At 58.1% G+C, this 115,343-nt stretch carries 93 protein-coding genes, 1 tRNA gene and 5 pseudogenes (2 of these 99 only partly in view); 44 read left to right on the top strand and 55 right to left on the bottom strand.

The genetic code is table 11. The features are described from left to right. Positions 1 to 1,521: the start of a glycosyl hydrolase gene (locus ACZ5KP_RS13535; protein ID WP_460918360.1), read on the bottom strand. The gene continues 1,926 nt to the left of window position 1, outside the view; only the first 1,521 of its 3,447 coding nucleotides appear in the window; the start codon lies at positions 1,519 to 1,521; its stop codon lies beyond the left edge, outside the window. A gap of 416 nt (positions 1,522 to 1,937) precedes the next feature. Here ACZ5KP_RS13535 and ACZ5KP_RS13530 point away from each other — a divergent pair, with 416 nt between their 5' ends. From ACZ5KP_RS13530 to ACZ5KP_RS13520, 3 genes are all read left to right on the top strand, one after another. Then, entirely contained in the window at positions 1,938 to 3,860 is a 1,923-nt protein-coding gene (locus ACZ5KP_RS13530; RefSeq protein WP_460918359.1) for a PAS domain-containing protein, read from the top strand. Positions 3,861 to 3,975: 115 nt separating this feature from the next. Further along, positions 3,976 to 5,115: a Cdc6/Cdc18 family protein gene (locus ACZ5KP_RS13525; protein WP_460918358.1), complete on the top strand. Its 1,140-nt coding sequence runs from the start codon at positions 3,976 to 3,978 to the stop codon at positions 5,113 to 5,115. A 343-nt stretch (positions 5,116 to 5,458) separates the two neighbouring features. Beyond that, the gene (locus ACZ5KP_RS13520) at positions 5,459 to 5,881 is read left to right on the top strand and encodes a hypothetical protein (protein WP_460918357.1); all 423 of its coding nucleotides are present in this window, start codon (positions 5,459 to 5,461) and stop codon (positions 5,879 to 5,881) included. Between the two features lie 585 nt (positions 5,882 to 6,466). Here the strand turns inward: ACZ5KP_RS13520 and ACZ5KP_RS13515 are convergent. Beyond that, on the bottom strand, positions 6,467 to 6,727 hold the full coding sequence (locus ACZ5KP_RS13515; RefSeq protein ID WP_460918356.1) for a hypothetical protein: 261 nt from the start codon (positions 6,725 to 6,727) through the stop codon (positions 6,467 to 6,469). Positions 6,728 to 7,036: 309 nt separating this feature from the next. On the opposite strand from ACZ5KP_RS13515, the gene ACZ5KP_RS13510 reads away from it, so the two are divergent. The 3 genes and pseudogenes from ACZ5KP_RS13510 (at position 7,037) to ACZ5KP_RS13500 (ending at position 8,060) form a co-directional block, all read left to right on the top strand. Further along, positions 7,037 to 7,399 (top strand): hypothetical protein, encoded by a 363-nt coding sequence (locus ACZ5KP_RS13510; RefSeq protein ID WP_460918355.1) that lies wholly within the window; start codon positions 7,037 to 7,039, stop codon positions 7,397 to 7,399. Next, positions 7,378 to 7,494, top strand: a pseudogene (locus tag ACZ5KP_RS13505) (winged helix-turn-helix domain-containing protein); the annotation flags it as partial. The gene ACZ5KP_RS13510 and the pseudogene ACZ5KP_RS13505, both read left to right, overlap by 22 nt. Beyond that, positions 7,491 to 8,060, top strand: a complete 570-nt coding sequence (locus ACZ5KP_RS13500; RefSeq protein ID WP_460921056.1) for an IS630 family transposase — start codon at positions 7,491 to 7,493, stop codon at positions 8,058 to 8,060. The pseudogene ACZ5KP_RS13505 and the gene ACZ5KP_RS13500, both read left to right, overlap by 4 nt. Positions 8,061 to 8,460: 400 nt before the next feature. On the opposite strand, the gene ACZ5KP_RS13495 is transcribed toward ACZ5KP_RS13500, so the two are convergent. Together ACZ5KP_RS13495 and ACZ5KP_RS13490 are read right to left on the bottom strand one after the other, a co-directional pair. Next, positions 8,461 to 9,846, bottom strand: coding sequence for an MATE family efflux transporter (locus tag ACZ5KP_RS13495; protein WP_460918354.1), 1,386 nt, complete (start codon positions 9,844 to 9,846; stop codon positions 8,461 to 8,463). A 395-nt stretch (positions 9,847 to 10,241) separates the two neighbouring features. Beyond that, entirely contained in the window at positions 10,242 to 11,390 is a 1,149-nt protein-coding gene (locus ACZ5KP_RS13490; protein WP_460918352.1) for a hypothetical protein, read from the bottom strand. A 282-nt stretch (positions 11,391 to 11,672) separates the two neighbouring features. Between ACZ5KP_RS13490 and ACZ5KP_RS13485 the strand changes: the two genes are divergently transcribed. Further along, complete coding sequence (locus ACZ5KP_RS13485) at positions 11,673 to 12,287, top strand: PAS domain S-box protein (protein WP_460918351.1); 615 nt, start codon at positions 11,673 to 11,675, stop codon at positions 12,285 to 12,287. On the opposite strand, the gene ACZ5KP_RS13480 is transcribed toward ACZ5KP_RS13485, so the two are convergent. Continuing rightward, positions 12,248 to 13,042 carry a nuclease/transposase family protein gene (locus tag ACZ5KP_RS13480; protein WP_460918350.1) on the bottom strand — a complete coding sequence of 265 codons (795 nt, stop codon included), beginning with the start codon at positions 13,040 to 13,042 and terminating at the stop codon, positions 12,248 to 12,250. The genes ACZ5KP_RS13485 and ACZ5KP_RS13480 overlap by 40 nt on opposite strands. A gap of 370 nt (positions 13,043 to 13,412) precedes the next feature. Then, the gene (locus ACZ5KP_RS13475; RefSeq protein WP_460918348.1) at positions 13,413 to 13,913 is read right to left on the bottom strand and encodes a hypothetical protein; all 501 of its coding nucleotides are present in this window, start codon (positions 13,911 to 13,913) and stop codon (positions 13,413 to 13,415) included. On the opposite strand from ACZ5KP_RS13475, the gene ACZ5KP_RS13470 reads away from it, so the two are divergent. From ACZ5KP_RS13470 to ACZ5KP_RS13460, 3 genes are all read left to right on the top strand, one after another. Next, the gene (locus tag ACZ5KP_RS13470) at positions 13,912 to 14,172 is read left to right on the top strand and encodes a HalOD1 output domain-containing protein (RefSeq protein ID WP_460918346.1); all 261 of its coding nucleotides are present in this window, start codon (positions 13,912 to 13,914) and stop codon (positions 14,170 to 14,172) included. The two genes, ACZ5KP_RS13475 and ACZ5KP_RS13470, sit on opposite strands and share 2 nt — an antisense overlap. Then, positions 14,172 to 14,528, top strand: coding sequence for a DUF5658 family protein (locus tag ACZ5KP_RS13465; RefSeq protein ID WP_460918344.1), 357 nt, complete (start codon positions 14,172 to 14,174; stop codon positions 14,526 to 14,528). Before ACZ5KP_RS13470 ends, ACZ5KP_RS13465 begins: the two co-directional genes overlap by 1 nt. 69 nt (positions 14,529 to 14,597) lie before the next feature. Beyond that, a complete protein-coding gene (locus ACZ5KP_RS13460; RefSeq protein ID WP_460918343.1) occupies positions 14,598 to 15,008 on the top strand; it encodes a hypothetical protein in 411 nt (136 codons plus the stop codon). Between the two features lie 75 nt (positions 15,009 to 15,083). On the opposite strand, the pseudogene ACZ5KP_RS13455 reads toward ACZ5KP_RS13460, so the two are convergent. The 3 genes and pseudogenes from ACZ5KP_RS13455 to ACZ5KP_RS13445 all read right to left on the bottom strand — a co-directional run. Continuing rightward, positions 15,084 to 15,359 (bottom strand): annotated as a pseudogene (locus tag ACZ5KP_RS13455) (zinc ribbon domain-containing protein); the annotation flags it as partial. Between the two features lie 178 nt (positions 15,360 to 15,537). Beyond that, entirely contained in the window at positions 15,538 to 25,125 is a 9,588-nt protein-coding gene (locus tag ACZ5KP_RS13450; RefSeq protein ID WP_460918342.1) for a right-handed parallel beta-helix repeat-containing protein, read from the bottom strand. Between the two features lie 480 nt (positions 25,126 to 25,605). Continuing rightward, a pseudogene (locus ACZ5KP_RS13445) lies at positions 25,606 to 26,921 on the bottom strand (RNA-guided endonuclease InsQ/TnpB family protein). Positions 26,922 to 27,073: 152 nt separating this feature from the next. Between ACZ5KP_RS13445 and ACZ5KP_RS13440 the strand changes: the two are divergent. Then, positions 27,074 to 27,899, top strand: a pseudogene (locus tag ACZ5KP_RS13440) (IS5 family transposase). Between the two features lie 57 nt (positions 27,900 to 27,956). On the opposite strand, the gene ACZ5KP_RS13435 reads toward ACZ5KP_RS13440, so the two are convergent. Further along, entirely contained in the window at positions 27,957 to 28,184 is a 228-nt protein-coding gene (locus ACZ5KP_RS13435; protein WP_460918340.1) for a helix-turn-helix domain-containing protein, read from the bottom strand. A 292-nt stretch (positions 28,185 to 28,476) separates the two neighbouring features. Between ACZ5KP_RS13435 and ACZ5KP_RS13430 the strand changes: the two genes are divergently transcribed. From ACZ5KP_RS13430 to ACZ5KP_RS13415, 4 genes are all read left to right on the top strand, one after another. After that, the gene (locus tag ACZ5KP_RS13430; RefSeq protein ID WP_460918338.1) at positions 28,477 to 29,637 is read left to right on the top strand and encodes a CRISPR-associated protein Cas4; all 1,161 of its coding nucleotides are present in this window, start codon (positions 28,477 to 28,479) and stop codon (positions 29,635 to 29,637) included. Continuing rightward, positions 29,634 to 30,575, top strand: a complete 942-nt coding sequence (locus tag ACZ5KP_RS13425; RefSeq protein ID WP_460918337.1) for a recombinase family protein — start codon at positions 29,634 to 29,636, stop codon at positions 30,573 to 30,575. Before ACZ5KP_RS13430 ends, ACZ5KP_RS13425 begins: the two co-directional genes overlap by 4 nt. Before the next feature lies 1 nt (position 30,576). Further along, a complete protein-coding gene (locus ACZ5KP_RS13420) occupies positions 30,577 to 31,344 on the top strand; it encodes a transcription initiation factor IIB family protein (RefSeq protein ID WP_460918335.1) in 768 nt (255 codons plus the stop codon). A gap of 562 nt (positions 31,345 to 31,906) precedes the next feature. Next, complete coding sequence (locus ACZ5KP_RS13415; RefSeq protein WP_460918334.1) at positions 31,907 to 33,667, top strand: DUF2254 family protein; 1,761 nt, start codon at positions 31,907 to 31,909, stop codon at positions 33,665 to 33,667. Positions 33,668 to 33,688: 21 nt separating this feature from the next. On the opposite strand, the gene ACZ5KP_RS13410 is transcribed toward ACZ5KP_RS13415, so the two are convergent. Beyond that, positions 33,689 to 35,044 (bottom strand): DUF5677 domain-containing protein, encoded by a 1,356-nt coding sequence (locus tag ACZ5KP_RS13410; RefSeq protein ID WP_460918333.1) that lies wholly within the window; start codon positions 35,042 to 35,044, stop codon positions 33,689 to 33,691. 531 nt (positions 35,045 to 35,575) lie between these two features. Between ACZ5KP_RS13410 and ACZ5KP_RS13405 the strand changes: the two genes are divergently transcribed. The 4 genes from ACZ5KP_RS13405 (at position 35,576) to ACZ5KP_RS13390 (ending at position 38,273) form a co-directional block, all read left to right on the top strand. Further along, a complete protein-coding gene (locus tag ACZ5KP_RS13405; protein WP_460918332.1) occupies positions 35,576 to 36,154 on the top strand; it encodes a hypothetical protein in 579 nt (192 codons plus the stop codon). A 141-nt stretch (positions 36,155 to 36,295) separates the two neighbouring features. Next, positions 36,296 to 36,745, top strand: a complete 450-nt coding sequence (locus ACZ5KP_RS13400) for a hypothetical protein (RefSeq protein ID WP_460918331.1) — start codon at positions 36,296 to 36,298, stop codon at positions 36,743 to 36,745. Positions 36,746 to 37,021: 276 nt separating this feature from the next. Further along, positions 37,022 to 37,522 carry a hypothetical protein gene (locus ACZ5KP_RS13395; protein ID WP_460918329.1) on the top strand — a complete coding sequence of 167 codons (501 nt, stop codon included), beginning with the start codon at positions 37,022 to 37,024 and terminating at the stop codon, positions 37,520 to 37,522. A gap of 76 nt (positions 37,523 to 37,598) precedes the next feature. Beyond that, the gene (locus ACZ5KP_RS13390) at positions 37,599 to 38,273 is read left to right on the top strand and encodes a hypothetical protein (RefSeq protein ID WP_460918328.1); all 675 of its coding nucleotides are present in this window, start codon (positions 37,599 to 37,601) and stop codon (positions 38,271 to 38,273) included. 29 nt (positions 38,274 to 38,302) lie between these two features. Here the strand turns inward: ACZ5KP_RS13390 and ACZ5KP_RS13385 are convergent, their stop codons facing one another. The 5 genes and pseudogenes from ACZ5KP_RS13385 to ACZ5KP_RS13365 all read right to left on the bottom strand — a co-directional run bounded on the left by ACZ5KP_RS13385 (position 38,303) and on the right by ACZ5KP_RS13365 (position 44,313). Beyond that, entirely contained in the window at positions 38,303 to 39,598 is a 1,296-nt protein-coding gene (locus tag ACZ5KP_RS13385) for a hypothetical protein (RefSeq protein ID WP_460918327.1), read from the bottom strand. 112 nt (positions 39,599 to 39,710) lie between these two features. Then, on the bottom strand, positions 39,711 to 40,673 hold the full coding sequence (locus ACZ5KP_RS13380; protein WP_460918325.1) for a homing endonuclease associated repeat-containing protein: 963 nt from the start codon (positions 40,671 to 40,673) through the stop codon (positions 39,711 to 39,713). Between the two features lie 211 nt (positions 40,674 to 40,884). After that, positions 40,885 to 41,392: pseudogene (locus ACZ5KP_RS13375) on the bottom strand (DNA-binding protein); the annotation flags it as partial. A 159-nt stretch (positions 41,393 to 41,551) separates the two neighbouring features. Beyond that, positions 41,552 to 43,180: a recombinase family protein gene (locus tag ACZ5KP_RS13370; protein ID WP_460918324.1), complete on the bottom strand. Its 1,629-nt coding sequence runs from the start codon at positions 43,178 to 43,180 to the stop codon at positions 41,552 to 41,554. Further along, positions 43,177 to 44,313 (bottom strand): tyrosine-type recombinase/integrase, encoded by a 1,137-nt coding sequence (locus ACZ5KP_RS13365; RefSeq protein ID WP_460918323.1) that lies wholly within the window; start codon positions 44,311 to 44,313, stop codon positions 43,177 to 43,179. The genes ACZ5KP_RS13370 and ACZ5KP_RS13365 overlap by 4 nt, the downstream gene beginning before the upstream one ends. 562 nt (positions 44,314 to 44,875) lie before the next feature. On the opposite strand from ACZ5KP_RS13365, the gene ACZ5KP_RS13360 reads away from it, so the two are divergent. Then, the gene (locus ACZ5KP_RS13360; protein ID WP_460918320.1) at positions 44,876 to 45,334 is read left to right on the top strand and encodes a hypothetical protein; all 459 of its coding nucleotides are present in this window, start codon (positions 44,876 to 44,878) and stop codon (positions 45,332 to 45,334) included. 3 nt (positions 45,335 to 45,337) lie between these two features. On the opposite strand, the gene ACZ5KP_RS13355 is transcribed toward ACZ5KP_RS13360, so the two are convergent. Further along, positions 45,338 to 46,441, bottom strand: a complete 1,104-nt coding sequence (locus ACZ5KP_RS13355) for a tyrosine-type recombinase/integrase (RefSeq protein ID WP_460918319.1) — start codon at positions 46,439 to 46,441, stop codon at positions 45,338 to 45,340. Between the two features lie 608 nt (positions 46,442 to 47,049). Beyond that, positions 47,050 to 48,258 carry a tyrosine-type recombinase/integrase gene (locus tag ACZ5KP_RS13350; protein WP_460918318.1) on the bottom strand — a complete coding sequence of 403 codons (1,209 nt, stop codon included), beginning with the start codon at positions 48,256 to 48,258 and terminating at the stop codon, positions 47,050 to 47,052. A gap of 576 nt (positions 48,259 to 48,834) precedes the next feature. On the opposite strand from ACZ5KP_RS13350, the gene ACZ5KP_RS13345 reads away from it, so the two are divergent. Next, positions 48,835 to 49,101: a hypothetical protein gene (locus ACZ5KP_RS13345; RefSeq protein WP_460918317.1), complete on the top strand. Its 267-nt coding sequence runs from the start codon at positions 48,835 to 48,837 to the stop codon at positions 49,099 to 49,101. A gap of 154 nt (positions 49,102 to 49,255) precedes the next feature. Here the strand turns inward: ACZ5KP_RS13345 and ACZ5KP_RS13340 are convergent, their stop codons facing one another. The 6 genes from ACZ5KP_RS13340 to ACZ5KP_RS13315 all read right to left on the bottom strand — a co-directional run bounded on the left by ACZ5KP_RS13340 (position 49,256) and on the right by ACZ5KP_RS13315 (position 56,217). After that, positions 49,256 to 51,262, bottom strand: coding sequence for an ATP-binding protein (locus tag ACZ5KP_RS13340; protein WP_460918316.1), 2,007 nt, complete (start codon positions 51,260 to 51,262; stop codon positions 49,256 to 49,258). A 903-nt stretch (positions 51,263 to 52,165) separates the two neighbouring features. After that, entirely contained in the window at positions 52,166 to 52,516 is a 351-nt protein-coding gene (locus ACZ5KP_RS13335; RefSeq protein WP_460918315.1) for a hypothetical protein, read from the bottom strand. Between the two features lie 1,189 nt (positions 52,517 to 53,705). Further along, positions 53,706 to 54,374, bottom strand: coding sequence for a 7-cyano-7-deazaguanine synthase QueC (gene queC, locus ACZ5KP_RS13330; protein WP_460918313.1), 669 nt, complete (start codon positions 54,372 to 54,374; stop codon positions 53,706 to 53,708). After that, entirely contained in the window at positions 54,371 to 54,979 is a 609-nt protein-coding gene (folE, locus tag ACZ5KP_RS13325) for a GTP cyclohydrolase I (protein WP_460918312.1), read from the bottom strand. The genes queC and folE overlap by 4 nt, the downstream gene beginning before the upstream one ends. Then, complete coding sequence (locus tag ACZ5KP_RS13320) at positions 54,980 to 55,756, bottom strand: 7-carboxy-7-deazaguanine synthase QueE (protein WP_460918311.1); 777 nt, start codon at positions 55,754 to 55,756, stop codon at positions 54,980 to 54,982. Beyond that, positions 55,756 to 56,217, bottom strand: a complete 462-nt coding sequence (locus ACZ5KP_RS13315) for a 6-pyruvoyl trahydropterin synthase family protein (protein WP_460918310.1) — start codon at positions 56,215 to 56,217, stop codon at positions 55,756 to 55,758. The genes ACZ5KP_RS13320 and ACZ5KP_RS13315 overlap by 1 nt, the downstream gene beginning before the upstream one ends. A 135-nt stretch (positions 56,218 to 56,352) precedes the next feature. On the opposite strand from ACZ5KP_RS13315, the gene ACZ5KP_RS13310 reads away from it, so the two are divergent. Beyond that, a complete protein-coding gene (locus tag ACZ5KP_RS13310; protein WP_460918309.1) occupies positions 56,353 to 56,526 on the top strand; it encodes a CopG family ribbon-helix-helix protein in 174 nt (57 codons plus the stop codon). Positions 56,527 to 56,571: 45 nt separating this feature from the next. On the opposite strand, the gene ACZ5KP_RS13305 is transcribed toward ACZ5KP_RS13310, so the two are convergent. Next, positions 56,572 to 56,847 (bottom strand): hypothetical protein, encoded by a 276-nt coding sequence (locus ACZ5KP_RS13305; protein ID WP_460918308.1) that lies wholly within the window; start codon positions 56,845 to 56,847, stop codon positions 56,572 to 56,574. 114 nt (positions 56,848 to 56,961) lie between these two features. Between ACZ5KP_RS13305 and ACZ5KP_RS13300 the strand changes: the two genes are divergently transcribed. After that, positions 56,962 to 59,139: a queuine tRNA-ribosyltransferase tRNA-guanine transglycosylase gene (locus ACZ5KP_RS13300; RefSeq protein WP_460918306.1), complete on the top strand. Its 2,178-nt coding sequence runs from the start codon at positions 56,962 to 56,964 to the stop codon at positions 59,137 to 59,139. Between the two features lie 61 nt (positions 59,140 to 59,200). Beyond that, positions 59,201 to 59,848, top strand: coding sequence for a hypothetical protein (locus tag ACZ5KP_RS13295; protein WP_460918304.1), 648 nt, complete (start codon positions 59,201 to 59,203; stop codon positions 59,846 to 59,848). Here the strand turns inward: ACZ5KP_RS13295 and ACZ5KP_RS13290 are convergent. Beyond that, complete coding sequence (locus tag ACZ5KP_RS13290; protein ID WP_460918302.1) at positions 59,843 to 60,118, bottom strand: winged helix-turn-helix transcriptional regulator; 276 nt, start codon at positions 60,116 to 60,118, stop codon at positions 59,843 to 59,845. The genes ACZ5KP_RS13295 and ACZ5KP_RS13290 overlap by 6 nt on opposite strands. A 99-nt stretch (positions 60,119 to 60,217) precedes the next feature. Between ACZ5KP_RS13290 and ACZ5KP_RS13285 the strand changes: the two genes are divergently transcribed. The 3 genes from ACZ5KP_RS13285 to ACZ5KP_RS13275 are packed head-to-tail and all read left to right on the top strand — an operon-like array spanning position 60,218 to position 63,287. Continuing rightward, positions 60,218 to 61,252: a tRNA-guanine transglycosylase gene (locus ACZ5KP_RS13285; RefSeq protein ID WP_460918300.1), complete on the top strand. Its 1,035-nt coding sequence runs from the start codon at positions 60,218 to 60,220 to the stop codon at positions 61,250 to 61,252. After that, positions 61,249 to 62,133 carry a hypothetical protein gene (locus tag ACZ5KP_RS13280; protein WP_460918297.1) on the top strand — a complete coding sequence of 295 codons (885 nt, stop codon included), beginning with the start codon at positions 61,249 to 61,251 and terminating at the stop codon, positions 62,131 to 62,133. Before ACZ5KP_RS13285 ends, ACZ5KP_RS13280 begins: the two co-directional genes overlap by 4 nt. Beyond that, positions 62,130 to 63,287 carry a BREX system ATP-binding domain-containing protein gene (locus tag ACZ5KP_RS13275; RefSeq protein WP_460918295.1) on the top strand — a complete coding sequence of 386 codons (1,158 nt, stop codon included), beginning with the start codon at positions 62,130 to 62,132 and terminating at the stop codon, positions 63,285 to 63,287. Before ACZ5KP_RS13280 ends, ACZ5KP_RS13275 begins: the two co-directional genes overlap by 4 nt. A 275-nt stretch (positions 63,288 to 63,562) precedes the next feature. On the opposite strand, the gene ACZ5KP_RS13270 is transcribed toward ACZ5KP_RS13275, so the two are convergent. The 10 genes from ACZ5KP_RS13270 to ACZ5KP_RS13225 all read right to left on the bottom strand — a co-directional run bounded on the left by ACZ5KP_RS13270 (position 63,563) and on the right by ACZ5KP_RS13225 (position 81,041). After that, positions 63,563 to 66,754, bottom strand: coding sequence for a hypothetical protein (locus tag ACZ5KP_RS13270; RefSeq protein WP_460918293.1), 3,192 nt, complete (start codon positions 66,752 to 66,754; stop codon positions 63,563 to 63,565). After that, on the bottom strand, positions 66,751 to 68,877 hold the full coding sequence (locus tag ACZ5KP_RS13265; RefSeq protein ID WP_460918290.1) for a hypothetical protein: 2,127 nt from the start codon (positions 68,875 to 68,877) through the stop codon (positions 66,751 to 66,753). Before ACZ5KP_RS13265 ends, ACZ5KP_RS13270 begins: the two co-directional genes overlap by 4 nt. After that, complete coding sequence (locus ACZ5KP_RS13260) at positions 68,874 to 71,405, bottom strand: DEAD/DEAH box helicase (protein WP_460918287.1); 2,532 nt, start codon at positions 71,403 to 71,405, stop codon at positions 68,874 to 68,876. The genes ACZ5KP_RS13265 and ACZ5KP_RS13260 overlap by 4 nt, the downstream gene beginning before the upstream one ends. A gap of 206 nt (positions 71,406 to 71,611) precedes the next feature. Continuing rightward, positions 71,612 to 75,025, bottom strand: a complete 3,414-nt coding sequence (locus ACZ5KP_RS13255) for a hypothetical protein (protein ID WP_460918285.1) — start codon at positions 75,023 to 75,025, stop codon at positions 71,612 to 71,614. After that, positions 75,018 to 75,797 (bottom strand): hypothetical protein, encoded by a 780-nt coding sequence (locus ACZ5KP_RS13250; protein WP_460918283.1) that lies wholly within the window; start codon positions 75,795 to 75,797, stop codon positions 75,018 to 75,020. The genes ACZ5KP_RS13255 and ACZ5KP_RS13250 overlap by 8 nt, the downstream gene beginning before the upstream one ends. A 51-nt stretch (positions 75,798 to 75,848) precedes the next feature. Beyond that, positions 75,849 to 77,048: a hypothetical protein gene (locus ACZ5KP_RS13245; RefSeq protein WP_460918280.1), complete on the bottom strand. Its 1,200-nt coding sequence runs from the start codon at positions 77,046 to 77,048 to the stop codon at positions 75,849 to 75,851. A gap of 94 nt (positions 77,049 to 77,142) precedes the next feature. Then, positions 77,143 to 78,321, bottom strand: coding sequence for a DUF5797 family protein (locus ACZ5KP_RS13240; RefSeq protein ID WP_460918278.1), 1,179 nt, complete (start codon positions 78,319 to 78,321; stop codon positions 77,143 to 77,145). Positions 78,322 to 78,952: 631 nt separating this feature from the next. Beyond that, positions 78,953 to 79,360 (bottom strand): hypothetical protein, encoded by a 408-nt coding sequence (locus ACZ5KP_RS13235; protein ID WP_460918275.1) that lies wholly within the window; start codon positions 79,358 to 79,360, stop codon positions 78,953 to 78,955. A 188-nt stretch (positions 79,361 to 79,548) separates the two neighbouring features. After that, positions 79,549 to 79,623: transfer RNA gene (locus tag ACZ5KP_RS13230), tRNA-Glu, on the bottom strand. Between the two features lie 77 nt (positions 79,624 to 79,700). Next, positions 79,701 to 81,041, bottom strand: coding sequence for a helix-turn-helix transcriptional regulator (locus tag ACZ5KP_RS13225; protein ID WP_460918273.1), 1,341 nt, complete (start codon positions 81,039 to 81,041; stop codon positions 79,701 to 79,703). Between the two features lie 191 nt (positions 81,042 to 81,232). On the opposite strand from ACZ5KP_RS13225, the gene ACZ5KP_RS13220 reads away from it, so the two are divergent. Next, positions 81,233 to 81,811 (top strand): MBL fold metallo-hydrolase, encoded by a 579-nt coding sequence (locus tag ACZ5KP_RS13220; protein ID WP_460918271.1) that lies wholly within the window; start codon positions 81,233 to 81,235, stop codon positions 81,809 to 81,811. Between the two features lie 31 nt (positions 81,812 to 81,842). On the opposite strand, the gene ACZ5KP_RS13215 is transcribed toward ACZ5KP_RS13220, so the two are convergent. Together ACZ5KP_RS13215 and sod are read right to left on the bottom strand one after the other, a co-directional pair. After that, positions 81,843 to 82,136, bottom strand: a complete 294-nt coding sequence (locus ACZ5KP_RS13215) for a DUF5827 family protein (protein WP_460918269.1) — start codon at positions 82,134 to 82,136, stop codon at positions 81,843 to 81,845. A 274-nt stretch (positions 82,137 to 82,410) separates the two neighbouring features. Further along, a complete protein-coding gene (gene sod, locus ACZ5KP_RS13210) occupies positions 82,411 to 83,022 on the bottom strand; it encodes a superoxide dismutase (protein ID WP_460918266.1) in 612 nt (203 codons plus the stop codon). A 191-nt stretch (positions 83,023 to 83,213) separates the two neighbouring features. Here sod and ACZ5KP_RS13205 point away from each other — a divergent pair, with 191 nt between their 5' ends. Beyond that, entirely contained in the window at positions 83,214 to 83,516 is a 303-nt protein-coding gene (locus ACZ5KP_RS13205; RefSeq protein ID WP_460918264.1) for a thiamine-binding protein, read from the top strand. Positions 83,517 to 83,768: 252 nt separating this feature from the next. On the opposite strand, the gene ACZ5KP_RS13200 is transcribed toward ACZ5KP_RS13205, so the two are convergent. After that, positions 83,769 to 84,275, bottom strand: a complete 507-nt coding sequence (locus tag ACZ5KP_RS13200; protein WP_460918262.1) for a hypothetical protein — start codon at positions 84,273 to 84,275, stop codon at positions 83,769 to 83,771. A gap of 117 nt (positions 84,276 to 84,392) precedes the next feature. Further along, the gene (locus ACZ5KP_RS13195) at positions 84,393 to 85,343 is read right to left on the bottom strand and encodes a TIGR03560 family F420-dependent LLM class oxidoreductase (RefSeq protein ID WP_460918259.1); all 951 of its coding nucleotides are present in this window, start codon (positions 85,341 to 85,343) and stop codon (positions 84,393 to 84,395) included. Positions 85,344 to 85,483: 140 nt separating this feature from the next. Between ACZ5KP_RS13195 and mch the strand changes: the two genes are divergently transcribed. The 3 genes from mch to ACZ5KP_RS13180 all read left to right on the top strand — a co-directional run bounded on the left by mch (position 85,484) and on the right by ACZ5KP_RS13180 (position 88,340). Then, positions 85,484 to 86,416 (top strand): methenyltetrahydromethanopterin cyclohydrolase, encoded by a 933-nt coding sequence (gene mch, locus ACZ5KP_RS13190; RefSeq protein WP_460918257.1) that lies wholly within the window; start codon positions 85,484 to 85,486, stop codon positions 86,414 to 86,416. Positions 86,417 to 86,443: 27 nt separating this feature from the next. Beyond that, positions 86,444 to 87,016: a hypothetical protein gene (locus ACZ5KP_RS13185; RefSeq protein ID WP_460918255.1), complete on the top strand. Its 573-nt coding sequence runs from the start codon at positions 86,444 to 86,446 to the stop codon at positions 87,014 to 87,016. A gap of 112 nt (positions 87,017 to 87,128) precedes the next feature. Beyond that, positions 87,129 to 88,340 carry a potassium channel family protein gene (locus ACZ5KP_RS13180; RefSeq protein WP_460918253.1) on the top strand — a complete coding sequence of 404 codons (1,212 nt, stop codon included), beginning with the start codon at positions 87,129 to 87,131 and terminating at the stop codon, positions 88,338 to 88,340. A gap of 37 nt (positions 88,341 to 88,377) precedes the next feature. Here the strand turns inward: ACZ5KP_RS13180 and ACZ5KP_RS13175 are convergent, their stop codons facing one another. Then, positions 88,378 to 88,893 (bottom strand): magnesium transporter, encoded by a 516-nt coding sequence (locus ACZ5KP_RS13175; protein WP_460921054.1) that lies wholly within the window; start codon positions 88,891 to 88,893, stop codon positions 88,378 to 88,380. Between the two features lie 56 nt (positions 88,894 to 88,949). Beyond that, on the bottom strand, positions 88,950 to 89,528 hold the full coding sequence (locus tag ACZ5KP_RS13170) for a magnesium transporter (protein ID WP_460918251.1): 579 nt from the start codon (positions 89,526 to 89,528) through the stop codon (positions 88,950 to 88,952). A gap of 567 nt (positions 89,529 to 90,095) precedes the next feature. Here ACZ5KP_RS13170 and ACZ5KP_RS13165 point away from each other — a divergent pair. The 6 genes from ACZ5KP_RS13165 to ACZ5KP_RS13140 all read left to right on the top strand — a co-directional run bounded on the left by ACZ5KP_RS13165 (position 90,096) and on the right by ACZ5KP_RS13140 (position 97,489). After that, positions 90,096 to 92,042, top strand: coding sequence for an ABC transporter substrate-binding protein (locus ACZ5KP_RS13165; RefSeq protein WP_460918249.1), 1,947 nt, complete (start codon positions 90,096 to 90,098; stop codon positions 92,040 to 92,042). A 54-nt stretch (positions 92,043 to 92,096) separates the two neighbouring features. Continuing rightward, entirely contained in the window at positions 92,097 to 93,053 is a 957-nt protein-coding gene (locus ACZ5KP_RS13160) for an ABC transporter permease (protein ID WP_460918247.1), read from the top strand. A gap of 3 nt (positions 93,054 to 93,056) precedes the next feature. Then, positions 93,057 to 94,094 carry an ABC transporter permease gene (locus ACZ5KP_RS13155; protein WP_460918244.1) on the top strand — a complete coding sequence of 346 codons (1,038 nt, stop codon included), beginning with the start codon at positions 93,057 to 93,059 and terminating at the stop codon, positions 94,092 to 94,094. Further along, entirely contained in the window at positions 94,095 to 95,465 is a 1,371-nt protein-coding gene (locus ACZ5KP_RS13150; protein ID WP_460918242.1) for an ABC transporter ATP-binding protein, read from the top strand. It begins immediately after the preceding gene. Next, the gene (locus ACZ5KP_RS13145; RefSeq protein WP_460918240.1) at positions 95,458 to 96,852 is read left to right on the top strand and encodes an ABC transporter ATP-binding protein; all 1,395 of its coding nucleotides are present in this window, start codon (positions 95,458 to 95,460) and stop codon (positions 96,850 to 96,852) included. Before ACZ5KP_RS13150 ends, ACZ5KP_RS13145 begins: the two co-directional genes overlap by 8 nt. 100 nt (positions 96,853 to 96,952) lie before the next feature. Further along, complete coding sequence (locus ACZ5KP_RS13140) at positions 96,953 to 97,489, top strand: hypothetical protein (RefSeq protein ID WP_460918238.1); 537 nt, start codon at positions 96,953 to 96,955, stop codon at positions 97,487 to 97,489. A gap of 81 nt (positions 97,490 to 97,570) precedes the next feature. Here ACZ5KP_RS13140 and ACZ5KP_RS13135 read toward each other — a convergent pair whose 3' ends face one another. The 3 genes from ACZ5KP_RS13135 to ACZ5KP_RS13125 form a co-directional block, all read right to left on the bottom strand. Further along, a complete protein-coding gene (locus tag ACZ5KP_RS13135; protein WP_460918236.1) occupies positions 97,571 to 98,476 on the bottom strand; it encodes a DUF8054 domain-containing protein in 906 nt (301 codons plus the stop codon). Between the two features lie 106 nt (positions 98,477 to 98,582). Further along, on the bottom strand, positions 98,583 to 100,325 hold the full coding sequence (locus tag ACZ5KP_RS13130) for a GTPBP1 family GTP-binding protein (protein WP_460918234.1): 1,743 nt from the start codon (positions 100,323 to 100,325) through the stop codon (positions 98,583 to 98,585). A gap of 84 nt (positions 100,326 to 100,409) precedes the next feature. Next, complete coding sequence (locus ACZ5KP_RS13125; RefSeq protein WP_460918232.1) at positions 100,410 to 101,066, bottom strand: DnaJ domain-containing protein; 657 nt, start codon at positions 101,064 to 101,066, stop codon at positions 100,410 to 100,412. 131 nt (positions 101,067 to 101,197) lie between these two features. Here ACZ5KP_RS13125 and ACZ5KP_RS13120 point away from each other — a divergent pair, with 131 nt between their 5' ends. Then, positions 101,198 to 101,389: a hypothetical protein gene (locus tag ACZ5KP_RS13120; RefSeq protein WP_460918230.1), complete on the top strand. Its 192-nt coding sequence runs from the start codon at positions 101,198 to 101,200 to the stop codon at positions 101,387 to 101,389. Positions 101,390 to 101,430: 41 nt separating this feature from the next. Here ACZ5KP_RS13120 and pyrF read toward each other — a convergent pair whose 3' ends face one another. The 6 genes from pyrF to ACZ5KP_RS13090 form a co-directional block, all read right to left on the bottom strand. Next, positions 101,431 to 102,249: an orotidine-5'-phosphate decarboxylase gene (gene pyrF / locus ACZ5KP_RS13115; RefSeq protein WP_460918227.1), complete on the bottom strand. Its 819-nt coding sequence runs from the start codon at positions 102,247 to 102,249 to the stop codon at positions 101,431 to 101,433. 81 nt (positions 102,250 to 102,330) lie between these two features. Then, entirely contained in the window at positions 102,331 to 102,777 is a 447-nt protein-coding gene (locus ACZ5KP_RS13110) for a hypothetical protein (RefSeq protein WP_460918225.1), read from the bottom strand. A 77-nt stretch (positions 102,778 to 102,854) separates the two neighbouring features. Continuing rightward, positions 102,855 to 103,307 (bottom strand): DUF2240 family protein, encoded by a 453-nt coding sequence (locus ACZ5KP_RS13105; protein ID WP_460918223.1) that lies wholly within the window; start codon positions 103,305 to 103,307, stop codon positions 102,855 to 102,857. A gap of 141 nt (positions 103,308 to 103,448) precedes the next feature. Continuing rightward, entirely contained in the window at positions 103,449 to 105,047 is a 1,599-nt protein-coding gene (locus ACZ5KP_RS13100) for a preprotein translocase subunit SecD family protein (protein ID WP_460918221.1), read from the bottom strand. Next, on the bottom strand, positions 105,044 to 105,940 hold the full coding sequence (gene secF / locus ACZ5KP_RS13095; RefSeq protein WP_460918219.1) for a protein translocase subunit SecF: 897 nt from the start codon (positions 105,938 to 105,940) through the stop codon (positions 105,044 to 105,046). Before secF ends, ACZ5KP_RS13100 begins: the two co-directional genes overlap by 4 nt. 125 nt (positions 105,941 to 106,065) lie before the next feature. Further along, on the bottom strand, positions 106,066 to 106,248 hold the full coding sequence (locus ACZ5KP_RS13090; RefSeq protein ID WP_460918217.1) for a hypothetical protein: 183 nt from the start codon (positions 106,246 to 106,248) through the stop codon (positions 106,066 to 106,068). A gap of 187 nt (positions 106,249 to 106,435) precedes the next feature. Here ACZ5KP_RS13090 and ACZ5KP_RS13085 point away from each other — a divergent pair, with 187 nt between their 5' ends. The 5 genes from ACZ5KP_RS13085 to ACZ5KP_RS13065 all read left to right on the top strand — a co-directional run bounded on the left by ACZ5KP_RS13085 (position 106,436) and on the right by ACZ5KP_RS13065 (position 110,592). Next, positions 106,436 to 107,095: a potassium channel family protein gene (locus ACZ5KP_RS13085; protein ID WP_460918214.1), complete on the top strand. Its 660-nt coding sequence runs from the start codon at positions 106,436 to 106,438 to the stop codon at positions 107,093 to 107,095. 351 nt (positions 107,096 to 107,446) lie between these two features. Continuing rightward, entirely contained in the window at positions 107,447 to 107,647 is a 201-nt protein-coding gene (samp2, locus tag ACZ5KP_RS13080; protein ID WP_460918211.1) for a ubiquitin-like small modifier protein SAMP2, read from the top strand. Between the two features lie 99 nt (positions 107,648 to 107,746). Then, positions 107,747 to 108,202, top strand: a complete 456-nt coding sequence (locus tag ACZ5KP_RS13075; protein ID WP_460918208.1) for a GNAT family N-acetyltransferase — start codon at positions 107,747 to 107,749, stop codon at positions 108,200 to 108,202. A 195-nt stretch (positions 108,203 to 108,397) separates the two neighbouring features. Beyond that, on the top strand, positions 108,398 to 109,204 hold the full coding sequence (locus tag ACZ5KP_RS13070) for a class I SAM-dependent methyltransferase (protein ID WP_460918206.1): 807 nt from the start codon (positions 108,398 to 108,400) through the stop codon (positions 109,202 to 109,204). Between the two features lie 122 nt (positions 109,205 to 109,326). Beyond that, the gene (locus tag ACZ5KP_RS13065; protein WP_460918204.1) at positions 109,327 to 110,592 is read left to right on the top strand and encodes a MinD/ParA family ATP-binding protein; all 1,266 of its coding nucleotides are present in this window, start codon (positions 109,327 to 109,329) and stop codon (positions 110,590 to 110,592) included. 207 nt (positions 110,593 to 110,799) lie between these two features. Here the strand turns inward: ACZ5KP_RS13065 and ACZ5KP_RS13060 are convergent, their stop codons facing one another. From ACZ5KP_RS13060 to arlH, 4 genes are all read right to left on the bottom strand, one after another. Continuing rightward, positions 110,800 to 111,447: a DUF7095 family protein gene (locus ACZ5KP_RS13060; protein WP_460918201.1), complete on the bottom strand. Its 648-nt coding sequence runs from the start codon at positions 111,445 to 111,447 to the stop codon at positions 110,800 to 110,802. A gap of 83 nt (positions 111,448 to 111,530) precedes the next feature. Continuing rightward, positions 111,531 to 113,273, bottom strand: coding sequence for an archaellar assembly protein FlaJ (gene flaJ / locus ACZ5KP_RS13055; RefSeq protein ID WP_460918199.1), 1,743 nt, complete (start codon positions 113,271 to 113,273; stop codon positions 111,531 to 111,533). A gap of 58 nt (positions 113,274 to 113,331) precedes the next feature. Next, the gene (locus tag ACZ5KP_RS13050) at positions 113,332 to 114,999 is read right to left on the bottom strand and encodes a type II/IV secretion system ATPase subunit (protein WP_460918197.1); all 1,668 of its coding nucleotides are present in this window, start codon (positions 114,997 to 114,999) and stop codon (positions 113,332 to 113,334) included. 1 nt (position 115,000) lies between these two features. After that, a protein-coding gene (arlH, locus tag ACZ5KP_RS13045; protein WP_460918195.1) for an archaellum protein ArlH crosses the window boundary here: on the bottom strand, positions 115,001 to 115,343 show its 3' end. 416 nt of this gene lie beyond the right edge of the window; the window shows 343 of its 759 coding nt (coding positions 417-759); its start codon lies beyond the right edge, outside the window; the stop codon is at positions 115,001 to 115,003.

Genomic DNA, 115,343 nt, shown 5'->3' with positions numbered 1-115,343 from the left:
GTCGGCCCAGGTCGGGTCGTGGCGGGCGATCCGGGCGGCGCCCCAGACGTAGTGGCCGAAGTGGAAGTGGTGGTCGGAGACGTCGGTCACCGAACCGTGGCTGCCCGGGATTCCCTGGAGCACCCCGATCGAGTCGTCGTAGTAGAAGGTGGCGGAGGAGCTCTGCGTGAACCACTCCTCGAGCCCTTGCTGGACGGAGTCGAGCAGGGCGTCGCGCTTGCCGGTCATCCCGAGCTGGTCGGCCATCGCGGCGGACTTGGCGAGTCGGCTCGCGGTGTCCTTGCCGAACCGGTAGGTGTCCTGGTCGATTCCGCCCTGGATCGACTCGTCGACGTTCGAGACGAGCCCCTCGAGACGAGCGTCGTCGTAGCTGCCCTCGTCGGGCAGGAACGGAATCATGCCGTGCCAGTCGTAGTCGACGGAGAACGAACTGCCCGAGAGCGCCTTCATCTCGCCGCGGGCGGAGGGGTAGCTGCTCCCCATCGTCGGCTCGCTCGTGTGCTTCCACTGGTGCGGATAGAGCGCGGTGATCGTCCCCGAGGCGGTGCTATCGGCACGCTCGTCGAGCTGGAAGGAGAACGTCGTCGAAACCGTCGCGCCCGCCTGGTCGTAGTTCCAGTCGAAGACGGTGTCCGTGATGACGTTGTAGGCGTAGTCCTCGAACGTACTCAGCGAGCCCTGATCGGGGAGAACCGCGATCGAGCAGAAGCCGGCGCCGGTCGTGATCGTGTCGGTGCCGACGCCGTTCCACGTACTGCCACTCGGGGCGAAGATCCCGAACTGCTTGCCGTCGACTGTCACGCCGAGGACGTTGCCGTCGTCCTGGAACACCGCCGGCGTGGAGCTGAACGCGATCTCGCCACCGCCGCCGGCGAACTCGAAGAAGGCGTAGGGCGAGCCCTGCGCGATCGTGAACGTCGTCGCCGTGCCCGTTCCCTCGCCGAAGACGCCCGTCGCCGACCAGTCGCCGTGGTCGTCGAGCGCGACGTCCGCGTAGCTGCCGGCGCCGGAGTGGCTGACCGTGAGCTGCGCCGCCCCGGACTTCATCGCGTTGCCGACCTGATCGCCGGCGTTCCAGCTGGTGGTCCACTCCTGGGGATGGCCGATCGCGAGCCCACCTTCGAGCGTGTTGAACGTCAGCGGGTGGCCCGCGAGCAGCGTGTTCTCGCCGGTGATACCGGCGAGGGGAATCGTCGTGTACCAGTCGTTCGTCGGAACGGGTCCGCTCCCGAAGTTCGCCGTCGTGTGCCGGCCGTAGCCGTGCGTCGTTGCACCGGCGGGCGGGGCGTCGTGATAGCCGCCGCTGCCGACGGACGCCGCGGAAGCGTTACCGAGCAGGCCGCTCCCGGCGACCCCTGCCGCGCCGACGCCTTTGAGCACGGATCGTCGCGAGAACCCGAAGCCATCGTCCGATTCCACCAGCGATCGCTCACCGGCGTCGTCCCGTCGTTCACCTGTCGATTCACCTGATCGCTCCTCGGCCGACGGGCCGCCGTCGGCCGCTGAATCATTGTCTACCATGTGTGGCTGGACAGCGCGAGGGTGTGAGTGGCACCCGTGCCCTGTCGTGGCTCACTCGTGCAGCGGACCCAGCATAATGTTTACTTTCCTACATGAAAATCCGGTGCGAGTTTCACGTCGCGATCGCGCACTGGTTTCTTACTGATCGTTCGAGTAAATCGTTCGACTTCGGCGGTGCCGAGCGGCTTTCACGTGGATCGGCCGGTCGGTGTCACGTGGCGAATACGTTCGCCAGCACGACGGTCTCGTCCCGTCGCGTCGATCCGTGGCTGCGTCGGAGAGCGAACATGGCTGGCGACGAAACCGCCGTACAGGCGCGTTCGCGGCTGTCCGTGTGACGAGCAACGCCGCGGGATCCCGGATCGATCGACGGGCGATCGACACCTCTTTGCGTGTGGTAACCGACCACATTGGCCATGGGCATCGGTCACGGACGTTCACAGCTCACGGTCGTCCATCTGGACGACCACGCCGCACACGCCGAACTCCCCGCTGCACACCTCGAAACGCGGCGTGACCACTTGCGCGTGCTCGTCGCCGAGTCCCTCGAGGGAGCGGTGTCGCTTCTGGAGGAGTCGGCCCCGGACTGTCTCGTCGCCAGCCACCGCGGCGTCGACTGGCGTTCACCGGAAACGATCTGTTCGCGAGCGCGAGAGGTCGTCTCCGACCTCCCGATCGTCTTCTTCGACGGCTGTACCCCCGACGCGGTCGTGGACGCCCTCGATCCCCAGACGTCGTTCGTGCCGCGGCAGTCGGCCGCCGGGTGCGGCGACCCGGTCACGGACGGCGGGAGCGCAGGCGCGATGGCCGGATCGGCGACCTACGACCTGCTCGCGAACCGCATCGAATCGCTCGTTCCCCAGAGCGGCGAGCAGTCCGTCTTCGACCCGCTCGCGGAGGAGCTGGCGACGCTGCTCGACGCAAGCGGCCTCCCCGCTTGCGTGTTCCGGGGCGAAGCGGTCACCTACCACAACGAGGCCTTCGCCGACGCCTTCGACGTCGGGGCGCCGCCGGTTCGCCAGGATCGAATTTTCGACGCCATCGTCGACGGTGAGGGCCGGCTCCGCGCACTCTGCTCGCCACCGACGGACGGAACGGCGTCCGCTGCCGTCCAGTTTCCGAACGGAGAACAGCGCCGCGTCGACGTGACCGCTGCCAGCGACGGCGGTGCGGTGCTCGCACTCTGGCAGGATCGCAGCGGCGGCGATCCCGGGCAGCCGTCCCGGGAGGAGTCGATGTTGCGCTCGCTGCTGGACGGGCTCCCGATCTCGGTGTACTTCAAGGACAAGCAGAGCCGCCACGTGAAGGTCAGCGACGCCCTCATCGGCATGTCCGCCGAAGAGTATCTCGTCAACGGCGAGGGGAAACGACACCCGACGGCGGCGGACGTCGTCGGCAAGACCGACTTCGACCTCTACCACGGCGAGCACGCGAGCCTCACCGTCGAGGACGACCGACAGGTGATGGAGACCGAGCGCCCGATCGATCTCAAGGAGGAGTACACACGCTCGGACACCGGCGAGGACATCTGGGTCCTGACCTGCAAGGCGCCGTGGTACGGACCCGACGGAGAGATCGCCGGCGTCGCTGGCATCACGGTGGACGTGACCGACCAGAAGCTGAATCAGCGGCCGGAGGCACCCCTGGACGGCCGGCTGGACCAGTTCGAGCGCGTTCTCACGACGACGTTCCGGGACGAGCTTCAGGCGGCGATCGAGACCGTCGAGTGCGCCAGGGAGGAGAGCGTCTCGCTCGAGCACGCCAGCGCTGATGATCGCGCGCTGGAGGACGCCGAAACGCGAGACGCGGCGAATGAGGACGAAGCGGCCGGCCGACGCGAGGGCGCCATCGACGCCGTCGCCGACCACCTCGACGTGCTCGAGGGCCTCCTCGCCGACACGATGACGCTCGCCCGCTACACCCGCACGCCGACCGAGCGCAGCTCGATCGATTTCCCCGAGTTCCTCCGCTCGGTCTGGGCGGAGCTCGACCCCGAGCACGGCGAACTCGTCGTGGCGGCCGATCCCGTCCTCTTCGCCGACGAGGAGCAGCTGCACTGCCTCCTCCGGAACCTCTTCGAGGTCGCCCTGCACCACGGCGGGGCCGGGGTCACCGTGGAAGTCGGTGGGCTGGAAGAGGGGTTCTACCTCGAGCGGGACGGTGCCCCGCTGACGCCCGAACAGCGCGACGCGCTCATGGAAGGCCGCGTCGACGACGCGGCGGAGTCGCTCGGGCTCGCGATGACGATCGTCGTCGGCATCGCGAACGCGAACGGCTGGGAGGCGACGGTCTCGAGCGGCGGTCGGCGCTTCGAGTTCACCGATGTCGAAGTGCGGTGATCCGCCGGGTCGGCCTGCGAGGTCGGGAGCAGGTGTCGTCCCTGTCGACGATCGATCGCGACGACCGAGTTCCGGTAAAAAGACCCTTATACACCTTCGTATGATAGACGGCCACATGGCAGGGATGGAGCGGGAGCCACACCGCACACCGTTCGCGGACGCCGACGCGCTGACCGCGGTGGGCGTCGCGGACGGGCTGCCGGAGCGGGCTGGCAATCTCGAGGCCCTCGAGTCGATCCTGGAGCCGAGCCGCGAGGGGCGATCGCCGGTCGGCGTGACGCTCTACGGCCCCAGCGGCGCTGGCAAGACCGAACTCGCCACGCAGTCCGTCGCCGAATTCCGGCGGGCTGGCGGCACGGTCGTCCATCTCGAGTGCACCACCGAGGACACCGTCTTCACGTGCTGTCGGCGCGTGGCGAACGAGCTCGGTGCGGACCTTCCCGAGTCCGGCCTCGCACTGGAGACCGCGAGAGACCGGGCGATCGACAGCCTCGCCCGGGCGCCCGCGCCGCGCTGTATCGTCCTCGACGACGTTGACCGGCTTGCAACGGACGTCCGCCGGACACTCGTCTGCGACGTGGTCGGCTCGGTCGACACGGACGCGGCACTCGCCACGATCGCGACGAGCACGCCACTCACGCTACGGAACGACCTCGACGCACGCGAGCGGACGATACTCGGCGACAGCGAGCGAGCGCTCGCGTGCTACGACGAAGCGGAACTACGATCGATCGTCGAACGTCGCGCCGGTCGTGCGTTTCGAGACGACGCCCTCGACGCGGAGGTCCTCGACAGCGTCGTCGAGGCAACGATGGATCGCGACGCCGACGTGGGCTTCGGCCTCGAACTCCTCGCGGCCGCCGGCGAGATCGCCGAGACGGACGGGACGGCGTCGATCACGAAAGCCCACCTCGACCGCGCCCGTGACCGCGTCGCCGTGGCTGCCGTCGCCCAGCGGCTCGAGGGGCTCCGCCGCCACCAGGTGCTGGCGCTCCGCGGACTCTGTGCACTCGCGAACGAAGGTGCGCTCCCGGCACGGATCGGCCAGGCGTTCGACGCGTACGTCGACGCGTGTACCGACGCCGGGGAATCGCCCAACACCGAGCGGTCACTCCAGAACTACCTCCGTAGACTCGTCGAGACCGGGCTGGTCGAGGCCGAGGAGGTCCGAACCGAGAACGGCGGGAAGTTCAACAGCTACGACCTGACGCGCTCGCCCTCGCTCGTCACGAACGCCCTGGACGACCAGTTCTGACAGCCCGTTCGCATCGAGCGATCGTGAACGAGCAGCTGTGAACGACCGGGCGCCCAGTGGCGGCGCTCGTGCTCGAAGGCGTGCTCGGCCGCCCAGGGATACAGGCAGGCGAACATATTTACTCCGCTTCGAATGATTTTGTGCAACAAGACCGCAACCCACGGACAATTAAATAAACTATGAGCAGTCGTTAGTTCCGTTTCCGCCAATACGCTTTAATACAATGACTACATTGATCGACCATGATGATTCGGGGGGAGCACCGATCGGCGGTCGGGGAAGCGTCGGGACGAGCAATAACGAAGGGAGCCGTACGGCGACGCTCGAGTGGAGGTGGGAAGTGATGGGGCTGTTCACGAAGCTGGGCTCAACGATCAACGGCTCCGACGAGGACGAAGAACCAGCCGACGACGAGTCCGGAGAAACAGCCGTGGAGCAGACGGGGCCGAACTTCATGCCCTCGAAACAGAAGGAGCTATACCTGACGGCCTACGCCAACGCTTCGGATCTGAGCACGACCGGCGTCTGTAGCGAATGTGGAACCACGCTCTCGCCGTTCAAGGCCGAGCGGCTGTTCGCCTCTTGCAAGAACGAAGGCTGTGAGAACTATCTCCGGGACAAAGAGATCACTGCCGTCGAACGCTACGAGGACCGCCACGGCGTCCCCGACGAGATAGACGTCGAGGAAGATCCGATGTCGGCAAAGGGAGGCGACGAGTCCGGCAGTGCACTGGACGGGCTCTCCGAAGCGATGGACGACGAGTAGGTAGCCCGGCGACCGATCGAGGGGCCAATACTACTGCGTTCTCGCCCGACCGAAACGTTCGAGCAGCCAGAGCCGTCGCCGTGGCTCACGGCGAGTGAACAGTAAAAGTGAGCTCACGAGGGTCGGTCGCTGTCGTGCTCCGACAGGGATTCGAACCCGATTGCGAGACGGCTGACCTCACTCCGCTCGGTCGTTACGACTCGCGAGGGTCGAATCCCTTCGTGCGCTGTCTTCTTCTTCGCTCACTACGTTCGCTTCAGAAGAGTGCTCCGACAGGGATTCGAACCCTGGTCATTGCCGTGAGAGGCCACGTTCCTTCGAACGAACGCCCTGCCTCTCAACGGGAATTTGATCTCCCAAATCCGCCGATTTAGACTGTGCCGGACGTTACTACCACCTATATCGTTATAAAAACCCGGTGAATTGCCCTCGGGACAACGTCGATTCAAACGAATCTCAACAACCCATTTGGCCCCTCAAACGACCATCCTCTCCTCAGTCGGTAGAGTACACTGCGGTAATGGGACACCCCACGAGCCCCCAGCAAATCAACGACCTCCAATAGACCACCAGGAAGGGCTTCGCTTACAGTTCGTCCCGCAACTCCTGCTCCAGGGCTTCGACTTCGGCAGCGAGAGCAGCATCATCGATCTCGTTCGTGGATGGCTGATTTTCGGGGACCGGTCGCTCGTACATCCGCATCATCCGGTCTAGTTGCTCGTAAGAGGTGAGTAGGCGAGCAAGCTCATCCTTAGGCACCATACCTCCTCTTTCAAGTTGAGCATCCTTTATTCCCACTGGTCGATGAACGCGGCGAAGATCCTTCGGCTCGCCCGAGAATTCCATTGAACCCGCGTTTAGGTCACGAGCACCCACACTCCGAAAGCAATCATGCTGACCCCAGTGGCGAGTATCACTGCTTGCCGCGATCCAGTTGAATCGGCGAACTCGTCCATCATATGGAGGCGGGGGGCCGACGGCTTGTCAATCCTGCCCGTGAGAGTCCGTCCAAACCGGAACAGCTCCCAATTGATAGCCGCCTGGATATGTGGCGCAAAGTTGCCTCGAATGAGGCGTGCACTTGGCGCTCATGGATACGAGAACCACACCTGACTCGGCCGCGACCGACACTGCACCCACCAACGGCCGCTCACGATGCCCGAAATCGAGAATCCACGCGACGCATATAGGAGAACTCTCGGTAGCGGAGAGCGACACTGGCGACGAGATACAAGGCAGCCACGAGAGCCACCCATTTACGGTTCGAACCTGGGATGTGATAGGCTGAATTTCCTCGAACTGTTCGGTGAACTCGAGATACTTAATGATGGCGGGCTCGACATCTCGGAGCTGTTCGAGATCGCAGAAGACGAGTTCGAGCAATTTCGATCTGCGGTGGAGAATTTGCCGGGAACAGTCGGTATTGACGCTCCTGGTGGTCGACAGCGCTCGCCCAACAGTATCTCCGAAGCGAGTTCGATCACGAGTTCTCTCGCCGTCACGTGCGGCGATTATTGAAACGAGCCGGCCTGTCCTGGCAGACGCCACGGCTGCAGCCACCGACCGCTGACGATGAAGAACGCTCGGAATTCTGTAAAGACCTCAAAAACTGACTCAGACGCTCTCTGATACGTATACCACGATAGCGATCGATCAGACGCGGAAAGCGGTCGGCTGTGACCTGTATCGCGCCTGGTTTCCGAACGGCAAGCGAGTTTCGCTGCCGTACTGGAAAACGTACGAGGACGTGAAGTTGCTCGGTGCACTAACCAAAGACGGAGAGCCGTTCGTGACCGAGGTTGCTGACTCGTTTACGAACGAGATAACGGTGCGATTTCTTCGAGCGCTTCAGACCGAGTTTGGCGATCACTTGCACATTATTCTCGATAACGCGACGTATTTCGCATCGAATCGAGTCGCTGAATTCGTCGAAGAGACTGCGATCGAACTCACGCTTCTGCCACCGGGATCGCCCGACATGAACCCGATTGAGGAGTGCTGGCGACAGTTCAAACGACGATTCGGCAACCGATATTTCGACTCGATCGAGGAGCCGCGCCCGGCGATTCGCCCAGCTCTGGCTGCAGTCCACCCTCCAATTATTTATGATTACTTATGTCAGTCGGTATCGTGGACAGGGTTTATTCAGGTCGAAAAGTGCGAACTAGCGGTTAGGTGAGTCTGCTCAGAGACCAGCCTTCATGCCAACTTTTCGTAGACAAGTATTTTTTCTGATAAGATATTTGCCCTCCGGAAGAAGGGATGGAGTGAGAAGTGAGTACAACACCGCATTGTTCGCGTTTCTCTCCAGTATTTCAGAGTTAGCCGGGCTTCTGTTCGGGCTGGTGACCCATCACGCCGTTAATCTGGGCCGGCTCCGGCAGGCCGAGGCTGACGAACCAGCGCTACTCCCACTCGATGCCGTCATGCTGACACGCCAACGGCTGCAGCCGTGGTAGCTGACCACAAGAACCCCGTCACGGCCGCGTATATCATTCGAAGCCGAGAGTGGATCGTTCAGCCCGCCACCCAGCGTACTGGAATGATTCGTCGGAATCACTGATCCACCTCCCGTGTTCTCAACCGGTCGGCTCTTGCTGAGAGCGCTCGCGTTCATTCATCATCTCCGTCGCGCGTGCCTGCCAATCACCCCAGTGGAAGCCGGCAACGTTGACGAGGAACGACCAAGCGTAATAACAGACGATGCCGACGTAGGTGCCGGGGACGCCTAGCCCGAGTGGAACGCTTAGAACGTAGGACGCGCCGAGCATGAACACAAAGAGAGCGCTCACGCGAGCGATGAAGGGGACGCGCGTGTCACCACCGCCTTGGAGGGCGCCCGCAAAGACGACGTAGAGCGCGAGGAAGGGCGCAGCGACTCCGAATGCACGCGTGTAGCCAACGGCGTACCTCGCCGTCGTCGGATCAACGTTGAAGAGGCCGACGATCCACGGGGCGCCGAGCACGACGACCGCACCGAACAGACCGAGCGTTACCGCACCCATCGCGGCGGTCGCCCAGCCGAAGTAGCGCGCCGCCTTGGGACGGCCCGAGCCGAGTTCTTGACCGACGACCATGCTCGCGGTCACGTTGAACCCAATAGAGATCGGGTCGCTGAAGGTATCACCAATCAGGCGGCCGAGCTGGTAGGCGGCGTTCACGTTGGTCCCGAAACTGAGCAACAGCGCGTTGAACGGGAGTTCGGCGACGGTGGAGAGCAGCGACTCGCCGATTTTCGGTGCGGAGATGACTACAACCTGCCGACAGATCACATACCCCTGCGGGCGGACGAACGCGAGATCAGGTTCGTACCGCCAGATGATGACGAAGAGCGCGCTTGCCGTGAATACTGTTCCGAGTGCAGTCCCGAGGCCGACGCCAACGATCGCAAGGTCGGGGAACGGTCCGAGTCCGAGGCCGAGTGCTAGACTCACACCGATGTTCAACAGGTTCGCAACGATCGCTACCGCCATCGGGGAACGAGTGTTTCCCGTGCCTTGGAGTGCGCGTTCTTCGATCTGCGCAATATGTCGGGCGGGACTAATCCCGAAGATGATGGCGAGATACGTGCCACCCAGTTCGACGACGTTCTGGGGGGAGCCTAGCATGGCGAAGAGCCAATCGTGGGTCCAAAGACCAACCAGTACGAACGGGATGCCGAGTGCGAACCCGAGTAACAGCGTCTGTGTGATCGCTTGGTCTCGGTCGGCCAGAGCGCCACGCCCCGTGTCCTGGCTGGAGAGGGCAATCATCCCAGTTCCGAGCCCGTTGCCGACGCTCGTCGAGAGTTTGGCGTAGAGGTCAGCGATTCCGAGTGCGGCGAGCGCTGCCGGAGAAAAAAGTGCCGAGATGAGGATATCGGTCGTCCGCATGAGCGTCGTTGAGAACTCCTCAACCATGACCGGCCACGACTTCGTGAAGACCCGTCGCCACGTTGTGAGGAGTCGTTCCGTATCAACGCTCACACACGCCCAGTATCTCCCACACAATTATAACGTTGATAGATATCTGTCACAGGCTTCGTCGAATCTTCCCGTGCACGTTTCGTGTCATTCTCAACTCAATCTCAGCGCCGCGAGTCGAGACGAAGCAGCAGACTGAGTCAGACTGTCTCTCCGGAGTCGCCCTCACCGATCGCTGGATTCGACCGGATCGGCAGCGAGTAGCCCGTTGATCCGCGCGCCGACCCGGGCGTCGGAGTCCGGCAGAGCGTGATCGCGCGCTCGCCTGAGTGTGGCGAGTAGACAGTACTGGACTTGCCGACCCACTGTTGGATCAGCACCGAACCAGCGTCGAAGAACGAAACCACGGATCGAATGTGATCCGCTACTCGGCTGCCCCGGTCGGTGGAGCGCACTTCCTACGCCGAGGAATTCACGAGCTTTCCGGATGGCGGATCCTCCGCTGGTGCTCCGCCATCAGTCGCGTACACTAGGCCACCTGTGAACAGCCCGATGCTGGCGACGAGGAACAGCATCGCAAACGGTGACGCCGAATCGACGAAGAGCCAATAGATCGGTGCGGCGACGGAGGAGCCGGCGACGATGAGCGCGAGCTGGGCGAGGATCGGACCACAGCAGCCACACGCACAGGAGCCGACAATCGCCGCAGTGCCGCCGGTCCCCTCAACCGTCGCGGCCGGCGCGATGCCAGCCCGACGCCACCGGTAGGCGATCAGCGCGGAGTTCAGGCCGACGAGCACGCTCAGCAGCCCGACGAGGACGACGGAACCGATCGACACGGCGATAAAGAAGGGCACGTGCGGCAGGAAGATCTCCAGGGTCGGCCAGACGACGAGCTGGTACTGCACGTCCACGACCTCGACGATCCGCTCGTGGGGCGCTGCCTCGGCGGGGAAGACGGTCATGTATCCGCTGAGTGCGGTGAAGTACACCGCGAGCAGCACCCCGGTCCCGATCCCGAACCGGCGAGCGACGGGGTCCCGGAGCGCGACGCGAATCGCGTCGCTCGCGTCCCTCCAGACAATGTATCCCACGAGCACCGGCGTGCTCAGAACGATCGCGTACCCCAGCGGATGCGTCGTGCTCATCGTTCCCGGGAGAAGACTGGGGTAAGCGACCCACAATCCGATGAGGATGCCGAGGAACGTGTAGCGTGGTCGGCCAGGCCAGCGAAGCCAACCGACGACGAAACTGAGGATAACGATCGCCATTCCGGCGAGCAAGGTCATGTCGAAGTACCACGAGCGTGGGAAGGGCATCGTGCTCGCGCTGTAACTGGCCTCGGGCGCGAGGCCATCGAAGATCAACGCGCCGATCGTCATCACAGTCAGACCGAACAGGACGCTGTAGATCGCCCGTCTCGGAGCCAGGCGATCGGTTCGCTTGGCAACGACTGTTGCCGCGATGCTGAATAGCCCGACGACGATCGCCCCAAGTCCGTGCCATCGTTCGAGTACGGAGGTGCTTGCAGTGCCGTGGGCGGAGGCGAGAGGAATCGCGGAAAGAGCGACGACTATGACGACCAGCAATGATACCAGCCGTTGCATATCCCAGCGAGGTCGGACGGGCTCCGTGGCCTCGCTATCCGGACCGCTTGCGGGAGCCATTACACGCGATTCGAGAAGGGCTCACAACAGGATAACGCTATGAGATTCGGGCCGCCCCCTTATATCAGGGACCTCACCGACTGTGCAGCCCGGATGGTATTACCAACCACGTCCGCCAGATGAATGTCTCAAAAGGGGAGTGAGAGGGCACAACTCAGATGACCAATATTGGAAATTCAACCGACCTCTTATTTTATATTTCATGCTTTCAATTACACCGATATGGGAGAGCCGTGCGACGCCGGTGACTACTTTGACGATCAGCGTTCGATCGCCGACGTGGAAGAGCGGTGTTGTGCATTCGTCGATAGTACGACGGACATTTTCACGCATCTCAATCCGGACGGTGAGATGACCTACATCACAAGCACCGAAGCAATGTCTGGCCGAAGCCAGCAAGAATTCCTCGAAAGGTCCCTTGAGGAGTATCTCCATCCGGAAGACAAAGAACGTGGGATTGAGCGCTTTGAGCAAGCACTCGACGGTGAGCCGACGAAGCCAGTTGAGCTCCGATTTCGACATGGCGAGGGACATTGGATCTGGATCGAGACCAATATAACCCAGATCTCAGCCGAGTACGATCTCGATGGCGTAGTGACGGTGTCACGTGAAATCACCGAACGCAAACACAAAGAACGGGAGGTGAAAGAAGTGCGCACAAAGCTGGAACAGTCGAACGAAACGTTACTGCGCCAGAACAATCGGCTCGATCGATTCGCTTCTATGGTCTCGCACGACCTGAAGAATCCGTTGAACGTCGCCATTGGACACTTGGAGTTGATCCGTGAGGAACGCGATCATGAACACTTCAACACGATTGAGACTCGGTGCAGGTAGTCTTCGCTCCAGTTAGCGAATCGCCCCCCGAGTGATTTCATCGTCAGGTGCGCCGACCGAGTTCCGGCCTGTTGCATCTGTCCACGCCGCTTCTCGTATTCTCGGCGTTTGTGGTTGAGATAATCCGCGTTCCCGATGAATGCACCGGTTGAGGTGACGGCAAGGTGCCCATCCACGTTCAAATCGATGCCGAGAACCGTTCCGTTCTCGGCAGCTTCCGACTCTATCTCTTTGACGACAGCAATGTGGAGGTAGTAGTCGCCGTCACGGTGATGCAACGTGGCTTCACGTTTCTCCCAGCCCTCGGAGAAGTACGTCGTTGGTGGTACGTCTTCGTCAGGCAGGACGTATTCGGCCTCGATTCGTCCGTCCACCGTCGCAACCGTGGCGTGATCATTATTGTAAGTGATCGCGTTCAGGTTGTAGACAACCGAATCCGACGTGAACTGTGGGTTCGAGGGATTCTCGTCGTCTTTGCGTTTCTCGGCACAGGAGTCGAGTGCGTCGGCGGCTCGATTCCGAGCAGCGCATACGAGGTCGGCGTTGAGTTCGTTTGTGGCTTCACGTACGTCGTCGCATGTCCGGTCGTGCAGCTCGGTTTTCGACGTGACGATGTAACCCTCGTCCATGCCGTTCCAGCCCTCGTCCGCGACCATCTGAGCGGACTGTTTGAACTGCTTTATCGTCTCTTGGAGAAGGTGGTGAGCATCATCGTCCACGGCGAGTTTTACGACGGCGGTACGTCGAAGCTCCACAAATACCATATGACTTTGATTAAATATAAAAGTCATTCATTTAGTGGAACGGCACTGGGGAGTCATTAATCGTCTAGTCGATGGATTGTAGCACGTAGCGTACGCGATTCCCACCCGGCGTGAACGCCGGGATTCCCTCGCTGTATCAAGATTGTCTACGACGCCCTCCAGAACTCACTGCATCGATACGTGGAGTTCGTCGAGGCGATCCGCCAGTATTTGGAGACGGCGTAGTTCCGAGCGTGAATCGTGGCCAGAATCGGCTACTCAGTTCCCTGAGACTTCTGTACTGTCCACAGGAGTTTCTCGAGCCGGGGGGTCCCACCGGGACGCTGAATACCGCCCATCCACCCGGACAGGGTGGGGTAGTTCATATTTCCAAGTCAGGGGATTTCGCAAGTTTATCGCCATTCATATTCAATTCTTTATTGGTGAAATCAACCAAGATGCTTCCTTCGCCGATTTCAACTTCTATTTTATCCGGGTGGGCAGTGTAAACGCAATAGTGGTGTCCGTTAAGATCTATTTTCTGTTCTTTCTTTAGCAAGCCATAGTCAGTCATTACATCGACACGCCGATATATGGCTGAATCTGAGGCATCACAAATATCGACTAAATCTTGAGCTGATCGTGGTTTGATATTCGTTGCGACAAGGATTTGTCGGGCTCTCTCGTCAGCGAGGATTTCGAACAGTGAATTTGGATTCCAGTGATTGGTCATACTCCCCCCCCCTCCCCAGGGACCATCGCTTTTGTCGGGGACTGGTGATCTACTGGACGCAAGAATACACATTATAAATCCGTGTACAGTCCAGTAATCACTGGAATCGAGTTCTGGGATTAAGTGGTTTTTTGCAGAATATTCCTTCATGCCCAGTGAACCCAAGATCAAATCGGTGTCGTTAGAATCAGAACAGGACATCTGTGTTGATATTGCTGAAGCAATTGCCCAAGCGCGAGGTGAGCCCATGGACGAAATTGGGCCATTGGAAGAAACGATCGATTCAAACGCTGCTCGAAACCTGTTTCAGGGCAACTCAATTCCCAACTCGGCGTCGTTCGAATTCCCTTTCGAAGGGCACTGGGTTACCATCAAAGGCTCAGGGAAGATTATTGTTGAGGAGATGTAATGTCGATTCAGTCGTGGGAGATATCCAGCAGAACCATTGAGGAAGAAATCGCAGACTGGAGTGATGTTTATTGGGCTTGTACAGTGGTATTTTGGGGAATTGGCGACATCGTAACAACCATCATAGGACACATGTTTATTGCTGGTGTTACGGAGGCTAATCCAGTGCTTGCGTTGCTCCTGTCAAAGCAAGGAATTTTGGCACTATTCACGGTCAAGATCGGATTTCTATCCGTGTTTTATGGTATTTGGCGGGTTGCTCCTCGGCCTTACAGAGTGGGGATCCCAATAGGAATCGCAACTACCGGTATTGGCGTGACAGTTTGGAATAGTTACCTGATATCGTCAGCAATCTGAGTTATCTCGTTCCAGGCTGCGCTGGAATTGAACTTGGATTTGATTCGCCATTCGCTCCTTGCATCCTGCATGAGTAGGACAATGTTTCAAACCAGCGAAGAACTTGATGAAATATTGAAATTTCCATGCGATAAACTGCCGCCAGATTACGAAGCCTTTGCGGAAATCCTCTTAAATCGCGTGGAAAATAACTTGCGACTTCTCTGCTACTACGACGAATATGGCATAACTCCATTTCTACTCCATGAAGAACAGTGTGAACAGGCGGTGTATCCAAGAGTAATGAAGCTCCATCGACGGGCAATTGAAGACTTCTCCATCACTGGAAATGAGTTCGATGATGTCTATGGAGATCTGGAGATGAGCATATTCATCCACGTCAATGTAATAGTAATATGTTGCAAAGAGGAAAGTGAAAACAGGGGACTCATAGCGACAATAGACCAAGAAGACGGATTATTATCAATTCTAAAACCGTGACATCCCACTCGACTTGACATCCTCCCCGCGCTGAAGCGCGAGGATTCCCGGCTGCCGCTGGAATATTGTGGTTTCCGACGTGACCTGTTCTCGAGGTGCGAACGCACCAGTCTCTTTGTCAAACAAGTACGTCGATGGCTGTGCCAACCAGCCGTTACTCCTATCTCCCCCATCACAGGCGAGACTCGGAGTTACTTTCTGCCGAAGATTCTCTGCACCATTCACGTCCGCGTTCGCCGTCATTCCGCACTCCTCACACACGTACAGTCCACGATCGACGCGATTCGCGCGGCATTTCTGCCCACAGCACGAACACGTCTTGGACGTCTCGCGCTCTGACTCCCGCTCCAGCTCGGCCGTATACGTCGGGCCTCCCGTACTGATTGAGTCAACTGCCTCGGGGGCAAGCCCCGTGGCATCCGCCTCGGACCGCCTGTGAACTCTGGGGAAACTCACAAGTATCCTGTTGACATCCGCCCCGCCCTGAAATCGGGGTTTTAGTCTTGAAACTGCCAATAGACCAGACGTCTCAGCGGCGGTACCACAATGCGACAACTGCTGCCAGTGCAAAGACCACGAGGGCGATAAGTACTGGTGCAAGACCGATCCCATCATTTCCATCATCTGTGGACTCGGCAAAGCCGTCACCAGCACTGTCAGTGCCGTCCCCTGTATCGTCCGTGCCGCCATCGGTACCGTCAGTGCCATCGGTACCGTCAGTGCCGTCTCCATTCGGTGGCTCGCTCGTCGATTCACTTTCATTCTCGACGATTGCGAATAACGAGAATGAATCGACTTGTGACTCAACGGTTACAGTATCCCCTTCCGTACTCACGATGGTTGTATTGAGTCGATCCCACGATCCATTTTCCAGTTGGTGAGTGACAAATACAGCATCCGGATCGTCGATTTCACTCTCGTTGACAGAGAAACTAATCGTCGCGGTCGTTGACGCAGCTGCATCAGACGAGGGGGAAATCTCTATAGCGGATACAACAGAGAAATTATCATCAGCAGATTGGTCAGATAATTCCGTTTCGAGTTCCTGTTCGAACGCTGCTGGCGGATCATCATACTCCTCGACACTCACCGAGCCGTCGAGTGAATCCGAATTGAACCTGATGTCCTGAACGAACCGTGTCTCGGTGAATTCGATGGCAGTCCCAGGCGACGCAGGATTGGCGTCTTCTAGGGGGACTTCTTTGAGCACATCTGGCGTCGCATTGAGCGCAGTCTCAGTGTCATCACTGGGATCTTGCTCAGTGGAGTCTTCATCCGATTCATCATCCGACTCGTCGCCATCATCTTCATCAGTCGGCGGAGAGGCAACCTCGATAGTTACGTTTTCACGGTGTTCGTTTCCTTCCTCGTCGGGGATTATTGCTTCTAAGGTGTGTGACGATCCGTTTGTTAAGCCCAGAGCTGTATAAGTGAGATCGGAGTCCGTTACGGTTGCTGCGCCAGTAACGTCCCGGTTGTTAATCTCAACGGTGACATTTCCTCGGTCAATGCCGCTTCCAGCGTCGTCGTACGTGATGGTCACTGTGGCCTGCTCGGTGCCAATCGGAAGCTTCCCGTCGGATAGCGTTGGCGAGAGCGTCACATTGGTCACCAAGGGCTCGTTGTCGTCAGCCGCGATGGTGAACGTCTCGGTGAAGTTGTCTGCGTTGCCAGCGTTGTCGCTGACGTTCAGCGTAACTGTATGCGTGCCGGGCGCGAGCCCACTGGCGTTGTACTGGACGCCAGCCGACGTCACCACGGCGTCGCTGGTCTCGTCCTGGCCGTTTACCGACAACTCGACGCTCGACACGTCGATTCCGCTCTGGTCGTCAGCGTAGGTGAACTCCAGGGGAACCGGGTCAGTCCCGTAGTCGAAGGTCATCTGCCTCGGCGTCACCGTGGGCACATTATCATCCTGCTCGACCGTGAACGAGACGTTCTCAGTCTGAGTGTTGGTGGCCGTGTCGACAACCGTGACGTTCACCCAGTTCTGGCCCGAGCCGACGAGGCCGGTCGCGGTGTACGTCGCTTCGGACGTCGAAATGCTCGTGGCAGCATCACTGGTGACAGGATTGCCGTTGAATGTGACGGTGACGTTGCTTGCGTCGATAGCGTTGTTGTCGCTGTAGTCGACAGTCACCGTCACGTCGTCCCTACTGTAGTCGTACTGCTCACCGGATGCGGGTGACACGTCGTCGATTGTCGGTGCGGTGCTGTCCTGGTTCACCGGACCGTACGTCGAGAAGTGCTCGACGGTTGCGACGAAGTACGCATCCTCTCCTTCGTCCTCAACCTCAGTTCTGAGCTGGTTCCACTCACCCGTGGACTCGTTGTACCGGCTAATGTTGACCTCTTCAGGATCGGTCAGGCCGGCCGGCATGTTGCCGTTAACCGGGATACGGATGGTCGCGTTTTTGAGACTCGCATTGAGATTCTCGCCGAGTTCGCCGTTCAGGAACGTCGAACCCACGTTGCCCGGGCCGAGTTCGGCGAGTGGGGCATCCGAACTGGTGAGCGCTGCGACTCCGCCTTCAGTGCCCTCCATGTTCAGGACAATCTCAGTCCCGTCTTCACCAGTGATTGTGTGGTTATTGGCTGGCTCTAGGTCCGAGAAAGTCCCGGACGCCGTCGACGCGCCGAGATTACCGACGTCGTCAGTTGCGTTCGCCTCCAGATCGTACTCGCCGCTCCCCTCGAACTCGAACGTCCCTGAGAACGTTCCGTCGTTGTTGGGGTCCGTAAGCGTGGAGACGTCCACGGGTGCGTCCGTCGAGTTGGTCAAGGTGACGTTGGGGAGACCCGTCGCGTCCTCGCCGACGGTGACATTCACGTAACCGGCGGTGTCGTTCTTCGTATCGAGAACGGCGCTCACGTACGGTGGGGTAGTATCGACGTCGAGCGCACTCTCGTTCGTAGCCGTGGCATCATTGTTCGCGGCGTCCGTCGCGGTGGCGTTGACCGTGTAGTTGCCGTCGATGGTCAGTTCACTTGCGTCGAATGTCGCTGTCCACGTGCCAGAGTCGTTCACCGCGTCGGTGGTTGTCCTGAAGTTCACGTCGTCCGCGACGAGCGTTACCGTGACGCTCTCGGTCTTCGTTTCGTCGTCGTTGGCGGTCACGTTGACCTCCACAGCGTCACCGCTTCCCAGAGCAGTATCGTTCACCACGGGGCTGGCGACCACCGGTGGGGTGTTGTCTACCGATACCGTGGCAGTCGTCTCATTGGACAGTCCGACAGAGTCGCTCGCGTTCAACACCAGGTCGTACTCGCCCGAGGCCACCGCGGCACCGGTGTTGTCGGTGCCGTTCCAGGTGACGGTTGCCTCGCTGTCAACGAGCTGATCCGAGACGCCCTCGCTGTAGATTTCTGTGCCACTGCTGTCTTCGACGCTGAACGTCGCGCTCTGATAGTTCGTGTCTTCGGCGGTCAGGTCTATGGTGATCGGGTCGTTCACGCCGATGGCATCGGACCGAGTCGGGGTGACCGTCACGACCGGTGGTGTCTCGTCCACCTCGAAGGTAACGGAGTCGGACGTCACGACGTCCCCTCGGTTGTTCACGAGCGCTACGTCAACGGTGTGACTGCCGGCCGAGAGGTCAGTCGCATTGACGGTCGTCTGGTTCAACGGAACGGGCTCTGGTGACTCGCCGTCGACCGCGTACGTCGCGTGCTGGATGCCGGTGGCGACATCTGTGAGATCGTACTCCACGGTCACGTCGCCGTCGGCGAACGCTTCGTTCATGGTCGGCGATGTAATGTCGACGGCGGCGTTGTCGTTTGATGCTGCCTCTACGGTCACAGTTGTCGGCGCTATCGTGGCGTTCCCGTCGTGCACGCTGACGGAGTGGAGGCCGGTCGCGGTGAACCGATGGCGGAAAGTTTCTGTCGTGCTTTCACCGGCTGCGAGCTTGACGTGCTCCGTGGAGCTCGTGTTGGAGCCGTCCACTACGAGGGAGATGGTTCGGTTGGCCTCGAACTCACCAGTGTTCTCCACAGTGACATTAATATCGACGATCTCGCCGGTCAACGGCGTTGTGTCGGAAACAGCAAGCGAGATTGACATCGTCGAGTCTGGTGTCGCGACCGTCGTCATGGCCGCGTCTGTGTAGTACGGGGCGAACGTGACGTTGTCGCTGACCGCAACACCGTTACCGTCCGCTTCTCCGCTCGGCCCGTCTTCGGCACCCCAGTAGTTGTAAGCCGCGTTGACATCCACGCCGGCTGTATTGTTCACGCCGTACGTACCGCCAGTGAGGTCGTTTTCGTGCGCCTCAACCGATCCTGACCTTACGACCGAGCCGTTCTTCTCGAAATTGTCGCTGATGCCAATTGCGGTTTCGGTTAGTTCAGTGAACTGGTTCTCAACGAGCTGAATGTTATCACGACCGTTGAGGATGGCGATGCCAGAGTGAGCATCCGTGATCGTGTTGTTCACGACTTCAGCGTCGTTCGACTGGATACTGACTCCGAACTCAACGTGTTGGATGTTGTTGCGCTGGATGCCGACCCCATCAGACGAGCTCTTACCGAACGTGTCATTCTCCAGATCCCACTTCGAATGCGTCTGGATACCAGTCCTGACGTTCTCGATACTGGTGTCCCACACGTTTGCGTCCTCGCCATTCACAGCAACCGCGACGAGGGAATCGGTACTGTTCCCTTCAAACGCGAGCCCGTTGATGGTGACATTCGAGTGGCCACGCATGTCGATGAGCCACGGGCGATTGCCCTGGTTCGCAATCGTCTCGTCGGACGGCGCGATCGTGGCGCCATCCATTCCGAGGAGCGTGACGTTGTTCGTTCCGATGTCAACGAACTCGTCGTACGTTCCGGATTCCACGATGACGAGTTCACCCGGGCTTGCGGCGGTTTCACCAGCCTGAATACTGCTGAACACCGCGGGAACCGCAGATTCACCAGCAGAGGTGCGAACCAAGGTTGCTCTATCGAAGTCATTCGCCCCGACAACCGTGTCGAAGTCAAACCAGTCGACGCTGGTCTTGACGTTGTTGTTCGTGTCGAGTTCAGTGACGTGAATCGGCTGATCGGCGAACTCGTTATTGAAGACGTTGACGTTGGCGAACGGATCCTGAATCTGGTTCGTGTTCTGTGCGTACACGCCAGGTCCGGAGTTGTTCAGGAACTGCGAGTTGACGACAGTAACGTCGTGCGTTCCCTGCGTGGGCGCGTCATCGTTCGTGTACAGTGCGATCCCACCCCAGGAGTTGTTCTCCAGCCTCACGTCATCAACCAGAACGTTCCGGGTGTCGGCGAGCGCAATGCCGTTCCCGGAGGCGGTGTCAGAGACCGTCACATCCTGGATCGTGACGTTCGTGACGCCGTTGAAGTCAAGGCCCGTCTTGTGGGAGTCATCGACGGTAACGTTCTGGATACTCACGCCGTCGGTCGTCGGATTAATCTTCAACGCATAGTTGTTGCTAACGCTCTGCTGTGGTCCGACGACAGTGAGGTCCCTGACCTGGAGTCCAGTGACCTCGCCGTCGACGGGCGTTCTGATGCCGTATCCGGAGACGTCACTCAGGTTGAGCACCACGCCATCGCGGCTCTCGCCGACGATGTTCGTGCCGTTCTCGGAAACCATGAGCGTGCTGCTCCGGTCGTACGTGCCGTCCTGTAGGACCACCGTATCACCGGGCATCGACGCGTCGAGCCCGGCCTCGATGGTCTCGAACGGCGCCGACGCACTGCCGTTGTTCGAGTCGTCGCCATCCGGGTTCACATAGAACGTTACGCTGTCGTGGTTGACCGGTCCGTCAACCGATTCAAGCCACGGCCGGTACTCCACGCCATCACTGACCGTTACACCGCTTCCGGGCGCAACCCCACTTGGACCAGAATCCGCAGCCCAGTAGTTTCTCGTCGCGTTGACGACGAAGCCAGTCTCGGTAATAGTGTTATTAACCGCGTACCCGGACACGCCACTGAAGTCGTTGTTGTGGAGCGTCAGGAAGCCACTATCCGGAGTACCGGTCGAGTGTTCCCCGACGTAGATGCCATCCCCGGAGATGTTCTCGAAGTCGTTGTTCGTAATCGAGTTCTCCGAGGGCGTCGGTGAGCCGTACACCCACCGGTACCGAACGGCAAAGGCATCGTCTCCCTCGAACGTGTTGTCCGTGACTTCGAGGTTCTGGATGCCGTTCAGATCGAGTCCGTCACCCAGCGTACTGTCGGTCAGGGTGGCATTGCTGGTGTTATGAATCGCGACACCGACGTCACCGTTGCCGCCGGTTTCGACGTTCTCAATCGTGACGTTCGCGTTCGCGGAATTGGAGTTCTCGACGAAGCTGAAGTCGAGGCCGACGAGTCCATTATCGGAGAAGGTGCTGTCAGAAACTTCGACACCATCGGTGCCCGACATGAGGAATATTCCCCGGCTATGGGCCACGTCGTTGTTCGCGGATGCGTTCACATCATCGAACACCAGATCCTCGTGAGTTGGGCCGGAGAGACCGAAAATCCCGTACTGGCTGTTGTTAACCGTGGCTACGTTCCTGACAGTGAGGTTATCGACTGCTCCAGCAGTATACCCGAGATTGACGCCGTTCTTGTACCGAGTGACGACAAGATTCTCGAGTGTAACGTTATCTGCTCCGAGAATACGAATGCCGTCGCCGGTCTTGTCAACGCCGTCTAGGACCGGGCGGTCGTCAGCACTGCCGGAAATGGTAATATTGTTAGTATCAATTGCGACCGACTCCTCGTAGATGCCGTTCGGGATTGCCACGGTGCTCCCTTCACCAATCGGACTCTGGTCGCTCTCGAAGGCGGCCGACACCGACGTCATGTAGTGGACTTTTCCGTTCGTCGCGTTGTCGACCTCTACGACTTGGCCGTTGTTTTGGATGTTCAGCGTCGTGTTTGAACTCAGATCGGTGAATCCCGGTCCAGTGACGTAGATGGCGTCGTCGTCGCTCGCGGCCGGTTCGATGGTATTGTTCTCCACCGTAACTGTGCCACCTTCTTCGAGTTGTAGTCCGACGTCACCACCTGTGATGGTGTTATTTCGAATCGTTACGTTGTCCGGTGCGCGCGGCGCGTTGACGATGTCGGGGCCTTTGTAGACGTCAACGAAAGCAAATCCTTCGTCACCAGCCCGCGTCATATTACTGTCACGCAAGGTCGCGTCGTCACCCTGGATGGTGATAGACGCTCCGTGCTCAGTGCCCACATCTATTGTAACGTTGGATGCGGTGGTTCCGTTTGCGAACAACGTCAACGGTGTATCCGAATACGTATCGTCAAACGCTACACCGTGGATGGACGCATCCTCCGCGGTTAGATTCACAGCTCCAGTAACGCTCACTGAGCCCTCGGCGTCAATCGAAACGCTCTCGTTAACGACGAACCCCCCGTACGAGCCGGAATTCAAGTGAATTTCGTCCCGGGCGTCGGCATTGTCAATAGCGGCCTGAACGGACATACCATCGCCGACGACGAACGTGTCACCGGCACTCACGAAGTCGTTCTCGTCTCGAGTTATCGTTTGAATGCTCGCCGTACTGGTGTCGTCGTGTGCAGTGTCGTTCGTCGCGTACGCAACTGCGTCGTCCTCTGAATGCAGGTAGAACGCGAAGTAGCTCCCGCCTGACTTGTGGTCCGGGTTCTCGACGAGATGTGTAGCGTCTTCAAGCTTGAGGTCGCCGATACCACTGGGATCGTCGGACTGCGTGTACACAGGAATCGGTTCGTCAGTGCTCTCGTGGTCGAGAATCGTGATATCATCCGGGGTCGTGATGTTCTCCCAGTCTTCACTTCCCTCGTCGGATGGGAAGATACCGACGCCGCCCCACGTGTTCCCGCTGGTGTCGATTCCGTCGACAGTTACGTTCTCCACGCCCGTGAGCGCGAGGCCAACACCTTCTGTTCCGTTACCGGCTAGCGTAATGTCCGACACATCCGCGTCCCGGACGTTGTTGAGGTCCATCTCCGAGTGCTCGGCTCCAAGCACGGTGACGTCACTGATTTCGAGGTTCTCAACGAAGTTCGCCTTCACAGCGTCGTGGGGCGCATTCGTGACCGTGAACTGTTCCAGCGTGACGTTGTCAGCGCCCTGGTCAACGTAGACGGCCCAGGCACCATCTCCGTACTCTCCGTGACCTGAGAGATTACTCCCGTCTATAACGACGCCAGCCTCGGACTCACCGACGAGACGTACACCCTCGTTGAAGTTGTCGAGACGTGAGTCGAGCGTGTACGTTCCGTTCCCGACGTGCACGGTGTCACCGTCACCAGCCTCGTCGAGAGCGTCCTGTATCGTCAGATAGGAGTCCCCTCCAACAATCTCGACCGGCGCGAAGGTCAATTCGTTCTCGTCCTCCGCAACTCCGGGTTCGAACGTGTTACTACCTTGAATTTGAGTTAAATTTACTCCACTCTCATAATCCTCCTCACTGCGATCTTCCCATTTACTGATTGGCGAATACGTCGAACCGGTAAACGTGTTATTCTCAACGAGTACAATATCTCCACTGCCGCCCGGTCTAGGAGTGATTTCGATCCCACTCTCGCCCTGTTCCGAACTTATCTCGTTACCTCGAACCACGTGATTCTGTAGGTAATCAATCTTGATCCCGAGGTCCCCAAAGTCGGATATGGTGTTACCCTTGACGGTGATGTTGTTCCCCCAGACGCTAATCCCGCGATCTACGCTAGATACGTCGTTATCACGTACAACGGTGTTGTCCGTGTCACCACCGATCGCGGTGCCTGAATCAGATATCTGATTGCCGCTGACAACACTGGCATCTCCGACTGAACCGATAGCTCCGTCTGCAATGGCGGACAGTGAATTGTTCTTGATGACTGCATTACCTGGGGGACTGATGCCAACGTCAGCGTCAGAGATATTGTTGGCTTCAATGGTAGCGGTGCTCCCGCTAATAGTCATTCCAAATCCGGTTGTACCAGACTGCTTGACGTTCTTGATAGTGTTCCCTTCGAGAACTGAATGGTCCCCCTGGATATTGATCCCGTTTATGTGGGCACCACTACCTTTCAGGGTGAACCCTTCGATGGTGAGATTGTCAACTCCACCACTCTCCAAGCCAGCTCGGATTACATCGGAGAACTCCGAACCAGTTGGTGCATCGGGAGCAAGCGTCGCCCCGTCTGGAGCCCGTAGCGTTAGGTTGTCGGTCGAAATCGACAACTGCTCATTATACGTTCCATTCTGGACTATGACCGTATCGCCGTTATCGGCCGCATCGATGGCGGTTTGAATTGACCCGTCAACGACAGGTCCGCCATCACCCGGAATTTCTCTGGCCTCAATGGAGTCACTTTCGTCCAGAATAGACTCCCCGTTCACGGTGAGATTGTCAAAATAGACATCGACGCTCACGCCGTCGCTACTCGGACTCCCCGCACCGAGCGCAACGTACTCCACCTGGCTCCCGTAAAAGTTCTCGATGCCGTCTTTCGCATTCAGTCCGCCTTCATCAAGCGCGGTCCACTGTTGGCGATTATGCGGCGTCTGCTCCGAGTCGTTCAGTTCCCACTGTGCGCGAAGCCACTCGCCGGTTGGGTCGCTATCGGTACCGTAGTGATTCCAGAGGACGGCGTCGATAGCATCGTCGTTATCCGTATCGAGATAGAGGAACGTCTCGTCCCGGGCTGGAATGTCACTCCCACTCGTTCGATACGCGTCGTACCCCAACGTGCTCTCCGAGGTCAATGTGAACTCAGCCGGGACAACGACCTGAGCGTAGTCGTTGGTGTCGTAATCATGATCGATACCCGCTGCCAGGGGTGAATTCTCGTCATGGACGTGGAGACTATCATCTCCGGAAGAGGTGTAATTGTCACTCCACCCGATGTCCGCCTTGCCATACGTTGTATCTCCTTCCTGTACCGTGAACGTTGGTGCACCAATATTTGAATCGGGTGTCGATATGGAAGCCTCCGACAATCCAGTCTCTCCTATCGCGTAGCTGTCCTCAACTGTATGCCCGGTTCCGTTCTCGTTCCAGTCGGCAGCAGCCGACTCGTCCGCTGCGACTGCTATTCCCCCGTGTAGCGCGACACCGACGACCACTAGCACGCTCACAAACACTGCGAGTGCGAGCGCACTAGCGGTCCGTGATTGTATTCCTGTCATGGCGGAATCACTCTCGCGGTGGCCACCTGACGCTCAATCATGACGGGTTCAGATTGAACTGCACAGAATTGCTTCGATGTCGTACGGTTACCTCATCGTTACCAGTGGATGGCATAGGATGCCGGTGGCTGAAGTGAACCAAATCCGGATCGGGACTTAGCATAGATACCTGATTGAGAATGTTCTGGCTAAACTAAAGGTAGTAATCACCACTCCAGCCGGTGATGGAAAGTCCCCAAGTTTTTATTACGCTTCGGTCCAAAATTGTAAGATTAGGTACATCTATTCAAGTGGCATGATTAGATCCGAAATCGAGTGGGGTTTGCAGCTGATCGCGGCCTCAAGAGGGAGTTCGCGGAACTGGGCGAATCAGGTTCACGCTCGGAGCGCATTGGTGAAGCGTCGTTTCAGCAGCGGTTGACATCCTCCCGCGCCTAAAGACGCGGGAATCCCACGGCACCGCGCCGCTGGATTGGGATATTAGGGTTTGCAGTCTACCACTTGTTCCCGCGGTTGGAATCCACTGGACAAGTCATGAAGGTAGACTGCTGGCTGTGCCAACCAGCCGGTACTCCTATCCTCGTCCAAACTGGCCGAAGACTCGGAGTTACTTTCCATGTCGCGGCGGATGTTCTCCGCCCCGTTCACGTCAGCGTTGAACGCCGCGTCGCAGGTCTCGCAGACGTACAGACTACGTTCGACGCGCCGGGATTCGTCTTCTCGACCACACACAGAACACGTCGTACTCGTGCCACGCTCGGACACTTCGACGACTTCGATGCCCTCGACCTTCGCCTTGTATTCGAGGATATCGGCGAAGCGGTCTAACGCCCAGCCGTGCAAGTCGAGGTTTCCGTGCTTCCCCCAGTTTTTCGACTCACCGTTCTCATCCTCACGGACGCCTTCGAGATCGCCGAAGCTGATGCGACCGACTTCTTTCTCGACACACCGTTCGACGATGTGTTTCGCTAAGGAGTGGAAGAAGTGGATTCGACGCTCCGACCACTTCGCGTGGAGACGAGTTGCCCTCTCCCCGTCTGAATCGTCACATTTGGCTATTTCCTTCGGGAGGTAGTACCCGTCTTGTTTCAGCCGGTTGCCGGGGTACAGGTCGGCGTCCTCGGTACTGTACGCGACGGCAACGAAGTTGCTGATACCAAGGTCGATGCCCGCCGTCTCGTTGCCGGGAGCGGTGGGCGGTTCGATTTCGTCTTTGCAGACGAGGTGAAGTTCCCATCGTCCCTTTGCCTTGTCGTAGACTGCGCGAACCTGTTGGATGTTCTCGACGGTGGCGCCTGGGCGGGTCTCGTATTCGACGAGGATGTACTCCCACGCTTTGGGGTGTTCCTTGTGATTCGCACCCTGCGAGAGCCGGACGCGATTATTCTCCGTGTCGTGTTTGATGCCGTTCTGCTTCCACGTTACCGTCGAACGGGGTGTTCCTCGTGGACGCGGTTGCCGTGGTCGTCGTAGTAGTTTTTCTTGCGGTATCCGGGCGGATTCGCTCGATTATCGGACTTCCTCTTCCCGTACCACGAGTTGAAGGCTTCAGCGAGTTCCTCAAGAACGCGCTGACTGGACTGCGAGTGCAGCCCTTTGTATTTGGTATGACCTTTCAACTCGTCTTTGAGGTCGCCATGGTCGGGAATCTCGCCCGTCTCCTCCCATACTTTCCGGGAGTGGTAGTTGGCGACGTTCCAGAGTTTGCTGGCACTCCACCCGTGCCGGTCAAGCGGTCCCTCTACCTGTGAGTGGTTGCGGATGCTTGCTCGGTGAGTGCGGTGGACCTCCAGCATTCTGAACGCCTGTATAATCACTTATAATAACTTCGGGCGCGTTTAGACGCCAGAAACCGGACTGCTTAGCGACTCACGGACTAGTATCGCCCACCTAGTAGCTGTTGCTAAATGTCTAACTTACTAGGAAGTGAAGCGGGTAGGTTCGGTTGGTGCAGACGAAACTAGCCCGCTTCACTAGGCGCGTCGTCACGCTCGCTCAAAAAGCCGCCGTCGGGGACCCGAAACCTGCGGTACAGCGCGGCGAAAGCGGCTACGCCGACTGGGTGATCGTCTCAATTCACGGCCTCAAAACGTATCTCGATCTCCCATATCGGCGGTTGCTGGACGTGCTGTACGAGATGCCTCGAATCGCTCGAATTCTCGGCGTAGAACCGATCGATCTCCCCGATTTCACCACGGTCTGTTCGCGGATGCAGGAGCTGAAAATGTCGATCTGGCGGCGGCTGCAGCTCTCGTCGGATCTTCATGAGACCGGTGAGATCCAGGCGATCGACGCAACCGGGTTCGATCGGCGCGGAGCGAGTCGTCGCTACGCCAGACGGACGAATTACACCTTCAGGGCAGTCAAAACGACCGTCATCGTCGATTGCGAAACGAGTATGATACTAGATATACACTGTTCGATGAAACGACCACACGACACGCAGATCGGCGAACGTGCTCTCACGAAATCCCGACCAGGTCGAAACGATCACCGCCGACAAAGGCTACGACTGGGACGAATTACGCGGAAAACTTCGGGAAGCGGATGTGAGGCCGGTGATCAAGCACCGCGAATTTTCGTCGCTAGACGCAGCGCACAACGCCAGACTCGACGACGAAACGTATCACCGCAGATCGGTCGTCGAGTCAGTTATTCGCACGTTGAAACGTCGATTTGGTGATACGCTCCGAGCGCGAACGTGGTTCGGCCAGTTCCGTGAACTCGCGCTCAAAACTGCCGTCAAAAATATCGAAGCCGCGCTAAGCTGCTAAACTGCACGATTTCGAGCCTCTAAACACGCCCATATAGTCAATTATTAGCGTAGTGCTCTACTCCAATATCATCCAGGCCAAGGTACCTCCTATTTTCTTCGACGACACTAATCCACGCTCCTGAAGTTGCCGTAACCGGTAGTCTGCGCTCTGACGGGCGATACCGAGTTCATCAGCAACTTCAGTGGTGCCTGCTGGTGCATGCTTCTCAACCGCTGCTAGTACCTCGTTGTCAGAGACGTTCCGTTCGAAGCGACCATTGTCGTCTCTCTCCCTCTCTCCCATCTTATTCGCCAGTCAACGGCTGGATCCTTGTACCTAATGCTGGACAGCAGATGGCAAACATTTAAGTCCATATGCTGGATAGCAGAAGGTAGGAAGCTCGGTCCCCACGGGGTGTGGACTGCACAGGAAACGCCCGGGTGGTAGGACACCCGGACCGGGCTTCTGGGGTCCAGAAACCCATGATAGTAAACGAACGCCATCATCTTGAAAACGGCGGTACAGTAGTTCGATTTCCAATAACGTCGGCGGGGCTTCAGTCAAGAGACTGGTCCATTCTACGCGGGGTGCAACAATGAGTTCGGATAGAGCCACAGGCTCCACCGGTGAAACCCGCAAACCAGTATCAGAAGGTGCTGATGAGGCCGTCGTCACCCAAGCCGTTGCTCGGGAGATTACGAGCACTGACTTCAGTGACTGGTACGACGAGTATCAGTTCCGAGAGAACATTCGCAACGGTCAGGAATACTTCAACGGTCCGTCGAAGAAGAAACCCCCAGGGCGATTTAGTCCAAGCGATCTTCTGAAGTGTCACAGAAAGACATACTACGGCCACCTCAACGCTCCTGAGGAGACTGACGATCCCGACGGGATATTCTTCTATGGGAATCGCTTCGAAGAAGACCTTGCCGAGCAATATCTCGAAGAGTCAGTTGATTTTCCAGGAACGTACCTCCAGAACAGTCTCTGGATAAATACGACCATTGATACAGACATCGCATCCATAACGCTGGTCGGTAGCACAGATCCCGTCATCGTCGACGAAGATGGGAACCCGATCTTGCTCACCGAGATCAAGACAACATCCTCGATTGAGTACACCTCTGAGCCAAAAACGCACCACCTCGCGCAGACGCACGCCTACATGTACGGATTGACAAAGAAGTATGATCGACAAATCCGGGACGTCGTCTTCCTGTATGCTGATCGGGACAGCTTGGACGCAAAGACGTTCCACGCGACATTCGATCAGGAGTTCTGGAAGGATAGGGTCGTACGGTGGATGGAAGAAAACACGTTTTATCGGGTATTCGGATTCCTGCCGCCGGCCGATCCAGAACAAGACTGGGAGTGTGAGTACTGCGACTACAAGGAGAGATGCGGTCAATCGTCGATGTATTACGAGAATGAAGGAGCAGCTGGATTGCTCCCGCTGTATACGGAGTATCCTCGCGGGAAGGTCGTAGAGTACCTCGAAGCCCACGAGGAGGCGAAGCTGACTCCCGCACTCGCGCAGACTTATCCCGATCTCGTCGATGAATACGGAGCGTTTCCGTGGGTGTGCAGAGATTGTGACACGGAGTTCATGTGGGATGAGATCGGCTGGAACGGAGGATCGGCACCGAAGTGCCCCGACTGTAATTGTGAGGGATCGGCCGGGCGACTCCGTGGGCCAGAGCCGAACGAGCAGCATCACATCGAGGTCGTCGATCGACCGGAGGAGGGATCATCATGACGGAGATGCCGGACGAACCACGAAATGAAGGAGTTGATTTCGCACCCGATCAGGCTGATCGGACTCCCGACGATGACATCTCAACGGCGGCAATCTACGCACGAACATCTGAGCGTAACCCGGAGCACCGGTATTCCATTGATGAGCAGGTGCGACGCTGCTACGAGCGATGCGAAACCAATGGTTGGGATGTCGAATTCATCTTCGAAGATGAAGGGATGACAGGCCGAAACACGGACCGCTCCGGATTCCAGCAGATGTTGAACATGACGGAAACGAATTCGTTCGATGTCGTCGTGTTCTGGAAACTCGACAGATTCTGCCGATCACTTGCAGATCTCGTGAAAACAGAGGAACAACTCTCGTCGCATGATGTTGCGCTGCATAGCGTAACTGAGCCAATCGATACCGCATCGCCAGTTGGACGATTCACGTATCGGAATTTAGCCTCGGCTGCGGAGTTAGAATCTGATCTGACATCGCAGCGGGTCCGTCTTGGAATGAGCGCGATGGCCAAAGAAGCTCGATGGCCGAACTCCCAACCGCCACTCGGGTACTACTTGGCGGAAGACCAGACACTGGAAATCGATGACGAGGAGGCAGAGTTGGTCCGTGAAATCTTTCGACTGTACCTTCTCTATCGCTCGATGCCAGAGGTTGCGCAGATCCTCAATGAACGCGGATGTAAGACTTCGAAGGGGAACGAATGGTCCCGCTGGGCAGTTCGAAAGGTCCTGTCCAACGAGCTCTATCGTGGCCGATATCAGTTAGGCGAGTATGAGCAGGAAATCGAAGGCTATCAGATCGTCTGTGACGGTCTCTTCGAGACAGTCACTGACGTTCGTCATCGATTCCAGCAGTCAGCCGAAGAGATGGGAGAAGAGCGGAAGCAATCGAAGGCTGACAAGGTCCTCTCTCAGTTCAAGGAGGACAGGTAAGATGGCAGAAAACTCATCTCCAAAACCGGCGTCCTGTCCAGCCTGCGACGCTGACGCTATGTCTCAGTGGGACGGTCTGGACAGCTGGGTCTGTGACCAGTGCTCGTACGTAATATCCGAAAAGAAAGACTCACCGTCGGACGATCTCATCGAGAACCTCGAAGACGAGTCAAAGAATCCAAACACGAACTCTCCGTGGGACGAACAGATTGCAATCAAAGACGAATCAGAAGCAAATCTCGTTGACTTACTCTCCATTGTCGAAGACCTCGCGGAACAAGCAGGTATCCCGGATGAAATCACTGAGCGCGCAGCCGAGATTGCTACTGATGCCTGGACTGAGACCTTTCTCCACGGTCGGTGCAAATATGATACTGCTGCAGCGGCGGTGTACGCTGCGTCCCGAGCGTCTGGCAGTTCTGTTCCACCAGGTCAACTCTGCGACGGACACGAGGGACTGGAGAAGCGATCGGTGAAAGCGACCTACAAGGCTCTCAAGTCTACCCTTGACCTGAATCTATCACCGCCGACGCCGGTTGAATACCTCCACCATATCATATCAGAATTGGACCTGCCGACCGACGTGGCAGAATCAGCCCAAGAGGCTCTCGAAAAGCAACAACCCCATGGAGGAAATCCCGTGGGCATTGCTGCGGCTGCCGTGTATCTTGAGGGTCCTCAAGAACTGACCTACAGAGATCTCGGTACAGCGGTAGATTTGACGAAGGAGACGATCTGGAACCACGCTTCGGAACTGAGATCTGGATAAGATCCACATCCCAGCTCCGTTTAGGGTGTGCCGGCCCTGTTGAAATCCTCATTCGTTGACGGTTTTCTGAGGCCGTGCTGAATACAGAGGAAGAGTTCAGCAGAGGTCGGTGCTCGTTTCACCGGAACAGGAGACCAGATCCGGTAGAGTGGTGCGAACTTCTCAATCAATTTCAATTTATCATGCTTTCGAGGAAGATGGATGAGCGAGTACCCAGCAAGAGCGCAGAGCACACCGCTCGTCCCGTAGAAAGCCAGTTGCTGATACGAGAAAACCGAGAGGAACGCAGTCCAGTGCTTGAGCACGGAACGACAAAGGTAGCCCCGTCAAGATCCCAGGTCACACAACTGGTTCAGTACGCAGAAGAATTAAGTAAGCAACAGGTCGAGGCGAAGAACAGAACGGAGGACCTCCCAGCATTATCGAAGCCGTCGAGGATGCCGACAGCTACTGTGCCGGAACAGGCCTCGGCATGGGTGAAAGCCCGGATAAGATTATCTTCCCCGCACGCACTGAACACCCCCGATAGATAAGTCAGGCCGGTGTCATCGTCTCGAATGAAATGGGTAGACCTCTTGGCTGGCCTCTGACAGCTATCTTTGCAGTTGTAGCGGGTGTCTCTCTCGTAGCGGCGGAGCTCTCGAATTACGACCCGGCAGAGAATGGACAACAGGTTCTCACAACACTCGCTTCAGTCCAGGCGGCGGTCTTCGCCATCGTGTTTTCGGTGGTGGTCCTTGGAATCCAGCTTTCCACATCAAGGTACTCCACCAGGTTAGCCCATTTATTCCGATCAGACTCAGCGTACAAGAAGACAGTCGGTATCTTCGCCGTCTCCCTGGGCGTCGACATCGCCGCATTACTTCTCTTCCCCTATCTCGGAACCTACGCACTCAGACTAATGGTATTCCTCGCAGTCGGTCTCTCAGCAGCTTCCTTCGTTGTTCTGTACTTCTTTGTCGACCGAACTCTCGAACAGACTACGCCAGAGGGAATCATCAAACGGGTCAAACAAGAGCTCACACCCCGACAGATCGTAGAAGATGCAAAAGCCGCTGACAATGATCCCTCTGAAACAGACCCTTTCCTTGTCCCAGTATCCATCGTCCGGTCAGCGATCGACGATAGAGATGTACCCGCCTCAACACGAGGCCTCAATGTAATCGACAACCAGGTTGAGGAGCTGTTGAAGTTCGTATCCACAGATCAGATCGAGGAGGACCCGCCTGTTGTTGATTCACTTGAGGAACTGTCGACTAATCGGTTACCGAGTGCTGGTGAGAAGACGGTCGACGAGGATCTCGGTGAAGCTGGGTCTGAAACGGTCGATACAATATCTTCGATCGGAAGCAATGCAGTCGAGCAAGGCCACGAGCCTGTCGCAGTACATAGCTCCCAGGGCCTCGGAAAACTGGTCGCTTCCGTGGACTTCAACGCGACCGGTGAGCGGATCCGGAAAGAGGCTATGGACGAATCCTTTGAAATGCTTGAGGAGGCAGCGGATACAGGGCTTTGGGATGCTACTGGGACTGGTGTTCGAACTCTTGGTTGGAGAGCAGCTCAGTCCGTCGTGCAACGAGGTCCGACAGAGAATTACGACCGGCCGTACAATACCTTAGCCCTCAGCCAGATCCCAGGTATACTCGAAAAAGTGGTTGAAAGAGTTCCCAGCGACGTGAGCGAAGACGAGATCTTAGCAGGGTTAACCCTTCGGGACGGTGAACATGCGTCTCCGCCTGAAGAGTGGGCCTTGTGGTGTTGCTATGCTGCAATGGCAGAAGTCACCTCTGCCTTCATCCGGTACGAACTGAGTCACGGTGAAGAAATCGTCAAATGGAGGAGAGCCGGGAATGGCTGGACCAAGTGCATCTCAGTGCTGGATGACTCCGAATTTGATTCCCTACTACGGTACTGGCTCGGCACTCTCCTCTATCTGGAATACATCCAATTTGCGACAGACAACCAGTGCATGGATGACTTCCATTCCTCAGCTCGGTTCGACGTCTCGCGAGATACTCTGATGCAGACTATCGACGATATCCTTGACAGTCAGTTCGACCCACGGTCTCGGATAGACCTGCTGCCTGGACAGTTCAACCCTATCGAGCTGCCACGGACAGGTCACTCCGCACCCCCCGTCAGCAACGCAGACCGAACCTTCGAAGAGTGGCTGGAGCACCAGAAGAAGATCACGCCTGACGACACCGGGGGCTGGGGAGCAGGTGGAGAAATTATCGAGAAGATCGACGAAGAAGACGGTGATGAAGAGACAGATGAGGAAACTGAAGACGGGACCGAAGACAATGAGAGAGGCGAAGAGTGAGATGACAGTTCGTGATTCTTTCTACTCCGAGTCATCTATCCCAAAGTCATACCGGTCGTCTTCCTCGATAACCTGCAGCATCACCTCATCAATCAAGTCACGATACTTCTCCAACTCCCCACTGTTAGCATCGATGAACCGGTCTAACTCCGCCCTGCCCCGATCCTCCAAATCTGGCACCTCATCTAACTCGAACGGAACAGCCTCCTCAAATTCACTGAATCCCGAGAACACAGTGTACTCCGCAATCAGATCATCAGTGAAGGCCTCCTCAGCCCCGATGTAAATGTGGAGGATGTCGACTACGTCCATCTCAAGCTCCTCTTCCCGGACCTCTACTTCTTGCTCATAGATCTCCTGCTCCGCATCCTCAAACAAGCTCCAGATTTCCGGCACCATCAAGCCGTTAATACGCCGCTCAATCTGCAGCATCGGCTCCGGCTCCATCAAGAGAAACATCACCGTAGCCCGTTGCAGGCCAACAGCTGCTAATTGACCAGGGCGAGAAAGACCGGCGTTAGAAGGCCCCACCTGCAGGCGCTGAACCTTCCGCGTCAATTCCTCCGGCAGATTCACAGTACCCGTTCTGTCGATTGTTCCCTTGGGACCAGCGTGTACTGACTCGCTTGCGAGCTTATAGAACGGCTGGTAGTGGAACAGCCCCGCGTCCTTCCGAAGCCGGGTGATACCTCCTTGACCGTGAGGAAAACCATCTAAGGCCCATCCAGGCATCCTCTCATGACTATAGTCCTCGCCGTACTTCTGTTCCAGCTGCTCAACTTGATCCTCGAGATCCTCCATTACGTCGTCAAATATCGGCTCGAACCCGAGTTCATCACAGTGTTCGTTGTACTGCTGCGCGAACTGGTATCGTGCGACCGGCGGGTAATTCATGTATTTCTCTGCCATCTCCTCTCCGTTCTCCTCGATGAAGGCCATCGTAGCCACAGCCTCGTGCAGAGATCGCCACCGAGCCAATGCACCTCCTGGATACCCCGACCTCAGAAGCGTCACGATCTCAAATGCGAACTGGCAGGCCCGCGAATGAAGATGAGCGAGAGCAGCAAACAATGGGTCCTGTTCAGGCGGCAATCGTTCGCTGGTTATCTGTCTCCCAATCTCAGCAGAACGTACAGTAAGAAGCTCCAGTAAGTCGATTGCTTCTCCCCACACATCGTCCAGACGATCTTCGAACCCTCGGATCTCCTCTCTATGCTGTTCAAGAAGTCCCGACTCGGATTTTACGTCTTCATATGCTTCAGACGCCAGATCATCGATGGTATCGTTGAACGCATGCTGAAGATCATCCTCAGATATCTCCTCACTGTCTTCAAGCCGCTCCTCTACCTGTGCTTCAATCCAGTCGTCAAATTCCATCGTGTTATAGAATATGTTCAGAGAACAGTCTTAAAGAGACACTCCTCTAGAGAAGTGAACCACGTTCTCACCGTCCTCAGGAGCCCGCCAGTACAGCAAGACCCTCACCCATTGAGGGGGACAATAGACTCTATGCAGGACTGCAACTCCTTCACCGAGGGCCGATGCCGCCAAATCCTTATTAACTGTAAATGGGTACTACCCGGTACGAAGAATGCCTCTCTGCCCTGATTGTCGAGATGACGCGATGAAAGGCCTGATTCAGAACGCAGACCAGGTGTGTGACGAGTGCGGTGAGACGTTCTAAAACGATGCCGTTGTGCCCTGACTGTAAAGACGGAGCATTGACCCACAGCGCCGAGCTAGCGGACGGAGAAGAGAAAGGCGACCGAACGTGCGACGACTGCGGAGAACCCTTCTAACAGCAAAATCATGCCTGTATGCCCCCGATGCAAGGACGAGTCCAGCTTCAATACCATCTCGAAAGGCGACGGCAACCGGACCTGTGACGAGTGCGGCAGAAAGTTTTGAATGACCAACGACGAGGGTAGCGACGAACAGCAAGACGGCAATAGCGATGGAGACAGTAGTAGCGATGACGTAGATCTTTCTCACCTGGCCCTCGAAGAAATCCGGCTTCGATACCAGGAAGAAGCAGAACGGCGAACCTCTGTCGAATCCAAAATCGGTACCGTACTGACAGTCGATGCAATCATCGTCTCTGTAGTCAGCATCATTTCCAACCTGAACATTATGCACTACGCGGCGATGGCCGTCGCACTGATTTCAGTCTTCAATGGCATTACTGCTCTCTGGGTTCGAGACTACCACAGTCCGGGCCTTAATATCGAAGACTATCTGCAGTACATCGATGATCCACCGGAACCGGTTCGTCGGGAACTAGTCAAATCGTACCTTACCGTGATTACGGGGAATGAGGAGACTGATGACCCAAATATGTTCTTCAAGGGGAACCGGACTAGAAACGACGAGAAAATAGCGAAACTGGATCAGTGCTTGAAATTGACCGCTGTATCCTTGACGTTGATACTATTACATCCTATTTCGGGAATAATACAGAATACTGGGCTATTGGAGTATCTAATTTGAGGGATATGCAGTGACCTTGGTGGCTTCATTGTTCAACACTCGCATCGGTTTCTGCTGATTTCCAGCAAATGGTTGGCGAGGATATTCAGTCCAAACGTTGATACCCACCGATTCTGAAATCTTCGACAACGTGACTCAGCTATGACCGGTGCAATAATCAACTCGGTACTCGTAAAAACTGCTCCTTCAGAACTCGAAGACGACGACAACCTAGGGTACGAGCTGCAGAAAGTCAGAGACGACTACGAACACGCCATCATCATCCAGGAAACGGAAATGCGGAACGCAAGAGGTAGACGATACACACTAGTCAGCAGTGGCCGAGTCTTCCCCGAAGATGTCCAGGCCACGATCAATCCGTACCTCGATCGGGCTGACTTCGATCATCATCTCAATCCGGGAACCTCCGACACTGTCGAAGAACAGGAAGTACGTGTCATGGTCGAAACAGCGGACGGAGAAGACTATCACATCCAGAAGCTCGACGAAGATCGGTACTACGTATCCCGCGACAACAAACCGGTGAAACCGCCGCACGCCGTCAACCAGAAAGCAGAGCAGGTGTTCCCTGACTACGAACCAATGCTGTAACCCATTCCAGCACAGATCACGTCTCGGCTACCTTCTCTATAATCAGTTCGTGCCTCTCTTCCGTGATTTTCTTCTGACCTTACGTTATCTCGATCTCGTCTAATAGGGTTTCTGCCGTCCTTGGGTCACCCTGTTCCCGGTAGACATCGGCGGCGTCCTCGACGTACTCCTACAGACACGCTCCGTATATGCGATTACTCCACCAACAGACGGTCTACTCACTCAGAGGAATTGTGAGGAAAACGGCTTAGTGGAAATATTCTCCATTCGTTGATGATGGCTTCAGAAACCTCCTTTGAGGACCGTGCGAAACGGTTCATAAGTAGGACGCCAGGAGATCACGATCACGAACAGACGATACAGTTCATCAGCGAGATATTCAGAATAGAAAGCCAGCTAATTGCCTTAGAGAAGCGATTGGACAATCTCAGTGCCGGAGTCTGGAGCAGCGAGCTCTCCAGAATAAATGACGAACTCTCGGCTCTCTCCACTGACTTCTTTGAAGTACAGCGTGTGATCTCGTCGCCGGAAGACCATCTACACGAGCTTATTGGTATACCTCGAGGCGAGGTAAGTGAGAAAGCGATCAGCGAGATACTGACCCAACTCGGCTGGGAATGGTTGCCCAGAGAACTGAACAGGGTGTATTCCGTTCAGGAACGGGTCTACAGGAAGGCCGATGCGAAAAGCCAGCAGATACTGACCAACCGGATCATCCTCCTGTCCTTCCTGGCGTTCGTTATCTCTGGATCCACCTTCGCCATCCAGTACATATAGATCAGAGAGATCGAATTGAACCGTCTCTCCACCTGCACCAATTATATTTCTTCAAAAGAAACGCACTTGACAGTCAATGAAAGCCGTATTTCAGGGAGAATTTCACATCTCTTCTACGGACAGAGAATCACTTGACTCGCACTTAGACGCTGATGCAGATGCATTGTTCGTAGAACAGAGAGAAGACCGTGTCAGCCCAGACAACTGGTCTATCGGCTACCTCTCCTTCCTGATCGGAGCCCTCACACTGTACTGGCTGCAAGCAGCGCTCTACGAGGGGCCGGACATCAAAGAGAAAGCAGAGATCCCTGTCTACGACGAAATCGACACCGATCTCCCAGAACTGTACCCCCGATTTCCTAAAAGCTGGATACTTGGTTCAGGGGTTATCGCGGGCTTTGTCTTCGCTGCCGGGTTGTTCGTCCCGGTCTATCCGTTTCCATTTATTGATGCTCCAGCGGTTGCCTCCCTCACATTCACGGCAGTGGTCAAACCAATGATGGTGATCGGGGCACCGCTTTTGTTCTCCTTCTTCTTGATCATCCTCGAGGAACGACGGCTCGGAACTCGTGACCAAGATATGGCGGAGGAAATCCACAGAAGCTCCAAAGAAAACGGGTACGATACTGTTGTCGTCTCCTGCGGTGATGCACACCTCGACAGTCTTCCGAACTTGTTAGAAGAGAAAGGGTGGGAGACAGAAGTTAACGAGTCCGACCACAGATGGGCAGCCAAAATCTGGCGCTGGTAACCTTAGGTTTGGTTCTCATACCAAGCATCTCAGAAAGGACTCTCGACCTCGTCAAATAGAACGACTATCTCTTCCGATTTTAATTTCTCAACCACATCTGCTTCGGAGATATCACCGGCTTCCAATCCACGAAGCATCTTAAACAACTCCAGCGAGGTAACCACTTGCAAACCTTTCCTATCCAGCATACCATACCGCTCTTGATCTAACTGGAACTCTCGCTCATTTGGCTCAGTTAGCCTACGATGGTTCACCACTAACAATCCCGTCACATCCCTTTCAAACTCGTCTCCATCTCTATCCACCCATTTAATCAGCTGAGAAATATTCTCCTCAGAAACATCTCCTTCCTGCCCTTTGATCTCCAGTAGGATTACGCGGTCATCCAATTCAATAGAACCATCACGTCGATTTTTCACCGCTCCACCAACAGTCAGCCCAGCATCCTTGAACGCCGAACGAACCGCATTTTCAAGCTCATCATCATACTCCCAGAGAAGATCCTTCCTCAGCCGTTCCTCCTCAAGTTCATCTTCTAGCTCCCGAATCTTCCCCAGTAATCCCTTTTCTCGAGGTGCAGCGTACTCGCTCAACCAATCCGGATGTCGACCTACCGTATCCAGATCAACCTCAGGATAGAAATTATCCATCACTTTTTCTGCAACATCATCGAAGCTATGACCAGTCTTCACCAGCGGAAGAAGATACACTGTTCCCTGATTAGACTCGGAGCCAGTGGGGAGCATCCCTCCCTTGCTTTTCACCATGATTTCCGCAGCTAACGCCTCACCATATCGATTGCTAACTAGGGAGTGGAACTGGTATTCAACGCTATCCTCATCGGGGATATGGTTCTTAAAAGAAATTTCCCAGCTAAATTGGCCGTCAAAGTACCATTTCCAGTCATCGTCGATACTCCTCTCGTCAACTGATTTTCCAGGCTCATCACTCACTTCCAGCCCGAATGGAAGCCACGAAAATAAATTGAGAATAGGCGTTCCTGGGCGTATCAACGCATCATCGGGTATCGGTTCGTCCGGCTCCCAGTCTTGGTCTTCCGAAGGCATCACCGATGTAGTGGTTGGAAGACAAACAATCAGGTCCCCTCCAGATGTTAGAAGCCTCAGAACGTCTTTAGAATCCGGGAGATTGTACTGGCGTTTGTACCCAGCCGGAACGTAGGAATGTAGGAACTCATCCTTTCGCTTCTCCAAGTCCAGAAGGTCAACAAAAACAACCTCGTAGTCTTTGATATTCGTCGTTTCATTCCAATCAACATAATCCGCAAACTCGAGTTCAGTACCAAGCGATAGTAGTTCAGACATTCTCTTGTTGACCGCTTTATCCTCTATTCCAATATACTTCTCCCAACCGGGTGACTGCTTATCCGATTGCCATTCAGTCAGCTACTCGTTCAACGCCCGCCGGTTACGAGATTCACCGTATATCGGGCCGGAGCGGTGATGCCCGCTCCCAGAGATGATGGTGTTCGGCACACACCGTAACGAGGTTATCCAGCCGGTTGGCCCGCCCGAAATCCACCTCACTCTCGTCGTCGCCGAAGGCGCTTAGCGGTCGGATATGATTTACGTGGAGTCCTCTCGTGAATGTCTCGAGATGCGCCTCCTGCGTCCACTCGCAGCCCGGCGTTTGACAGGTATAGTCGTCGCGTTCAAGCGCTTTCTGACGTTGTTCATCCCAGTTGTCCCCGTACTCGCACCACTCGTGGACTGGCTGTTCTTTCCAGTTGTGATGGTCTGGGCCGGCTGGACGGCCGACCGGTTCGTAGCCGACCGCTCGGATCGCGGCTTGCCAGCCCTCCCAGCGAGTAAAGTAGGGTCGATGTGAGAACTCCCAGTGGTCTTTCATCTCCTGCGCTGTTGGGACCTTTCCTAATTCGTCGGCAAGCCGATAGGTCTCTTCGAGTAATTCCGCCTCCGAGATCCGATGCCGATGATTGGGGTCGTAACCTGCTGCCTCGAGCGCCTCGTTCCAGCTGCCAAAGCGATTCTGTGCGATTGTGACCGTGAACTCGTCCTCCGAGCGCATGTCGGCCGCCGTTGGCGGCGCCCCGTCCTTCGTTGCGAGCCGTCTGATTTCGTCCAGGAGTGCGTCTTTGGATACCCGGTGTTGGTTCACCGGTTCGTACCCGGCTTCTTGGAGTGCCTCTGCCCAGCTTCCAAATCGTTTTTTGTACGTTCCAGCTGAATACGCTCCCAGCTCATTCATCTCTGCAGTTGTTAGGGAACGGCCCAGCTCGTCTACGAGACGGTCGACCTCGACCAGTAACTGGGTGTCTGAGATGCGGCGGCTGTGGCTGCTATTGTGGCCGCCCAACGCGTCCTTGGTGTCGAAGGACTTTCCACAGACATCGCAGGTTAGCTCACCTTCACCAGTCATCTGTCTTACCTGGAGCGCTCGTACGCCCGCACCCTTCTGGGGGCTCGATAAACTCGCCCGAGTCGCACACTCCTTCCCTCGGTTTGCCGGATAAATGTTGGAGTGAACGAGGTCGTGGCTGCGCGCGCAGCGAAGCGAGCACGGAGCGGTGGGTGGGGCGGTAGGGTCTATGTCGGTCCGGCACACAGCAAAAAGAGGGTAGGTCGACTGCCTATTCTTCCCACCACCGACCGCGCTCCGGGAACTTGATCCGCGACCACCCAGTCAGCGCGATTGAGCACTGACCTTCGTACCAGTTCTTGGCTGCTGGCCAGAACCGCACTGTCTGACCTTCACGCATCCTGTCTGCCCGGGGTTTTCCCAGCAGGTGAACTTGATTCTCCCTCTGTCTCCGCTATCAACCCGACTCGTTGGATGCTCGTTGAGGAAGGCTCCCAGAGCGTCTCGATGGTTCCTTCGACCGTCACCTCACCGGCGGGGATGTCCGGCACGTCCGCGATGGGCACGATTGCTCCCGGCGCCGCCTTAAGCTCCTCAAGGGGCTCCAGCAACGCCTTCGTGCCGTCCCGCCCGCGCTGCACCTTCTCGGCCGGCTGCTTCGCGACGACCGCTCTTGATCAGCCGCCCTGCACCTCGTCGCTGATCCGCATCACCTGCTCGTTGACTACCGCGAGTTCTTCTTACGTCAACTTCTCTCAAGGATCTGTGCGCTCCCCCGGCTTTCCCGTGGTATTGGTCATGATCCGGGTCCTCAGTATCTGGGATATCGATACGGATCTGGTCACCCGGTGAATTCTCTCATAGTGAGGCCGCATTGGGATAGGCTGTCGATGCAACTAAGTCATTATTGCAAATCCGATGACCAGTACTCAGGATTGTCAGGTGAAGTCCCGCAGGCCCTTCTGATGATCGCTTCGAGGATCGTCTCCATCCATCATTTCACCATCCTCATCATGATTTTCACTACGCTCCTCATCACTTGCCAAGAGGTCTATTGCATACTCTGGAAGGTCCCTGCCTCTCTCAAATTGGTCATCGGAGACAGAGACGGAATACTTCACACCGCACTCAGTGCAAGTCTGCTGGATTGCCCCGATTGACGTAGGGTCTGAGTCCCAGTCTTCATCGTTAGCAGGCATTCTACAGACAGGACACATGATAGGAACGGTTGATTGCATGGTCCTGAGAAACTCCCCGGTTAACAACGGTCCTTTGAACCCACATCCCTCGCTGTCGGATTCGGAGTCTTGTTCTTCAACGCATCGGTACCTCAGCACCCTGTGTCCCCACCGTTTCTCACTTCCCCATTTTTTGACATCGCCGCCGCAGTCCGGACAACATCCTTTGATCACATCGAGAAGTTCCAGAGAAGCATCGACACCAAATCGTTCGATGACCGAATTGAGGGCGTAATCCAGCTTCTCGTCGACGGCGTCAGAACCGCCTGATTCAAATCGTGCACTCAGTTCCTCGAATTGCCCCTCAGATAGAATCTGTGGACAGTCCCCTACGTGCTCACCATTGTGAAGGAGTTTCCCAGCATACTTTGGGTCCGTGAATTTCCGTTTGAATTGTTGCTTCGAGATCAGGTTCACATCGGAAGCCTCGTACTCATCTTCTAGATCTTCATAGACCTCTGAGAATGGGCGTTCTTTGTTGAGAAGTTCGGAGGCAGCCTCCCTGATTACGGAGGCCTCCTGCTCATCCAAGTAGAGTGTATTATCGTCATCATCGTGTTTGGTGAATCCGAACGGGGCACGCGCTGGGAAGCCACCCTCTATCTTTTCATCACGTTGGCCCTCGTTAGTCCGTTCCACGATCTTATTGTACTCTTGTCTTGCCTGATACATTCCAAAGAACGCCATCAACTGTTGATCAGGATCACTGAAATCGAAGTAGCCCATCGAATGAAAATAACACAGTACGTTATACTGCGTCATAATCCACAAAAATGTCGCGGCCTCAAAGGGGTCAGCGCGTGATAGTCTATCGAAGTCCTCAATCATCAAACAGAGTGTCTGATCAGGATGGCGTTTCACGATGTCAATGATTTCGTCAATATTGGTGCGCAACATCGTCGCGGCAGATTCCCAATCATCTGCCACTTCGATTACCCGATTCGGATTTAGATTTTCAATCTCCGGATCTAGAGAATTGCTCTGGCGTTCCTTCCCATATTGGCCATCCTGATCCTCACTTGACACTCTGATGTACTTAATTGCCACATCAATCTGATCTTCCGCCTCCTCTACATCGAGGTTGAGAAAACCAACGACCGCGAAAATCGGCCACCAGGTGGTATCGGTAAATGCATCGATGATGCTAATGATGACAGCTTCTTCACCACTCAGCGCGAAGTGTAGTACAAAAGCCCAAGTTAAAACACATAAAAAAGGCCCAAGTAGAACAGGTATACCTGCGTTACTGGTGCTACTAAGTAGGGATCTATAAAAAATAGATAAAGGAGAGTTCAGCAGGTCCTGAGAGCTATGAGAAGAATCGGTCACAGGTTCCCACCTCCCTGAATGGATTCAATAACGTCCTGCTTGCTCTCTGGAGTTGGATGAGCGTACTTGCGAGCAGCTTCTAGCGTCGAGTGGCGAAGGATCTCGGCGACCAGCTCCAGATCTTTGTGCTGGTCGTAGACGTACATCCCAGTGGAGTGCCTGATACTGTGCCAAGTGAGGCGTCGGCCCTCCTCGTCGATTCCCGCTTCGTCGATCAGGTTCGAAAGCAGATCATTGAGCGTCCTCGATGAGTAGGGGTTCCCCTTCCGATTTAGCCAAATCTGATCCGATTCGTCGTACTTCGTCTTGTTCTCGCGCTGGCTGAACCAGCGATCAAGCATCTTCGTCGAACGATCAGACAACTCCGCCTCCCACTGCTGGTCGTTCTTCACAGCAATCTCGGGAGGAATGAGAATGCGACCTTCGCCAAGATTGACCAATGAAGTAGGCAGGCGGGCCACCATTTCAGCGCGCCAGCCGCAGTCTAGAGCAGTACTGACCAGACTTGGGATCTTCCAACTCTTTTGTAACTCTTCCCAGTCGTCAGGTCCAATCGACTGCTTTGGTCTCTCTAGGACTTGAGCGAGGTAGGCATTCCAGCGATCCCTTTCCTCAGGTGAGACATTGCTGTAGTTCGGTGGTGATCGATGGTCGAACGATGTGTTCAGCAGCAGTTCTCGTTCATCGAGGCTGAAAGGATCTGAGCCGAGACTGGCCTGTTCTTCTGTGAATCGAATGTCTGGTTCCCAATCGATCCCTCGGTAGGAGAAATAGACTCGAAGAGCCTGTGTGAATTTTCGCTTCGATCCTTCTGCATACGCTTCGCCATCTGAGTTCAGGACAGTATCCTCGTTAAGTGCAGAAACGAACTGATCAGCCTGTTCGGGCGAGATAGTGATTGAAACAGGGCCATCCGCCCACGCGAAGGCATGCACCTGGTGAATTCTACGTGCGACTGGTCGGACGTTTGACTCACTGTATCCCCGGTTTCGATCAGGGTTCTTCCCGCGCGTACGGAGATAGTCCAGTAAGCCCTCCCAGTGTTCTTGGTAGAGGACAGATTGGTGATAGTTGAGATGAGATAGACTGTTGGGACCCAGAAATTCGAACTCGGGTTGGTCCCCTTCTGGCATGATAGTACATAGGAGGGGAGTGGCATTGGCCGCTGCTGAGCGTGTGTTCGGGACACACTGCAAAAGATTTAACAAGAGGAATCCGCCGCCAACCCGGCAGCGTCCCCAAACGGAGTCGTAGGCCGATTTTTAACTAGGGATTGTATCGATACTCAGCTGGTATAACACTCTCGTCGTATTCTCCGCGGTAGGCCGCCCGGAGTACACGTTTCGCTTCGTCATCGGTCGTGTTGTCGAGATTTGAGCGCTTCACGGCGGTGTCGAGAAATCGTTCAGTGCAGTACTTGGAGTCACCGAGCGCGATTGCGTGCTCAAAATAGCGCCACCAGAACCCGCAGTCCTCTTCGCGCGGAAGGGGCGGTGGACCGAACTGAGTCATAATCGCGGTGCTTGGGGTCAGCGAGTGTGCGCCTAGCGTAGTGAGAAACGATCGTCGCTGCATGGTTGTCGACGCGCTTCAGTCGTTAAAACGACTTCGCCCACCTTGGTATGTGATTCTGAGACTGGGAAGGAGAATGAGATCGTTCCAAAGTATATAAATGAAGGATCCATAGTGATCTCAATGGATTCTGAGGATCAGGCAGGGGTGCTCAACAGGACATTGGGATATGAGATAGCTACGTTGCTAATGAATCGCCCAATGCATCGATCGGAGATCCAATCCCTGCTACCATATGAGAATATCCACGACACGCAGGTCGAGCGAATAATTGACGCATGCTACGAAGAGGGTATCCTCGAAGTCACTGCTGAGCGCGGCCCCGATAAGTTCGAGTTGGACCGTTCTCATTTCAACCAGATGGGGCTCAGGGTGATTAACATCAAGGCAATTACCCGAATGGTCAGCCCCGCTGACGAACGAGGGGGCTCTATTGAAATAGAGGACATGCCAGACGAATTTTTCGTGAATCTAAGCAGAGAAAGTGCGAAAGACAGCGCGCTTCACCATGACGATTTTCCCAATCTGGATAGCCTATTCCGTCGCCCAAATAATAACGCCTCAGATGAAGAGGATAGCTGATTCTCAGCCCATGCGATCGAGCGCGTCCCGTCTGTCCTCCGGGGCCGCATGATCGTAAATCATCGTGGATTCTGGGGACTTGTGGCGGAGTTGGGTTTGCGTGGCAGCCAAGTCTTCTTCTCTGGTGAGATAGGTTCCAACCGAGTGCCTGATGGAATACCAGCTCATGCGCCGATTCTCCGTCTCGATATCGGCGATTTCACAGAGTCGGTGGAGCAGGTAGCGCAACGACTGGGACGTGTAGGGATTAGCCTCTCTGGTCAACCACAACGCATCTGTGTCATCGTATTTCGGATACTGGGCGCGTTCCTCTAGCCATCTGGCGAGCATCTTCGCAGTTCGTGTCTTCAGCGACACGATCCAGCTTTCCCGAGACTTCGCGCTATCGCTGCGCGGGATTCGAAGCACGCAATTCTCTGGGTCGGCCCACGCGACCGTTGCCCGTTCCACTTCGACGGGTCGGAGCCCCGCGTCCAGACTACACCAGACCAGAGATGGGATTTTCCACGAGTTAGCTTTTTCCCAGTCCTCAGGTGTGATTTCATCTTTCTTCATCTCCAACCGCTGGGCGAGGTACTGCTTCCAACGATCCCGCTCAGCTGGACTGAGATTGGAGTATTCAGGAACAGTTCCATATTCTAAGGCCGCATCTCGAATGAGTCGCCGCTCCTCGCGCGTGAGATAGTCTGCTGGACGCGAGCGATCATTCTGAGAGAACGTAATCTCAGGATCCCAGGAGCCACCACCGCGCTCATGAGACCACCATTTGAACAACATCTTCACTGCCTTCTGGCAGTTCGTCTTGTGCGTGCTGCTCGAATCCTCCTGGGCGAGGTGACGCATCCAATCATCCGCGTGATCGGTATCGAGGTGGGCGGTATACCCGTCTTCGGATCGCCAGACCCACCGATAGAACTGATCCATGCGAGAGGCACGCGGATTCACCGTTCCGACTGCGTACCCCTCGCCCTTCTCGGGGGCTTTCCCAAACGCAAGCAGCCACGAGAGGCAGTCCTCGCGCTCAGACCGGTAATCGAGGAGCTGTTTCTGGTTGAGGAACTCCTCGGCTGGCTCGCTCACCACCGTAACGTCGTCCGGCAGGGTCACGGCGACCCACCCCGAACTGACAGCTCTTCGAGGAGTTTCGTTCGTCCGAATCGCCATGGTCTAGCAATACCGCCAATCGCAAGACGGCGATCGATTCCTGTGGTCGTCCGAATCGGCTTGCCCTGTGACATTGGTCAACTGCTGGATCGGTCACAGACTAAATCGCCGGAAGGAGGAGGGGAGGAGTGCTCCGACAGGGATTCGAACCCTGGTCATTGCCGTGAGAGGGTAATTGGGTAGACCTTAGCAGATTTGGTCAAGTATTGATTTCTCAAGACCGCAGATTGACCAGTAGAAGGCGTATAGTGTAATATTTAGAGAAACAGTAGAAATAGAAAACAGAATCATATTTGGTGTGGTTATTGCTTGCTATTTTCGATTGTGTCTTCGTCGAGGTCGAGAATCAACTCGGCCTTGCTACCAATCCGCCAGATAGCAGCCTGTTGACTCTCTCGGGTTACCCAACCTAGCGACTCCATCTCACGGAGCACACGGCGTACAGTGTGACGTTGCTCTTCTTCGAAAGGGAGTTCGCTAATTTTGAATTTGCCCCGGCTCTTGAGCACAGTCAGAACCTCATTCCAAACTTCATCACGTAGTGTCATTGACTATCTTTTGTCCATCCAGTCCCGTAGGGCTTCTTCATTGGATTGAACGTAACGTCGAGCAGTCTCCATGGAGTTGATTCGCAACTGTTCCATGACTGCACTTAGACCCTTCTCATTGGCAATCTGAGTCCCCACAGCACGTCGAATCATGTAGAGGCCATTCTCTCGGTTCTCGATATCCAGCCCTGCCTCTTGCATGAGATTTTGCACGATTTCTCTCGTGCTCCCTGCATTGTATGGGTTCCCGTGCCTATTCAGCCAGATAGAGCCTCCTTCGTCGTACTTGTCTAAGCTCTCCCGCTCATCCAACCATAGCTGAAGGAGTCGGGCGGTCTCTGTAGAGAGAACACAACGCCAATTGTTGTCTCCCTCCTTGCTGTCTTCGTCCTTGGGAATCTGCAACCGGGCGTCATCCTCATCATCCAACGCTAACCACGTCATTTGAGATGCATTGACTTCGGTTGGTCGGAAGCCAACATCGGCGCATACGTAGATGAGGCTCGGGATTTTGTATGAAGATGCACTCCTCCAGTCCTCTTCAGACAGTTCGTGCTTAGGAATTCCGAGGCGCTGGGCGATATCGACGGACCACTCATCAATCTCATCAGCGGAGAGTTCGTCACGGTGGGGGACTGCATACAAGCGCAGTGCTGCTTGCTTGACTGCAGTCAACTCTTTGGGGGAGAAATAATCCTCAAATCCAGTCGCCTCCTCCTTGTTTATCTTCCTGTAGACAGACTCAGAATTCGGGATACTGTAGTCTTCTCCACGGTGTTTGAGGACCAGTGCAACGTTGTTGATGTTGCGTCGATTCGTCCCGACCTGGTTATCATTCTTCTGAAGCACCCGAACCCAGTACGCATCAAGATGCTCTTGCTTCCATTTCGTGGTGAACCCGTGATTCGTGTAGAGCCACTCAGCAAACTTCTCGACACTGTTGACGATGTTATACATTGAGCTTGCAGAGTATCCCTCGACATATTCGGGTTCTTTGCCCATGTGAAATGCCCAGCGGGAGAATTCCTTTCGCCACTGCTCGTACATCTCCAACTCTAGTTGATTGAGTTCTTCTTGGATACCCTCACGGATACCAGAGAGGTTCATTTCTTTACGGGTGTACTCTGGAATCTCTACCTCACCATTGTCTTCGTCAAGGTCAGGGATAGTTACGTCAAAATCACCATCCATTTCTCGGTTTTCACTTGTCATTGCAAATCTAATTCAGAAACCTATACATATATGCTTGGTGTTTGGTCGCTGTAAATCATCATTGGCTTCAATCAAGCTTTAGAAGCCCTTAGGAGCAAATTCTGAGAAAAGCAGACACTCGCAAAAGAGCGTAGGTCCATTGGTCCTGTTCAAGGGGAAGGTCCATGAGCGGGTGTCGTTGGTGCGGTTCCGGTTATGTTAAACTATGTAATATATTATGTTCGATAACAGGTGTTCTCCATAATTAGATTCAATCAAAAGATTTTTGTAAATTTGGCGTTTTCGGAGGTCTGAGTTATGCATTCTCTATGTTTTCAAATTCGATGAAGTCGTCTGTCGTCGGACAATCTCGATTATGACGCTCTAAGTCTACTACGTAACCGGGTTTGGCAAAGAACTTCGAGTGACAGTCACGGCAATAGTACCAGCCGTCATCGTCCCCAATACACGGTGCGAATTTGCCTTTACTTAGAAATTCTGATAAGTCCATACACCTTCTACAACTTCTTATCCCATTGGATTTATGTTCGGAATAAGATAGGATATTCATAAACGGAGACATCCTCCAATCACAGGATGGGTCAGACATTCAGGTACAAGCACGGCGTGTTCGAAGTCGTCCTAATCGAAGCTGAAAACGGGGTCAGGCAGTGGGATGAAACAGCTTGCGGGTGCGAGGAATATCACGAATTGAGTGTAGACCCTCGGAAGAAATCGCCCGAAGAGCAACGCTGCAAGCACATTCGACAAGCGATTCTATATCACCAATTGAACCAGAAGGTCGAGCCCGGTAACAATCCAGAAGAAGTGCATCAATCCGAAATCAGCCAGTATCAAGGCTGAGTCGTCAGGTCTCGATGCCCAGCCGATGTCATCCGGTCTGCTGCATGGCCACACTCAGACCTCAGGCATTCAACTCGAATCCAATCACCCGCTTTGTCTGTAACTTCAACTCGGTTGTAACCGCATTCCGAGCAAGCGATGGTATCGTGAAGCGTCATTGCCTATCACCATCATACAGGTAGCCGTCATCCTGATTGAGGTCTCCTCGACCGACCAGCTTGTTGATGACCTGCTGAATATCCGTAGACTCAGCATCGATGTTCTCAACGACCGATGCCACTACTGTGGAACGCTCAGCTTCACCATCTAGCTCATCGAGGACCGCCCAGACTACCTCTTCCTGTTCCCGCTTCGAAGCCGAATTGCCAGAGACGATATCAACGTCGTAATCGCCAGACACGTCCGTCATCAGTTGGGACATCCACTGAGTCATCATGTCTACTGCGTGCTCAGCATCCTCGATATCGACCGTCTCGCTCAGTCGGAGCTTTGCGGATGCCTCGGAAAGACGAATTAGCGAGTCCAGGTGTCGAGCCCCCACAGCGACTCGGGAACCTTCAGAGAGGGACCGAAGCCCCACCCATTCATCCTTCAGATGCTCACGAACATCCTCTGTCAGTTCAGGTTCACACGTCTCACGAGCATGTGCAACCCACTTCGTGAGTAGGTCAGGTTCGAGAACGTCAGGAGTTTCACCTGCTGCACGGTCAAGGATAGCTTCAGCCATTTCAGCGTCCGCTTTCTCATCGGGTGCATCGAGGAAGGGGACGAGAATATCCATCCTGTCGAAGATTGCAGGATTCATGTCGAACTGTTCCACAATCGGACGATGCATGCTGAACCGTTCGTTCTCCGGATTTGCGAGAATTAGTGCGGAACACCGGGAAGGCAGAGACGCATTGATTGGCCCTTTGCTCACTGAAACTTCCTGCTCACTCAAAGGAGCCTGTAACGACGACTGGACCGAGTGAGGCGCTTTATCTAGTTCGTCGATGATTGCCATTCCTTTGTCTGCTCGAACCAACACACCGCCTGAGAGTGTCCATTCTGACGAATCAAACCTATCTTCACGAGTTACAGCGGCGGTCAGCCCGACCTCACTGCAGTTGTCTGCTGATTGGTAAACAGAATTGGGTGCAATCTCCCGTGCAGCCTGCGCTAACGTCGATTTACCAGTTCCCGGGTCACCAATAAATCCGGCGTGGATGTGCTCGCGATATTTGTCCGTGTCATCGTGACCAACCCCACCGAAGAGTTGCATAGCGATTGTGTGCCGAGCCAACCAAAAATCACCGGATAGCGTTGGTGCGATTGATTGGGCGAACCGCTCGTGAGCAGCGTCCGATGCAGCTAGTTCTTCGACTCGCTCTTCGTCATCATTAGTGATGGTGACTCCCCGATAATCTGTATCGTGGTGCTCAACTCCAGCTAATTGCAGGTACAGGTCACTCTTCATAGCCATTCGCTGCTCATTGCGAGTTGTTCGAACAATACCGTGGACAGTGACAGTCTCTCCTGCTTCAATCTCACCCACGTGCGCATTATGTGCGTTAACACGGATTTCAGCGGGTTCAGGTGATGAAGCGACTGAATGCAAATCCTGAATCACTAGCTGTTGGGTATCGACAAATTCGGATGCATCTTTCACATATTCGAGATTAGACCGGCCACATTCACATCCATTCGGTTCATCAAGAGTCATCGAATCTGTTGTTTGATATTTCGAATATCGTTGCACGCAATCAGGGCACCGAAATACCGCTTCCCCAACCACTCCATAATTGTCAGTTCGATTGTTGATTCGGCACTCAATACTGACAAGAGAACCTACGTCGGTTGCTCGCAGGTCTTCAACACGTGTGTGATAGTCTGACGGAGTATCCGTCACATGTGCGTCGATGACACCATCAGTCTCGTGTGCGAGTGACTTGACGTAATAGAGGTCCTGTTGACTGAATACAAATCCTTCACCAGCTTCCGAAGCGAGAGTTTGGATAGCTTGTGTATCGAACTGAATGATGTCTGAGCCATCATCCAAATCTACGATGTTATCCAGAGCGTCAATCGCTCCCGGGTCACGACCGTATTTTGATTCTCCGAACAAGTACTTGCAGTTGGTAATCGATACAACCTCCTCAGCGACTGTAGTGGGTTCTATCATACTTCGAATATAAAATTATAGAGATGCCTTATATACCCTCCGCCAAACTTATATGTCAAATCTGCCCGCCCCCATTGCCCCCATCTAAACAGTAGAGAGAAGGTCTGAATTGCTAATGGCATAAAAATATTGACAGCACAGGGGGGGGAGGGGGGTAGAATTGTGGGCGGGTTCCGTTCCACTTTTTTCTAGACGTCGTAATTATTACTTATAATAATAATTATATTTTTGTCTTCCCTACACCCTATTTTACCCCCCACCCCCCCACCACAACAGCAAAGCGAATACAGCCGTTACAAAGCCTGGCTGTGGCGTACAATCCTTTTTTAGCAGGGGTCGATGGGGGTTGCCGAATCCCACTATATGTGCTAATCCTCATACCGACCAACAGTGGTTTAATAACCTTGGATCGCATCTTACTAGATAGTCGGTTAAGACTAACTCTTGAAAGTTAGTCGGCACCGACGAGACCTGTAGTGGGGTCCCCCTTCGTCTTCGGTTTTCAATCCCACTGAGCGGCAGCTTCGTAGCTCGTCGTCACGTCGTTCTCTTCGATTCCTCGAACCCACTCGTAGCAGCTAGGGCAGGCAGGGACACCTGATTCAGCGTGCGGATGAGCCAGTTTCCGAGCTTGGCCTATGGGGACGACCTCGGCGCACTTCCAGATTTCACCATCACCGATTCTATCGACTACGCATCGAACTGTTTCTGTTCGTTCTATATTTTCTCTAATACGCTCCCACACGCTCACGCATAATGCACAAGCGTGTATGCTCGTACTCGTGAGCGGGTCCACGTCGTGCTCGACCGTGCGGGTGTTTGCGTCGGTGCAAGTCGCACCACAGAGTGGGGTTTGGTCTGTCAGAATGTGCTCTGGCTGAGTTCGGGAAAGACGAATAGCCGTCATACTACGGATCTGAAAATCAAACCCCAGATGAATCCTGCCCACCAGAGGTCGGGATAGTATAGGAGACCGAGCGCAACACCCACGCCGTATGGAATAATCGGCAAAATCCCGACCAGCGAATAGATAATCAGGGTCATCGGGTCTCCACTCTGCGCACCGTGTGTAATCATCGAATCAATCACTCTCGGAGCAAATGTCCAGATATTCAGAGTTGTGTCAAACCCAGTGGCCCAGACATCCGCTGCATCTTTGGATTCGAGCATCGTGTAGGAACCGCTGATTGCGGTGACAATCGCCAAACCCCAGTACGTCAGCTTGACTGAAACAAATCCGAGAGGTACCATCATTGCGCAGACGAGCGCGTATTCCAGTAGCAGTTTTAGCACAAGTAGATATCGCTCGAAATCGAATATAAAGCAGATATCATCCTGGATATACTTCGAACGTGGAACAATCTTCGCGCACGCTCCCAGGCTCTCGAACGTTCCCGAGCTCCCTTGCCCTCTCGGGCGCTCTTGTACCGCCGCAAGCGTTCGTACACGTCGCTCGTGAGTGTGCGGGCATCGCATGCGATATGGACGAGCACGGGCACGGTCGAGCGCAGGCGCTGTTGGCGGGCATAGTATTACGTGTACATGATGGCACAGACATGTTGGACGTGAGCAAACGAACTGGTGTGTTCTAGACGCCCAAACATACAACGTTTGAACGGAAGAGAACTCACGCCCAAGCGCTCGGGGACGTGGCCTCAAGCGCACGGGAGCGCTTGTATATACGACGACTCCGTCTAATGCCGAATCAACACTACTTCACTACCCTCCACCAGATACAGGGCACCCCCCAGCCAATCCCTGGATTCCATCAATGACCCCCGGTGGACACGAGCGACTGATCCTCATCACCCATATTCGAGCGAACGGCAACCGGCAATCAAGCGATAGCCTCTCCACACGTCCCTCCTCGACAGCGACTATTCAGGGTAGGAGTCGAAGGAAATGCCTGCTTCTTCTTCAACACACACAAAATCCCGTAAAGGTACGTCTCCCACGAAATTCCCTCGAGAGGTGAAACGGCACCTAATTATTTCTCTACCAGATCCTCTGTATATGCCGTATCGATTTCCTCCTCAAGGCTGTTTAGAAGGTTTCGTTGGTCCTCGAGATATCGAGCAATGGCTCGCTCTTCCGTCGTTGAAAGTTCAAAGGATTGAACTACAAAACGAGCCATCAACTCCATTCCGCGCAATCTACACTCAATGTCGCGGGCTACAGTCCCATCCCCAAGAACACGAGAAATGTATTCCGTGGTTTCCTTGAATTCATTTGATGAAAGACTATCTCGATACGAAGTTTGCCTCAAGCGCTTGACCTTATGTTCCATACATCTCTTTTGTTACACATTATTATAATCTTTGTGTTAATCAATGTATGCTGACAGAGTTCTAATTATACTGCCACACATAGGTCATTGGCACCACGAAATGGACACCATGGAAGGAAATCGGGTGTAATACCATCATCATGTAGAGATATACCATCATTCATACTCAATCGGGTCTTTTGCACCAGCACGCTGAAACGCCTCTAGTCTGAACGAACACGAGTCGCAGTTGCCACACGCCGGTTCCTCGCTGCGGTAGCAACTCCAAGTGACCTCGTAAGGCACATCGAGTTCAAGACCGCGTTCGGCGATATCCGTCTTCGACCACTCCACGAACGGAGCAACGAGGTCGATCTCCGTCTCGGGCTTGGTCCCCACGTTAATGACCTGCTGAAACGCCTCGAAGAACTCAGGTCGACAGTCTGGGTAGCCGGCGAAATCTTCAGAGTGGGCGCCGATGAACAGGGCGCTACAGTCGTTGGCCTCGGCGTACGATACCGCCATCGAGAGCAGGTTCGCGTTTCGAAAGGGAACGTAAGATGTCGGGATCCCCTCTGCGTCGGGATCGGCTTCGGCGACGTCGATTTCGTCGTCTGTGAGACTCGAATTGCCGATCACCGAGAGGTGTTCGGTGGCTACATGGAGGAAGTCTGTAGCGTCGACCTCGTCGGCGAGAGCGCGGGCACACTCTCGCTCCTTGTCTTCGGTCTCCTGGCCGTAGGAGGTGTGCAGGAAGTACGGCTCGTACCCCCGATCCATCGCTTCATAGACGGCCGTGGCACTGTCCATCCCGCCGGATACCAGGATGACTGCGTTTTCGCTCATAGGTTGCTGAGGATGTTATCGAACTGCGTTCGGTCGCTGTCGCTGAGCTCTCCCCCGGTCGCTCGTGACGTCGTCTCCGTTCGGGTTTCGACGCCACGCATCGCTTCGCAGAGATGCGTGGCAGACACCTCGACGATCACGGACTCAGGGTCGAGTTCGTCGTACAGTCCCCCAGCGATGTCAGCAGTCAGGCGCTCCTGTGTAGTGAGTCGCCGTGACTTCCAACGGACGTACCGGGGGAGTTTCGAGAGGCCAACGATCTCCTCATCAGGTCGATAGCCGATGTGGGCAACGCCGAAGAACGGGAGCATGTGATGCTCGCAGAGGCTGTAGATCGGGATCTCCGTCTTGACGACGAACTCGTTGGTTTCGGCCTCGAAGGTTCGGAGATCCGGTTTTGCAGTCTCTCGCGTCCCCTCGGTCAGGGTCTCGTACATCTCGGGAACCCGGCGCTCCCACGTCTCGGTCAGTGGGGCCTCGTCGGGATCCTCGCCGACGGCTTCGAGGAGGAGTCGCGTTCCCTGCCGGGCCTTCTCGAGATCGATCTCGCTATCCGATGTCGGTTCGGTCGTCGTGTCCTCGTAGTGGAGTTGTTTGTCAGTCATCTATGTCCCCGGTGCGTCGTTCCAGAGGTCGACGTGCAACCGAGGCGTGTATCGGTAACCGTGTTCCTGTGCGAGCTCGGCAACCGACTCCCGTCGCTCGTCGAGTTCCTCACGTGTCCTCCCCTCCGGCATGAGCAGGACGTCGTCGTTGTGGATCTCCGCGTCCGTAGTCTCCTGCAGGCGGGTGAACAGATCCTCGATTTCAGCCATGTCGTCCGGATCGGTGACGACGAACTTGAGTTGGCTATCGTACGCGTCGACGAGGCCGGACAGCGCGTCCATGTCGATCCGACGGTTCTCGTGGCGCTCGGCCCACTCGCCCTCGCCCTTTGGATCCAACTCTTCGGTGGGGGTCGAACTTGTGAGCTTCGGGCTGATGCTGGCGAGGTCGATCGGCGCCTCCCGGTAGATCGTCCCGTTGGTCTCGACGGTCGTGTGGAAGCCTCGATCATCGAGTTCCTGGAGCAACTGCTCGGTGGCGTCGTGGATCATCGGCTCGCCGCCGGTCAAGACGACGTGTTCGGCCGCTTTGTACTCCGAGATCTCGTCGACGAGTTCGTCGATCGTCAGCCACGCGCCGGTGGGTTCCCAGGAAGTGTGGTAGGAGTCACAGAACCAACAGCGGAGATTGCATCCCGACGTTCGCACGAAGACTGACGGTACGCCGGCGAGTTTTCCCTCGCCCTGGAGGGAGTAGAACAGTTCGTTGATCGGGAGCGCCGCTGCCTCCGGCGAGGCCTCCGATCCGACGTCACTGACGTCCGTTGCGACCGGCATCAGTAGGTGGCACAGAGTTCGCCGGTCTCTCGAACGGTGACGGAAGCCTCCGAGACGTTCTCGGGAAGCTCAGCCTCGAGTTTGCGCTCGAGTTCGAGTGACATCACCTCGGCCGTGGGCGGATGGTCCAAGAGGAGGAGACTCTCCCCTTCGCCGGCTTCCTCGAACGCGTCGGCCAGTGGATCGGATTTCTCGAGCAGGAAGCGATGATCCCACTCGTCGACGATGTCGGTGACGACCCCCTTGTCGACGACCCATCCTTCCTCGGTGAGCGTCCCAGTCACTTCGATCGTGATCTCGTAGTTGTGCCCGTGCGGGCGTGAACACTTGCCCTCGTGGTGGCGAATCCGATGGCCCGTGCTGATTCTGAGCGGGGAATCATCCCCGATGCGGAGGGTACGGTCCCCGGCTTCGGCGAGCTCTATATTACTCGAGACTGCTTCAGATAATCCTCGGGGCATATCTCAGGATTATCCAGCAGTCCAATAAAGATACCGGGACCTATAGAACGACGGACAGAAACCTAGTAAATCGCAGTACAGAGGGGGTGAGACAGTCGCACCCAACCTTAATGTCTCCTTCCTCTAAGATTATCTATGGCCAAGGTGAGCGTCGAGATTCCAGACGAACTGCTGGAGGATCTCGATGAGCACGTCGGCGAGGGGAAGAAGTTCGTCAATCGAAGCGAAGCGATCAGAGGGTCGATCCGGAAGTCACTCGATATCTTCGACGAAATCGACGAACGGCAGGGACGGGCCGAGGACGAATAGATCGAATCTTTGAGTCTCGTCGTCCGTGCTCTGGAGGGAGGCCAGTCACTCGGAGTAGCAGTGGACAGGGCCGGAATTGTGTTCCTCTCCGTCGGCTCCGATCTCACAGGTGAAAAAATCGCCTTCCGGATAGATCAGGAAGCGGTCTTCGTCATCGTTTTCGACTCTCTCCACTCCTTCGACAGACCACTCCGCATCCTCAACGCCGTGCCAGGTGTAGTAGGAGTTCTCCCCTGCAACGGCGAAATCGAGCGTCCCCCCGCCACTTCCGAGGATGTGCTCGACATCGGTGAGAACCGTCTCCTGCGAGATCAGTGGCATGGATGGATCGCTTTTGTTGCCCCCAGCTGAAATGTGTTTGCCTGGATGGTTTCGAGATTGGATGGTGAGGGTTATGAGGCGAGGGAGAAAACGACGCTCCGGTGACAAACTAGCGTGAGGTTCTACGTCCCTGAATGGGATGACGCCGTGGACGCAAAGTACGATTTCGTCCACGACGAACTCTCGGTCTTGGAGAAATCCGAGCGGTCCCGGGAGTACATCTGGGACGTGTTTGATCGAGCCTCGACGCCGATCGACGGTGTGCTAATTTCTCGAGAGCAGGTCGAAGGGAGCCCAGAGAAGTTCGACCGGTTGACCTCATACGGTGTCTACGACGATCCGGAACTCTCGATTCCGGAGTGGCTCCCTACGATCAGCGATTGCGGTGCTTGGGGATACAAGGGCCTCCCATTTCCGCCGTACTCGAACGAGGGCATGCTCGATTTCTACGAGACTCTCGATGTCGACGTCGGGGTGACGATCGACCACCTCATTCTTGGGGAGGATCCTGAGCAGCCCCGGTTGTATCTCGACGAAACCTACCTCGACGACTCATTTGACACCGATGCAATCCCGGACTCGGTGACAGACATGGTGGACTTGATGGTTAGTGAGTGGCCAGACACTTGGCCAGAGTACGTCGAGCAGCACAATCCGTCAATCACCGGATCGGTTGACGCCAACTTGATTGGCATCGATGACTTCCGTGGGCCCTGGGAGGAACTCATCGAGCGCTGGGGAAATGATCCCCGGATGGTGTATCGACCTAACGACAACGAAATCCGGTACGATCTGACACTCGACAATGCCCGTGAGATGGGCGAACTCTACGAGGCGGGCGACTACTCGTTCCGGTTGATGGCCGCGTTCCAGGGTTGGGACCCCGAGAGCTATGGCGAGGCAGTTTCGGGGCTACTTGACACAGGATACCAATACGTCGGAATCGGGGGCGTCGCCGGGAGTTCAGTCCGCAACGTGCAGCGGATCGTCGCCGAAGTCGGCCGGAGGATTTCCACCTTCGAACGTGAGCATGACACGCGCGTCGACTGCCACGTGTTCGGGTTCGCGAAAACACGGGCGTTCGAGACGGTCGGGCGGAGCGGAATGGCGAGTTTCGATAGCGCAAGCATGCTAAGAGCTGCCTGGACTGGCGGGAACAACTACCACCTCACCCCCGACGACAAATACGACGCGATCCGGGTTCGCTATCCACCAGCAGGCGACTCGCTGTCGAGTGCGATCGAAACGGCACTCTGGGCTCGGGAGATACTGGCCGCTCTCCGCGCGTACGACGACCACAAGCCCATCGCGCCCGCGATCGAATCCACGTTCGACCGAGCATGGGGAGCCTTAGACGGTCTCGAAACGTATCTGATCAACCATCGCCACGACGCCAGATTCGATCAGCAGTACGTCCGTGACGTCCGACGGGAATTCCGGGACCATTACTCCCACAGCAAGGCCCTGTTTGCTTCATTCGGGAAGGGGTTCCGGCGCGAGCTCATCGGCATGCTCCGCGAAGATGACGCCGAGGATCCGATCAAGTTCCACCGGTACCAGCAACTTCTGGACACTGCTGCGAGTACCCTTTCTACGTTCCCGAGAACTGCCGAGGAAGTCGCCGACCGTTCCGCTCACTCCGAACATTACGACACGGTGTGTACCGTCCTCGAAGCGTATGTGGGGAGTGAACGCATTCAGGATCGAAATCTCTTCGAGGATTACCAGGAGACGTTGAAAGCGAGGCCCTGGGAGGAGTGTGGCTGTCCGATCTGTGAAGATCTCGGAATCGAGGTCGCGATCTTCCGTGGAAACAACCGGAACAGGCGGCGGGGGTTCCACAACACGCGAAGATTCTACGACGTCTTCGAACGCGAACTGCCGAAGATTTCCGTGCTCGTTCAGGCAGATACCGACCTCTTCGGTGCGAACTCCGTCGAGTCGTATCTCAAACGGACCGTGCCGGAGTGTTGGGAGGCAATCCACGATCTGCCTGTTGTTGAACTCGGCGTGTTCGATGCTACAGGCGTGCATGAGTGGTGGGAGGATGCGCCGGGAAGCGTCTCGCTCGATCCTGGCGGGATCAAACAAACCCTCGCTCGGACGACCGAGCGGTATTCGTCAGTGTATGTCCTCGATCCAGAGGAGACAATTATGCCGACAGAGGTCCCAGACGGAGTCACCGTGATTGGATCACCCTTGACCGCGCGGGCGGAAGTTCTCTCTGCTGTCGGCTATGAGGAGAACTGGCTCGCACACATTCCACACCAGGCAGGCCTGGGTGACTACTGACGTGCGGATCCTGATCATCGATCAGTGTTCGGCATCGAAATCCGTCCCAGAGAGTACCTCCATGATCGACGCCGAGCAGGACGGCCGAGCGCCCTCTGAAATCCTTCAGGAAACTGATTCTGACGGGATCCCGGCACGGGAACTCTACGCGGGAAAACAACAGCGCCGAATCACCGATGCAGTACGGATTCTGCGCGAGAACGGCCACGAGGTGCAGCGATGGTTCATCAGCGCGGGGTTTGGACTCGTCGATGAAACTGACGAACTTCCCCCCTACGACGCGACCTTCAGTGGAGCGTCAAGCGAGACGATCCAGCAACGAAGCAGGGAGCTCGGAATTACAGCGGCAGTCGTTGAGCAGATCAGCGTGACGGATATATTCGACATCGTCTTCCTCCCACTTGGGGCAGACTACTACTCTACGCTCGATCTTGATCGCGTGTATGCAGCGATCCCAGATGGAACTACCATCGTCGTATTCAACCGCGAGGACGACCAGAACCTGGAGAACGTAGTCTCGATCCCCGCACGGACCAAGGAGGCCAAACGACATGGTGTGACTGTAATTGAGTTGAAAGGGACCTATCTCAAGCAGTTTGCGTCGCGCCTCGGGAAGCGAAATGGACCACTGGACGCCGACACTATCGAGGTCCTCTGCCGCGAGGAGGAGGACTGCCAGTCGAACCTTGGCGATCTGGGCACCTTATAGTTCGTACGTCGACTCGAGTTTCTGGAGGTCAGTGATAAACGCCTGCCCTTCGTCTGTGATCGTGTAGGCGACATTTTTCGACGAGAACTCCTGGCGCTCCACAAACCCTGTGGATTCGAGGAACCGCAATCGCTTCGTCAACGTATCACTCGAGGCATCCAGTGTCGACTCGAGGTCGGTGAAGTTCTGGGGCCCGCCGTCGGCGAGCACTGCCAGTATCTCTAGTGCCCACTTCGAGCAAATGACCTCACGTACCCCCTCGTATCCCATATTCCTGCCTTCCCGAAGAGGTGCTTAACTTTGCTGTGTCGCTGATTACTTTGACCACGCAAAGCTATAAGTGTGAGCTCAGCTTATCCGCTCGCGTCGATGTTATACCGACGAAGAACGGTACAAACGCCGAACGGGTCCATCGAGACGCCTGTGCTCTTCCCTGTCCGGAACATCGGGAAACGGGTATCTGACAACACGCCTGAATACACGGATTCGATCCCGGAGTTCAACACAGCGATGGTCAACGCTCGGGCGATCAGACAACGCAAGGCAGTCTGGAAAAAGATCGAATCAGGAACATCGCTACGTGATGCGATGGACGTGCCCGATTCAACGATCGTATTCGCCGATAGCGGTGGATTCGACTTTTCATCCGCCGAACTCGATACGACACCAGAAGAGACGTTCCGAACCCAACAACGTTTGAATGCCGACATCTTCGGGACCGTCGACGTACCCCTGGATCGGGATCGTCGAAGCACCATTAACGAGCAAATCATCGAAGCGAACATCCAGCGTGCGGTGCAGGCAAGCCAGTTACACGACGTTGAGGCCCTCCTCTTTGGCAGCGTTCACGGATATGATCCAGAAACTGTCAATAATGGAATCAAGTATCTCGAGGAGCACGGCGAGTTCGACGGCTATGCACTCGGGAGTCTTGTTCCCATTCGCACTGATTACACGAAAGTGACAAAACTGATTCTTGCGGCGAGGCGTGCCACCGACAAGCACCTTCACGTCTACGGATTGGGTGGCATCGTCTATCAGCCACTGTTGCTCTATCTCGGCGTCGATAGCTTCGATTCCTCGGCCTTCATCCGAAGCGCTGGCAACCGAAACTACCTGCTTCCCGGCTTCGGCGGTCAAACGCTTCGGACTATCGAGGAACTGGAGTACCTCCCCTGCTCGTGCCCTGTCTGTGGCACCCGAACGCTTGATGCGATCAGGGAGGATCGGAGCCTCCTCACCCGCCACAATCTCTGGGCGATGGCTACTGAACTCCGCCGATTCCGGTATATGGTCGAGGCGGGCGAAGACATCGAGGATTATCTGGATCTCCGATTCCAGGGGAACGAGGTCACCGCGAGGGCGTTCGAGACGGCGAAACAGCAGGTGCGGAGGTTAGCATGAGTTCGGGACGATCGACTGTTCGCCCCGTCACTCTTGCACGGCTGGTCGAGGCAAGTTTCCTAACCGAGGATCACCGGCCAACTGACGAAGACATCGCCACTGAACTCGACACGACGCACCGACGGACACGAGAGATCATCCTTGAAGCAGTCCGACTAGGACTCCTGGAGATCACGGATGAAGGTCCCGATCGTTACCGGCTCACCACGGACGGAAGCGAGTTCTTGGAATCAGTGGTGGCCGAGGACTGGAACACAACGGATCGAATCCTCCAGGACCAGAGTCCACATTACGGCGCCTTCATCGATCGTGTCGAATCTGACGGTCCAATCTCGACATCGGATCTCCTGGGTCAACTGGAGACATCCACCCCGTCCCAGTACGATTTCAACGAGACCTCAATCGACCTACTCTGTGACTGGGGACAGCGACTGGGCGCCATCCAACGAAACGTCTTCACAGGACTGCTCTACACACCCACGAACAGATCACTCCCGAAAGAGTTCCCGACGGCGCTGGTAGCCTCCGTCAAATCCTTAGAGGAGACGGCAGGCGTCAACCTCCAGCAGCGGTACGTATCGATCCCGGAATTACGAGAAGCGTTCTGTGAGACCTATGAACTTCCTCGTGACGTCTTCGACGAGGGGCTCGTCGACCTGGCCGCTCAGAACGTCGGCCGGATCGAGCTCTCCGGTGCCCCGATCGACACCGGAGCCAAAGATGCACGATTCGGGATCAAGGAACTGGGCTTCACCGACGAGGACGGTCTCGTCTCGACGGAGCACACTTCTGAGCAGGTGATGCGCGGCGTCGAACTGCACGACAAACAGTACTACTACCTCGCGATTCACGACGAGAACCTTCAGTACACAGACCAATGAACTCGGACAACTTCGACATCACGGACGAACCCCAGGACTACTCGCTGCTTGGACTTGAAGAGAATCCGTTCCCGTACAGCCCCGTCCCAGCAGACGATCCGACCGTCTACTGCGGTCAGGATCACGTCGCGGAGGCCGTCAGTGATACGGTGTCGACCGTGTTAGGGACCGGGAAGTCGAAACACCTTGTCGTCACGGGCAAGTACGGGAACGGCAAGTCACACACGCTGAAGTACGCCCGATCGCTCGTCCGGGATCGATCCGATATCGTCGTCGGCTACGTGGCACAGCCGGGAGATGGCTTCCTCGATATCTATCACGAGTTCATGTATGACCTGGGATTCGACCGGGTCCAATCGATCGCCTACGAGTTCCTAGCCCACGTTGCTCAAAAGGAGATTGACGTTGAGATCGAGGATGCAACAGCGATGGAGATGGCGATCGACGACGGTGAGGTACTCCTGTCCGAGCTCGTGCCCGCAGCCGTCCAACAGTTGAGTGACGTGACGAAGTTCGCCGACTTCGCAAGGGCGATCATTCACATGGTGTATGAGGATACGAACCTCTACGCGTGGCAGTGGCTCACGGCCGAGGGGATCCGATACGAGCAACGCAAAGAAATGGAGATCCACACCGCGTTGGATGACGATACAATGGGTGTCAGAGCGTTTACATCCTTGAAGCGGTTGTTGCTTGAACTTGAGTACACGGGTGTGTTCGTGTTCATTGACGAGTTCGAGAGCATTGCCAGGCAATCGCCGAAGGACGAGCAAGCCACCCTCAACAGCATCCGTCACCTGATGGATCAGAACAGTACCGGCCTGAGTATGATGTTCGGTTGTGCGCCGGAGGTCTGGCAAGACATCATGAGCGAGTATCATGCCTTTTCGGAACGCATCGGACGCGAAGTCGCACTCAGACCGATGACTGACGAAGATCTCGAGGCCCTGGTCGAGTCATATCTCGAGATTGTGAGTGATCGGCAGGTAAGTGTCGACGATCTGTTCACCCAGGATAGTTTGGAGTTGATCCTTCAGCATTCCCATGGAAACGTCCGCCAGGCGTTATCGATCTGCAGTTACGCGCTCGATCGTGCTGTCAACGAATCGCGAACCCACATCAAAGAAGAAACAGTACGAGAGGTGATATCCTGACGGCTTTGTACAGTTAGAATGTCCGTCCAGAGACTATTCCGACCTTCTCCAGGTCCTCGAGGACCACGGTTCCGATCGTATATTAGGTATTCTTGCCTACCTCTGAACGAGTTCAGTTGCGAAATCTCTGGGACCGATCTCGACGGCATACATGAAGCTACGGAAGCCGTCCTCGAGAAGTTGATAGCCCGCTGAGAAGTAGGAGAACGCGACCATCCATCAGCCATTCCGAGTATGACTAGTTAATTAATTATCACATTTATTACTACTTCCCGTCACATTACATCATTGTCGGATAAAATCGAACTAAATACCGAGTTCCGTTCAAGTGTAGTTCTATCCCCAACGATCGTAACGTCTTGTGCAGCGCTCAACACTGTGTAGAGTGTCTCAATCTCACTCACTGGTGGGGAGACAGCACGATTCTCGTCAGCAATAGCAGTGCTGACAACAACTTCATTCCTGATATTTCCATCAAGCTCTGAAGGGAGTTTGACGGGTACGTTCATATTTTCTTCTCGAAATGCATCTCGGATTGAGTTAGCGTGTGCGACGAAGGGCGTCACAACTATATCGGGCTGATCGGATTGACAGACATCGACTACGGTCTCAACCTCAGCACTATTCTGAAGCAGGTGTCGGTGAAGATACGGAGTGGATTCAATTGGGACATTAACCTCCAGTTGGTGGGAGTCACCGTCGATCGGGTTGTTCGTCAAGATTCTGAATCGAATATCCTGAAGCGTGTATTCATTCTGGATCGTGAGATCACCAGCGTCAAGCGTGCGAATTTGCTCAAGCCGGTAGGAAATCTGCAATGCGTCAACACTCTCGATCGGTTCAAGACGAATATATCGCGCCTCGTTTTGCTCGTCTGCTCGTGGAATAGTTTCTTCAATCGTCGTTGACGAGATCGCGGTAGTCGCTTCCCCACCAGCGTCAACGAAATCGACCGAACCGGGTATTTGTTCAGCCGCGAAATCAAGCCGGCTGAAGATGTCTTCCATCTCACCTGGCAGTTCAGCCGGAACTTGGAGGCTGTCACAATTGTCGCTCTCGACCGATGCGTAGTGCTTGAACGCTCGCGAAAAGTATGCCTCGCCGAGAGAGGATTCTCTGGCATTTCCACTGACAAGCTCTGGCCCACGCCGGTGGACATCTCCAATAGCTACAAACCGATCAGCAAGACTACTCAAGAAATGGAATTGGGGTTCTGTCAGTGTCTCAGCACCGACCAGTGCGACAGTGTCAAAGAACTTCTCCGAGTGAGTTCTAGCGTTCTTATCACCATCCTCCATTCCATGGAAGACGTGATCTGAAAGCGCATAATGCAGGGAAGAAACGATCACTTGAGAACTCTCCAGAGCTTCGTAGATTTCGTGCCCACTCATCTTGGGCGTTACAGATGCAGTATCCGGATCCGCGAAGCCATCCATCCGCACATATCCAGAAACTCCACTCAATTGCTCAGCAATATCATCAGTCAAATCGGGAACTCCATTCAAAACCAACACCCGCTGCTCTGAATCCGGAATTGATCGTTCTTCATCGGGCACCTGATACGAATAAGATGTGATAATCTCAATGAGTTCTGTTATCAAGCCCAGTCTTTCCCGGCGAACAGGGACATCAATGTATATGCTCTCGCTTCCCAAGCAATTTTCAAGTACATCTAGTTCAGTGGGTAGGAGTGTCTCTCGAGCGTCCGAAGCTGGGTTTTTACGTTCCAGTACTGGTGATATGCCAGACCTCTGAATATAATCCACCTGTCCGAGGAGATCTCTCGGGAATTGTGCCGCTGAGAGTGTTAGTGTCGCTACGTAAGTCGCGGTTGGGTCGAAAAATCCTCTGGGTGGATGACCGTCCAACTCAAAAATAATCTTATCCTCGCTTTTGCCATAATAGATCACTGAGAGGTAGTATTCACTATCTTCACGAGAGAGTCGGACGTTCGAACCGGGTTGGAAAGAGGGTATGACTTCGCTGTCACTGTTCAGGATGAGACGTTGACCACCATCCAATGTATCAACAGTCAACTCAGGGATGCGCAGTCCAGCCTGTTCAAGTGTCTCGTTCTCGAGTCGGTCTAAATTACTGCCGAGTCTCATCCGGGCCTCCCGTTCATCACTCAGCGCGTTTCTGAGTTGGTTGAAATGATCAGTCGTCGATGGGTCTCGGTACTCAAGCCGTTGGTCACACTCCCCGAATAACTGGCACTGTGAGACAACCTCGCCAGTGTCATCCGTCTCGAAGCAGTCCCACCGCCGCTCTGACTGACAGTGAAATTTACAAGGAGACGGCAATTTTTTTCCCTCCGAATCCCCTTTACCGATAACGGTAGGATCCTTGAATGAACATCCCTCACAGTCTCGACCGAATGTCGTTGAAGTTCCGAACCCTTCCCGCAAAACGATAGCTTCGTTCCGCATACTCAAGATATCAGCAATATCGCGCTCTCGAAGACGTACCCTCTCGTAGTGTACTCCATCTACATCGGTTCGGTTGGGATACACGAGCTGCCCTTCGACACCTTCTTCGATATGTTCCGTAACCGATTCTCCAGCCTTCAGTGTCTCTAATAAGAATGCAAACAGGTAAACACGAAGTTGGAAGCGGTGCTTATCAATCTCTGAATCAGACACACGATAGTGTGTTTTGAAATCGTAAGGAGTTCCATCTACAACGAGATCGACCCGCCCATTGAACCCCGTTGCATCAGAGAGAGCTATTTCAGCCTCTATATTGTTCCCATCCGACACTATATTCTGGAACTTTTCGTCGTTTACTAGCGGTTCTATCGCACTTATCGCATGCTCCTTGATCTGGTTCGTACTGATCCACGCTAAGCGACACAAAGCGAGTTTGAGAGAGTATTCCCGGTCAAGAACATCCTCGAGACATTGGTCAATATCAGACTCAGCCCAACCAGATCTGAAGAGTTCTCGATACTCCTTAGTGCTAACTGCATATTCGAGGAAGTCATGGACAATATTGCCCTTTACTGCTCCAGGTGAGAGATCGTACGAATTAGAAGAGTATACATTCTTGTCGAATGCGAGTTCATAGATCCGTGGACATTCGCTGGCCGTCCGCATCTCACCTTTTCCGATAGCAGTGTCTGGTTGGCGAATGATTATCGATGTTACATTGAAATACCATTTCCCCTCGTTAGTATTGGGTATCCCACGTGCTACGACGACTTCCCCAGTTTCAAGTGGGACATTAGAAACTGCATCACGTACATATGGTTGCGTCTCTCCGAAGGTGTCAGTCCATTCTGGTTCCTCGTTCCAGAACGAAAGGAAGGCATTTCGGTCGAACTCAGTTTGTGACACCGAAATTTCGTAGAGCGTTTTGTTACCTCGTCTGTCACCGGTTTTTGGGCCGTCTTGGACGGTACACCGAACGGTAACTTCTGTACCATTGTACGATGGGTCTGAAGCAAGTGTTGATGCGGAGTATATCATGCGGAATCACCATCTAAGGATGAAATGGCTCTAGTCAACAATCTGCGGTCAAGCATTTGCTCTTGGTACCGATATTGGTGCGTGCAGGAGTGACGTTTAAGACAGTCCGGACACGCCCGAACGCATTGTTTTGTGATCTCCTCGACTCGCTCCGCGACCTCACTCAGATCGCGTCGCTGTGACTGACGATTTGCAAATCGTTCGTAGGTCTGTCGGACCCGCGTATCGAAGAAGGTCCGATCTTCCAGAGCGAACACTATATCGACCGGTTGTGGGGTACGACCGATTTGTTCCTCAACTCTTTGATACTCCTCAGCGACAGCACTGTAAAATCTAGTCAGTTCTCGAGTCTCTGCCAATGACTCAAGACGTAATCGAAGCTGAGGACGAACATCTTCATATTCTGTGTGTCGATGATCGTCTCCCAAGCTCTCGAAAGTGGATTGGAACTCCGCATCAGTGGACTGGCCCATGGCTTGAACCCGGTCGTATAGAAGTCCCCCTTCGGTTTCGGCCAGTAACTCAATTGCCGTATCTTCGGTGGCAGCAATATGACAGCAACCCTGTTCGGCGATGCCATTGAGAAGCACTCCGTCAGATATCGTCTGGATGTCATCGAATACCTCTTTGCTCACGCCAGCTCCACCCTGAATCGTGTCATAGATCCCAATCTGGATTGTGTCAGGATCTGACTGCTGGAAATTCACGTCATACCAGGCTTCGAACTCATTCCCCCCTGCACTGAATTCGGCGGCCCAAGATGCGAGGGCATGTTTTAGAGAGTGGACCAAGACGTGCTCAGCAAATTGGGAAACAGCTTCCTCGCTACGACACTCATCGAGGATTTCGGAGATGACTTCAGCTTCGTCCTCAAAGAGTGCGATATACCTCTTAATCTGGGCATCGTCATAATCCAGTAGACCCAATCGCGAACTCGATTCCGGAACCAAGCTCGGAAGCGTCTCGCGAATCGTTTCCAGGTCTGTTTCGAATATCGAATCTGGGGTATCAGATGCAGCAAAGAGCGTGTAGTCAAGTGCTACCAGTGCAGTATAGAAGGGGGTTACACTGAACGCATGCTCCAGGGCTTCTTCTTGAAAGAACAGTCGGTCCCATAGTTTCCGATACAAGAGAGCAAACTGAAGATCCGAAAAGAGCTTCGAGTTTGGATCGAGAGTGGTGTCCAATGTCTTCGATAAGACCCGATCGTCCAGACTGAATAAGACGACTTGACTGTCTTCTTTGCTTCCGACAAAAGCAGTTTGGTCATCACCATCGTGGCGATATCGGATAACATCAGAGAACGTTCGGTCCTTACCATAGAGAGTCAATAGAGTCGCATAGTAGCATTTGAGGAACGAAGCATCGTCGTTGAACTCTGCCTTCTCAAATAAGCCAGCAGAAAGGGCATCTAATTGCTTGACCGTAGCATCTTCCCCCTGAAAAAGCAGATGTTTGAACCAGAGGAATTGCGAAGTTGGATCACTCTTGAGTTGTACTAACTTATCCTCTGGAACATCCTCTGGTTTGAAATTGTGTATGAACTTCTGTTCAGGGTCCCAGAAGTAATTCGTTATGTCTACATCGTCGCTCACGCTGGGATTCCAGACATAGAATTCCTTGGGAATATACACACCAACCTCGTCCACGTCGTGGTGGTATGGGGTGTATTGTTCATCCTCGGCATCTGGAACAAGGACACTCAGTGGCTCCCGCGCTTGGACTTCGATCCCTTTCTCGATTTGGGCAAATCCAGCAACCTCTGAAGGATCAAAATTTCCAGTCCAAATGTCAAATTCCCATCTCCGTTTGTATCCACCCGGGAGGAAACTACCGAGTATCAGATCAAGGGGTTCGCTAGCCAGGAATCCTCCATCGGCACTCGTTACGCTCACATTGCCGCCGACCTGCTCAGGAATGAAGCTACTGGGGACTGAAAACGGACGGCGTGCTTCTGGATCAAGACCAAATAAATCGGGAATATGGCAGTAGGGGCTAAATTGGGTACCTTGGATTCGATCTAGGAGGTCAGACTGATACTGGATCAAACCATCAAGACGATCGCGTAGACGGTCTTCGCGGTTTTTGTCGAAGGCGTCTTCAAACGGATCTGCGCCACTCATTCTCCGTCACCCAGATTGATGTTCCCTTCAGCAATCTCGTTGAATAACCGCCGTTTGAATTTTAAGTCGTCTAACCGACTCTCGAGTTCAGATCGGTTCGTTCCTCTTGGGATGCGGGCTGCTTTCCAGAAGGCTTCCATGTCGTCTCCGAATCCTGTTGGAGTAATTGGGACCTTGGTCCGTTGGACGTAGCCATCAATCTCATCAAGTACAGTCTGGATATATTGTTCTTCAACTCCAGGGAACGTCCGCTGAAGCCACTCTTCAATATCGGATCTTTCACGCGTGAGACGATCATCTAACTCGTCTATCTGCAATCGTCGATAAACCTCATCCGCTACTTCATTGTCTGAGAGGTTCAAATAGTCAAAGATCGCTGAGACGAGATGTTCGGTCCTGACAAATTGGTTCCCCTCGTCGAGTTTGATCTCTAGATATCGCTCATCAGGATCGCTCAGTAAGTCTTGATGATGGAAGTAGAACGCGTCTTCGGGACGTGATCCAAGAACCACGACAGAGATGGGCTGGTCACCTGGATCACGCCCACCACGACCCTTACGCTGGACGAATCCAGGGATATTCATGGGGGCCCTGTACTGAAACGTCCCGATAATCCCTGGATGGTCAAACCCAACTTCCAGCGCACTCGTTGTCACCATCATGTCCCACTCATCGCCGTCTACTTTGTTTCCATCAGGAGTCTCTGTTCGTCCACTCTTGTGAAGATAAACGTCCATTGGTTCCATATCGAGCTCGCCGGTCATCGTCCACCAGCACTCCCCTGCTTCATAGACAGGACAGGGGCTGATATGCTTATTTGGCGGCAAGGGTTCACAGAGAGCTCGCTCCTGATCGTCAGCATGGCCACGGAATTTCCCTTTTGGGCAATCCGGATTCGTGCCATCTTCACCCTCGTCGCGGAGGAATGCGTCGGGACTCCGAAGTCTGAACAACTCTTGCCCTTCGACGCCTCGCCCAGACTCCGCGTCCTGGATGTAATCTCCCAGCCTTTTGACGGAATCAATTGAGTCTACAAAGCCAAGAATTTTGTTCTTCTGTGGACCATCCGGGGGATCCTGTTTGAGGATAGTGTGATACATCGCGAAGGCGACTTGGATCATGGAGGAGAGGTTAGTGACATTCGTCTCTTCGAAGTCATCCTCATCCCAGTCCTGTCGGGGTTGATACTTGGCTTCTCCCTGTGGGACCTGCACTTCACGAGGATCGGTAGACTTGACGAAAACGAGATACTCCCAGCCAATCTCTTCGACTTCTCCTTTCTCAGTTCGCGGTGTGATCTCTTTGGCATCGGCGGCACCGAAGATCCGTTTAGTGAAATTAGGGGCATTCGAGATGGTTGCACTTGATGCGACAAATGAAGGGGACTGTTCGCTATTTACAGCAGACATTGCTGCTTGAAACCGTCGCATCACATTGGCAACATGCATCCCATACTGATTGGTGTAGACATGAACTTCGTCGAGGACCACGAATTTCGGCGGATTCGAATGTTTCCAGAATTGATCGTATCCCCGATGATCCATCAGCCTGCGATGGAGAGTGTCTGGGGTGACGACGATAATGTCGGCTGATGCCCCTTTATCTGCTCTGGCAAATGATAGAGAGTGGGCGGGGTCTTTCTCACACTCCATATCTTCGGTATGGATCTGGCCATCACAGTCGTCGATAGGACAATCGATGTGCGTATCATCTCCATTCCCGTGTTGCAACGCGATTGATATCGGAAGAGAATTGAACGGGATGTCGTCGTCGTTTTCAATGATATTCTCTATTTCGAATAGGTAGTCTACAAGCCGCTCAAACTGATTATCACAGAGGTCAGTTCGTGGATACGATAAGACAGCGTCAACACCATCAACGTTGACACCGGGGTAGTTAGCCATTAGAGAGTACGCCAAAATCGGGAACAGAAATGCCTCTGTCTTCCCCCCACCTGTGCTCGCCGTGATTACGTGTGCACGATCGCTGGAGTCGCGTGTGATGGATTGGGTGAATAGCTCTTCTAAAGACCGGCCCTGAAATGCCGCGAGTCCAGTCATATCTCGCCGTTTGCACAATTTGTAGATGAGCTGGAGTGAGGTCTCAGCGGCATCATGCCAAGTCTCAGTATCAGTGGCTGATTCGAACTCGGCAGCTGGAGAAGCAGTCCGTGTTACATCCAGAATCTCTCTGATTTTGGTCCCAAGATCTATCCCTTCATCGCCCCACTTTGGCTTTTCACGAGACTGGATGTCCATCTTCACCATCTTCGTGAGGCTGGGATTGAACTCGAAGTCACTTTCGTCCGCAAATCGTTGCCGGAGTAATGCGAAGTACCGTGTCACTTCGGCTACTCTGCTCCTGACGCGCTGCTTGTCATAGACGTAAAGAAGGACGTCACGGTCTTCGAGTCTGTCAATTAGATGTTGAAACAACAATTTGCTTGCAACTTGATTAGAGATTTCTCCAGGAAAAACACGGGTGATATCGATCGAATTTCCGTATTCGGACTTTCGTTTGCCAGTCACGAAGGTTTCATAGAAGCGCTGCTGAAGAGTCCGAAGGCTGACCGCAGAATCGTAAGTCCCAGCATTGATTTGTTCTTTGCACTCCTGGTCAACCCAACGAAGGATGTGTTGCTGTAAGACCTCAAGATCTCCGGATTCCGATAGCTTTGACCGCATTTGATCAACGCAATCTAGATGGTCATGGTCTGATTGGTGAATACTGGACATCAGTCTCCCCCGCTCCGGAATTCTGCCTGGATGGCTGACACCTCGTCCCCGTAGGTCTTCCTAAGGAAACTGAATGCTTCGCCAACAGACAGCTCGCTGTTTTCAATGACTTCTCCAAAGTTACCGTCGGCTTCTCGGAGATCTGAAAGGAATACTTCTCGAGGACTTGGCCCCTCCAGTAAGTCCCCGATATCTTCGATCATTATCGGGATTTCAGCAAAGTTCCCAGAATTTGTTTCCTCGCGTGCATCCTCGATTAGGTTGAGTGCGTTCACACGGCGGTCTTTGTCATCAGCCGATTCAGCCTGTTTCTCAAGGTCGTCTAATTGATCGAGATAGCTACTCTGGTCGGAGACAATTTCCCCAGCGTTTCTTTTGATTTCATCTGCTAAGGGCTCCGCTTCCTCATCTAGAGTATTTAATGCTTCCTCGAAGTCACCATTATTATATTCGTCCTGATATTCTTTTAGATAACCCCCTAGAGTTGAGAGTTTAGATTCGAGATCCGAACGTTTTGCGTTTTGTTGTGATATATCTTTAACTTCTTTCTCAGCAGCGCTTTGTTTGTCTCTGACGTCAGAGTACTTTTCCGTACATCGAGTTTTCAGACCAGTAATCTCATCAACATTATTTTCGATGTTCTCAACCTCTCCATTAATTTCATCAGTCCGTGTTTTTAACCGAACATGCTTTTCGTTATTAATCAACTCGTCTAACTCCTCTCGATACTCTCGCAATTTTTCATCCAGTTCATCGAGGCGTGTCGAAAATGAACCAGTAACATCAGACTCGTTAATCTCCCGCTGAAGATCGTCGATCCTGTGATCACGGAGGTTTTTAGCTTCACCGATGATCTGCTCTTCAGCGTCTTCAACCGCAGACTCAATGTCCTCTTCAAGTTCGACTATTTCATCAATGAGTCCACGGACACCGTTCAAGTCATTGTGTTCAGGATTGAAGATCTCGTCGTACTTCTCCAGTCTTGCTTGTAGATCATTCAACGTGTTTTCGTAGCTGTTCGCACTAGAGACATCAAGGTCATCTGCGCGTTCGTATAGCCCTTCAGCAGTATCAAGACGGTCTTTGGCCCTCCCGAGTTCCTCATTGTACTGATCGCTTACGCTGACAACTGTGTAGACATCAATAGTCTTTCCATCGCGGTTATCCGTATCTGGTTCGACATAGTTCTGCCGTTGGAGGTGGTCCAGATACCACTGTAGCATCGAATTTTCGTCGCCACCTGGACAGTCGAAGGCGAACTTCGATGCCAATCGTTCCTGAATCTCGTTGACAGTCAGCGGTCCTGACTCGTTGATTTGTTTATAGACTTCGTGCCAAGGGGGATGGTCATTCTCTACGTCAGGATAGGTCCAGCGGTGGCTGTCTTTCGCAACGAGGTTCTGTGCTTGCAACCCACTCATTATATCCGAGTTCAACTCGTAATCTTTTAGGCCCAACTCATCGCGCAGATCGCCAATTGTGACAGAGCTATCAGATCTTTCCTCAAGTTTGTCAATGACTTTGCGATGGATACTTTCGGGGTACGGGAGAATCTCCTCCTCAAACAACGATTCAAGTTGTGGCACGATATCAAGCTGCTCAACCAACCGGCCTTCATTGACCTCTTCGTCAGCATCAGTTTCTGGATCTCCGAGTGCCAACAAACGACCATAAATGAATGAGTCTCGAAGATCGGTCGTGAGATCTATTTCAATAACTCTGTCTTTTAATTTCTGCCTCTGTCTGTCGGTCAGTCCACTAATATACTTGTTTGCTTCTGCGGAATACTGCTGGTTTTGCTTAACCAGAACGCCAAAGGAAGCGCCTTTGTCCTCCATTGCTTCAACATAGAGGGAAACCAATTCTTGTGGGATTTCTTGACCGTTGTAGACTCCGAGAGCAACCGTCTGATCGCGCCTCGCATCACCTCGTCTCATATCGATGAGATAGAGAGAGAATTCGTAACGGTCCAACGCCTTGTTGATGGAGTCTTTGTGTAAGTTTCCGTGACCAGTCTCCTGGATGGAGAGTCCTAGCCCACGTGATAGATGTTTCTGATATTTTTCTGGAGCGCTAGAAGCTTGTAAATCGAGTTGCTGCAATTCCGTTCCTTCTCCACCAGCGTCTCCAAAGAGGAATTCACGAACTGCTTCACTGAGTAAATAGGAATACTGACCGTGCCGTTCCCGTTGTTCAAGAACCCGGAGTTCGCTCGTTTCTTCTCCTTCCACTGTGATCGGGCTCAGTAGCGCATCAGCAACACCTTCCGAAAAGGCTTTCTCGGGGACTGCTTCACCTTCGCCAATCAATCTACCTTGGAGCCGCTCAAAGTCATCCCGCGCGTCAGGATGAACCTCATCCAGCGCCTTCTTCAAACTCGTAATTGCTTCTTGACTGAGGATATCTTCCTCTCGGACAAATGATTTGAATCCGGTCAGTGCGTACACAATCGCATCTCCATCAATCCGGTCAGAATCGACTTCCGCAGCAAATTGTAAAGCCTCGGAATAGATTCGGAGAATTTCTCGGGGATGACCCCCCGCAAGCTCAGCAACAACTGAAACTGTCTCCTCTGCAATTGGGGTCAGTGATCCCGAGTTGGAGGTCCGGTGGTGATCCATCCGGTCAGTCAACATCTCTTTAACATCGTCCTCTGAGAGATGTCCGAGGTAGATTTCACCACCCTGGAATCGCTCCATGAGGGCATTCCCAAGAGAGTCGCCTTCATCGTCGTAGTTTGTTATCTTCATCCGGGCACCTTGAGAGAACCCTAGCAGCATATGGATACCAGATGAATTGAGTTCATTTACGAGGTGGAGGAATGCGCGAACAAATGGCTGTACCTTGTCCTCGTCAGCGTTTGCGATGTCTTCTGCTTCATCAATAAACAGATACACACATCTATAACCGTGATCTTCACGTGCTGTTCGAACTATCTTTCGTGTGTTATCGATTATATTATCCCGAAGCTTTTCGAATTCGTAGGCTTCGTCAACGCTTGACTCGGGTTCCACTGAGGGTAACTCATCAATATAACTCCCAAGTTCCGGTGCACTGTCTTTGATTTCTTCGACAATCTTTTCGTATAGATGACGGATGCTCAGTCCCAGGTTCCCAAGATAGACCGCAATAGCTTCATGCTCCTCCCCCTCGACTTCAACTCCTTCACGAATCGAATTTCGCAGTTTGATCAAGTGGTGCGACTTCCCGGTCCCGTAGTCACCGAAAATTAACCGCTTTTTCATGTGATCGGGATCGAGAATCGCCTTTTCGACAAACTGGTTGAGTCGGTACTCCTGCTCATCACGACCTACAATTGCGTATTGGGATGCAATCTCTTCGTCAGCGATGGTCGTTTCGAATGGGTCCCGATCGAAACCGAACGTCTGGAACGAGGATCCTTGTTCACTCATGGATATTGGTGTTTGATAGCGTCTCTGGATTCAGAATCAATTCTTCGTAACTGCTTTCCGAAACGATGCCTTCCGCGTGTAGTTGAGAAAGTAGTCGGTCGAACGCAACCCTATCAATTCCATAGATCGTTTCGATTCGTTCGAACAACTTGGGTTCGCGAACACTCTCAGTTTCCTTGTCAATGAGATCAGATACTTCCTCAAAGACGACATGAGTAAACAGCCTCACGGGCCATCGACTACCCGTATAACCGTTAGCCGTGTCTTCGAAAACGCCAGCATCCGATAATAGGTTAATTCCCATGTCGATTGTGAAGGAGTTCATTACATCGCCGAAATAGTCTGTTCCGTCGAACTTCTTTTTTGCCTCATATGACTTAACTGGACCCCGTTGGAAGACATATTTACTCAGTTGGATTAGCATCGGGTGCTCATACATGATATTAGCCAAAATCCGTTCAGCCTGGGCCCGTTCATCACCTGCACCATGTGCAGATTCACCCGTGTAGAGAAGAGTCTGGTCCCCGACAAGTTCTTCGAGATCAGACTCATTGGTTAGCCGATACCCATCACTGGACTCAACCACCAAATAGGCACGGCGAAGTCCACCAATGATATCTTCAGCCCCATCAGTACTGACCTGATCTCCCACATCAAAATCTTTCCGCTGTCGAAGCATCTCCGCCAACTCATTCTTTGACAGCGGCCCCTCATCGCCGATTAGCTGAATGCCTGCACGGAGCTGGAATAGTCGAGCGTACTGTAATGCCATACTACGAGATTCCCTCTGACGTTAGCACGCTCATGGCAACACAGAGGTCGTTCATAAATCGTACCCCCGATTCTCGGAAGAGACAACCACTTCCCCAGACTCGGATGTGTATTTCGTAGTTTCCGCGTCTGTTACCTCGCTTGTGACTCCTAGGTCTGATAAACGCGTGAGTGCAGCCTGAACTTCATCTTTTTCGGTGGTCGCTGCTACAACTGGCGGCAATGACTGATGCACTTCTCCAACGGACTGTGGCTCAGTTGTTAAAGCAGAAAGAACTCGGTCATCCAGAGAGACATTGTCATCCATCTGCTCGTCAGATTCGTTTGACCTATCAATCTCTGAACCAAGGACGGGCTCAATGTCAGGGTTAAGAGTTTGTAAGATGTTTTCGAACCATGTGTCGATTGGTCTGAGAAGACTGGGTTCCTTGATTTGAGCATACCATTTTAGATCAGCGAACTCAATGGAGACCTCCTGATAAGCTACAATACCAACTCTCTGTTCGCTCGCCCTCTCTACGAAGTGTTGGCCCAGGTTCTCGATCGAGGACTGATCTATCCTGAATCTATTGTATGTGGGATCTCGTTGTCTAAATCGACTTTCAACAGACTCGTAGTCGTCTGTGGCTTCAACTATGGGAAACGGCATGAGGGTGGTTTCAACATATTTTCTATCGTAGTTCGTGATCTGATCAAAGACCTCCTGCGGGTCAATGCCCCAGAAATCGCCGATGACAAGTGCATACTCCTCGTCAATTCCGGCCGCTTTATCAGCGGGAATTCTCTCAGTCAACTTGGGAAACTTCTCAAGTCGTTTGTCGATATTCAGAAGGGAAACACAGAGCGTAGGATCAACAAGTCGGGCGAAATACGGTATTTTTTCGAGTGTATAATATGCTGTCCTGCCATCGTCTTTTCCAACTCTGATCACGCCCTTCCGGTCTTGAAGGAGTGAAAATTTCGTATATCGCCCCTTGTAGTCGTTCTTAGACCGTCTTCGATATGCCTGGATGATCTCTCGAATATCCTGTATCTGAACATTGAATTCCTCTGCGATCTCAGCAAGGGAATATTGGCCTGTTTCAAGTAAGTCCAGCGCTAATTTTCCAAGAGAATTTTCAAATACTCGGAGTGGAACCCTCTCTTCAGGAAGTTCCGATAGCAATCGATCGGTCGTTGCAACCCGATCACTTTGTATTAGCCGCCGCTGCTTTTCTTCTGAAAGTTCGTAAAAATCGATATCGGAAATCATATTGGGGGCAGAATATTTGAAGCGATGGCCTATACAGCAAGGATGATTAGATCATCCGCCACTTATACTTGTGGTCGATACAGTTCATATACGGTTATTTGAACACCGTTCTAGCCTGGTTTGGCACTTCAGGAGGTTTCTTCGAGAGATTTACGATTCCTTCATTTTCCAATCGCTTCATGTACCGGCAAGCGGATTCCGTTGCGCAAATATAGTTATCACTATTACGAGTCGCATACTGATCTAATTCACCCGAAATTATCCGTTGTACAGCACTGCTTTCTGGAAGCCCCCAGCGTTCCGATAATTCAGAATTGCTGGTCGGTTGTAATTCGACAACATCAGTAATTCGTCCATCAATCTGACTAAGGTCATTCACTCTTTCAACCTCAAACAACTTCCAATCAGTAGCATGCCTTACGCGATATCCTCCGAAAAGGCACGCGAAGAACAGCTTAGTCCCGCCCTGCAAGAGCGGGCGATACTCCGGATGTCCTTCTAGAATGATGAACTCTGAGAGATCGTAGAGATAGAGGGTGAAAGACTGAAACGCCGCCAAAGAAGGATTACGCCGACATAGGCTCTTGAAATACGAAATCGAGTGCTTGATATTCTCCTCGTCGAACCTTCGTCGTCGATATGCTCCATCGACGTCACGGACCCGTTCCCTTACTTCCGGTTCGTCCTGATGGATCGACTTCGGAAGTGGACCAAGAGCCGAATTGGCGAATGAGATCCCCTGGTAGGATTTTTGGGGTAGATCTGACTCAGGGAGGCCCCAGTATCTGCCCGTTTCCTCCACGAATTCTTCCCGCGCGGACGTCCAAGACATCTTATCTGACGGGAACTCGGGTATTTGAACCGAATCACCATGTCCAAGGAGGTGCCAACATAGAGTTGGATCCCAAACCCGTACTTCGTATGGAAGCGGTTCGACGGTATATACATAAGCTGCCCCCTCGGTATTGGTCACCCGCATTACCGATTGATAGTTGCCGAGAAGATGCTGCGGCCGATGGCGAAGGTCAAAAACAAAAGATTTGATAAATCTTTTTTCGAGAGGGAACTCTTCGACCAACTCTTCAACAGTGTAGTGCCCTCGCTGCAAAGTTCGTATGATCTCATCTTCGACTGGGTTATCGAAAACGTGCACGTTCCGCTGTGAATCCGGGATAGAAGAGGCGATTTCCCCATCAACTACCACGTGGCCCTTTCGGACGAGGTTGGCCTGCTCATCCTCAGGAAAGGAATAGTACTCATCGACCGGAATCATACTACCTTCTATACTCCCATGACTTATGAATTGGAAAGGTATTTCGGTTGGTTTTCGGATCCGTTCAGCCACAGAAACACAGATATATGTCAATAGGAAGAGAGCCAGCAAGGGCGCCCTAGGGAACCGCCTGAATAGCTGCCGTTGAGCGAATCAGTGACCGAGAGTACCACGTCTTCAATGCGCTCGGGAGATACAGCCTTCTCCGTGGATACGGTGCCATGAACTGCTAAAACACGTATTTGAGTTTGGAGATGGCTATGGACTTCATTCGCTGATGGTCTCAGATTCCCTACCATGACAATCTTGAGCGCCACCACGATCCGCTTGGATATCGTGAGCGAAATGTCGGGCAACGAATGCTCCGTAGTCACGCTTGGGGAGCGATGGACAAACATCCGGCGTTAAGACTCTGGAGACGCAAATCAGGAGCGTCCGCAGAAGTTTGTAGCGTAGTAGGGCGTTGTCTTGGACAGCGAGCTACGGTATTGTGTGTAATTGCTGCTAGACCACCATCGACCTGCCGTGAATTGATACTACATTCCTCATCACCAATTACACCAATGAAATCGCTGAGCACAGGTTCCAATTCAGGTGGTTAACCCCGAAATTGAGTACCGAATGTGCAACCTCATCCTTCGGCAACGAGGATTGAAATGGTGTTTCTGTAGCCTCTGACTTTGCCTTTCTCAAAATCAGTCAAATCTCGGTCCTCATGAGCGTCAATCAGTCTCTGAATCCGCTCTCTCATTTCGTCAATATCGATTGCAGCATCATCACCGCCAGCAGCCATTCCGAACGTTCGGACGGCGAGGTAAACCTGGGCTTGCTGGCTCCACTGCTCCGATTCGTTTATAGCGCAGAATTCGTCAGGGAGATTCAGCCAGTGCCATCGTAGTGCCTTACGCCCAATCGGGGTCGGATGCCAGTCTAATTCTTCATCGAATGCTCTACTCATCCTGCGATTGAGAAAGTCAGGTACTTGTTCGTCTAGCTGCCCAAGCGTCTCATCTGAGAATGCAGTTATTGTTGACCCCATGATAGAAACGGGAGCGAGATACCGCAAAGGTATTATGACAACCCGACCAAATATGGTTAGATTCCGAATATCGATGTCTCACCAGTTCTATACGTGCGTTGACACCGATATAAGCACATATGCTGAGGTTCAAACGGATTTGCCTTTGGAGGCAATCGGTGTGTCTGAAACCCTTGAAAACAGCCGTATGCTCCGACAGGGATTCGAACCCTGGTCATTGCCGTGAGAGGGCAATATGATTGGCCGGACTACACCATCGGAGCGCGTTTTCCGGTAGCCGAGAGTACAGTAAAACAGTTGCGTTCTGCGCCCGCCCCGGCACGTACTCACGCACCACGAGTTATTCTGCGTCGTCGAACGGCGAAGTGGCCGCTTCGGGTTCGTGCCCCTCCAGTGCGATGATGTTCTCGCGGCCGATCTGGATCTTCCGGATCTCACCGTCGGCCTCCATCTCCGAGAGGAGCATGCTGACCTTCGACTTCGACCATCCCGTCTCCTCGACGATGGCCGTCTGTTTCATCCGACCGCCTCCGTCCTCGAGGAGTCGGGTGACCCGGCGGTCGTCCGTAATCGGCTCCTCCGGTGGCGTCGGTTCGGGATCGGTTGGCTCCTCGATGCCACCCGTCGTCGACTCCGTCGAGACCGTCGCCGCGGCTGCGGCCGTACCATCGTCCCGCGACTCCGTGCTCGGAATGCCACCGTACCGGGCGGTCACGAGCACCGTGACGAGCAGCAGGCCGATGACCCCACCGGCCGCGAGCCAGAGCATACTCACGCCGGCGTCGCCACCGCCGCCGCTCCCGGGCACGCGGTAGACGACCCTGGGGTGACGGTCCGCGAACGATCGCTCGCCAGTCCAGGTCACGGAGTGGCTGTCGGAGAGCTGCTCGCCGGACGGCGATGCCTGCGGATCTACCGATTCGAACTGGACGCCCTCGCCGGCGACGAAGATCAGCGACTGGGTCTCGCCGAGATACAGCCCACCCTCGAAGACGTCACCGACCACGATCGAGCCGCCGTCGACGCGCCCGAAGTTCGTCCACTCGAAGGAGAGTTCGACGTAGCCCACCTCCTGGGTAGGCGTCTGTTCGATCCCGGCGTCCCGCGTGACGTTGCGGGCGCTCATCGATCGGCCGGTGACCGCGCTCGCGGCCGCGGTTAGCTCGGTGGACCGGTTTCGAAAGTCCCGGAAGAGATCGGTCGCTTCGGTGCGAACGCGTTCGGCGTACGTCTCGAACGCCGACCGCTCGTCGTCGGACTCGATGGGTCGCTCGTAGCGGAACGTCCAGCGTACGTCGGCGTCGGCGTCGACGCGAACGCGGAACGTCGAGCGCTCGAACTCCTGCTGTGGCGGTGCGAGGAATCGGTCGGTCGCGTCGAGCGTGGTCGAATCGGGATCGGTGACCGCGTTCGAGTTCGGGGCGACGACCACGTTCGCATCCCGGGCGTCGATCGAGTGGTGACGGTCGATCGCATCTGGAGCAGCTATCGACGCTCGCAGCTGCGTCGGTTCGCCGTCGCCAGGACCACCCGTCGCCGGATCTGCCGTCGCCGACCCTGCCGTCGCCAGCTCGGCTGGAGCGCCCGTACTCGCGGGACCAGCACCGACGCCTGCGACTGCGAACCCGAGCAGTCCGAGCGAGAGGATCACAGCGAAGAGGATCCACTCGGGCCGGCCCATGCTGACTAGAGTGTCATGTGGGGTGCTGATAGACCTTGCGACGACGACACCGCTGGCGGCGTCGCGCTACGCCATCGATCGGGGACGGAATCCTGGACGGCGACGGACCGATCGCCGAGCCAAACGGAACTCGTCGTGACGATCTGTACAAATACCGGCAAACACAAGCCGGGGAGGGTCGAACGGAGCCTGTGATCATCAACGTCGCCGCGGACGTAGAGGCGTTCACGAGTAACGTCTTTCTCGTCGACGGCGAACGGCGGGTGCTCGTCGACGCTGGCGCCGGCTTCGACGCGGCCGCCCGCGTCGAGGACCACGGCGGCGACCTCGACGCGATCGTGCTGACCCACACCCATCCCGACCACGTCGGCAACGTCGAGACGCTCAAGGATGCCTTCGGCGCCCCGGTCTACGGGTTCGACGCCGAACGCGACGCCGTCGATCGAGCACTCGCCGACGGCGACGTGGTCCAGCTCGGCGATCACGAGTTCCAGGTGCTGTTTACGCCAGGCCACGCGCCCGATCACTGCTGTTTCTACGCCGATACCTCGGGCGTGCTCTTCGCCGGCGACCTCGTCTTCCAGAACGGCGGCTACGGCCGAACCGATCTCCCGGGCGCCGACCGGGAGACGCTCCTCTCGTCGATCGAGCAGGTACTGGACGCGATCGACGAGGACCTCCGGGAGCTCCACGCCGGCCACGGCCCCAGCGTCACAGCGGACGCATTCCACCACGTCGAGCTCGCAGCCCGCTCGGCCCGGGCGCGCTAAGCGCGGTCGGAGACGCCCCTTTCGGCCCCGACTAGTCAGCTCCGTCCGGGAGATCCGCTGGCCGCCGGAGCCCGTAGTAGCCCGGCTCGTCGTCGGTCCGCGGGTCGGCGACGACGAGCTCCTCGGCGTTGGTCATGATCCACGGGATCGCCCAATCGAGCAGGACCGACTCCGTCTCCGGCTCGATCGACGCGTCGGGGTCGAGGTCCTGGAGCAGTCGTGCGATCTCGTAGACGGTGTAACACTGCTCGGGGTCGAGGAGCTCCTCGGGCTCGTAGAAGTCACACGGATAGAGCCCGTCGAACTCCGCCTTCGGCTCTGGCATGGGTTCGACTACGGCCGTGGTCCCGGTAAAGCGACCGATCGACGCTCGCCGCTCCGAGTAGCGATTGCGGCGGTGGTCGGTCGATCGACTCCGAGAGCAGCTCCGCTCTCTGAAACCGGGCAACTGCAGAAAGAACGGGAATCGATCCGGACGACGACCGCTCGACGCGGCGCGATCCCGTCGGTTGCTCGGCCACGAGAGCGACGATTCGGGACGGTTCGGCCGCGGAAAGACGATTCGGGATGGGAACGACGACTCGGCGTGGGAGTCTCGCTTACTCGACGCGCGAGACGACGTTCGCGTACTGCTCGGCGACGTCGTCCCAGTCGACGACCTCGAAGAAGTTGTCGACGAAGTCGCCGCGGGCAGGGCCGTAGTCGTGGTAGTAGGAGTGCTCCCAGACGTCCAGCGCCAGGATCGGGTGGGCACCCCAGAGCGCGCCCTGGTCGTGCTTGTCGACGACGAGGTTGCGGAGCTGCTTGGCGACGGGATCGTAGACCAGCAGCGCCCAGCCGCCCGCAGCGGACGCGGCGGCCTCGAACTCGCCCTTCCAGCCCTCGTAGGAGCCGAAGTCCTCCTCGATGCGGTCGAGGAGCTCGCCGTCTGGCTCGCCTCCGCCGTTCGGGTCCATGTTCTCCCAGAACAGTGTGTGGAGATAGTGACCGGAGCCGTTGTGGGTGACGTTGCGGATCGCGCTCGCGGAGCTACCGAAGTCGCCGTTGGAGCGGTTCTCGGAAAGGGTCTCCTCGGCGCTGTCGAGGCCGTTCACGTAGCCCTGGTGGTGGGTGTCGTGATGCCACGTGACGACCTGTTCGGAGATGTGCGGTTCGAGCGCGTCGTAGTCGTAGGGGAGCGGCGGCAGTTCGGGATTCGATTGTTCGGGCATGGAAATGTGCCTCCAAAACCAACGTCTTTCGGAGTGGTGTTAAAGGTTTAGATGCCCCCGACAGCGCGCCGCCGTCGAAGGATCTGCCTACCCGAGCACGCCGACGATCCGCACCTGGAACAACGGGGCGGCGCCGCGGCCGCAGCCGATGCAGCGGGAGCTACAAGTCCGTGGCCAGCGACGGTTCGACCATGACCGTCGTCGCATTCCTCTCGGTCGCACCGGTCAAAGAAGGCAGCATGGCCGCCGACGCCGTCGACGCGCTCGAAGCGTTCGACGTCGAGTACCAGACCACGCCGATGGGCACCGTCATCGAGACGGCGGACGTCGGGGAGCTGCTGGACGCGGTGGAAGCGGCACATACCGCCGTGGACGCCGACCGCGTCAGTACGTTCCTGAAGATCGACGACAAACGAACGAGTTCGAAATCAGCCGCCGAGAAAGTCGAACGCGTGGAGCAGGAGCTGGGGCGAGCGGCGCAGAGCACTAAATGATGCTTCTTGATCGATTGTCAAGACGCATCAAATCCACAAGCGTCGAGCAGATCGTCGATAGTGGTAGCCGGCGATCGCCGCTGTCTCACAGGAGATAGCGAATCTCGGCAGCGCGGGCTGTAACTCACTACGTGTGGACCGTCAGTACGATCCCGCGGGCTACCGACACTCTCCGCCACGAGAGCGGAGTTCCATATGCAGTTGGTTCAGCAAGGAAGGATTCGAGCGAGATCCCAGATCTTGTAAGGAAAATTACCCACAAGTAGACGGCAACATATCGTCGTCTGGAACGATGATATCAGGGCCGAGACGAATCGCGTCAAGTTCGCCAGTCGGTTGGAATCCGACCTGCGCATACAACTCGAAACACGTCCCGTCGTCGAGTCCTTTGGGGCCATTTTCCATGAGATACGCAGTTGCTTCGGATGTCGACGAGTGGGCCTCGAGATCCCGCTCTTCGAGCGCCAAAGACACCTCGTACTCGGCTGCATCCCCGAGCCAGCTACCGGCAATGATCTTCATGTAGAACCGTGGATGCTCCCTACTCCGATCGACAGCATCCAGGTCGATTATTTCGTTGTACACCAAACTGCCATTTTTCGTTACAGTAACGGAGATGCTAACGGCCTCCGAGCTACCATTCTGAATCTGGATACGACCCAGAACTAGATCTGGTGTGTCAGAATTACCATCATTAAGGCAACCGGAAAAAGCAAACGCTCCTGTTCCAATTGCTGTCAGGGCGCTTCTTCGATTCATACACCGACATCACTGCGCTGCAGTAATGTGTTTTGTGAATGGTATTATTTGAATTGATGAACGTCGAAATGGCTGCCGTGCGAACAGCGGGCAGATCCGACTCCGAACCGTCCCGGCTCAGAACTCCGGAGCGACCTCGTCGATGAAGCGCACCGCCGTCTCGCGCTCGTTCTTTGGCACCTGGATCTGGAAGTTCTCGATGCCGAGGTCCTGGTAGGTCTCGACGCCGGCCGCGACCTCCGCGGGCGTACCGATCAGTCCCCGGAACTCGTCGCGGTCGGCCGGGCCGGCCTCGGTCTCCCGGTGGAGTTCCTCGTAGGCCTCGTGCGCTGCTTCTGTCGTGTCGCGGATGACCGTCGTGATCGTCGCGGTTTTCGTGATCTCGTCGTAGTCGCGTCCGGCGTCGTCACAGTGCTCGCGCAGGATCCCGAGCTTGCGCTCGTAGGTCTCCGGGTCCGCGCCCGGAATGTTCCACATATCCGCGTACTCTGCGGTCACGCGAAGGGTGAGCTGCTCACCACCGCCACCGACGAGAATCGGGACGTCGTCGGGTTTGGGTTCGAGGATCAGGTCGTCGAGGTCGTGATACTGCCCCTCGTAGTTCACCGGCGAGTCCTGGCTCCAGGCGGTCTCACAGAGCTCGATGACGTCCCGGAGCTCGCGGATCCGCTTGGCAGGCTCCTCGAACGGCACGCCGATGGCGTCGTACTCGTCCTCATACCAGCCCGCGCCGATCCCGAGCATCGCGCGGCCCTCCGAGAGCTGGTCCAGCGACGCGACGACCTTCGCGAGATACGCCGGGTTCCGGTAGTGAATGCAGGTCACCAGCGCGCTCAGATCGATCTCCTCCGTCGCGGTCGCGAGCGCGCTCAGGCCGGCGTAGCACTCGAGGAACTCCTCGTCGTAGTGGCCGTGCCACTGGAGCTGCCAGAAGTGGTCCATCAGCGAGAACCACTCGAAGCCGGCGTCTTCGACGAGCTGGGCGCGGTTCACGAGGGAGTCGACGAGCGGTCGATTTTCGGGGGCGTCGGCGTACTGGAAGGACGCGTTGTGGTAGCCAAAATCCATGTCCGAGCGTCCAGGGGCCAGCGACGTGAGTGTTGTTGCCCCGGCGATCCAGACGGACGTGGAGATCGGGGGCGACAGGCTCGAAGTCACGCCACCTCGCACACGCAACCCTTTATTCGATCACCGACCCAGCCACGGGTATGGAGAGTCTCAATCGGACGGCGCTGGAGCTCGTGGACGAGGCCCTCGAGTTCGCGGGTGAGCTCGACGTCGGCGCCCACGAACTCGACAACGGCGCGACGGTGCTGGACTTCGGCGTGGAGTTTTCCGGTGGAATCGAAGCCGGGCTGCTCCTCGCGGAGATCCAGTCCGCCGGGCTCGCGACGGTCCAGTCTCGCGTCGAGACGATCGAGGACGCGCCGATCAGCCACGTCGAACTGACGACCGATCAGCCCGGGCTCGGCCTCCTCGGCGCACAGAAGACCGGCTGGGAGGTCTCCGTCGACGGCTACGAGGCGCTGGGGAGCGGCCCCGCCCGCGCGCTCGTGGCCGAGGAGACGATCTACGATCGCCTCGGCTACACCGACGTCTTCGAGTTCGCGATCCTCGCCCTGGAGAGCGACGAACTCCCGACCGAGGCCGTCGCCGAGCACGTGGCGGAGCTCGCCGGCGTCGAGCCGGGCTCGGTCTTCCTGCCGACCTACCCGACCGCGAGCCTCGTCGGGAGCGTGACCGTGGCAGCGCGAGCGCCGGAGCTCGCCGCTTTCCGGCTCGCAGAGCTGGGCTACGATCCGACGAAGCTCGTCTCCGCCAGCGGCGTCGCACCGGTCGCCCCTGTCGCTGGCGACGAGGAGACCGCCCTGGGCCGGACGAACGACGCGCTGGCCTACGGCGGGCAGGTCCACCTCGTCGTCGAGGAGGACTTCGACCGCTTCGACGAGATCCCATCCAGTGCCGGCGAGGAGTACGGCGAACCATTCTACGACATCTTCGAGCGGGCCGACTGGGACTTCTACGACCTCCCCGAGGACGTGTTTGCACCGGCCCAGGTGACCGTCGACGTCCTCGGCGGCCCAACCTACGCCCTCGGCGAACGCGACGAGGCGCTGCTCGCGGAGAGCTTCGGGCTCTGAGACCGGCGCGCCTTCGACGTGTTACGCATGCGCTACAAGACCGTTCCACCGGCGCCGCCGGACGAGCGCGACGCGATCGCGAGCCTCGAGACCGTCCGCGAGGCGCTTCCGCCGGTGCCCCGCTCCGAGGCTGACTGCTGTGCCCGACTCGTCGAGCGCGTCGAGTGGATCGGGTCGCGCGACGTCGCGAGCGAGTGGATCGCGTTCCTGCACGCGCTCGGCCTCGCCGAGCGCACCGACAGCGGCTACGCGCGTGCTCGCGGCGACGAGATCCCGACGAATCCCGATCGGGACGAACTCGACCGCGAGTCGCTGGCGAGCCGATTCCGGGACGGGATCCTTGGCGCCGCCGAGGTGTGCGACGCTCTCGAACGAAACGACGGGCTGGAACCGAACGGCGACCGACCGTCGGACGCGGCGCCCGACCCGCTGACCGTCGACGAGGCATTCGACGCGCTCGAGCCCGTCGTGCCGGAGTGGGAGCGCCGGCGAAGCGACGCCTGGCGAGCGACGTGGCAGGAGCACGCCGAACGCAGGCTCGTCTGGGCGACGATGCTTGGACTCGCCGAGGAGAGCGAGGGCGGCTACGTCCGGGCCTGACCGTCGCGTTTCGACGGAAAGGAGGATGCACGGTTGCCGAACGGCGAACCGAACCCCCTCGCTACGTCACGCCGTGGCAACCCTTTTGCTACCGGCCCGAGACCGTTCCTCTATGCCGATCGAGGGGGAGGACCCACGCTCCACGCGCGTCGAGTACGAGCCCGTGAGCGTCAAGGACGTCCTCGTCGAGATGAAAGACACCTCGGAGCTCCTGATCGACCTCGCGTACTCGGCCGTGCTCCACCGGAGCGACGCGATCGCGGAAGAGGTGCTCCGCCTCGAGGAGCGCATGGACGTTCTCGAGCTTCGTGCGCGCATGAGCGTCATGATGGCGGCGCGGAACCCCGAGGACACGGAGATGCTCGCCCCGGTCCTCGGCGTCGTCGGGGGCGCCGAGAAGATCAGCGACGCCGCGGGCGACGTTGCCAAGATCGTCCTCGAGGACATGGGACTGCCCGAGGCGATGCGCGCTGCACTGCCGGAAGCGTTCGAACCCCTCGAACGAGCGACGGTCGCAGCCGAATCAGACGTCGCGGGGCGAACGCTCGGTGAAATCGACCTCGAGTCCGAAACCGGCGTCAGGGTCATCGGGATCCGTCGCGGCGACACGTGGCTGTTGAACCCCGGCCCGGACAGCGAACTCGCCGCCGACGACGTCGCCCTGATCCGCGGGCCCGAGCACGCGATCGGCGACGTGTACGAGCGACTCTCCGGAGCGTCCTACCAGCCCGTCGTCGATCCGGAGCCCGCGATCGACGATCTCGATCGGGCCGTCGACTCGATCGTCCACATGAAGAACCTCTCCGAGCTCGCCGTCGACGTCGCCTACGGCTCGGTACTCTTCGACGACGTCGCGCTCGCAGAGGAGGTCCGGAACCTCGAGGTCGAGGTCGACGCGCTCCAGTCCCGCTTCGAGGCCTGGACGCTCGGCGCGGCTGCCGAGGCCGAGGACCCGGTCGCGCTCCGGGGACTCATCCGGCTGGGCATCGCGACGGAGACCATCAGCGACGCCGCCCTGGAGATCAGCGAGGGCGTGCTCCGCGAGATCGACGTCCATCCGGTCGTGGAGCTGGCGGTCCAGGAGAGCGACGAGGTCCTCACCAGGATCGAGGTCGAACCCGGGAGCGAACTCGAGGGAGCCGACCTGCAGGAGGGCGTTCCGACGGTCGGCCCGGGCACGACCGTGATCGCGATCCGCAGACCGGAGGTCGGCTGGATGCTCGTGGGGCAGTCCGTCGAGGCAGTCGCCGCTGGCGACGTCCTGATCACGAAAGGCACCCGGACCGCGGCCGACGAGCTCCGCGCGGTCGCCGCCGGCCAGTGACGCCGGCAACGATCGAACCGCCGTCCGGCCGACGCTCCTACAGTACCAGGACCACGACCAGCGAGAAGATCAGGACGCCCAGGATGTCACACGCGTTCGTGACGATCGGGATGGTCACGTCGTCGGGATCGTAGCCGCGGCGATAGGAGACGTAGGTCGCGAGAATGGCGAGGGCGATCGCGACGAACGCGATGGAGAGACCCGACGTCAACGAGATCGTCAACAGCACCGACAGCGCCATCGCCGACCCCAGCGCGTGGCCGATCGCGTAGACGACGACCGCGAGCGCCGTGAACACCGTCACTGCGAGCCCGAGGACCGCGAGAATGCCGGCCCGGAGCTCTGGCTCCCGGGGATCGAAGGAGATCGTGCCGAGGTGGAGTCGCGTCGACAGCCGCGCGGCGACGATCGCGCCGAGATTCCCGCCCATGCCGATCATCACCGGAACGAGCACGAGGAGCGTCGGGTTCGCGAGGTAGGTCTCCTCGAAGGATTCGAGCACGATCCCCGACCCCATCTCGAGCACGCTGAGCACGAGCAGGAGCGGCGCCATCGTCCGAACGATCGAGCCGACCGACCACGCGTCGTCCGTGGTCGCTGGAGATTCGCTCACGCGACCACCCCAGCGACGCCGACGGCGATCGCGAGAAAGCAGACGCCGAAGACGTCGCCGAGGGTCGTCACGACCGGGCCGATCAGGTTGTCCGGATCGGTCCCGCGGCGATAGCCAGCGAAGACGATCGTGACGATTCCGCCGACCATTACGATCGACGTCAGCGCGCTGGCCAGCACCAGGATGCCGAGGAGTTCGAGGAGTGGAGCGGGCGTTCGGCCGGGCTGGACGGCGAGAATTCCCCAGGAGCACACGGCGACGAACGTCGAGATTCCGACCCCGTTGCAGACGGAAGCCACGGCGGCGTTTACCAGTCGTCGATCCCACGCGAACTCGGGATCGAGGACGCCCTGGTGGAGGCCGCTCGCGATCCGGGCACCGAGCGTGCCGTAGACGTTGCCACGGGTGGCGAGGAACGCCGGGAGCGCGAGCAGGAGGCCAGGGTAGGTTTCCAGCCCCTCGCGCATCGCGGGCGTTCCGAGTACGAGGCCCGCGAAGATGCCGCCACAGAGGCTCACGAGGAGGATGGGGAGCGACTCGCGGTAGATCGATCGTGCGGACCCGCGAGCGTCCATGGGCGAGCCCACGCGACGGCCCACAGTAAAACCAGGTGTGCCGCTCTCGAGAGAACGTAGATTCGAGCGTGGGGTCTGTACGTGTGCGAACGTATGAGTGACAGCGCGCCATCGAACTCCGGGGAGGCTCGCTCGGAAATGGCCGGTCGACAGGAACGACTCAGTTCGGCGTCCGGGCCGGGCGGAGCAGCCACAGGTACGAACGCCGGCCGAGTTGGACAACTGGGAAATAGTGGTGAGTGCGCGCGGCAGCGTGGCCGATCTGCCCCCCTCGATCGGCGTTCGAACCCGGAATTACGTACCGGACCGGCCGGGTACTGCACGGATAATACTGGAACCCAAAACGAGTATTATCGACGGTAGTAACTCTCTCCGTACCGCGAGTACGGGATCCCGGGCGTCAGAACATGTGCCCTACCGTACACAATAAGGCACAACATTATACAACGCACGTCGTGTTTGTGCCCTCAACAAATGCTAGATACCCATACATAACGACTATATTTCACCGGAAATAAACCAATGAATAACCATTGCATTTATGCACCGTTTGACCAACACTCGAGTATGGCGCAGAAAGCCAATCGCGTGAAGCAACTCACTAATCGTCGACGAATCCTCCAGGGACTCGGTGCTCTGGGTGCTGCCAGCATCGCGGGCTGTTTCGGTGGCGGTGACGGCGGTGGTGACGGCGGAGGTATCGACCCGGTTCAGAACAGGGTAACCGTCGATCCCGAAGACATCGTGGAAGGCGGAACGTTCCGGACGGCGATCGCCGAGCCCGTCGACTCTTTCGACGTTCCCTACAGTAGTTCGGCAGCGGCGTCGAACGTTCACGGGCTCCTCTATGAGGGGATGATTACCACGAACGCGTCCGGTGCGATCAAATCCTGGCTCGCGTCGTCCTACGAGCAGGTCGACGTTCAGGAGACCGAAGCCGCCGATTACGAGGACTACATGATCACGGCGGAGTACGAGGATGAAATCCCCCAGGTCGAGGAGCAGATCGTCCTCCGGCACCCCGACAACGACCCGACGTCGGACGAGGGGCAGTTCCTCACCGTCAACGAAGCACCCGATGCCGTCGAGGACGGCACCTACGGGATGCACTACCGGTTCGACCTCCACGAGGGCGTGGAGTTCCACGACGGCGAGGAGATGACTGCGGACAACGTCGTCGCCTCCTACGAGCGTCTCCAGGGCTCGCTCAACTCCGGCCAGCTGTACGACTCGCTGCTGGACATCCAGGCCGACGGCGACTACACCGTCCACCTGTACGCACAGCTTCCCGACGCACAGGCCATCCGTAACCTCGGTGGCTGGGAAATCTATCCCACCGCAGTGACCGAGCTTCCGCCTGAAGCGAACGACCCCCGACAGGGCAACACGCCGCTCGGTACCGGCCCGTTCACCTTCGAGGAGTACGAGGACGCCCAGTACGTCACCCTCTCGAAGAACGAGAACTACTGGTTCGAGACCAGCAAGAAGGACTGGTACGAGGGACCGGACAACTTCCCGAACGGCCCCGTCGTCGACGCGGTCGACATCAGCATCATCCCGGACCCCGCGACGCGCTCCGCAGCGCTCCAAAACGACGAGCTCGACATGGCGTACGGGCTCACCGCGTCAACGCTGAACGACTACCAGAGTTCCGAAGACTACCGAACCGCGGCGACGAAAGGTGCGGGATTCAACTTCCTGCAGTTCCCCGTCAACGTCGAGCCGTTCACGGACGCACGCGTCCGGCGGGCGATCAACCACCTCATCCCGCGCGAGTCGATCGCGAACAACATCTTCTCGGGTTGGGAGAACCCGGCGTGGGTCCCGATGCCGCCGATCGCCTCACGGTTTGGGACGACCGACTACGACCAGCTCGTCGACGACCTCCAGAGCTACAACACGTACGACCGCGAGGAGTCCGACTCGCTCGTGGAGGAGGCGATCGAGGAGAACGACTGGGAGACGCCGATCGACGTCACGATCGAGACGAACTCCAACAGCGACGACCGGGTTCGGCTCGTCGAGCTCGTCGTCGAGTCGCTCAATCAGAGCGACTACTTCTCCGCCAACATGGAGACGTACCCGGACATCCCGACGTGGGCCCAGGAGTTCTACTCCGCCGACTACGCACAGAAGGGCGTGCTCTCGTTCATCGGCCTCTCCAGTGGCTTCGGACCACACGGGTACGCGAAGGCGATCCACCACCCCGACAACTACCGGCAGTGCTGTAACTTCATGAACATCAACGACGAGGAGCTGAACGAGGCGCTCCAGGACGCACGGTACGGCCTGGAAGCCGTTCAGGACCGTCAGACCCGTCAGGAGCGGTACGACGAGATCTGGGAGATGATCCTGGAGCTCAACGCCAACTCCTACGGTACGCACAGCACTACGGTCGGCGTCGTTCGCCAGGGCGAAGTGTTCGGCTACAACACGTATCCCAGCTCGCAGTCCGTCGTTCCCTACGCGACGTACTCCCCCTCGGACGAGCAGATCATCTACATCGACCGGTAAGCCGATCGGTCCCGTTTCGTTTCAACGGATGACCATGTCAGGAAATCACGTCCTATGAGCGGTCTTCGACGGTTCGTACTGAAACGTATACTGCTGACCATCCCCATCCTCTGGGGCGTCTCTGTCATCACGTTCGGGCTCGTGTATCTCACGCCGGGCGACCCGATCGACATCATGGTCGGGCTCGATCCCGACATGACCCCGGCCAGAGAGGCCGCCCTTCGCGAGGAACACGGCTTCGATGAGCCGGTCTGGAAACAGTACTGGTTCTGGATCACCGACGCCATGACGGGCGACTTCGGGGAAGTCATCCAGACGGGTCGCCCCGTCTCCGACCTGATCATGGACCGGCTCCCGCCGACGATCGCCCTCGGGCTGTTCGGCTGGGTGTTCGGACTCGTGATCGCCATCCCCACCGGGATCTACGCGGCAGTCAAGAAGGACCAGCTCGGCGACACCGTCAGCCGGTTCATCGCGCTGTTCGGCATCTCCGTGCCGAACTTCTGGCTCGGGCTCATGCTGATTCTGGTCGGAGCCCTCCAGCTCGGCTGGTGGCCGGTGCTCCCACCCCGCGTCCCACTCACGCACCCGGACATGCTGTGGTTCCTCATTCTCCCCGGACTCACCATCGGGAGCGCATCCGCGGCGACGCTGATGCGGATCATGCGATCCTCGATGGCAGAGGAGATGAACAAGGACTACGTGACGGCGGCGCGCGCCAAGGGACTTCCCGAACGGACGGTCGTTCTCAAGCACGTCCTTCGGAACTCACTGATCTCAGTGACGACGGTCGCAGCGTTCCTCACCGCGAACATCCTCGCGGGCTCCGTCGTCGTCGAGACGGTGTTCAGCTGGCCCGGGCTCGGACGCGAGTTCATTCAGGCTGCACTGGAGCGAGAAGTGAACGTGATCATGGCGATCACGTTGTTCATCGGGACGGCGATCATCATCATGAATCTGGTCGCCGACATCGTCTACGCGGTGCTCGATCCGCGAATCAGGTACGACTAAACTATGGCAAGAGAACGAGGCCGAATCCAGATCTCGGGGTTCGATCCCGACCGCGTGACGGAGCGGGAGTCCCTCTCTGACTGGAGCGACGAGAGCGACACCGAGACGATGAGTCGCTGGAAGCGCGCAGGCGTGCGCTTCGTACACAACTACTCCGCGATGTTCGGGGTGCTGATCGTCCTCATCATGTCGTTGGCGGCGATCTTCGCCCGTCCGATATCGATCGAGGGCGTTACCGTCCAGCCCTTCTCGCTGGCCCCCTACGACCCGGAGACGATCCTCTACCTCGATCCGTCGTCGGACGTCGGCATCTACAGCCCGCCGACGCTGGAACACCCGATGGGGACCGACCAGAACGGGCGTGACCTGTTCTCTCGCGTCCTCGTCGGCGGCCGATACAGCATCTCGATCGGGTTCATCGTCGTCGGACTGACGGCGAGTTTCGGAATGGTCTACGGTGCGATCGCCGGCTACTACGGCGGCTGGGTCGACGAGATCCTCATGCGCGTCGTCGACACCATCTTCGCCTTCCCCGGCCTGGTGCTCGCGCTGGTCATCGTCACGATGCTCGGCAAGGGGTACTGGGAGCTAATTCTGGCCTTCTCGCTGTTCGGATGGGCCGGGTACGCCCGCATCATACGGGGAGAGATCCTGCAGGTCAAACAGCAGGAGTACGTCACCGCGGCGAAAGCGCTCGGCGCCGGTGACTTCTCTGTCATCTTCCGACACATCGTTCCGAACGCGATGGCGCCGCTGATCGTCCAGGCGTCGCTCTCGATCGGGACGGTCGTCATCGGCGTCGCCGCGCTCGGATTCCTCGGACTCGGGATGCCGCCGGGCACGGCCGAATGGGGTACCATGCTCGACTCGACTCGCCAGACCCTGATCCAGGGCCCCGGCGGATCGATCCCCTGGTGGGCCACCGTCTACCCCGGCGGCGCCATCTTCGTGTTCGTGATGTCGATGAACATGATCGGCGACGGCATCAACGACGCACTCGACGCACAGGAGGTCGGCAACGTCCGACAGGGTGGTGGGTAGATGTCCCTGATCGAAGTCGAAGGCCTCTCCGTCGAGTTCTACACCCAGGGAGGGACCGTCACCGCCGTCGACGACCTCTCCTACCACATCGACCCGGGCGAGAAGTTCGGCGTCGTCGGCGAGAGTGGCGCGGGGAAGAGCGTCACCGCGCTCTCCCTGATGCGACTCATCGACGACCCCGGACGCATCGTGAGCGGGTCGATCCGGTTCTCCGATCCGGACACGACGGATCGGCTCGAGAACAAGTTCCCGAACAAGACCGTCGACGTCCAGGCGCTCCGCAGGGACCACGAGCTCGCCGAGATCGCTCGGCGTCTCGAAGACGAAGGCGTGAGCGGATCGGAGCTCACCGGTCACGACCGCCACCACGACGTCGCGCCCACCGAGCTTCCGGAGGGCGCCTTCGACATGCAGGACGTCGTCAACCGCGGTCACGCCGTCGATCTCGGGCTGATCGGCGAGGAGGACTTCATCGTTCGCGACGGCGACGACCAGTACCTGGAGCTACTGCGCGCCCCCGAGGCCGCGGTCCGATCGCTCCGCGGGAACGACGTCGCGATGATCTTCCAGGACGCACAGACCGCGCTCAACCCCGTCTACACGGTCGGCGAGCAGATCGCCGAACCGATGCGCCATCACCTCGGGTACTCCGACGAGGAGGCCAAGGAGCGGACCATCCAGCTCCTCGACGAGGTGGGCATCCCCGAAGCCGAGACGCGGTACTCCGACTACCCCCACGAGTTCTCCGGCGGAATGCAACAGCGTGCCGTGATCGCGATGGCGCTGTCGTGTGACCCGGACCTGCTGATCGCGGACGAGCCCACGACCGCACTCGACGTGACGATCGAGGCACAGATCCTCGAACAGCTCGAGGAGCTCGCCGACGAGTTCGACGTCGCGATCCAGCTCGTCACCCACGACCTCGGCGTCATCGCCGAGGTCTGCGACCGCGTGATGGTGATGTACGCGGGCAAGCCCGTCGAGAAAGCACCAGTCGAGGAGCTCTACTACGACCCGAAACACCCCTACACGGTCGGACTGATGAGTTCGATCCCGCGCGTCGGCGACGACCGCGATCGACTCATGACGATCCCGGGGACGATGCCGGACCTCGTCGAACTGCCCCCGGGCTGTAGCTTCCACCCCCGGTGTCCCTACGCCGAGGAAGCCTGCGTGGAGAAAGAACCACCACTCGTGGATCCGGAGACCGGCGAGCTCGCCACGGCCGAGTCCGAGCGAGCCGCTGCCTGCCTCGAGTACACTGGCGATCTCGAGGACGGCCTCGACTACGACGTGAAGGTAGCTGGCGAGCCCGACGATCCACCCGATCCGTCGGCCGTGCAGCCCCAGGGAGGTGACGTCGATGGCTGAACGACGCGGTGAGCCGATTCTCAGCGCGAACGGGCTCACCAAGTACTTCGACACGAGCGAGGGGTTCATCGACGACGTCCTCGGCCGCTCCCAGATGGTCAAAGCCGTCGACGGCGTCGATCTGGAGCTCCACGAGGGCGAGACGCTCGGCGTCGTCGGCGAGAGTGGCTGTGGCAAGACGACGCTCGGGCGGACGCTGCTTCGGCTGCTCGAACCGACGGACGGGTCGGTTTACTACCGGCAGCGCTCGCCCGACGAAACCGGGCGCGAGGAGATCGATCTGACCGAGGTGTCGAGCAAGCAGCTCCGGGAGCTCCGGACGGACCTGCAGTACATCTTCCAGGATCCGTTCTCGAGTCTCAACCCCCGGCTCACCGTCGGCGACATCATCGGGGAACCCCTGGACATCCACGGCATCGCGTCCGGACAGAACCGGACCGAGCGGATCGGCGAACTCCTCGACACCGTCGGCCTGAACCCGGGGCACGCACACCGCTACCCCCACGAGTTCTCCGGCGGGCAGCGCCAGCGTATCGGCATCGCGCGGGCGCTCGCGGTCGATCCCGAGATCATCGTCTGTGACGAGCCCGTCAGCGCGCTCGACGTGAGCGTGCAGGCACAGATCCTCAATCTGCTCGAAGACCTCCAGGAGGAGTACGGCCTCTCCTACGTCTTCATCGCGCACGACCTCAGCGTCGTCGAGCACATCGCCGACCGCATCGCCGTGATGTATCTCGGCGAGTTCGCGGAGGTCGGCACGACCGAGGAGGTCTTCGAGCCGCCGTACCATCCCTACGCCGAAGCGTTGCTCTCGGCGATTCCCGAGCCGGATCCGAAGTGGGAGGGCGATCGCATCCTGCTTCCCGGTACCGTCCCGTCGCCGATCGATCCACCCAGTGGCTGCCGGTTCCACACGCGCTGTCCGCGCGTGATCCAGCCGGACGGCATCGACCTTGACCAGGACGTCTGGCGGTCGCTCATGGACTTCAAACTCCGACTGCGCGGCGCCGACTCCCTGGAGTCCGTGACGGCAATCGAGGAGGCCGACGCCAACGGTGGCGACGGCGAGACGATGGACCCGGAGGACGCATCGCGTGCCGAGCTCGACGAGCTCGTTCGCAATGAGTTCGACCTCCCCCGAACCGTCGCGGACAACCGCGCCGAGTCGACGCTGAGTGACGCGATCGATCGGCTCCAGGAGAGCGACTTCGACGGTGCGAACGACGCACTGGTAGACGCGTTCGAGTCGCCCTGTGAGGCCCAGGACCCCGAGCAGATCCACATCGGTGGCTCCCACGATATCGCCTGTCTCAGATACGACGACCACGTCGACGCCGATCGCCCGAGCTGGCAGCGAGGCGATGCGAGCGCTCCTGCCGACGACTAGATCGGGCGCTCGATCGACGCAGCTCTCGAACCGGTCGCCCGTCGGCCGCCGCGGTTCGGCGGGCCGAACCCTTTAGCACGCGTAGCACCAGTCCCCATCCATGCGCCGTATCTACGAATCGTCGGCGCTCCACCGCGACGACGACGATTCGTTCGTCCCGAACGAGCGCGACGTCGACGTGCAGCCACAGGCCATGCGATCGATCGACGGCGATCTGCTGAGCCGCCATCTCATTCCCTACTGGCTGCGATACCGCGCGATCGCCGTCGACGTCAGCACGGAGCGCGATGAGTACGCGCAGGGCGAACCGATCAGGTTCGCGATCACGATGCGCAACCGCTTCCCCATCCCGATCACGGTACCGACGGTTTCCCAGATCCCCTGGATCTGGTCGATCGACGGACAGCGGGACGCGTCGGCGGTTCCGACCAGCCACGCACCGGAGGAAAAGCACGGCTTCCGGTTCGACCGTGGCGAGCGCAAGCGGTTCACGCGAACCTGGCAGCAGACGTTCCGGGTGGCACCGCGGAACTGGGAGCGCGCCGAGCCTGGCGAACACACGATCCGGGCCGGCCTCAACGTCGGAGACGCGACGGACGGCGTCGCCGACGAGACCACGGTGTCGATAACGGAGTAGCCGGCGCCACTCTCTCGGCGCCGGATTCGCTTTCGAGTGCGCGGCCGAACTGTTTCTCCCCCTCGATCGCCACCGACGCCGTCAGTTCCGCTGTGCGTCTGCCAGCAGATCGCCCTCCGCCGCGTCGGAGGGGAGTTCGACGAGGCGAGTTCTGCAGTCCCTGCAGGCGAACGTGACGACCTCGTAGCTGCGGCAACAGGACGCGACGACGGCTTCGTCGAACTCGATCGCGCCGCCACAGTCAGGACAGCGGTCGTGGAACGACCGGAGCGCCGCGAGAATGTCGAGGCGCTGCTCGAGGGGAACGTCGTACCAGTCGTCCGTGCGGCCCGCCAGGACCTCGTTCGCAGCCACGTCGACGTGCAACGCAGCGTCAGAGGGCCACGGCCGAACCCGCGAGTCGATCCGTGCGGCCGGATACTCGCGGTCTTCGAACGTGATCGACTCGGGATCGGTCTCGAACATCGCCGCGAGATCGGACGGTCGAACCCCGTCCGCGGCGAGCTGCTCGGCCCGGTCGAGCACTGCGGTCTCGAACGCGTCGGTCGTCGTCAGATCGGGGGCGTCGTTGGACTCGCCAGCCTCCCCGGTCTCCTCGCGAACGGCACCGGCCTCGCGAAGGAACGCCTCCGGATCGACGGCGTGCTCGCGTTCGTACTCCAGTTTCTCCAGCGTCTCCCACTCCTCGTCGGCGGCGGGGTCGGCAGTGCTCGTCGGTCCGTCGCCGTGCTCGAAGTACGCGAGGACGGAGTCAGGAAGGTACCGCTTTGTCAGCTCGGGCGTTCCCGGGACGAGGTAGCCACGGAAGTAGATCGCGAACAGGGAGGCACCGAACGCAACCACGGCGAGTGGCGCCGACGCGATGGAGAGGAGGAGACTCCCCGCGATCGCGATGGCGACGTTGACTGCGGTACACGGGAGACAGCGGTTCGCTCCCGTGTACTCGGGGCGTCTGATCCCCTCGAGCAACGACGACGCTGTGGACATACCGGATGCTGGGGATGGAGCACCAAAAAACGCCCGCGGATTCCGGTATCGACCCGCCGGCCAGCCGTCGCCTGCTGCCCGTCGGCAGTCCAATCCAGCCGTCGGGTTACGGCGTCTCGTCCGGGGATACGTCCGGAGAAGCGTCCGGCGAGACATCCGTCACTGTCCCGACGCCTTTGCTCCGGCCTTCACGGAACACGAACCGCTGGCCCTCCCGAAGGAGGTAGGGCTGGAACTTGAATCGCAGCCGTGCACGGCCGGTGTCGCCGGGCAGGAGCGCTCCGTCCTCTGGGTAGATCGCCGCGGCCTCACTGACGGTCTCGAGGTGGACGACGGGCTCGTAGCCAGCGTCGATGCGCGTTGGATGGTTGAGCACCATCACCTCGGCCTCGAACTCGCGGGTCGGTTCCGGCGCTGCGTCCCGGGGGAGCAGCGCCATCCCGCGGTCGATTTCTCGCTCCTCGACGCCTTTCAGCGCGATGCCGACGATCCGGCCCGCCCGGGCCCTGTCGACCCGGTGGTAGTGCATTTCGATCGATCGCACCTCGACGTCCCGGAAGGAGCCGTCTGGCATCGGCCCGAGCAGGAGCTCGTCGCCGGTCTCGACGGTCCCGGAGGTGATCGTCCCCGAAGCGACCGCGCCGACGCCCGTCACGGAGTAGGTCCGGTCGACGTACATCCGGAAGGGGTCCGCCGCCGCACCGCCGCCAGTTTTCGGCAGGTGCTCGAACAGCTCGTCGAGGACGGTGACGCCCTCCATCGTGACCGCGCTCGTCCCGACGATCGGGACGACCGTCTCGTCGATTTCCTCGATGGCCGATTCGACGCCGTGCCTGCGCACGAGCAGCGGCGTCCGGTCGGCGTCACGGAGGAGCCGTTCGATCTCTCGCTCGACCTCGAGCAGGCGCTCCTCGTCGACGAGGTCGGTCTTCGTGATCGCGACGATCGTCGGGAGGTCCGTGGCGAGCAAGACGCCGAGGTGCTCGCGCGTGGTGCGCGTCGGGCCGTCGTCCGCAGCGACGGTCAGCAGGCCGTAGTCGAGCTTCTGGCCAACGAGCCCGCGGATCGTCGTCCGGAGCCAGGGCTCGTGGCCGACGGTGTCGACGAAGGAGACCAGCCGATCGGCCTCCTCGACGATCCGCGCGCGGTCGGTCTTCCGGTCGGGATTGTCCATCCGCACCGGACCGTCGTCGTCGAAGCCGTAGACGCCGTAGGAGAGGTCCGCGGAGAGCCCCCGCTCGACCTCGTGGGGCTGGACGTCGAGATAGGAGCGGGTGCCGCCCTCGCCGTCGTCGGCCTGTCCGGTCAGGATCGTTCCCACGAGCGTCGATTTTCCGTGATCGACGTGGCCGGCCGTGCCGACGACGATGTGCTCGTCGTCGGTCTCGAGGATCGCGCCCTCACGGACCGTCGCGAGACCGACGAGTCCACGGTCTGCGTCCGTCGCGCTCGTGCCGACGTGACCGCGACGGGGATCGGGCGGCGTCTCGGCGTCGGCAGCGTCCGTCGATTCGCCGCCAGACTCCGCGTCCTCCTCGGGGACGCCCCAGGTCTGGACCTCGTCGATGTGGCAGTCGGCCTCCTCGGCGAGCAGGCTCAGGACGTCCATCGTCTCGGAGAAGACCTCGGGAGCGACGCCCGCGATGCCGCCGTCGTCGGTGACGCCGAGGACGTAGGTCGCCTCGCCGTCGCCGGAGAGCACACGGTGGCGGAGCTGGGCTGCCAGGCTCTCCCTGCGCCCCTCCGAGAGGTGGGTGTCCTTCGAGAGGCGCTCTTTGAACTCCACGCTGCCGCCTTCGCGCTCGCCGCGATCGAGTGCCTGCTCGAGCGCGGCCCGCGGCGGGCTCATGTGGTGCAGCGTTGGAAACGGGGCGACAAAACTCTCCCGGTCGGTATGTGACTGCATGACAGTGCCCAGCGGAGCTCGCCGACGTTACGCCGAACCGCTCAACGTCTCGTAAGCCTCGTTGACCCGCTTGAACGACTCCGTGGAACCGCCGCGGTCCGGATGCGTCTCTTTGACCTTCTCTCGATAGGCGTCACGCACCGCATCGGCGTCGGCATCGGAGCGGACTCCCAGTACACCGCGAGCGCGATCCCGAGACATTCCAGTCTCCGGCGGAGCCCCGGGGGCGTACCGGCCGTCTGCGCCACCCTCGGCTGTGCCGGCGTTGCGGGGGCCAGCGCGCCGAGCGCCGAACCCACCCACACCGAATCCACGGGGGCCGAACCCGCGATCCCGGGCGTCACGAGCGTCCTGGCGCTGCTCCTCGCGCCGCCGTGCTCGACGGCGCTCCTCGCGCCAGTACGTCCCGTCGTCGCGCCACTGGCTGTCGTCCTGCGCGCCGAACCCAGTCGCTGCTGCACGCCGGCGACGCGCACCGCGATCACCGGGTGACCCGTGGCGAGCCTGCTGGCGGAGCCGCTCGGTCAGCCGACCGGTCGCGTGATACCAGAAGAGGTACGCGACCCCCGCCAGCGGCGCGGCGATCAACAGCACTGGCCAGCCCACGACGACGGCAGTGAGGGTGAGCAGCGCTGCCATGACCGCGAAGAGCGCAGCCAGCCAGCCGAGCAGCACCGAATGCACGCACGATCGTTGGTGGTCGACGGCCGTAAGCCCCTCGCCGATGTGCGTCGCGTGACTGGCCGCAGCGCGTCGTGGTTCCCGAGACGCGCGCCGGCCGGGGATTCAAACGTCTGTGCGGCGTAGCCGGCCCCATGAGCGTCTCCGGCCTCTGTGAGGTCTGCCAGGACGCACAGGCAGTGGACCGGTGTGATCGGTGCGGCGCCGTCGTCTGTCGCGAGCACTTCGCCGAAGGGCTGAGCTACTGCACGAGCTGTGCTGCCGAGGTTCGCGGCGGCGAAGGGTCCGGCGACGCGGAGCGGAGTGGGGACACGTTCCAGTTCTAGGCCCCTGGAGCGACGACCGGCGTCCCCGGGAAGTGCCGGAGCTACCGGTACTCGTTGAGGCGGCGCTTGAGTTTGGCTGCGGCGCTTCCCGCTGCCTTCTCGAACTCCTCACCCGGGACGTTCGCGTCCTCCCAGGAGAAAATGATGCCGCGCGTGGAGTTGACGAGGCCGACGCCCTCGTAGGGGCCCTCCGCCGCGACGCCGTGCTCGACGGCGGCCTCCACGTCGCCGCCCTGGGCGCCGACGCCGGGGACGAGGAAGGGGAGTTCGGGCACGCGCTCGCGGACCTCCTCGAGTTCGTCGGGCGCCGTTGCACCCACGACGAGGCCGACGTTGCCGTCGTCCCACTTCGAAGAGAGGTCGGCGACGCGCTCGTAGACCCGGTCGCCGTCGTCGAGTTCGAGCGACTGGAGGTCCGCGCCGCCGGGGTTCGACGTCCGACAGAGGACGAACGTCGCGGCCTCGTCGTGGGAGAGGAACGGCTGGAGCGAGTCCTCGCCCATATAGGGGTTCGCGGTGATCGCGTCGGCGCGATCGAGCAGCTTCGCGTACTGTCGGGCCGTGTTGCCGATGTCGGCGCGCTTGGCGTCGAGGATCACCGGGACGCCCTTTCCCTCGGCGTAGGCCAGCGTCTCCTCGAGCGCTCGCCAGCCATCGGGATCCTCGTAGAACGCGGCGTTTGGCTTGAACGCAGCGGCGTGTTCGGCCGTCGCGTCGATGATTCGGCGGTTGAACGCCCACCGCGGGAGATCGTGGTCGGCGACGGACGCGGGGAGCCGATCCGGATCGGGATCGAGCCCGACGCAAAGCAGGCTGTCTGCCGACGCGACGCGGTCGGCGAGTCGATCGAAGCAGTCCATGCCAGCGAGTGTGGCCGCACGGCCTTTACCCGTTACCATCGCTCGCGTCGGGGAGCGACCGAAAACTCGGGGACTTGTGGCTCACGCCGTCCGGTCGACCGCGGATTCGAGCACGTCGAGCGCTCGCTTGGCCTGGGCACCGTACGCCAGTCGAACGGCGAGACCGCCCGCGTCCCACTCGGGATCGATTTCGAGCCCAGCCTCCTCCGCGGTCGCACGGGCTGCGTCGATCGCGCCCTCGCCGACGCCCTCGATGACGAGCGTCGCGCCCGTTTCGTGGACGAATGCGCGAGCGAACAGGTCGCCGTCGTCCTCGGGCGTCGGCTCGCGGCGAGGATCCCTGTCACTGTCCGTCGCGTCGTCGAGACGACGGACGTCGTAGGCTCGTTCGCCAGTGGGCGTTCCCTCGACGGTCCGGTCGGCGTTCGCGACGGCGAGCGCCGCGAGCGGCCCGCTCCGACGGCCGTCGATCTCCGAAGCGAGCAGCTCGCCGATGCGATAGCCGTCGGTGAGCCGCGCTTCGACCATACTGCACCTCGCCGTGCCGACTACTTGTGCGCGACGGTCACGGCCGCTCGCGGTTCCGGTCGGTTCCGAACCCGGGATCAGTCGCCACCGTCGAGCTCCCCGATCGCGCGCTCGGCGATGTCCGCGACCGGCTCGCCCTGTTTGCGCGCGTAGACGACCGCGGCCGCCTCGATGGTCACGCCGAGATCGCCCTGGAGCTGGTTGATCCCCGCGACGACGTCGCGCTTCTCGTGGCCGGCCTCGGTCAGGACGTCGAGCACGCGTTCGAAGGTGGATCGGTCCTGGAGGAGGTCCTCCCCCGGCGAGAACTCCTCCGGGATCGTCGTCTCGCCGACGTCGAACGTCGGTTTGACGACGTCGTCGGCTCGTTCGATCAGGCCCTCGCCGGCGGCGACGTCCAGGAGGCGCTTGGACTGGGCCGGCGAGTACCATCGCCGATCCATCGCGATCGCTGCGACGAACTCACTTTCCCCCAGTTCGTCGACGCCACGCTGGCGAAACGGCGCCGCGACGGTCCGCCGCAGATCCATCGATAGTGGGTCACCGTGACGGCGTATTGAAGCTGGCGATGCGGGGGATCCGGTCGGCGTGATCGGGATCTGATTGACGTCGAATGCAGGGCGAAAAAAGCAGGCGAAACGGCGCGTGTCCACGGCGGCGGCGAAGGCAGTTCAGGAGCGCTTGACGCTGTCGGTCGTCAGCGACCGGAGGATGCTGCCGTATGCCGGTCGGCTGACCGCGATCCCCAGCAGCACGCCGAGGATCGTGATGATCGCGAACCCACGGAGCTGGCCGAGGTCGAGGATCGCCAGCGGGCTCATCGCGACGATCGTCGTCGCGGCGGCCGCGCCGATCACCCAGAACGCCTTCCGGAACCGGTTCTGGAACACCCGCTGTGAGGTGACGTCGCCCTGGGCTTTCACCTCGTCGGCGATGATGATCAGGTCGTCCACCCCCGTTCCGATCACGGCGATGAACCCGGCGACGTGAGAGAGCTCCAGCGCCCAGCCGATCGCCGCCGCGAACCCGAGCAGGATCACGACCTCGGATAGCGCCGTCGCCGCCATCGGCACCGCGACCTTCGGATCGCCGTAGCGAGCGAACACCGTCACCACGACGGCGATGACGGCCAACACGCCGGTCAGCATCGAGTTCCGGCGGAAGTCTTCGGCCAGCGTCGGGCTGACGAGGTCCTGTGTCGACGCCTCGAAGTCGAGCGTCGTCGGGAGCGCGCCAGCGCGCATGTTGATCAGCAGGTTCTGCGCCGTCGAGATGTCGGGGGCTTCGACGACGAACTGGCGCGTCTCCGTGAACGTACCGTCCTGGAAGCTCGCCGCCAGGTCGTCAGACACAGAGGAGCTGTAGACGACTTCGCCGTCGACCGTCGTGAGGAGACAGTACTCGCCGTTTTGCAGATCGTTCGGGTTGCAGACGCTCGCCGTGTTCTGGCTCCCCTGGGCGAAGCCGGACTCCTGCATGAACTGGACGACCTCTTCGGCTGCGGACGGGGTGAGCGTCACCGGCACTGCGGGGAGCTGCCGGTCGGTCCGCAGGTTGCCGGCCTCGAACTCCTCCTGGGTCACGAGCGTCTCGTTCTGGCTCCCGTTCTCGCCGGGATAGTACGCGACGATCGCGACCTCGCCCTGCGGAGCGAGGATCTCCTCGAGGCCTTCGAGCGTCTGTCCGGGGGCCTCGATCTGGACGCGATCCCGGGGCTCGTTCGGCGACTGTGCGCGCGTGACCGTACTCCCGCCGAACCCGGTCTCGCCGAGCCGGTCGTCGACGGTCTGGATGATCTGATCGAGCGTGTACTCGGAGACGCCGTGGCGGATGTCGCCGTTCTGGGCGTCGAGGCCGGCGTCCTGCAGTCCGGCGAGGAACGCAGATCTGTTGACCTCGGCGCGAACTTCGACGGCGTCACTCGGGAAGCCGGACCTGGAGCCGTAGTCGACGGAGGTGATGACGTCTTCCGCCGACGCGTTGGTCGCGTTGGCGACGGACTGCTTGATCTCCTGCTGGTTCTGCTCGGTGACGCCGACGTCCGTCGCGATGTAGCCGTGTGCCGGTGCCGAGATGCGTGCGCCGCCGGCCAGGTCGATCCCGAACTGGATGTTCGAGATGCCAGCAGTCGCGTTGTTCGACCCACCGGAGTCGGCAGCGGCGCCCGCGATCGGCGCCCCCGGAACGAAGAGGAAGAACATCGACGCCAGCAGCAGTACGACGAGCAGGAGGATCCGCCAGTTCGTGCGAATCCGTGCGAGGAGACTCATCTGTTCACCCCGTCGAAGCGGTACCAGCGCAGTAGCGTCACGTTCAGCATGTAGGTGTTCATGAGGTCGGCGGCGAGCCCGACGAACAGGATCGTCCCGATGGCCATCAGCAGCGGAATCCCGAAGAAGAAGGCGGCGACCGCCATCGTCGCCATCGCCGCCATCGAGGTGACGGTCATCGTGACACCGGTTCGCATCGCCCGGTAGACGTCGTCGTTGAAGTCACCGCCCGTCCCGCGCCGGAGGACGTGGTTGTTGAGCAGAATGTCCGAGTCGACGCTGTACCCGATCAGCATGAGGAGGGCAGCGACGGTGCCGAGCGACAGCTCGTAGCCGACCAGCCCCATCAGCGCGAGCGGGATCATGATGTCCGAGAACGCCGAAATCACGATCGCGACGCTCGGGACGAACACGCGGAACAGCGCGAAGGAGATGACGCTCATTCCGAGAAACGCCACGACGATACCGATGAGCGCGAGCTGCTGGGTGTTCTCGGCGAACGTCGCGTCGAGCGTGGAGACGCCCTGCACGACGTCCTCGCCCTCGCTGGACGGTTCGAGTCGTTCGTTCGCCTGTTCCTGAAGCGACATTCCCCCTTCGCCCGCCTCCGGGCCGAAGGTGACGATGTACCGGTCGGACTGGCTCCGGACCGTCTGGATGTCCTCCGGCTGCGTGTCGAAGGCGTTCCGTACCGTGTTCGCGTCGTCGGCAGTGTCGACGGTCAGCTCCGTCCCGCCGGTGAACTCGATGCCGAGCGGGGCAGGAGCGCCGATCAGGAAGACGTTCGCGCCGACGACGAGGAGAGCGAGTGCGAGGATCACCAGCGGAATCGCCACGAGCTGGCGGTTGGTGTACCGGTCGTAATCCGGTTCCGGTACGTCGAAACTACGCATGCCAGCGGCTCCGACAGCTTGCCGAATAAGCCTTGTTATACGACGATCGGCGCAGGAACAGAGACCCGATCGCGAGCGTCCTGGACCGCGTCGCCAGGGGTCGGATCGTCGAGGCCACCGGGCGATCAGACGTCCGGCGGCAGCTCCTGGGGATCCTCGCGTTCGTCGAGCACCCACTCGAGTTCGGCGATCGCACGGAGCAGTTCGACCTCGAGCTCGTCGGCGGTCGGCGAGGAAGGCGGGTCGTTCTCGTCGTATCGGGCCTCGAGTTCCTCGAGGCGGCTGCGGATAGCGTCCTCTGGTCGCATACAGCCTCGTCGGCAGCCCACTCACTTTAGTGGTGCCGGTCGGGCCGTCGCGGTGAACGACCGTCCGGATCAGCCGGCCGGGGGTGCGGGGATGCTGTCGGATCGTCCAGCGTGGCGCGCTGGCACCGTGATCACCGAGCCGGCGTCACCCGACGGTATTTATGGTTCCCTGCACCAACCACGTGGTATGAAGTTCGTCATCGTCGGCTACGGGCGCGTCGGCGCCCGGACCGCGCGGATCTTACAGGAAGAGGGGCACGACGTGGTGCTCGTCGAGAACGACGAGGAGAAGATCGAGCGAGCACGGATGGAGGACTTCGAGGTCCACGATGCCGACGGCTCCAGCGAGGACGCCTACGACGCGATCGATCTCGAATCCGTGGACGCGCTCGGCGGGCTCACCGGCGACCTGAACACCAACTTCGCGGCCTGTATGATCGGCAAACACCACGGCTGCCGAACGGTCCTCCGCATCGACGAGGACTACCGCGAAGAGATCTACAAGAAGTACGCCGACGACGTCGACGAGATCATCTACCCGGAGCGCCTCGGCGCCGCCGGCGCCAAGACCGCCCTGCTCGGCGGGACGTTCAACGTCATCGCCGACCTCACGGAGAATCTCCAGCTGAGCGTCTTCGAGATCCACGAGGACGCGCCCGCCGTCGGCAAGCGCGTCAGCGAGGTCGATCTACCCGCATCGGCGCGGATCTACGCGCACGGTCGCTCACACGACGCGCTGACGATCCCGCTGCCCGGAACGGAGCTCGCGGCCGGGGATCGCGTCGCGGTGATCGTCGAGACCGAACGGGTGAGTGGCGTCCGCGAAACGCTTCTCGGCGAGGCCTGACTGTCGCCATCCTTCTACGAGTTTCGCGAGTCCAGGAGCCACTGGCTCGGACCGGTCGAGCGCAGGACCCCCTCCAGACCGTAGACGCAGCCACAGAGCTCGTGAGGACGCGTTCTCCGGGATCGAAGCGGACGGCGGTTGGCCGCCGTCCGGAACGGTCGAGCGGAATCGAAGGGAGAGTGTGGTGCGGGCGCGCTCGAGAGGATGGGGAGTGGGCAGTAGTGCGCGCCCGGTCGGTGTCGATGGGAGTGTCGGTAATAAATCCGCGTCAGACGAGCGCGTGACTGCGGCGGGATTGCCGCCGTCAGGCGGAGCCGAGAAACTCATCTGCCGGGACCGACTCGTGAGAGCATGGACGTCGTCGTGACCGTCGCGGGCGAGGACGAGCGCGAGGTGCACCTCGCGGAGGACGCCACCTACGGCGACCTGCTCGACGCAGTCGACTGCTCGCGCCACGAGGCCACCGCGCTGGTCGACGGACGACCTGTGCCGGCGGACGCTCCGGTCGAGGCCGAGGCAGTCTCCGTGCTCCAGCTCGTGAAAGGCGGATAGCAGTGGCGGCAGAACGCTGTTGCAGCCAGCGCCACTGGCGAGACAACTGCTGAACCGTCGGACCGCACGACTTTTTCGCTGGACGCCCGTCCTGCCGGTATGAATGGAGGAGCACCGGACGGCGTCTCGATCCACGTCGCCACCCCGGCCGATCGGGTCGCCGTCAGCCGCGTACTCGACGGAGCGCTCCTCGAGTGTCCAGATCTACCGGACCGCCTCGCCGATGGAACTGTGCTCCTCGCCAGGACGGACCGGGCCGTCGTCGGGGCGATCGTCCTCGACCCTGCGGGACCGACCGATCGAACGCCGCCCGATCCGTGGCCCGCAGCAATGCACGTCGAGGCGATCGCAGTCCGGCGCAAACGCCGGAACCAGGGCATCGGCAGCGCGCTCCTCCGTGCCGCCTTGCGGCGGTGGGCACCGCTGACCGCGGATTACGACGAGCAGGTCAAGCCGTTCTACGAATCGGTGGGCGCGGCGTGTCGAGAGGCCGACACCGACGGTCGCCAGTGGGCGCTGCTTCGCGGGCGTTCGGAAGGAGTGGGCGACAAGTAGCGGGCAACAGGTAGTGACGACAAGTAGCGGGCAACAGGTAGTGACGACAAGTAGCGGGCAACAGGTAGCGGCGACAGATAGCGGGCGTCAGATAGCACTCGGGCCACGGCCGACCAGGTCCGCCGCACGATACAATCCGGACGAGCCGCTCGTGACAGCGAGGCGCTTTTGACAGCGGCTCCCGACCACTCGTCCGTGCGCGAGTTCTCCGCGGAGTACCTCACGAGCACGCGACGCGGGATGTGGGCGGACTCCCGCGAGGCGCTCGCTGGACTGCGACTCGCAGAGCGCGAGCGCGTGCTCGACGTGGGCTGTGGAACGGGGGAGCTCACGCGAGTGCTCGCCGAAGAGACGGGGGGATCCGTCTACGGGCTCGACGCCGATCCCGAACTGCTGGCGGCCGGGCAGGCCGAAAACTGGGAGCCACTCGCCGGGAACGCACTCGGGCTTCCGTTCGCCGAGGACGCCGTCGACCTCGTCGTCTGTCAGGCGTTGTTGATCAATCTCCCCGATCCGGCCGCAGCAGTCGAGGAGTTCGCACGCGTCGCCAGCGACGCCGTCGCTGCGATCGAGCCCGACAACGCCGACGTCACGGTGGAGTCGACGGTCGAGCAGGAGGCGGCGCTGGCAGCCGAAGCGCGATCAGCCTACCGTCGCGGCGTCCGGACCGACGTTTCTCTGGGTGGCGCCGGGACGCGGGAGGCGTTCAGCGACGCCGGGCTGACCGACGTGCACACCGTCCGATACGATCACGTTCGGACGATCGAGCCGCCCTACGACGAGGACGATCTCGAGGCAGTCCGTCGGACGGCGAGCGGTGAGGGAATCGCCGGCGACCGCGACACGTTGCTTGCTGGCGGGATCACGCGAACGGCCTACGACGATCTCCGCGAACGCTGGCGATCCGTCGGACGGGAAGCCGTCGCGCAGGTCCGCGAGGAGACCTACCGGCGGCGCGAAGTCGTTCCGTTCTACGTCACGGTCGGGACCGTTTCGGCGTGATCCCACTGGCCAGCCAGGCGATCCTGCGCCGTGGAGGCTACTACCGTCGAGACGGGCAGTCGCGCCGACCCATCAACGTACTGAAGCAACGGTTATGGCGTGGCAGTCGGTAGCTCGATACAATGAGCACCGTCATCGCCGTCGTGGGCACTATCGCCGGCGCAGGCACCACGACGGTCGCGACGTCGCTCGGGACTGCTCTGGGCGAGCAGCGCCGCCGGGTAGCACTCGTCGACGCGACGGAGGAGGGCTCGCGGATCCAGGACTCGATCGACGTCGGCGGTGACGGCGAGGTGATCGACGCACTCCGGCGCGGGACGTCCCTCGCCGACGTACAGGCGAGTGGACCACACGACGTCGCAGTCTTCCCGGCGGATTCGGAGACGAGCTGGGGCGCCGTCCGGCCCGACGCCGTCGACACGTTCTACGAGGAGCTCCGGGAGCGCTTCGAGTTCGTCGTCGTCGACTGTGGCTGCTCACTGTCGCTCGCGCGGACCGCGTGGCTCGGACACGCCGACGAGGCGGTGATCGTCACCGATCCCGACGTCGCGAGCGCGGTCGCCGAACCCGAAACGCTGGCGAGCGCGTTCGACGTTCCGGTTCGCGGGGTGCTCGCCAACCGCGTCCCACACAAGGAGGTCGACGACGCCCTCGACGCGCTGGCGGCCGTCGACGCACCGGTGCTGGGCGTGCTGCCCGAGGATCCGACCGTCGACGCCGCTGCAGCCGCGGGGACGTCCGTGCTCCGCGCGGAGCCCGATAGCCCCATCGCGACCTGCGTCTGGAAGCTCGCGCTCCGGATCCGGGAGACCGATCACGAGGAGCCGGTGGTTCCACCCGGAACGGTCCCGCCTGGGACCGGTCGGGACGACGGGTCGGATAGTGACGGCGACGACGGTTCGCCAACTACACCAAACCGTGAGGATGACAGCGAACCTCCCGATACCGGACCGGAGGACACCAGCGACGAAGACGCCGGAACCACGGACGACGGCGGCGAGGATGCGCCAGCGCAAGCGGAGCGAGAGGGGACGAATCCCTCCGGCGACGAACCGATCGCTGCGCCAGCATCGACCGAGAACGGGTTCGAGACCGCCGACCCGCAGCCCGTCGATCCACCGGAGACCGAGGGCACGGGCACTGCGGAACCGATCGAGGACGCGTCCGAGGACGCAGGCGACGGCACAGCTGACGGCGCGGGCGACGGCTCAGTTGCTGCCGCGGGCGGCAACGCAGCCGACGACGAGTCCGCCGAGCTCTCCGACGACGAGATCGAGGCGGTGTTCCAGGAGACGATGCAGCGAGTGCAGGAACAGCGCGATCGGGCAAACGACGGCGAGAGAGCCGACGAGAGGGACAGCGTGAGCGACGGCGAGAGCGACGGGTAGTGCTCGATTGCGGCGGACGCACGGCTGCAAATCCGCCGGACGACGCCTGTAACAGAACGAAAGGCGATCGAGGCAAAGGGCTGGGGCAGAGGACCGTGCAGAGGGGTCGGAGCGGGAACCGAAACAATGGATCGAAGCAGAGGACCGAAGCTGAGGACCGAAGCTGCGGATCGAACGGCGTTCGGGACGGGGCTCGAAGTGCGGTCGCTACACCACATCACCGCGAACCGTCGCACCCTCCTGTTCCTCGCGCCAGGAGTGGACTGACTGCGCTGCCTGCTCGGCCGCGTCGGCGTCGAGTCCCAGCTGTTCGAGCGCGTCCGAGAGCGGTGGGAACGGGAGCGCGGACTCGCGGAGCTTCTCGAAGGCCGTCTCGCTCCTGACGCCCTCGGCCCAGAGGCAGACGCCGCGCGGGTCGAGCACCTGCTCGTAGGCCTCGCGTGCGGCGGCGCCACGGAGCCGCTGGGTGACGTTGTCCTCGAAGCCGGTGTTACAGACCTCCAGGTGGATCGGCTCGTCGTCTTCGAGGAGGTGGGCGGCGAGACAGCGTTCCGGTGCGGCGTAGCCGTTGGGGTTCGAGCGGAGGAACTCGGGATGCTCTGTGGCCCAGTCCGCGCGGACGGTCGAGCCGATGCCCTCGACGCCGGTGGTCGCAGCGACCTCCGAGCCGTCGACCTCGCTGTCGTCCTCGAGGAGGACGTCCTTCGTCAGATAGACGTCGAGGCGATCGACGGGGTCGACGCCGAGCGCGAGGTCGCCGTAGACCCACACCTCGCGAACGGGGACAGGCATGCGCTCGGTCGCTACGGCGTCGACGAGGCGCTCGACGCGATCGACGGCCGCGTCTCTCTCCATAGGTAACCGTCAGGGAGCGCTCGTGCAAAACGTCCGCGCATCGGAGCGATCGGGCAACTGATCCGCGTCGGCAGCCGGGAGCACTATCCGACGGTCAGGAAGACGCCGATCATGACACGGGTGAACCAGCCGACGGTCGCACCGATCCAGGTCAGGAACACGAAGTGCATGTAGGCGTTGGCGCTGTTGCCGCCGTCGGCCGCCCGGATCATCAGCGAGGAGATGAGCGCGTTCAGCAACACGAGCATCAACAGGAAGTACTCGATCAGGACGACGTTGTAGATGTCCGGGTAGATGATGCTCCCGACGGCCATGTTGTCGGGCGTCTGGATGCCGGCGGACATCTCCGTCAGGACGTTGACGACCTCGAGCCCGATGAAGAAGGCGAAGGACGCCGCTGCCGTGATACCGTAGAGCAGCCCGATGAAGGTGACCGTCGACTGCGCCCGCTGCTCGCGCAGCTGGAGCACCTCGCTCAGGTTCTTCGAGATCAGTTCGCCCAGCACCTTCGGATCGCCGCCCATCTCGCGACCGACGACGTACATCTCGCTGAACTTCTGTATGAGGTAGGAGTGGGACTCCGCCGCGAAGTAGTCCCAGGCCCAGAGCGTGTCGATCCGGATGTTGAGCCGCTTGTAGAGATTGTCGATGGCCTCCGAGAGCGCACCGAAGTTGCGGGTCCGCAGCGTCGAGAGTACGTTCGAGGTCGTGGACTGCTTGACGCTCTCGCTGGCGCCCAGCGCCCGGATGAAGCTCGCGAACTCCTGGTCCCGGCCGCGGATGCGCTGTTCTTCCTGCCGGATCACGATCCCCGGAATGAGCAACGGCGTGATCGGGATCGCGATGTAGAAGGGGAGCGGGATCGACTCGTGGAGCCCCGGCGGGAGCGGCGGGATGCCGAGCGCGGAGAAGATCGCGACGACGGAGATCAGGAAGACCAGCGCGACGGCGATCACGACGCTCGCAGTGGCGCGGAGATCGTAGGGCAGACGCTTGTCGCTGTCCTGGTACCAGACCGGGTCGTTGGGCGTCATCACCCGGACGGCGTAGAGGAACCCCAGCTGGACCATCAGGAACATGATGATGACCGCGGCGACCATCACCATCGGGTTCGAGCCGGTGAGGATCGGCAGGACGACCGCGAACACGAGCGCGAACGTCATCGAGAGGATCATCGAGAGGTAGAGGTCCTTCAGCACCTCGAGGTTGTCCAGGCTGGACTGGTAGTGGGTGACGTAGTTCCGGATGATCATGTCCTGTTCGGCAAGCAGGAAGTCGCCAAGCTCCTGTCCGGCGTTGAGGGTGTAGGCCAGCCGTTCGAGGAAGTCGCCCAGGGCCTCGTTCGGGACCTGCCGAGCGCGCATCCGGCAGGCGTCGTCGAGGCTCTGATTCCAGGTGTCGACGAGTTCGACGATGCGTCGCATCTCGTCGGCGAGCGGCCCGTACTCGTCCTCGTTGGCCAGCTTCCGGAAGACGACGACCCGGTCGATGTTGGTCGTCGCGAGGATCGTCATGTGCGTGACGAACAGGTGGAGTCGGTCCCCGATCGCGGCCTTCGCCCGGTTCTGGGCGAGCTTTGGGTAGATGACCGCCGCGACGACGCCGAGGAATCCCAGTGCGGGAATCGGCAGACGGAGCACCAGCGGCAGGGGCACCTGCAGCGTCGCGACCAGCGTGAAGACGAAGAAGGACGCCGCTGGCGCGACGACCAGCAGGAGATACCGCTCCATCGGCATCTCCATCTCCTCGTAGGAGTCGACGATCGCACGCGCTCCCAGCAGTAGATTGCCACGGACCGCGCCGGAGCTGGAGCCAGCCGTCGACACGGCTACGAGCACCCCGTTCGAACCGGTCGATCCCCCACGAATGCACCCGGCATGGATATCACGTGGTTCGGGCCATGTCGAAGGGGAGCCCCTCGATCCCGTCGCGCTGGAAGTCGGCGATCGCCTCGTTGACCTCGTGGTAGCCCAGGACGTTCTCCTCGATCATCCGTCGGATGAGGTCGGCGCGGAACTGGAGCTCGTCGTAGATCTCCCGCGTGTCTTCGTAGCCGAGCAGCGTCGCGATCTGCTCTTCGAGCACGAAGGAGTTGTTCATCCCCTGGAAGACGATCTCGTCCTGTGCGGGATCCCAGTAGAAGGACTGGCGGGTGACGACGCCGTCCATCTCCTTCGAGTATCCCTCGATCTCCTGGACGGAGGTCACGCGACGGAGCACGTCGTCGCCCTGCTTGACGCGGTTCTGGAACAGCGCGACGTCGGCGTTGTCCATGAACGTCTCCGGGACGTTGATCGGGTCCCCAGTGAACCGCTGGATCATCGACACGATGTCACTCGCGTGGAAGGTGAGCATGACCGGGTGGCCCGTCTGGGCGGCCTGGAACGCCATGCGACCCTCCTCGCCACGAACCTCGCCCACGATGATGTAATCCGGGCGAGATCGCAGCGCCGCCGCGACGAGGTCGAACATGTCGACGTCCGAGCCCTCGTTCCCGCCTTCCCGCGTGAGAAGCTGCTGCCAGGTGTCGTGTGGCGGCAGCACCTCTGCGGTGTCCTCCGCGGTGTAGATCTTCGAGTCCTGGGGGATGAACGACATGATGGAGTTGAGCGTCGTCGTCTTCCCCGATGCCGTCTCCCCGACGACGAACACCGTCTGCTCGTTCTCCAGACAGAGCCAGAGGTAGGCCGCCAGCTCCGGGGAGAGCGTCCCCCACTTCGTGATCTGGAGCACCGACAGCGGCACTTCCTCGCCCTGCCGAATCGTCAGGCTGGAGCCCTGGATCGAGACGTCGTCGGAGTAGATGATGTTGATACGCGAGCCGTCGGGCAGCGTCGAGTCGACGATCGGATCGGAGTCGCTGAGGGGGTCGCCGATCCGTTCACCCATGTTGCGCAGCCAGTTGTCGAACTCCTCGTTGGAGCCCCACTCGACGGTGGTCTCGAGCATCCCGAACGTGTCGTGATCGACGAAACACTGCTGGGGGCCGATCACGTGAATGTCCTCGTTCGCGGGGTCGCGCATGACCGGTTCGAGCGGCCCGAATCCGACGATGTCACGGGTCAGCTGGTAGCGGATGTTCTCGTAGGTCTGCCGGTCGACGGTCTTTGGCCCGCCGCTGATCCGATCGAGGAGCTGATCGACCGTCCCGACCTCCCGCCCCTCGATCGCTACCGTCTCGGCGAGCAGTTCGTCGATGCGCTGGTCGTACTCCTCCTCGGTCTCCGGCGCGGGCTTCGAGGCGCTGCGCTCGAGGAGTCGTCGCCGGACGTCGTTGTAGAGCCCGACCTCCGTGTCGTCGAGCGTCGGCTCGATCGCGTAGTACTTGGTGTCGCGACCGAGGTCGCCGTAGACGTGACAGTAGATCGGTCCGCCGACGGGGTAGAGGACGTTCGGCCGGTGGGTCTCGTACTCGCCGGTCGGCTCCTCGATGAGCTCGGGGAACTCACCGGTGATGCGTTTGAACTCCTTGAGGTGCTGGGCGAGGTGGGGCCGTCGCCCGGCGACCTTCCGAAGCTCGGGCGTGATCTGCTTCGTTCCGTGGTCCGCCATGTTAGGCCACGCTCCTGCTCTCGATGACGATTCCGATGCCCGATCGGACGGAGTAGCCGACCGAGTCACCGACCTGTTCGCCCATACCCGTGAACCGCTTCACTGCGATGTTGCGGCGCACGTCGTTGCCGACCTCGATCATCTGGAGTTCGAGGTAGACGTCGGCGATCGAGCGGAACGGACCCATCGCCTCCTCGTCGACGGCCGTCGGGTCCACGGTGAGGACGACGATCTTCCCCCTCGCGACGATGTCCCGGAAGAAGGAGATGATCTCCAGTGCCGCCTGTCGCTCGTCGCCCTGCCGGACGAGGTGTTCGAACTTCGGATCGTTCCGCAGGATCGCG

Source organism: Salinarchaeum chitinilyticum, assembly GCF_055390775.1.
The sequence above is the reverse complement of the archived record's forward strand: the minus strand, read 5'-3'. Positions and strand labels throughout refer to the sequence as shown.

Coding starts and splice junctions, on each gene's coding strand:
- ACZ5KP_RS13530 (WP_460918359.1), top strand. CDS start 1,938: ATGGGCATCGGTCACGGACGTTCACAGCTCACGGTCGTCCATCTGGAC.
- ACZ5KP_RS13525 (WP_460918358.1), top strand. CDS start 3,976: ATGGCAGGGATGGAGCGGGAGCCACACCGCACACCGTTCGCGGACGCC.
- ACZ5KP_RS13520 (WP_460918357.1), top strand. CDS start 5,459: ATGGGGCTGTTCACGAAGCTGGGCTCAACGATCAACGGCTCCGACGAG.
- ACZ5KP_RS13515 (WP_460918356.1), bottom strand. CDS start 6,727: ATGGAATTCTCGGGCGAGCCGAAGGATCTTCGCCGCGTTCATCGACCA.
- ACZ5KP_RS13510 (WP_460918355.1), top strand. CDS start 7,037: ATGCCCGAAATCGAGAATCCACGCGACGCATATAGGAGAACTCTCGGT.
- ACZ5KP_RS13490 (WP_460918352.1), bottom strand. CDS start 11,390: ATGCAACGGCTGGTATCATTGCTGGTCGTCATAGTCGTCGCTCTTTCC.
- ACZ5KP_RS13485 (WP_460918351.1), top strand. CDS start 11,673: ATGGGAGAGCCGTGCGACGCCGGTGACTACTTTGACGATCAGCGTTCG.
- ACZ5KP_RS13470 (WP_460918346.1), top strand. CDS start 13,912: ATGCCCAGTGAACCCAAGATCAAATCGGTGTCGTTAGAATCAGAACAG.
- ACZ5KP_RS13475 (WP_460918348.1), bottom strand. CDS start 13,913: ATGAAGGAATATTCTGCAAAAAACCACTTAATCCCAGAACTCGATTCC.
- ACZ5KP_RS13465 (WP_460918344.1), top strand. CDS start 14,172: ATGTCGATTCAGTCGTGGGAGATATCCAGCAGAACCATTGAGGAAGAA.
- ACZ5KP_RS13460 (WP_460918343.1), top strand. CDS start 14,598: ATGAGTAGGACAATGTTTCAAACCAGCGAAGAACTTGATGAAATATTG.
- ACZ5KP_RS13450 (WP_460918342.1), bottom strand. CDS start 25,125: ATGACAGGAATACAATCACGGACCGCTAGTGCGCTCGCACTCGCAGTG.
- ACZ5KP_RS13435 (WP_460918340.1), bottom strand. CDS start 28,184: ATGGGAGAGAGGGAGAGAGACGACAATGGTCGCTTCGAACGGAACGTC.
- ACZ5KP_RS13430 (WP_460918338.1), top strand. CDS start 28,477: ATGAGTTCGGATAGAGCCACAGGCTCCACCGGTGAAACCCGCAAACCA.
- ACZ5KP_RS13425 (WP_460918337.1), top strand. CDS start 29,634: ATGACGGAGATGCCGGACGAACCACGAAATGAAGGAGTTGATTTCGCA.
- ACZ5KP_RS13420 (WP_460918335.1), top strand. CDS start 30,577: ATGGCAGAAAACTCATCTCCAAAACCGGCGTCCTGTCCAGCCTGCGAC.
- ACZ5KP_RS13415 (WP_460918334.1), top strand. CDS start 31,907: ATGGGTAGACCTCTTGGCTGGCCTCTGACAGCTATCTTTGCAGTTGTA.
- ACZ5KP_RS13410 (WP_460918333.1), bottom strand. CDS start 35,044: ATGGAATTTGACGACTGGATTGAAGCACAGGTAGAGGAGCGGCTTGAA.
- ACZ5KP_RS13405 (WP_460918332.1), top strand. CDS start 35,576: ATGACCAACGACGAGGGTAGCGACGAACAGCAAGACGGCAATAGCGAT.
- ACZ5KP_RS13400 (WP_460918331.1), top strand. CDS start 36,296: ATGACCGGTGCAATAATCAACTCGGTACTCGTAAAAACTGCTCCTTCA.
- ACZ5KP_RS13395 (WP_460918329.1), top strand. CDS start 37,022: ATGGCTTCAGAAACCTCCTTTGAGGACCGTGCGAAACGGTTCATAAGT.
- ACZ5KP_RS13390 (WP_460918328.1), top strand. CDS start 37,599: ATGAAAGCCGTATTTCAGGGAGAATTTCACATCTCTTCTACGGACAGA.
- ACZ5KP_RS13385 (WP_460918327.1), bottom strand. CDS start 39,598: ATGTCTGAACTACTATCGCTTGGTACTGAACTCGAGTTTGCGGATTAT.
- ACZ5KP_RS13380 (WP_460918325.1), bottom strand. CDS start 40,673: ATGACTGGTGAAGGTGAGCTAACCTGCGATGTCTGTGGAAAGTCCTTC.
- ACZ5KP_RS13365 (WP_460918323.1), bottom strand. CDS start 44,313: ATGCCAGAAGGGGACCAACCCGAGTTCGAATTTCTGGGTCCCAACAGT.
- ACZ5KP_RS13360 (WP_460918320.1), top strand. CDS start 44,876: ATGGATTCTGAGGATCAGGCAGGGGTGCTCAACAGGACATTGGGATAT.
- ACZ5KP_RS13350 (WP_460918318.1), bottom strand. CDS start 48,258: ATGACAAGTGAAAACCGAGAAATGGATGGTGATTTTGACGTAACTATC.
- ACZ5KP_RS13345 (WP_460918317.1), top strand. CDS start 48,835: ATGGGTCAGACATTCAGGTACAAGCACGGCGTGTTCGAAGTCGTCCTA.
- ACZ5KP_RS13340 (WP_460918316.1), bottom strand. CDS start 51,262: ATGATAGAACCCACTACAGTCGCTGAGGAGGTTGTATCGATTACCAAC.
- ACZ5KP_RS13335 (WP_460918315.1), bottom strand. CDS start 52,516: ATGATGGTACCTCTCGGATTTGTTTCAGTCAAGCTGACGTACTGGGGT.
- queC (WP_460918313.1), bottom strand. CDS start 54,374: ATGAGCGAAAACGCAGTCATCCTGGTATCCGGCGGGATGGACAGTGCC.
- folE (WP_460918312.1), bottom strand. CDS start 54,979: ATGACTGACAAACAACTCCACTACGAGGACACGACGACCGAACCGACA.
- ACZ5KP_RS13320 (WP_460918311.1), bottom strand. CDS start 55,756: ATGCCGGTCGCAACGGACGTCAGTGACGTCGGATCGGAGGCCTCGCCG.
- ACZ5KP_RS13315 (WP_460918310.1), bottom strand. CDS start 56,217: ATGCCCCGAGGATTATCTGAAGCAGTCTCGAGTAATATAGAGCTCGCC.
- ACZ5KP_RS13310 (WP_460918309.1), top strand. CDS start 56,353: ATGGCCAAGGTGAGCGTCGAGATTCCAGACGAACTGCTGGAGGATCTC.
- ACZ5KP_RS13305 (WP_460918308.1), bottom strand. CDS start 56,847: ATGCCACTGATCTCGCAGGAGACGGTTCTCACCGATGTCGAGCACATC.
- ACZ5KP_RS13295 (WP_460918304.1), top strand. CDS start 59,201: ATGATCGACGCCGAGCAGGACGGCCGAGCGCCCTCTGAAATCCTTCAG.
- ACZ5KP_RS13290 (WP_460918302.1), bottom strand. CDS start 60,118: ATGGGATACGAGGGGGTACGTGAGGTCATTTGCTCGAAGTGGGCACTA.
- ACZ5KP_RS13285 (WP_460918300.1), top strand. CDS start 60,218: ATGTTATACCGACGAAGAACGGTACAAACGCCGAACGGGTCCATCGAG.
- ACZ5KP_RS13280 (WP_460918297.1), top strand. CDS start 61,249: ATGAGTTCGGGACGATCGACTGTTCGCCCCGTCACTCTTGCACGGCTG.
- ACZ5KP_RS13275 (WP_460918295.1), top strand. CDS start 62,130: ATGAACTCGGACAACTTCGACATCACGGACGAACCCCAGGACTACTCG.
- ACZ5KP_RS13270 (WP_460918293.1), bottom strand. CDS start 66,754: ATGATATACTCCGCATCAACACTTGCTTCAGACCCATCGTACAATGGT.
- ACZ5KP_RS13265 (WP_460918290.1), bottom strand. CDS start 68,877: ATGAGTGGCGCAGATCCGTTTGAAGACGCCTTCGACAAAAACCGCGAA.
- ACZ5KP_RS13255 (WP_460918285.1), bottom strand. CDS start 75,025: ATGAGTGAACAAGGATCCTCGTTCCAGACGTTCGGTTTCGATCGGGAC.
- ACZ5KP_RS13250 (WP_460918283.1), bottom strand. CDS start 75,797: ATGGCATTACAGTACGCTCGACTATTCCAGCTCCGTGCAGGCATTCAG.
- ACZ5KP_RS13245 (WP_460918280.1), bottom strand. CDS start 77,048: ATGATTTCCGATATCGATTTTTACGAACTTTCAGAAGAAAAGCAGCGG.
- ACZ5KP_RS13240 (WP_460918278.1), bottom strand. CDS start 78,321: ATGATTCCGGTCGATGAGTACTATTCCTTTCCTGAGGATGAGCAGGCC.
- ACZ5KP_RS13235 (WP_460918275.1), bottom strand. CDS start 79,360: ATGGGGTCAACAATAACTGCATTCTCAGATGAGACGCTTGGGCAGCTA.
- ACZ5KP_RS13225 (WP_460918273.1), bottom strand. CDS start 81,041: ATGGGCCGGCCCGAGTGGATCCTCTTCGCTGTGATCCTCTCGCTCGGA.
- ACZ5KP_RS13215 (WP_460918269.1), bottom strand. CDS start 82,136: ATGCCAGAGCCGAAGGCGGAGTTCGACGGGCTCTATCCGTGTGACTTC.
- sod (WP_460918266.1), bottom strand. CDS start 83,022: ATGCCCGAACAATCGAATCCCGAACTGCCGCCGCTCCCCTACGACTAC.
- ACZ5KP_RS13205 (WP_460918264.1), top strand. CDS start 83,214: ATGACCGTCGTCGCATTCCTCTCGGTCGCACCGGTCAAAGAAGGCAGC.
- ACZ5KP_RS13200 (WP_460918262.1), bottom strand. CDS start 84,275: ATGAATCGAAGAAGCGCCCTGACAGCAATTGGAACAGGAGCGTTTGCT.
- ACZ5KP_RS13195 (WP_460918259.1), bottom strand. CDS start 85,343: ATGGATTTTGGCTACCACAACGCGTCCTTCCAGTACGCCGACGCCCCC.
- mch (WP_460918257.1), top strand. CDS start 85,484: ATGGAGAGTCTCAATCGGACGGCGCTGGAGCTCGTGGACGAGGCCCTC.
- ACZ5KP_RS13185 (WP_460918255.1), top strand. CDS start 86,444: ATGCGCTACAAGACCGTTCCACCGGCGCCGCCGGACGAGCGCGACGCG.
- ACZ5KP_RS13180 (WP_460918253.1), top strand. CDS start 87,129: ATGCCGATCGAGGGGGAGGACCCACGCTCCACGCGCGTCGAGTACGAG.
- ACZ5KP_RS13175 (WP_460921054.1), bottom strand. CDS start 88,893: ATGGCGCCGCTCCTGCTCGTGCTCAGCGTGCTCGAGATGGGGTCGGGG.
- ACZ5KP_RS13170 (WP_460918251.1), bottom strand. CDS start 89,528: ATGGACGCTCGCGGGTCCGCACGATCGATCTACCGCGAGTCGCTCCCC.
- ACZ5KP_RS13165 (WP_460918249.1), top strand. CDS start 90,096: ATGGCGCAGAAAGCCAATCGCGTGAAGCAACTCACTAATCGTCGACGA.
- ACZ5KP_RS13160 (WP_460918247.1), top strand. CDS start 92,097: ATGAGCGGTCTTCGACGGTTCGTACTGAAACGTATACTGCTGACCATC.
- ACZ5KP_RS13155 (WP_460918244.1), top strand. CDS start 93,057: ATGGCAAGAGAACGAGGCCGAATCCAGATCTCGGGGTTCGATCCCGAC.
- ACZ5KP_RS13150 (WP_460918242.1), top strand. CDS start 94,095: ATGTCCCTGATCGAAGTCGAAGGCCTCTCCGTCGAGTTCTACACCCAG.
- ACZ5KP_RS13145 (WP_460918240.1), top strand. CDS start 95,458: ATGGCTGAACGACGCGGTGAGCCGATTCTCAGCGCGAACGGGCTCACC.
- ACZ5KP_RS13140 (WP_460918238.1), top strand. CDS start 96,953: ATGCGCCGTATCTACGAATCGTCGGCGCTCCACCGCGACGACGACGAT.
- ACZ5KP_RS13135 (WP_460918236.1), bottom strand. CDS start 98,476: ATGTCCACAGCGTCGTCGTTGCTCGAGGGGATCAGACGCCCCGAGTAC.
- ACZ5KP_RS13130 (WP_460918234.1), bottom strand. CDS start 100,325: ATGAGCCCGCCGCGGGCCGCGCTCGAGCAGGCACTCGATCGCGGCGAG.
- ACZ5KP_RS13120 (WP_460918230.1), top strand. CDS start 101,198: ATGAGCGTCTCCGGCCTCTGTGAGGTCTGCCAGGACGCACAGGCAGTG.
- pyrF (WP_460918227.1), bottom strand. CDS start 102,249: ATGGACTGCTTCGATCGACTCGCCGACCGCGTCGCGTCGGCAGACAGC.
- ACZ5KP_RS13110 (WP_460918225.1), bottom strand. CDS start 102,777: ATGGTCGAAGCGCGGCTCACCGACGGCTATCGCATCGGCGAGCTGCTC.
- ACZ5KP_RS13105 (WP_460918223.1), bottom strand. CDS start 103,307: ATGGATCTGCGGCGGACCGTCGCGGCGCCGTTTCGCCAGCGTGGCGTC.
- ACZ5KP_RS13100 (WP_460918221.1), bottom strand. CDS start 105,047: ATGAGTCTCCTCGCACGGATTCGCACGAACTGGCGGATCCTCCTGCTC.
- secF (WP_460918219.1), bottom strand. CDS start 105,940: ATGCGTAGTTTCGACGTACCGGAACCGGATTACGACCGGTACACCAAC.
- ACZ5KP_RS13090 (WP_460918217.1), bottom strand. CDS start 106,248: ATGCGACCAGAGGACGCTATCCGCAGCCGCCTCGAGGAACTCGAGGCC.
- ACZ5KP_RS13085 (WP_460918214.1), top strand. CDS start 106,436: ATGAAGTTCGTCATCGTCGGCTACGGGCGCGTCGGCGCCCGGACCGCG.
- samp2 (WP_460918211.1), top strand. CDS start 107,447: ATGGACGTCGTCGTGACCGTCGCGGGCGAGGACGAGCGCGAGGTGCAC.
- ACZ5KP_RS13075 (WP_460918208.1), top strand. CDS start 107,747: ATGAATGGAGGAGCACCGGACGGCGTCTCGATCCACGTCGCCACCCCG.
- ACZ5KP_RS13065 (WP_460918204.1), top strand. CDS start 109,327: ATGAGCACCGTCATCGCCGTCGTGGGCACTATCGCCGGCGCAGGCACC.
- ACZ5KP_RS13060 (WP_460918201.1), bottom strand. CDS start 111,447: ATGGAGAGAGACGCGGCCGTCGATCGCGTCGAGCGCCTCGTCGACGCC.
- ACZ5KP_RS13050 (WP_460918197.1), bottom strand. CDS start 114,999: ATGGCGGACCACGGAACGAAGCAGATCACGCCCGAGCTTCGGAAGGTC.